This window comes from Robinsoniella peoriensis (assembly GCF_000797495.1).
In the GTDB taxonomy this organism is placed as follows: domain Bacteria; phylum Bacillota; class Clostridia; order Lachnospirales; family Lachnospiraceae; genus Robinsoniella; species Robinsoniella peoriensis.
Window position 1 is genome coordinate 1 of sequence record NZ_JTGN01000012.1, and the last position, 115,343, is coordinate 115,343.

105 protein-coding genes and 1 riboswitch (1 of these 106 running past the window's edge) are annotated in these 115,343 nt (G+C 41.7%); of the genes, 8 read left to right on the forward strand and 97 right to left on the reverse strand.

Translation table 11 applies throughout. The features are described 5' to 3' along the window. The 4 genes from QR40_RS21530 to QR40_RS21545 all read right to left on the reverse strand — a co-directional run. Positions 1 to 511, reverse strand: a 511-nt coding sequence (locus tag QR40_RS21530) for a transposase (protein WP_044296725.1), incomplete at its 3' end; no start/stop codon positions are given. Between the two features lie 197 nt (positions 512 to 708). Further along, positions 709 to 2,088 carry an ABC transporter permease gene (locus QR40_RS21535; RefSeq protein WP_044296726.1) on the reverse strand — a complete coding sequence of 460 codons (1,380 nt, stop codon included), beginning with the start codon at positions 2,086 to 2,088 and terminating at the stop codon, positions 709 to 711. A gap of 17 nt (positions 2,089 to 2,105) precedes the next feature. Next, positions 2,106 to 3,704 (reverse strand): GGIII-like transmembrane region-containing protein, encoded by a 1,599-nt coding sequence (locus QR40_RS30150; protein WP_330373874.1) that lies wholly within the window; start codon positions 3,702 to 3,704, stop codon positions 2,106 to 2,108. Between the two features lie 70 nt (positions 3,705 to 3,774). Next, a complete protein-coding gene (locus QR40_RS21545) occupies positions 3,775 to 4,488 on the reverse strand; it encodes an ABC transporter ATP-binding protein (RefSeq protein ID WP_044289361.1) in 714 nt (237 codons plus the stop codon). Positions 4,489 to 4,716: 228 nt separating this feature from the next. Here QR40_RS21545 and QR40_RS21550 point away from each other — a divergent pair, with 228 nt between their 5' ends. Both QR40_RS21550 and QR40_RS30155 read left to right on the forward strand, forming a co-directional pair. Continuing rightward, positions 4,717 to 5,412 carry a response regulator transcription factor gene (locus QR40_RS21550; protein WP_027294040.1) on the forward strand — a complete coding sequence of 232 codons (696 nt, stop codon included), beginning with the start codon at positions 4,717 to 4,719 and terminating at the stop codon, positions 5,410 to 5,412. After that, complete coding sequence (locus tag QR40_RS30155; RefSeq protein WP_052430990.1) at positions 5,405 to 6,793, forward strand: HAMP domain-containing sensor histidine kinase; 1,389 nt, start codon at positions 5,405 to 5,407, stop codon at positions 6,791 to 6,793. The genes QR40_RS21550 and QR40_RS30155 overlap by 8 nt, the downstream gene beginning before the upstream one ends. Positions 6,794 to 6,869: 76 nt before the next feature. Here the strand turns inward: QR40_RS30155 and QR40_RS21560 are convergent, their stop codons facing one another. The 15 genes from QR40_RS21560 to QR40_RS21630 form a co-directional block, all read right to left on the reverse strand. After that, the gene (locus QR40_RS21560; protein ID WP_044296727.1) at positions 6,870 to 7,217 is read right to left on the reverse strand and encodes a TIGR04076 family protein; all 348 of its coding nucleotides are present in this window, start codon (positions 7,215 to 7,217) and stop codon (positions 6,870 to 6,872) included. 108 nt (positions 7,218 to 7,325) lie between these two features. Continuing rightward, positions 7,326 to 7,658, reverse strand: coding sequence for a ribosome silencing factor (rsfS, locus tag QR40_RS21565; RefSeq protein WP_044289966.1), 333 nt, complete (start codon positions 7,656 to 7,658; stop codon positions 7,326 to 7,328). 22 nt (positions 7,659 to 7,680) lie between these two features. Beyond that, positions 7,681 to 8,289, reverse strand: a complete 609-nt coding sequence (gene yqeK / locus QR40_RS21570; RefSeq protein WP_044296728.1) for a bis(5'-nucleosyl)-tetraphosphatase (symmetrical) YqeK — start codon at positions 8,287 to 8,289, stop codon at positions 7,681 to 7,683. Next, positions 8,282 to 8,917, reverse strand: a complete 636-nt coding sequence (nadD, locus tag QR40_RS21575) for a nicotinate-nucleotide adenylyltransferase (protein WP_044296729.1) — start codon at positions 8,915 to 8,917, stop codon at positions 8,282 to 8,284. Before nadD ends, yqeK begins: the two co-directional genes overlap by 8 nt. Before the next feature lie 18 nt (positions 8,918 to 8,935). Continuing rightward, on the reverse strand, positions 8,936 to 9,229 hold the full coding sequence (yhbY, locus tag QR40_RS21580) for a ribosome assembly RNA-binding protein YhbY (protein ID WP_027294035.1): 294 nt from the start codon (positions 9,227 to 9,229) through the stop codon (positions 8,936 to 8,938). 70 nt (positions 9,230 to 9,299) lie between these two features. After that, positions 9,300 to 10,592, reverse strand: coding sequence for a GTPase ObgE (gene obgE / locus QR40_RS21585; protein WP_044296730.1), 1,293 nt, complete (start codon positions 10,590 to 10,592; stop codon positions 9,300 to 9,302). 62 nt (positions 10,593 to 10,654) lie between these two features. Continuing rightward, a complete protein-coding gene (rpmA, locus tag QR40_RS21590) occupies positions 10,655 to 10,942 on the reverse strand; it encodes a 50S ribosomal protein L27 (protein WP_027294033.1) in 288 nt (95 codons plus the stop codon). Between the two features lie 4 nt (positions 10,943 to 10,946). Beyond that, a complete protein-coding gene (locus QR40_RS21595; RefSeq protein WP_027294032.1) occupies positions 10,947 to 11,270 on the reverse strand; it encodes a ribosomal-processing cysteine protease Prp in 324 nt (107 codons plus the stop codon). 6 nt (positions 11,271 to 11,276) lie between these two features. Then, positions 11,277 to 11,582 (reverse strand): 50S ribosomal protein L21, encoded by a 306-nt coding sequence (gene rplU, locus QR40_RS21600; protein ID WP_027294031.1) that lies wholly within the window; start codon positions 11,580 to 11,582, stop codon positions 11,277 to 11,279. 171 nt (positions 11,583 to 11,753) lie between these two features. Continuing rightward, positions 11,754 to 12,119 (reverse strand): VOC family protein, encoded by a 366-nt coding sequence (locus tag QR40_RS21605; RefSeq protein ID WP_044296731.1) that lies wholly within the window; start codon positions 12,117 to 12,119, stop codon positions 11,754 to 11,756. A 163-nt stretch (positions 12,120 to 12,282) separates the two neighbouring features. Then, positions 12,283 to 13,125: a PHP domain-containing protein gene (locus QR40_RS21610; protein ID WP_027294029.1), complete on the reverse strand. Its 843-nt coding sequence runs from the start codon at positions 13,123 to 13,125 to the stop codon at positions 12,283 to 12,285. A gap of 4 nt (positions 13,126 to 13,129) precedes the next feature. After that, entirely contained in the window at positions 13,130 to 14,347 is a 1,218-nt protein-coding gene (locus tag QR40_RS21615) for a ribonuclease E/G (RefSeq protein WP_330373855.1), read from the reverse strand. 2 nt (positions 14,348 to 14,349) lie between these two features. Further along, positions 14,350 to 15,060 (reverse strand): TIGR03936 family radical SAM-associated protein, encoded by a 711-nt coding sequence (locus tag QR40_RS21620; RefSeq protein ID WP_044296732.1) that lies wholly within the window; start codon positions 15,058 to 15,060, stop codon positions 14,350 to 14,352. Beyond that, positions 15,044 to 16,909, reverse strand: coding sequence for a TIGR03960 family B12-binding radical SAM protein (locus QR40_RS21625; protein WP_044296733.1), 1,866 nt, complete (start codon positions 16,907 to 16,909; stop codon positions 15,044 to 15,046). Before QR40_RS21625 ends, QR40_RS21620 begins: the two co-directional genes overlap by 17 nt. Positions 16,910 to 17,363: 454 nt before the next feature. Next, positions 17,364 to 20,171: a glycoside hydrolase family 78 protein gene (locus QR40_RS21630; protein WP_081999012.1), complete on the reverse strand. Its 2,808-nt coding sequence runs from the start codon at positions 20,169 to 20,171 to the stop codon at positions 17,364 to 17,366. A gap of 171 nt (positions 20,172 to 20,342) precedes the next feature. Between QR40_RS21630 and QR40_RS21635 the strand changes: the two genes are divergently transcribed. Then, positions 20,343 to 21,572, forward strand: a complete 1,230-nt coding sequence (locus tag QR40_RS21635) for a helix-turn-helix domain-containing protein (RefSeq protein WP_044296734.1) — start codon at positions 20,343 to 20,345, stop codon at positions 21,570 to 21,572. On the opposite strand, the gene QR40_RS21640 is transcribed toward QR40_RS21635, so the two are convergent. The 26 genes from QR40_RS21640 to QR40_RS21765 all read right to left on the reverse strand — a co-directional run bounded on the left by QR40_RS21640 (position 21,505) and on the right by QR40_RS21765 (position 51,990). Further along, entirely contained in the window at positions 21,505 to 21,894 is a 390-nt protein-coding gene (locus QR40_RS21640; RefSeq protein ID WP_052430991.1) for a peptidase dimerization domain-containing protein, read from the reverse strand. The genes QR40_RS21635 and QR40_RS21640 overlap by 68 nt on opposite strands. Positions 21,895 to 21,965: 71 nt before the next feature. Further along, complete coding sequence (locus QR40_RS21645; protein ID WP_330373856.1) at positions 21,966 to 23,348, reverse strand: MFS transporter; 1,383 nt, start codon at positions 23,346 to 23,348, stop codon at positions 21,966 to 21,968. 27 nt (positions 23,349 to 23,375) lie between these two features. Then, positions 23,376 to 25,643 (reverse strand): glycoside hydrolase family 3 C-terminal domain-containing protein, encoded by a 2,268-nt coding sequence (locus tag QR40_RS21650; protein ID WP_044296736.1) that lies wholly within the window; start codon positions 25,641 to 25,643, stop codon positions 23,376 to 23,378. Between the two features lie 325 nt (positions 25,644 to 25,968). Then, on the reverse strand, positions 25,969 to 28,383 hold the full coding sequence (locus tag QR40_RS21655) for a glycoside hydrolase family 2 TIM barrel-domain containing protein (RefSeq protein WP_242858571.1): 2,415 nt from the start codon (positions 28,381 to 28,383) through the stop codon (positions 25,969 to 25,971). A gap of 41 nt (positions 28,384 to 28,424) precedes the next feature. Then, on the reverse strand, positions 28,425 to 29,111 hold the full coding sequence (locus QR40_RS21660) for a YesL family protein (protein WP_044296737.1): 687 nt from the start codon (positions 29,109 to 29,111) through the stop codon (positions 28,425 to 28,427). A 21-nt stretch (positions 29,112 to 29,132) separates the two neighbouring features. Further along, positions 29,133 to 30,002 (reverse strand): carbohydrate ABC transporter permease, encoded by an 870-nt coding sequence (locus tag QR40_RS21665; protein ID WP_027294021.1) that lies wholly within the window; start codon positions 30,000 to 30,002, stop codon positions 29,133 to 29,135. Further along, positions 30,002 to 30,910: a carbohydrate ABC transporter permease gene (locus QR40_RS21670; protein ID WP_197041662.1), complete on the reverse strand. Its 909-nt coding sequence runs from the start codon at positions 30,908 to 30,910 to the stop codon at positions 30,002 to 30,004. The genes QR40_RS21665 and QR40_RS21670 overlap by 1 nt, the downstream gene beginning before the upstream one ends. A gap of 17 nt (positions 30,911 to 30,927) precedes the next feature. Then, positions 30,928 to 32,220, reverse strand: a complete 1,293-nt coding sequence (locus tag QR40_RS21675; RefSeq protein ID WP_044296738.1) for an ABC transporter substrate-binding protein — start codon at positions 32,218 to 32,220, stop codon at positions 30,928 to 30,930. A gap of 347 nt (positions 32,221 to 32,567) precedes the next feature. Continuing rightward, entirely contained in the window at positions 32,568 to 33,596 is a 1,029-nt protein-coding gene (locus QR40_RS21680) for a LacI family DNA-binding transcriptional regulator (protein ID WP_044296841.1), read from the reverse strand. Positions 33,597 to 33,742: 146 nt separating this feature from the next. Next, the gene (locus QR40_RS21685; protein WP_044296739.1) at positions 33,743 to 35,383 is read right to left on the reverse strand and encodes a Na/Pi cotransporter family protein; all 1,641 of its coding nucleotides are present in this window, start codon (positions 35,381 to 35,383) and stop codon (positions 33,743 to 33,745) included. A gap of 69 nt (positions 35,384 to 35,452) precedes the next feature. After that, the gene (locus QR40_RS31485; RefSeq protein WP_156042885.1) at positions 35,453 to 35,851 is read right to left on the reverse strand and encodes a hypothetical protein; all 399 of its coding nucleotides are present in this window, start codon (positions 35,849 to 35,851) and stop codon (positions 35,453 to 35,455) included. 379 nt (positions 35,852 to 36,230) lie between these two features. Then, on the reverse strand, positions 36,231 to 37,574 hold the full coding sequence (locus QR40_RS30160) for a phosphodiester glycosidase family protein (protein WP_052430992.1): 1,344 nt from the start codon (positions 37,572 to 37,574) through the stop codon (positions 36,231 to 36,233). A 179-nt stretch (positions 37,575 to 37,753) separates the two neighbouring features. Then, complete coding sequence (gene hisIE / locus QR40_RS21700) at positions 37,754 to 39,043, reverse strand: bifunctional phosphoribosyl-AMP cyclohydrolase/phosphoribosyl-ATP diphosphatase HisIE (protein WP_081999013.1); 1,290 nt, start codon at positions 39,041 to 39,043, stop codon at positions 37,754 to 37,756. Beyond that, positions 39,043 to 39,630, reverse strand: coding sequence for an imidazoleglycerol-phosphate dehydratase HisB (gene hisB, locus QR40_RS21705; RefSeq protein WP_027294013.1), 588 nt, complete (start codon positions 39,628 to 39,630; stop codon positions 39,043 to 39,045). The genes hisIE and hisB overlap by 1 nt, the downstream gene beginning before the upstream one ends. A 9-nt stretch (positions 39,631 to 39,639) precedes the next feature. Beyond that, on the reverse strand, positions 39,640 to 40,932 hold the full coding sequence (gene hisD, locus QR40_RS21710) for a histidinol dehydrogenase (RefSeq protein WP_044296740.1): 1,293 nt from the start codon (positions 40,930 to 40,932) through the stop codon (positions 39,640 to 39,642). Between the two features lie 25 nt (positions 40,933 to 40,957). Beyond that, complete coding sequence (gene hisG, locus QR40_RS21715; protein ID WP_027294011.1) at positions 40,958 to 41,593, reverse strand: ATP phosphoribosyltransferase; 636 nt, start codon at positions 41,591 to 41,593, stop codon at positions 40,958 to 40,960. A 108-nt stretch (positions 41,594 to 41,701) separates the two neighbouring features. Beyond that, a complete protein-coding gene (gene hisZ / locus QR40_RS21720; RefSeq protein ID WP_044289349.1) occupies positions 41,702 to 42,970 on the reverse strand; it encodes an ATP phosphoribosyltransferase regulatory subunit in 1,269 nt (422 codons plus the stop codon). 110 nt (positions 42,971 to 43,080) lie between these two features. Continuing rightward, positions 43,081 to 43,614, reverse strand: coding sequence for a Holliday junction resolvase RecU (locus QR40_RS21725; RefSeq protein ID WP_027294010.1), 534 nt, complete (start codon positions 43,612 to 43,614; stop codon positions 43,081 to 43,083). A gap of 46 nt (positions 43,615 to 43,660) precedes the next feature. Continuing rightward, a complete protein-coding gene (locus QR40_RS21730) occupies positions 43,661 to 44,629 on the reverse strand; it encodes an RluA family pseudouridine synthase (protein WP_027294009.1) in 969 nt (322 codons plus the stop codon). 118 nt (positions 44,630 to 44,747) lie between these two features. After that, positions 44,748 to 45,353, reverse strand: a complete 606-nt coding sequence (locus tag QR40_RS21735) for a hypothetical protein (RefSeq protein WP_044289347.1) — start codon at positions 45,351 to 45,353, stop codon at positions 44,748 to 44,750. A 67-nt stretch (positions 45,354 to 45,420) separates the two neighbouring features. Next, entirely contained in the window at positions 45,421 to 47,385 is a 1,965-nt protein-coding gene (locus tag QR40_RS21740; protein ID WP_027294007.1) for a YgiQ family radical SAM protein, read from the reverse strand. 55 nt (positions 47,386 to 47,440) lie between these two features. Then, positions 47,441 to 48,109, reverse strand: a complete 669-nt coding sequence (locus tag QR40_RS21745; RefSeq protein WP_027294006.1) for an HAD family hydrolase — start codon at positions 48,107 to 48,109, stop codon at positions 47,441 to 47,443. Continuing rightward, entirely contained in the window at positions 48,103 to 48,825 is a 723-nt protein-coding gene (locus QR40_RS21750) for a pseudouridine synthase (RefSeq protein ID WP_044296741.1), read from the reverse strand. Before QR40_RS21750 ends, QR40_RS21745 begins: the two co-directional genes overlap by 7 nt. Then, positions 48,826 to 50,208, reverse strand: a complete 1,383-nt coding sequence (locus QR40_RS21755; RefSeq protein ID WP_044296742.1) for an RsmF rRNA methyltransferase first C-terminal domain-containing protein — start codon at positions 50,206 to 50,208, stop codon at positions 48,826 to 48,828. A 48-nt stretch (positions 50,209 to 50,256) separates the two neighbouring features. Then, on the reverse strand, positions 50,257 to 51,063 hold the full coding sequence (locus tag QR40_RS21760; RefSeq protein WP_027294003.1) for a GTP pyrophosphokinase: 807 nt from the start codon (positions 51,061 to 51,063) through the stop codon (positions 50,257 to 50,259). Positions 51,064 to 51,114: 51 nt separating this feature from the next. Further along, entirely contained in the window at positions 51,115 to 51,990 is an 876-nt protein-coding gene (locus tag QR40_RS21765; RefSeq protein ID WP_044296743.1) for a M23 family metallopeptidase, read from the reverse strand. A gap of 325 nt (positions 51,991 to 52,315) precedes the next feature. Between QR40_RS21765 and QR40_RS21770 the strand changes: the two genes are divergently transcribed. Beyond that, positions 52,316 to 53,242 carry a hypothetical protein gene (locus tag QR40_RS21770; RefSeq protein ID WP_027294001.1) on the forward strand — a complete coding sequence of 309 codons (927 nt, stop codon included), beginning with the start codon at positions 52,316 to 52,318 and terminating at the stop codon, positions 53,240 to 53,242. A 33-nt stretch (positions 53,243 to 53,275) separates the two neighbouring features. On the opposite strand, the gene QR40_RS21775 is transcribed toward QR40_RS21770, so the two are convergent. From QR40_RS21775 to rsmD, 3 genes are read right to left on the reverse strand one after another with little or no spacing between them, the layout of a single operon-like run. Next, positions 53,276 to 53,878: an ATPase gene (locus tag QR40_RS21775; RefSeq protein ID WP_027294000.1), complete on the reverse strand. Its 603-nt coding sequence runs from the start codon at positions 53,876 to 53,878 to the stop codon at positions 53,276 to 53,278. Beyond that, positions 53,878 to 54,381: a pantetheine-phosphate adenylyltransferase gene (coaD, locus tag QR40_RS21780; RefSeq protein ID WP_027293999.1), complete on the reverse strand. Its 504-nt coding sequence runs from the start codon at positions 54,379 to 54,381 to the stop codon at positions 53,878 to 53,880. Before coaD ends, QR40_RS21775 begins: the two co-directional genes overlap by 1 nt. Continuing rightward, entirely contained in the window at positions 54,378 to 54,944 is a 567-nt protein-coding gene (gene rsmD, locus QR40_RS21785) for a 16S rRNA (guanine(966)-N(2))-methyltransferase RsmD (RefSeq protein ID WP_044296745.1), read from the reverse strand. The genes coaD and rsmD overlap by 4 nt, the downstream gene beginning before the upstream one ends. A 146-nt stretch (positions 54,945 to 55,090) precedes the next feature. Between rsmD and QR40_RS31920 the strand changes: the two genes are divergently transcribed. After that, positions 55,091 to 55,240 (forward strand): hypothetical protein, encoded by a 150-nt coding sequence (locus QR40_RS31920; RefSeq protein ID WP_160295857.1) that lies wholly within the window; start codon positions 55,091 to 55,093, stop codon positions 55,238 to 55,240. 120 nt (positions 55,241 to 55,360) lie between these two features. Here the strand turns inward: QR40_RS31920 and phoU are convergent, their stop codons facing one another. From phoU to QR40_RS21830, 9 genes are all read right to left on the reverse strand, one after another. Further along, complete coding sequence (gene phoU, locus QR40_RS21790) at positions 55,361 to 56,020, reverse strand: phosphate signaling complex protein PhoU (RefSeq protein WP_027293997.1); 660 nt, start codon at positions 56,018 to 56,020, stop codon at positions 55,361 to 55,363. Positions 56,021 to 56,046: 26 nt separating this feature from the next. Then, entirely contained in the window at positions 56,047 to 56,811 is a 765-nt protein-coding gene (pstB, locus tag QR40_RS21795; RefSeq protein WP_027293996.1) for a phosphate ABC transporter ATP-binding protein PstB, read from the reverse strand. A gap of 5 nt (positions 56,812 to 56,816) precedes the next feature. Further along, positions 56,817 to 57,998, reverse strand: a complete 1,182-nt coding sequence (gene pstA, locus QR40_RS21800; protein WP_052430993.1) for a phosphate ABC transporter permease PstA — start codon at positions 57,996 to 57,998, stop codon at positions 56,817 to 56,819. After that, on the reverse strand, positions 57,995 to 58,894 hold the full coding sequence (gene pstC / locus QR40_RS21805; RefSeq protein WP_027293994.1) for a phosphate ABC transporter permease subunit PstC: 900 nt from the start codon (positions 58,892 to 58,894) through the stop codon (positions 57,995 to 57,997). Before pstC ends, pstA begins: the two co-directional genes overlap by 4 nt. A 154-nt stretch (positions 58,895 to 59,048) precedes the next feature. Next, positions 59,049 to 59,996, reverse strand: coding sequence for a phosphate ABC transporter substrate-binding protein (locus QR40_RS21810; protein ID WP_044296748.1), 948 nt, complete (start codon positions 59,994 to 59,996; stop codon positions 59,049 to 59,051). A 228-nt stretch (positions 59,997 to 60,224) separates the two neighbouring features. Beyond that, positions 60,225 to 61,886 (reverse strand): sensor histidine kinase, encoded by a 1,662-nt coding sequence (locus QR40_RS21815; protein WP_044296749.1) that lies wholly within the window; start codon positions 61,884 to 61,886, stop codon positions 60,225 to 60,227. Further along, positions 61,883 to 62,557: a winged helix-turn-helix domain-containing protein gene (locus QR40_RS21820; RefSeq protein ID WP_027293991.1), complete on the reverse strand. Its 675-nt coding sequence runs from the start codon at positions 62,555 to 62,557 to the stop codon at positions 61,883 to 61,885. The genes QR40_RS21815 and QR40_RS21820 overlap by 4 nt, the downstream gene beginning before the upstream one ends. A 72-nt stretch (positions 62,558 to 62,629) precedes the next feature. After that, on the reverse strand, positions 62,630 to 64,306 hold the full coding sequence (locus QR40_RS21825; RefSeq protein WP_044296750.1) for a Na/Pi cotransporter family protein: 1,677 nt from the start codon (positions 64,304 to 64,306) through the stop codon (positions 62,630 to 62,632). Positions 64,307 to 64,443: 137 nt separating this feature from the next. Next, a complete protein-coding gene (locus tag QR40_RS21830; protein WP_027293989.1) occupies positions 64,444 to 64,836 on the reverse strand; it encodes a methylglyoxal synthase in 393 nt (130 codons plus the stop codon). A 198-nt stretch (positions 64,837 to 65,034) separates the two neighbouring features. Here QR40_RS21830 and QR40_RS21835 point away from each other — a divergent pair, with 198 nt between their 5' ends. Continuing rightward, positions 65,035 to 65,304 (forward strand): alpha/beta-type small acid-soluble spore protein, encoded by a 270-nt coding sequence (locus QR40_RS21835; protein ID WP_047832232.1) that lies wholly within the window; start codon positions 65,035 to 65,037, stop codon positions 65,302 to 65,304. A gap of 83 nt (positions 65,305 to 65,387) precedes the next feature. Here QR40_RS21835 and QR40_RS21840 read toward each other — a convergent pair whose 3' ends face one another. From QR40_RS21840 to QR40_RS21855, 4 genes are all read right to left on the reverse strand, one after another. Continuing rightward, positions 65,388 to 65,891, reverse strand: a complete 504-nt coding sequence (locus QR40_RS21840) for a DUF6465 family protein (RefSeq protein ID WP_044296751.1) — start codon at positions 65,889 to 65,891, stop codon at positions 65,388 to 65,390. Positions 65,892 to 65,982: 91 nt separating this feature from the next. Further along, complete coding sequence (gene recG, locus QR40_RS21845) at positions 65,983 to 68,049, reverse strand: ATP-dependent DNA helicase RecG (RefSeq protein ID WP_330373860.1); 2,067 nt, start codon at positions 68,047 to 68,049, stop codon at positions 65,983 to 65,985. 10 nt (positions 68,050 to 68,059) lie between these two features. Further along, complete coding sequence (locus tag QR40_RS21850; RefSeq protein ID WP_044296845.1) at positions 68,060 to 69,703, reverse strand: DAK2 domain-containing protein; 1,644 nt, start codon at positions 69,701 to 69,703, stop codon at positions 68,060 to 68,062. A gap of 52 nt (positions 69,704 to 69,755) precedes the next feature. Further along, the gene (locus QR40_RS21855; protein ID WP_027293984.1) at positions 69,756 to 70,112 is read right to left on the reverse strand and encodes an Asp23/Gls24 family envelope stress response protein; all 357 of its coding nucleotides are present in this window, start codon (positions 70,110 to 70,112) and stop codon (positions 69,756 to 69,758) included. Positions 70,113 to 70,423: 311 nt separating this feature from the next. On the opposite strand from QR40_RS21855, the gene rpmB reads away from it, so the two are divergent. Then, positions 70,424 to 70,609, forward strand: coding sequence for a 50S ribosomal protein L28 (gene rpmB, locus QR40_RS21860; RefSeq protein WP_027293983.1), 186 nt, complete (start codon positions 70,424 to 70,426; stop codon positions 70,607 to 70,609). A gap of 227 nt (positions 70,610 to 70,836) precedes the next feature. On the opposite strand, the gene QR40_RS33300 is transcribed toward rpmB, so the two are convergent. The 27 genes from QR40_RS33300 to QR40_RS21990 form a co-directional block, all read right to left on the reverse strand. Then, entirely contained in the window at positions 70,837 to 70,998 is a 162-nt protein-coding gene (locus tag QR40_RS33300; RefSeq protein WP_334291654.1) for a DUF6783 domain-containing protein, read from the reverse strand. A gap of 200 nt (positions 70,999 to 71,198) precedes the next feature. Next, positions 71,199 to 71,612 carry a GerW family sporulation protein gene (locus QR40_RS21865; protein WP_044296753.1) on the reverse strand — a complete coding sequence of 138 codons (414 nt, stop codon included), beginning with the start codon at positions 71,610 to 71,612 and terminating at the stop codon, positions 71,199 to 71,201. A gap of 13 nt (positions 71,613 to 71,625) precedes the next feature. Beyond that, entirely contained in the window at positions 71,626 to 72,669 is a 1,044-nt protein-coding gene (locus QR40_RS21870; protein WP_044296754.1) for a DUF2953 domain-containing protein, read from the reverse strand. 13 nt (positions 72,670 to 72,682) lie between these two features. Then, positions 72,683 to 73,012 (reverse strand): hypothetical protein, encoded by a 330-nt coding sequence (locus tag QR40_RS21875; RefSeq protein ID WP_027293980.1) that lies wholly within the window; start codon positions 73,010 to 73,012, stop codon positions 72,683 to 72,685. Positions 73,013 to 73,041: 29 nt separating this feature from the next. Beyond that, the gene (locus QR40_RS21880; protein WP_044296756.1) at positions 73,042 to 74,544 is read right to left on the reverse strand and encodes a phosphate--AMP phosphotransferase; all 1,503 of its coding nucleotides are present in this window, start codon (positions 74,542 to 74,544) and stop codon (positions 73,042 to 73,044) included. Positions 74,545 to 74,776: 232 nt separating this feature from the next. Continuing rightward, positions 74,777 to 75,229, reverse strand: coding sequence for an NUDIX hydrolase (locus QR40_RS21885; protein WP_027293978.1), 453 nt, complete (start codon positions 75,227 to 75,229; stop codon positions 74,777 to 74,779). 74 nt (positions 75,230 to 75,303) lie between these two features. Beyond that, positions 75,304 to 76,833, reverse strand: coding sequence for a peptidoglycan D,D-transpeptidase FtsI family protein (locus QR40_RS21890; RefSeq protein WP_330373861.1), 1,530 nt, complete (start codon positions 76,831 to 76,833; stop codon positions 75,304 to 75,306). Beyond that, the gene (locus QR40_RS21895) at positions 76,796 to 78,142 is read right to left on the reverse strand and encodes an FtsW/RodA/SpoVE family cell cycle protein (protein WP_027293976.1); all 1,347 of its coding nucleotides are present in this window, start codon (positions 78,140 to 78,142) and stop codon (positions 76,796 to 76,798) included. The genes QR40_RS21890 and QR40_RS21895 overlap by 38 nt, the downstream gene beginning before the upstream one ends. A gap of 8 nt (positions 78,143 to 78,150) precedes the next feature. Then, positions 78,151 to 80,622, reverse strand: a complete 2,472-nt coding sequence (locus QR40_RS21900) for a U32 family peptidase (protein ID WP_052430995.1) — start codon at positions 80,620 to 80,622, stop codon at positions 78,151 to 78,153. Positions 80,623 to 80,742: 120 nt separating this feature from the next. Further along, positions 80,743 to 81,153, reverse strand: a complete 411-nt coding sequence (locus QR40_RS21905) for a cell division protein ZapA (RefSeq protein ID WP_027293974.1) — start codon at positions 81,151 to 81,153, stop codon at positions 80,743 to 80,745. Positions 81,154 to 81,278: 125 nt separating this feature from the next. Next, positions 81,279 to 82,271: a Holliday junction branch migration DNA helicase RuvB gene (ruvB, locus tag QR40_RS21910; RefSeq protein WP_027293973.1), complete on the reverse strand. Its 993-nt coding sequence runs from the start codon at positions 82,269 to 82,271 to the stop codon at positions 81,279 to 81,281. Positions 82,272 to 82,323: 52 nt separating this feature from the next. Further along, positions 82,324 to 82,938 carry a Holliday junction branch migration protein RuvA gene (ruvA, locus tag QR40_RS21915; protein ID WP_044296758.1) on the reverse strand — a complete coding sequence of 205 codons (615 nt, stop codon included), beginning with the start codon at positions 82,936 to 82,938 and terminating at the stop codon, positions 82,324 to 82,326. Continuing rightward, complete coding sequence (locus tag QR40_RS21920) at positions 82,935 to 83,435, reverse strand: Gx transporter family protein (protein WP_027293971.1); 501 nt, start codon at positions 83,433 to 83,435, stop codon at positions 82,935 to 82,937. Before QR40_RS21920 ends, ruvA begins: the two co-directional genes overlap by 4 nt. Before the next feature lie 219 nt (positions 83,436 to 83,654). Next, positions 83,655 to 84,011, reverse strand: coding sequence for a NusG domain II-containing protein (locus QR40_RS21925; RefSeq protein WP_027293970.1), 357 nt, complete (start codon positions 84,009 to 84,011; stop codon positions 83,655 to 83,657). 258 nt (positions 84,012 to 84,269) lie between these two features. Beyond that, on the reverse strand, positions 84,270 to 84,863 hold the full coding sequence (locus QR40_RS21930) for a histidine phosphatase family protein (protein ID WP_044296760.1): 594 nt from the start codon (positions 84,861 to 84,863) through the stop codon (positions 84,270 to 84,272). Further along, entirely contained in the window at positions 84,856 to 85,242 is a 387-nt protein-coding gene (locus tag QR40_RS21935) for a bifunctional adenosylcobinamide kinase/adenosylcobinamide-phosphate guanylyltransferase (protein WP_044296761.1), read from the reverse strand. Before QR40_RS21935 ends, QR40_RS21930 begins: the two co-directional genes overlap by 8 nt. 116 nt (positions 85,243 to 85,358) lie before the next feature. Next, positions 85,359 to 86,129 (reverse strand): adenosylcobinamide-GDP ribazoletransferase, encoded by a 771-nt coding sequence (locus tag QR40_RS21940; RefSeq protein WP_027293967.1) that lies wholly within the window; start codon positions 86,127 to 86,129, stop codon positions 85,359 to 85,361. After that, complete coding sequence (locus QR40_RS21945) at positions 86,126 to 86,653, reverse strand: bifunctional adenosylcobinamide kinase/adenosylcobinamide-phosphate guanylyltransferase (RefSeq protein WP_044296763.1); 528 nt, start codon at positions 86,651 to 86,653, stop codon at positions 86,126 to 86,128. The genes QR40_RS21940 and QR40_RS21945 overlap by 4 nt, the downstream gene beginning before the upstream one ends. 281 nt (positions 86,654 to 86,934) lie before the next feature. After that, positions 86,935 to 87,984: a nicotinate-nucleotide--dimethylbenzimidazole phosphoribosyltransferase gene (gene cobT, locus QR40_RS21950; RefSeq protein WP_044296764.1), complete on the reverse strand. Its 1,050-nt coding sequence runs from the start codon at positions 87,982 to 87,984 to the stop codon at positions 86,935 to 86,937. Between the two features lie 147 nt (positions 87,985 to 88,131). Further along, positions 88,132 to 89,562 carry an N-acetylmuramoyl-L-alanine amidase family protein gene (locus QR40_RS30165; protein WP_052430996.1) on the reverse strand — a complete coding sequence of 477 codons (1,431 nt, stop codon included), beginning with the start codon at positions 89,560 to 89,562 and terminating at the stop codon, positions 88,132 to 88,134. Positions 89,563 to 89,599: 37 nt separating this feature from the next. Next, a complete protein-coding gene (locus QR40_RS30170) occupies positions 89,600 to 90,340 on the reverse strand; it encodes a cell wall hydrolase (protein ID WP_052377782.1) in 741 nt (246 codons plus the stop codon). Between the two features lie 179 nt (positions 90,341 to 90,519). Beyond that, positions 90,520 to 91,986: a stage IV sporulation protein A gene (gene spoIVA / locus QR40_RS21965; protein WP_044296765.1), complete on the reverse strand. Its 1,467-nt coding sequence runs from the start codon at positions 91,984 to 91,986 to the stop codon at positions 90,520 to 90,522. A 103-nt stretch (positions 91,987 to 92,089) separates the two neighbouring features. Beyond that, entirely contained in the window at positions 92,090 to 93,823 is a 1,734-nt protein-coding gene (locus tag QR40_RS21970) for an NADH-dependent [FeFe] hydrogenase, group A6 (protein WP_027293962.1), read from the reverse strand. Beyond that, positions 93,817 to 95,649, reverse strand: coding sequence for an NAD(P)-binding protein (locus QR40_RS21975; protein WP_044296766.1), 1,833 nt, complete (start codon positions 95,647 to 95,649; stop codon positions 93,817 to 93,819). The genes QR40_RS21970 and QR40_RS21975 overlap by 7 nt, the downstream gene beginning before the upstream one ends. Before the next feature lie 101 nt (positions 95,650 to 95,750). Next, positions 95,751 to 97,439: a [FeFe] hydrogenase, group A gene (locus QR40_RS21980; protein WP_027293960.1), complete on the reverse strand. Its 1,689-nt coding sequence runs from the start codon at positions 97,437 to 97,439 to the stop codon at positions 95,751 to 95,753. A 12-nt stretch (positions 97,440 to 97,451) separates the two neighbouring features. Continuing rightward, positions 97,452 to 99,323, reverse strand: coding sequence for an NADH-quinone oxidoreductase subunit NuoF (locus QR40_RS21985; RefSeq protein WP_044296767.1), 1,872 nt, complete (start codon positions 99,321 to 99,323; stop codon positions 97,452 to 97,454). Continuing rightward, the gene (locus QR40_RS21990; protein WP_027293958.1) at positions 99,320 to 99,799 is read right to left on the reverse strand and encodes a complex I 24 kDa subunit family protein; all 480 of its coding nucleotides are present in this window, start codon (positions 99,797 to 99,799) and stop codon (positions 99,320 to 99,322) included. The genes QR40_RS21985 and QR40_RS21990 overlap by 4 nt, the downstream gene beginning before the upstream one ends. 561 nt (positions 99,800 to 100,360) lie before the next feature. Further along, positions 100,361 to 100,568, reverse strand: a riboswitch (cobalamin riboswitch). A 270-nt stretch (positions 100,569 to 100,838) separates the two neighbouring features. Between QR40_RS21990 and QR40_RS21995 the strand changes: the two genes are divergently transcribed. Next, on the forward strand, positions 100,839 to 101,804 hold the full coding sequence (locus tag QR40_RS21995) for a radical SAM protein (protein WP_044289338.1): 966 nt from the start codon (positions 100,839 to 100,841) through the stop codon (positions 101,802 to 101,804). Positions 101,805 to 101,926: 122 nt separating this feature from the next. Here the strand turns inward: QR40_RS21995 and QR40_RS22000 are convergent, their stop codons facing one another. From QR40_RS22000 to QR40_RS30190, 9 genes are all read right to left on the reverse strand, one after another. After that, positions 101,927 to 103,129: an FprA family A-type flavoprotein gene (locus QR40_RS22000; protein ID WP_027293956.1), complete on the reverse strand. Its 1,203-nt coding sequence runs from the start codon at positions 103,127 to 103,129 to the stop codon at positions 101,927 to 101,929. 164 nt (positions 103,130 to 103,293) lie between these two features. After that, positions 103,294 to 104,052: an ABC transporter ATP-binding protein gene (locus tag QR40_RS22005; protein WP_027293955.1), complete on the reverse strand. Its 759-nt coding sequence runs from the start codon at positions 104,050 to 104,052 to the stop codon at positions 103,294 to 103,296. Further along, positions 104,042 to 104,998: a FecCD family ABC transporter permease gene (locus tag QR40_RS22010; RefSeq protein WP_377139008.1), complete on the reverse strand. Its 957-nt coding sequence runs from the start codon at positions 104,996 to 104,998 to the stop codon at positions 104,042 to 104,044. The genes QR40_RS22005 and QR40_RS22010 overlap by 11 nt, the downstream gene beginning before the upstream one ends. Positions 104,999 to 105,068: 70 nt before the next feature. After that, a complete protein-coding gene (gene isdE, locus QR40_RS22015; protein ID WP_044296768.1) occupies positions 105,069 to 106,112 on the reverse strand; it encodes a heme ABC transporter substrate-binding protein IsdE in 1,044 nt (347 codons plus the stop codon). Further along, positions 106,102 to 107,175 carry a heme-binding Shp domain-containing protein gene (locus tag QR40_RS30175; protein WP_160295858.1) on the reverse strand — a complete coding sequence of 358 codons (1,074 nt, stop codon included), beginning with the start codon at positions 107,173 to 107,175 and terminating at the stop codon, positions 106,102 to 106,104. The genes isdE and QR40_RS30175 overlap by 11 nt, the downstream gene beginning before the upstream one ends. A 103-nt stretch (positions 107,176 to 107,278) precedes the next feature. Next, positions 107,279 to 110,371, reverse strand: coding sequence for a sortase B protein-sorting domain-containing protein (locus QR40_RS30180; protein WP_052430998.1), 3,093 nt, complete (start codon positions 110,369 to 110,371; stop codon positions 107,279 to 107,281). A gap of 269 nt (positions 110,372 to 110,640) precedes the next feature. After that, entirely contained in the window at positions 110,641 to 111,468 is an 828-nt protein-coding gene (locus QR40_RS22030) for an HTH domain-containing protein (RefSeq protein ID WP_027293952.1), read from the reverse strand. A 74-nt stretch (positions 111,469 to 111,542) separates the two neighbouring features. Next, positions 111,543 to 114,263, reverse strand: coding sequence for an Ig-like domain-containing protein (locus QR40_RS30185; protein ID WP_052430999.1), 2,721 nt, complete (start codon positions 114,261 to 114,263; stop codon positions 111,543 to 111,545). Positions 114,264 to 114,581: 318 nt separating this feature from the next. Further along, positions 114,582 to 115,343, reverse strand: partial view of an Ig-like domain-containing protein gene (locus QR40_RS30190; protein ID WP_052431000.1) — the 3' end only. The gene runs 4,422 nt beyond the window's last position; 762 of the gene's 5,184 nt are visible here — the last part of the coding sequence; its start codon lies off the right edge, out of view; its stop codon occupies positions 114,582 to 114,584.

Sequence of the window (115,343 nt, forward strand, 5' to 3'; positions counted from 1 at the left end):
GCCGTAGTTTTTTTGACCTTTCCTGTAGTGCCTGCCGCGGAGTCATTTGATTGTATCTTGATTTTGTATGTGTGGCATCAACAATAATGGTTTTTGATTTTATGATTTCCTGCTCTAATGCAATCTGGACTGTTTTCGCAATCAGCATATCTAAAAGTGCCATATCTTTTAATCGCAATTTACGAAATTTCGTCAATGAGCTGGGATTAATAACCTCCTCCTCCGGCACCATATCCAGAAAGTATTTAAAAGACATATCATACCTGGAACGCTCTACGACATCAACATCCGATAGATCATAAATTGCTTTTAACAGCAGATATTTAAACATGCGGATAGGTGGAACTGCATTACGTCCGTTATCAAGACAATATTTATCAATTAACTCTTCATAAATAAATCCGAAGTTTACGAGTTCTTTTATCTGTCGGAGAAGATTATTCCTGGGAACCACCAATTCATATATTTTCATGTAGGAACTTAATACTAATTTTTGTTGTTGATCTACCATAAAAACACCGCCTTTATTTGATACATACATTATATCAAAAATAGACGGTAATATCTACTTTTTCAGTGGCCTCGAGAAACCAGCTTTGTGGCGACAACCTGCATCCCGGAAAGAGAAGGGGGCGCACTACACCTATCTACAAAGCGTCCCCTTAATCAGCTAAACCCAAATTCAAGATAAAATTGTTCGCTGTAGTCCTAATACTTCATCGCTTCTAACGCTGATATCTTTACTGCCTTATTCGCGGGATAATAGCCTGCGATAACACCGATCAGAGTGGAGAACAGCATTGAGAACCCAGCCAGCCACAATGGGATTACCGAGGTCCTGCTGCCTTTTTCCATCAAAAGATTTACCAGGGCATCAAATGAGGTAAATACATAATGCTGGGCAGACATATTCATAATTACGGATACGGTAAAGCTTACCAGTATTCCAATGATTCCTCCCAGGAGTCCGATGATTGCAGCTTCCATAAGGAACATACTTTTAATGTCGCTGATAAAGCAGCCCAGGGATTTCATTATACCGATTTCCCTGGTTCGCTCGGTAATAGACATAATCATGGTGTTTGCAATTCCAATTGCAGCAACCAGCAGGGAAATAGCACCCAGGCCGCCCAGCATAAACTGTTTCTGCCTGGCTTCCTTAGCCATAGGTTCCCTTATGCTTTCCATTGAGCTGGTCTGAAACCCCATGTCTTTAATCGTTTGCTCTACTTTTCCCACTTCTTCAACATTGTCCGTCTGAACCATAACCTGGGTAAATTCCGGCGCTGCTTTTACTTTTTTATTTTTTGTCAACAGTTTTTGAATTGCCTGAAGGTCTTTCAGCTTCATAATCAATCCTCCGGAGGTCTCTTCTCCTTTTCCAAAGTCCTCTTTCATGATCCCGCTGATTTTAAGTACGGCCAGCTCTTTGTACTTTTTAGTTTCTTCTCCTTGCGGACTATCCATATCGGAAGAAGGGGCATTCCCGGATGTCTCCTGTTCCATTAAAAAACTAATTTCTTCTTTCAGGGGTTCAAAATAAGGCTTCGCCTCGGGATTGGTCCAGTAATCTACCATATTGCTGCCGTCCGGTCTTTTCGTATCCGCAAACTGATAGGCAAATGCAGACCCTGCCAGAACTTCATAAGGTTTCTTTCCCGGATAATCCCCTTCCTTCAAACGATATCCCAGCTTTTCAATTGCGTCCTCCGGCATTCCGATAATACTGATTCCCTGTCCCTGATACCGATGATTTTTCCCGGTGGCAATGAGCGTATTCTCACTGGTTAAACTTACTTTAGGCGCCGCCAGAACTACGTGTTCTATAGCCTGAAGGCTTTTCACCGCTTTCTCGTCCAGCTTTAATTTCCCTTTTTGATTACCGGGTGTGGGCATCACTGTAATCATGGTCAGATCTCCCATTTCCGAAAGCATCTTCTCCTGAGACTCTTTCATGCCTATACCAATTGATATCATTATGATAATAGCACAGCAGCCAATGACGACCCCCGAAACGGTCAGAAAAGTTCTTCCTTTTCTCCGATAGAGGTTTCTGGCACACATCCGAAGTTTATCATACATTTTCATTCTATTGAAACCTCCGTTTATTCATCATCATCCTGCTCCTCGAACTCTTCGTACAGAAATGCTTTCTTTCGCTTCCTTTTCTTCACAACCGCAATGACAATGATCAGAATCAGTATGAGTCCTCCGGCTCCTGCTGCGTAAGAAAGCATATTTGTACCACCTTCCGGTGGAAGTTCCTCTCCCATTGCGGCTTCCTCTCCAAAGTTCATATCTCCTGCCGGATCTTGCGGCTCCAGCACATTAATGGGTACCGCTATATTTATAGTTCTTGATTTATTTGCAGAATCCTCATATTTAATTTTGACCTGAAGCTCCTGTTTTCCGATATTCTGGGGAGTTATAAGAAAGTCAATGGTGCCGTTGGAACCGGATTCAAAATTCCCCAGATACTTATAGTTTTCCGTTGTTTCCACATCCCCTTCAAGAGAAGCCTCTACATTGTAAACGGCACTTTTGCCTTTATTTACATAGGGAAGACTTAAAGTAGCTTCCGCAAATTGATGCATTTCTTCCTGGCTCTGGGGCACATTCACCTTGAATCTGTCCGGCTGTATAACCGGAATAGAGAGCTTTTCTGCGGATGTTGCCTGGGTGCGGGTTTTGTCATGCACGTACTCATACTTAAAACTAATATCCACTTTCGAATTTTCAGGCTTTCCATTTGCCAGTGCTTTGATGGTAACTTCCTTTTCCATTACCCCTCCCGGCCCTATTTTATCTATGTAAAAGGAGTTGGATGAATCGGTAATTGCAAGTGCATCCCCCAGTTCCAGAGACATAATCATATTTTCAGCCGCCGTTATGGAACTGGTATTCTTTATCTGCAATTTCAAATGAAATTCTTTTCCTGCAGTTACTTTTTTCCCATACTCATATTTGCTTACGATTATATTGGGAACCGGCGTATCGATATTTTTTTTATCATCTGACGGAGCCGGCTGCCCGCCAAAAGAATCTCCTGATCCGGATCCTTCCAATGGGTTGAAAACTTCCTGGCTATCATTTGGCTCTTCTGTTCCCTGTCTTTTTGATACTACCGTGGGAATCATGATTTTTTCCACTTTCTGCTCATGGATCATACCTTCTGTTGTTTGGTAATCGTATTCAAGCGTTACGGTAATGGTCTGGACTTCAGATTGAATCTCCTCTGCTGTTTTCAGATGCAGTTTACAGCTCTTTTGGCTTTGCGCCCCTACTTTTCCTACGTCCAGCGAACCGGTAAGTTCCTGGGACAAAAGCCCTTCTCCTGTTTCAACGCTTAATCGGGCATTTTCTATCGGCAGCTCTTTGCTTTTATTTTCCACTATCAGAACTGTCTGAAATGATTTTCCCGCTTTGATCGGCTTTTTTATTTCTCTTCTGCTGATCCTGATTACAGGTGGGGAGACTGCAGGAATATTTTCTCCCTTTGTTTCTTCGGTAACTGGCTCTGTAATCCCTTCTGCAGATGTTTCTGTACTGTTTGCCCCTTCACTGCCTGATGATTCAGCAACCGGCGGCTTCTCAGGCGGATTTGCTGCCTCTTTGGCTTCACTTATAATACCGGGATACCCCATGGCAATGCTGATTATCAACCCCCAGATACCGATCTTCTTTAAATATTTCTTTAAATTCATTCCCTTCACCTTTTAACCTCCTGATTATTTTCTCATAATTAATCTTTGTATTACTTTTAGTCACGTTTTCTTAAGCATTTTTAATACCGGGGTCTTTCTGAACAGCCGTATCTTTCACAATATCCCCATCGATTAAAGTTACTATACGGTCAGCATACTTTGCCATTTCCGGGTCATGGGTGACCAGTACAATTGTCTGATTGTATTTATGAGCCATACCGACAATCATGTTCATTACCTCTGCCGTTGTTTTGGTATCCAGATTTCCAGTTGGTTCATCTGCAAATATTACTTCCGGATGGGTAACAAACGCCCTGGCTATCCCCACACGCTGCTGCTGGCCTCCGGACATCTGTGAGGGATAATGCGCACCTCTTTTGCCCAGACCAACCTTATTCAACAGCTGCATTGCCCTGTGCATCCGTTTATCCATCTCTACCCCGCGGAACACCAGGGGCAGAGCTACATTTTCAAGTGCCGTTAAATTAGGCAGTAAATTATACGCCTGAAAAATAAATCCAATATGCAGCTGACGAAACGCAGCCATGTTTTTTTCACTTAGCTTCGTGATCGAAGTATTTTTAATAAAAATTTCGCCTTTTGTGGGTTTTTCAAATCCTGCAAGATGATTCAGCAGTGTACTTTTTCCAGAACCGGAAGTACCAAAAATACAGCAAATTTCCCCTTTATGAATAGAGAGGTTAATTTTTTTAAGAGCGACTACCTTTTCATTTCCTACGATATATTGTTTACGGATATTTGATACTCTGATAATTTCTTCCATTTTGTCCTGCGCCTATTACAGGCTTACCTGCAATACTGCCGCTTCCTCCTCCTTATTACTGTTCAGAAACCAGAATAACAGGAAAATTTTAAAAAATAACAGCAGATTTAGTGAAGAAATATGAAGATTAAAAAGATAAGATACTCCCAGATCCGATTTCATGGTACAATAATATTACTTCGGGTATCTGTTTATATGAACGGTATCCTGTAACAGAGGAGGTAATACATGAACAAGTTGCAAAAAATTATGATTGCAGACGATGATGCTGAAATCCGGGAAGTAATCCGTATTTTATTAGAAGGGGAAGGATATCAGGTTATTGAAGCGGCAAATGGGAAAGAAGCCATAGAGATGATGGAAAGTTCCATTGTTTTGATTATATTAGACGTAATGATGCCCGGATGTTCCGGGATTATCGCCTGTAATGAAATCCGCAAAGAACATATGGTTCCTATTTTATTTCTGACCGCTAAGTCAAAAGAAGAAGATATTGTGATCGGTTTTTCTGCAGGCGCTGATGATTATCTTGTAAAACCATTTTCTTACACTGAGCTGCTCTCCAGAGTAAAGGCATTAATCCGCAGATACTGCATCTACATGGGACAGGATACCAAAAGCCTGGGACATATTTATCTCCAGGATATAGAAATCGATATGGATGCTCAGCGAGTGACAAAATCCGGAAAGGAAATTACATTGACGGATCTGGAATATCAGATTCTGGCACTCCTTGCTACTCATCGGAAAAAGATTTTTTCCGCTCAGAATATATATGAAAGCGTATGGAAGGAGCCTTATTATTCCTTTTCCAGCAATACGGTCGCCGTCCATATCCGAAACCTGAGAAAGAAACTGGAAGATGATATACAGAATCCGCACTATATACAAAACGTTTGGGGAAGGGGTTATCGCATTGTCTAAAATCAAGAATATTTTTTCTAAGAAATTAGCCAGAGAGCTGGTGCTCGCTGTTACCGTTTCTTTGCTGATCGCCTACCTGGCATACGAACCGCTTTCTGGATTTGGATATTATCTGCTGGATAAAACACTTATGTCTCCCTCCTATGTAAAACGTACAGAAGAAGATTTCGTCCAGAAACTGCAGAGTTTTATTGATGAAAATGAGATTACATCCAAAGAAATTTCTCAGATACACAAATGGATGAAAGAACAGGGTAATACTTCTATATCTTTTTACTATAAAGATTATGAAATATTCAATTCTGATTTTGGTGCGGTTCCTCCGGAAGGAGACAGTCTGGAAAATTATTTTAACCAGTATATTAAAAACAATTTTACAGAACCGGTACAGGAACAGGGGGATATTCCCATGTATCAAATAACTTTTTCGGACCATATCACGCTGGATACCCAGGTTTTTTGCTACTTTTATGTGAAGTATTATGTGGTGCTGTACTATGCCTGCCTCTTTCTCTGCTTTTTGATTTTCCTGCTGCTTTTCTTATTTTTCATCCACAGGAAAATCCAATATATTAACAAACTCGCAGAAGATCTTGAAATCTTAGAAGGTGGGGATCTGAATTATAAAGTCCGGGAAAACGGCTGTGACGAGCTCTACCGCCTGGCGGTGGGCATCAATCAGATGCGGAAGTCTATTATCGAGCGGGATGAAAATGAACAGGCTGTAAAAGAAGCACACCAAAAGCTGATTACCGCCATGTCCCATGATCTGCGCACTCCCCTGACCTCCCTGATCGGATATGTGGAATTGCTGATTCTGGGCAGATACCAAAACCAGGACCAGCTGCACAACTTTTTAGGGCATATTAAAAATAAAGCCTATAAGATTAAGCAATTATCAGATAAATTATTTGAATACTTTCTGGTATCCGAACGAGGGGAAGAAGCATATCAAAAAGAACTGATCCCTACGATCAATTTGATTACCGGTCTGTCAGATGATCAGTTATTTACACTGGAAAGTGAAGGTTTTGAAATTGAATCCCAGTTTGATCTGGATTCCCTGAAGAGCAACTGCTATCTGGACATTGAATATGTACAGAGAACCCTGGATAACATTTTATCCAATATTCATAAGTATGCCGATGCCAGCTACCCGCTGCATGTTATTTCCAGAGAAATAGACGGATACTTTGTACTTGAATTTCATAATAGAATTGAGGAAGATCTGTCCGCACACGAAAGTACCGGAATCGGTATTAAGACATGTGAGCGGATTATGCACATTCACGGAGGATATTTTGAATGCTACAAAGACGGGATCTGGTTTATCAGCAGAATTAAAATGCCTGTAGTTTCTAAAAGCACTTCATCCGAATAAACAAAACAGAACACCCCTGCATTTTTACGCGCCATATGCGGCACCAAAATCCAGCAGGGGTGTTCTGAACTAAAAATCAATCGTAAAATTTCCCTTTATAAAAATTCTCATTTCCAAGTTTCTTTGCGGTCAGCCGGAACATAACGCAGCCATCTGGACAAACAATATCCTTGCTGTATTTATCATTACCGCCGATGTTCTCTAAATCTCCGCCGCTTCTGACAGCTTCCATGATTGGATATAACATCATCATTACTTTTGAACAAATTCCCTGTCCATCCGCATTTACAGGGCATCCATAGGTACAGGTATATTTATCTCCTATTTCCTCGCCATTTCGGCAATACCGCTCTGTATGGTCGCTGCGTAGAAATCCTGTTACCTCAATCTCAAATTCGTATTCTTCATCATACCATTTTTTCATTTATAGACCCTTTCTATTTTTAATTATACTGCCTGATAGACAGTGATATTGCTGCATAGCAGAAATGCACCGTATTCTGCTAAAATACGATGCACAGCCATTCTATTATTATAATTCTTCTACTGAAATGCTCTTGCCATCTCTCCAGATTCTCTCCAGATCGTAGAATAAACGATTTTCCGAATCAAATACATGAATGATAATATCACCATAATCCAGCAGAATCCAGTTTGCTGTCTGGTAACCCTCTACCTGCTTTGCCTGATATCCTGCTTTGCCCAGGGCTTCTTCTACGTTATCTACTAACGCCTGCACCTGATTTTTATTAGTTCCGCTGGTAATGATAAAATAATCAGCCAATACGGATACTTCTTCAATATTGATGACCTTCAAATCCTCTGCCTTTTTTTCTTCTAAAGCAGCACATGCGATTTTAGCCATTTGTTTTGACTTATTTTCCAAATTATTTTCCCTCCTGTCTCATTATTTGCTTTTCTCTGTTAACTTCTTTATAATACTCAAAAGCTCTCTCAGTCATTGGGTCCAGTACATTTTTTGTAGACCTCAGATACGAAAGGGTGTCCCGTAAAATGATATACAGAGCTTCATCAATGTCAGAAAATGCCATTTTCCTTGTCAATTCCAGATTCTGGGCTTTGTAACGCCACGGCTCTATATAATCCGCTATATAGACGATTTTCTCCAAAAGAGACATGCCTGGCCTTCCTGTGGTATGATATGCAATGGCATTTAAAATATCCGGGTCTGTAATCTTATACTTTTCTTGCGCGATCTGTGCTCCTGCTTTTGCATGAAGTAAATATGGATTTTCCCGTTCTGCATCCGATATGGGAATCCTGTTCTTTTCGCAGATACTGATTTTTTTCTCGTTGGGAATACATTTCGCACAATCGTGCAGCAATCCGGCTGCCTGTGCTTTTCTCACATCCTCCCCATAACGCATTGCCAGTGCGGCACTGGTGTACATAACGCCCTGGGTATGGGTAAAACGATCTTCATCCAGATATTTTTTCAGCTTATCCTGCATTTTTAAAATATTGAATTCACTCATTTTCTTCACACTCCTGATACATGCAATGCTCTTCAATATATTGTATTACTTCGTCAGGAACATAATACTTAATTGATTTGCCCCTGCAGATCCAGTTTCGGATCGTACCGGATGAAATATCAATATTTGGAGTATCCAGCTTTTCTATTTTAGCTTGAAAGAGCTCTTTTAAATAATCAATCTGGCGGTTTAATTTCTCCGGTTTCACATGGTCTCTTACCGCTACTACAAGGGTACAGAGGCGGCAGATATCTTCCGGCTCTTTCCATGTTTCAAAAGTAAACAGGGAATCGGCTCCCATAATAAAGTAATAATCTGTATCCGGGTTCTCCTTCACCAGACGGCTAAGCGTCTCCCTGGTATAGGTATAACCCTCGTCATGTGTCTCTGCCATAGAAAGTTCAAAATGCGGATTACTGCTGACTGCCTGGGAAACCATTGCCACCCGCTGTGCTGTTGTCGCACGCCCCTGGCGCTCCTGCTTGTGAGGAGGATTGCCGGAGGGCATAAACAGCACATAATCCAGGTCAAACTGCAGATATGCGTTTTCTCCCAGAATCAGATGTCCGATATGGATCGGGTCAAAAGTTCCGCCCATGATACCAACTTTTTTACGTCGCTGCTTCATTCTTTGAATTCCCCGCTTTTATAAAGGAAGTTGAATCTTTTTCTTTTCGTCTTTTCCTTCTTTATAAAGTACAATTTTCTTTCCGATAACCTGTACTACCTGTGAACGGGTACGCTCCGCTACCATAGATGCCAGCTCTTTCGGATCGTCCATACAATTCTGAAGGACATTAATCTTTATTAATTCTCTTGCTTCCAGGGCTTCTTTGATCGCCTGGGTATTTTCTGGTGTAAGACTGGATTTTCCAATCTGGAAAATAGAATCCATAGTCATTGCCAGACCTTTTAAATACGCACGTTGCTTACTTGTCATCTTTCCCTCCGATACGGATGCCTGGTAATCACGTTATCCGGGCACATGTATCCTCTTTATCTATATAAAATTATTTATAGTAATCAAACTGCAGTCCATACATACGCACGGTGTCGCCTTCTTCAATGCCTGCAGCTTCTAATTCATCCAATATGCCGGTATCTTTTAAGAACTTCTGGAAGAATGCAAAGCCTTTTTCCGACTCCAGATTGGTATAACCCAGCATTTTTTCAATTTTCGGTCCTTCTACAATGTAGGTATGCTCTTCCTCCGTAGATTTTTCTACCGTATATGGAAGATTCTCAGTCATATTAAATTGATCCGGGAAAAATTCCTGTTCAAATACCATCGGAGTTTCCGGCACCGTATCTAACAGTTCCCGTACATAATACAATAACTCTTTCAAACCTTTTCCGCTGACTGCGGATATGGCAAACACCTTAATTCCCTGAGGTTCGAATTCATCCCTGATCTTCTGAACAGGATCTTCATCACCCTCAAAAATGGCATCTATTTTATTTGCCGCAATCACCTGAGGCCTTGCTGCAATTTCTTCATTATAAGCTTTTAATTCTTCGTTGATTTTATAGATATCTTCGATTGGATCACGTCCTTCTGTGGATGCTGCATCTACCATATGGATCATCACTTTTGTACGTTCAATATGACGTAAAAACTCATGTCCAAGACCAACACCTTCGGAAGCACCTTCAATCAACCCCGGTATATCTGCAATTACATATCCTTTTCCACCGTCCAGGTCTACTACTCCCAGATTGGGATTTAAGGTTGTAAAGTGATAATTGGCAATCTTAGGTCTCGCATTCGTAACGCGGGATAACAACGTAGACTTTCCTACGTTTGGAAATCCAACCAGTCCCACATCTGCAATCACCTTTAATTCCAGATTCACCATAAGTTCCTGAGCCGGCTGTCCCGGCTGTGCATATTTTGGTACCTGCATAGTGGGTGTGGCAAAATTCATATTGCCAAGTCCGCCTTTTCCGCCCTTTAAAATAACCTGTCTGCGGTTATCTCCGGACATATCTGCAATTACCTTATTGCTTTCAGCCTCTTTTATTACCGTACCTTCCGGAACCTTCAGTATCAAATCACTGCCGTTGCCTCCATGGCAGCGTTTCTTTCCACCCTGCTCACCGTCCTGCGCACTGAACTTGCGTTTATGGCGGTAGTCTGCCAGCGTATTCAAGCCTTCGTCTACTTCAAAAATAATATTTCCGCCTTTTCCGCCGTTTCCTCCGTCAGGACCGCCGTTGGCAACATATAATTCTCTTCGAAAGCTTACATGGCCGTCCCCGCCTTTACCAGAACGTATGGATATTTTTGCTCTGTCTGCGAACATTTCCATTCACCTTCTTTCTAAAAAAATAGGCTTCAAACCAATTTGATTTGAAGCCACCTTTACTATTCTGCTGATACTGGAACGATAGAAACCTGTTTCTTATCTCTTCCTTTTCTTTGGAATCTTACAACACCATCAACTAAAGCGAATAAAGTATCATCTCCACCACGTCCAACGTTAACGCCCGGGTGAATCTTAGTTCCACGCTGTCTGTAAAGAATATTTCCAGCTTTTACAAATTGTCCGTCAGCTCTTTTCGCGCCTAATCTCTTAGATTCGGAATCTCTACCATTTTTAGTAGAACCAACTCCCTTTTTATGAGCGAAAATTTGAAGGTTCATTTTTAACATAGTCTTACACCTCCTTGAATATAATCTTGATATATTCATTACCGTAATTATTTTGGATATCCTTTAAACCAAGAATCATCGAATCCAGCAAGAGCTTCGTCTCTTTTGAAACTGCACCTTCCAAGATCAACTCTACCAAGCCGTCATCATCCTGCCTTACGGCGAATTTATCCTCAGTAAACTGCTCTATGGAATTAATTGCATTCACAGTCAGTACAGATACGGCAGCACAGATAATATCCTGTCCTTCTTCCCCGTAACCCGCATGGCCTTTGGCTACAAATCCTCTATATACTTCTGAACTCTTATAAACTGTGATTTTAATCATTGACAATTAACCGTTAATTTTTTCAATTTTAACTTGTGTAAACTGCTGTCTATGACCGTTTTTCTTATGATATCCAGTTTTTCTCTTATACTTGTAAACAATAACTTTTTTCGCTTTACCGTTTTTCACAACGCTACCGGTTACAGTTGCGCTTTCAACGTCAGCTCCAACTTTAAGACCATCATTGCTTACTGCAAGTACTTGATCAAAAGTAACAGTCTCTCCAGCTTCTACTCCAAGCTTTTCTACGTTAATGATATCGCCTTCGGCTACTTTGTACTGTTTACCACCTGTTGCAATAATTGCGTACATATGGCACCTCCTATTATCATTACTCGCCAGATTTGGTGATCATCTGCATGACTCTTAGACCTCTCTGTGCGGCATACTAGAGTATAATATCATACTGAAGATTTTACGTCAACTATTTTTTCAAAATTTACCCAATAAATAGCGCAAACAGGCTAGGGTGTGTTTAAATTCTTATTTTTCCGGGACAATTTCAATCCAGTATCCGTCCGGATCTTCAATAAAATAAATTCCCATCGCTTCATTTTCGAAACAGATGCATCCCATTTCTTTGTGTCTCTGATGAAATCCTTCATAGTCATCGGTTACAAATGCCAGATGGTATTCGAGTTCCCCCAGATTGTATGGCTCTTTACGTTCTGTCAGATAGGTGAGCTCCAAAGTAAAATCGGTAATGCCATCACCCAGATAAACAAGCTTAAAAGAACCGTCAGATGCATTTTTTTCTCTCACTGGCTTTAATCCAAGTGCTTTTTCGTAAAAAGTGAGGGATTTTTCTAAATCCAGAACATTAAAGTTAAAGTGGTTAAATTTAATCATAATTATACCTCCCGCATATCGCAGGCCTGCCTGCAATACTGCCTTAATAAGTGTTTTGAAAGCGCTTTTCTTTCAAACTAGTTTACTCCTGCTATTATGTGCAATTTTATATCATTGATTCATATTTTATTCAAGCGTGGCACACTGCTGTCAGAATGCCATTTCATGCCATTTCAAGTGCGCTCTGCATGGGCTTAAAAATTTCATGGAAATCCTTAAATTCCATAACACATTCGCCTACCTGTCCGCCTTTTGGGGAAAGCAGGCCGTGATAGTCACTGCCCCCTGTAAGAAATAAATGATAATATTCCGCCGTAGCTGCAATCTCCTTCATATCAAACGGTGTATTAGACGGATGCAGTAATTCCACACCGGTAAGCCCCGCTTCCACTAATTTTGGAATCAGCCGGATATTCTGCTGCTGTCCCGGATGGGCAAGTACTGCCTTTCCGCCTCCTTCTGCAATGGCTTTTACAACCTCTTTTGTGTCGGGATACTCATAGCTGACCCTTAAGGGTCCGTTTTCCCGGTACATCCGCTGCATCCAGGAGCCGAACATGGCATCGATCTGCCCTGTTTTATAGAGTACATAATTAATATGCTGGCGATAAATGCAGCACCCATCTGTCTCTTTTTCTGCTTCTTCGCGGCTGATCTCATAACCCATTTCCCTAAGCCGTTTAATCTGCCATAAGCTCCGCTCATGACGCATTTCAAGTACCGGCTTCATCAGTCTGGCAACCGGCTCGTAATCGGCTATATTGTATGCCAGGATATGGGCATCCAGTTTTGTCTCAGGATCCCTGCTGCCGCATTCCATTCCCATAATTACCTGAATATGGTGTTTTCTGCCAAGCGCTTTCAGAATATCTTCTTTTGGCGGCGCATCATGGTCTGTAAGTGCAATCACATCCAGTCCTTCCCGGACGCTTTTTTCAAAAACCTCTTCTGCTGAATCACTGCCATCGGAATAACGGCTGTGTAAATGTAAATCCGCTCTGATCATTAAGTCACTTCCTTTGTATCTCAGTAATTGCTTTTACCTGTTCTGCCAGGGATTTTTTTACTTTTTTCCTGGTTACTTCCACCAGTTCTAATGCCGTCATATCTACCAGTGACGCTTTGACGGGATCTTTGGACAGATATGCCTCAAATCCATCCAATAACTGCTTTTTAGAATCCGGAGATTTCATATTAATAAAATCAACAATAATAATGCCCGAAATATTGCGCAGCCGCAGCTGCCTGGCAATTTCCCTGGCTGCTTCCAGATTGATTTTTAAAAAGGTTGCTTCCTGATTCTTATGACCGTCATATTTGCCCGTATTCACGTCGATGGATGTCAGGGCTTCCGTAGGCTGAATGACCAGATAAGCTCCGGATTTCAGCCATACACGCTCTTTCAATGCATCTTTTAAAGCCTGATCCAGACTGTACAGTTTTTTCAGGGGCAGCAGGGAATCTTCATAAAATGACAGTTTATCCAGATCCTCCGGCTGGTATTCGGCAAGGAATTCCTGCATGGAATCATACAACCCCTGGTCATCTGTTAGAATTGTTTCCAGTTTGCCGCTGTAAGTATCCCGCAGCTGGGTCAGATAATTCTTGGGTGTCTGGTAAAGACACGAAAAACAGGTCCTGAATCTGGCCCGTTCCTTTAAGTTTTCATATTGTCCTGCCAATTGGCAGACTTCCTGCCTTAACTCCTCATGTGATGCCTGCGCTGCATTGGTACGGATAATCCAGCCATATTGGTCTGAGCGGTATTCTTCCAGCAGGTTCTTAAGGTCTTTTCTCTGAGATGGAGACAGTTTACCTGAGACCCCTATCCGTGTGTTTCCACTTGTCAGAACCAGATATTTGCCGGTAAAGCTTAAATTAGAAGTGACAGTAGGTGCCTTCGTTTTCATATTTTCACGGCTTACCTGCACCAGAAGCTCATCTCCCGCCACCAATCTGCGGGAGTTCATTTTACTGGTATAGTAAGGTGTAGGATTTTCTTCCAAAGAATAGTAACAAGGCAAACCACTTTTGATTTCAATAAAAGCAGCCTGGATATTTTGTACAATATTCTGTACTTTTCCGATATAAATATTTCCCAGAAGTGAATCTACCCCTTCCGGTTCTAAATGAAATTCTACCGGTTTTCCATCCTGAAGGAGCGTTGTTAAAATCTGCCCCTCCTCCCTTGTGATAACCAGCTTACTGTTTTTTTCTTCCATCTCCATTGCTACCCGGGAATATCCTCTCCCAGATCTTCCAGAGAAACCAGACTGCGCTTTTTCTCATTTCCAAGATCTGCATAGACTTCCAGCCGATGAACCAACAGACTGAATGGTTCCATTTCCATTCCCAGATACTGGGCAAATGCCTCCATCACAAGTTCCGGCTTCAGATTATTGACACTTCCTGTAGCAAGCTGCATATATATTCCGTCTTCCCGAAGTTCCAAAGCATATATCATAGGCTTGATATCTACTTCTTTTTCACTTTTTTTTGTTTTCTTTATAATTGTGATGGTTTCCCGGTCATAAAACTCCGCCAGCCGGCTCTTATATTCCAGATCCGGTTCTTTTCCTTCTCTGAAGTTTACCAGATAATCGGCAGCAGCAACCAGAGACATCGCTTTGCTTGCTTTTTCCTGGGGAATTCTTCGGAAACTTAAGACTTTCATTCCTTCCACCATGCACGCATTTAACTGCTCTATTGCGTCTTTTGATGAAATTTCAGTCTGAACTTCAATATCCAGATATTCTCCCGTACTGGTAAGTCCCACACCCAGAGGGGCTGCAAATGACATAATCATATGAGGGCTGAACCCTTCAGTAAAAGCAATGTCAATATTTCCCCTTCGCATTGCTTTTTGAAAATAGCGCATGATATCAAGGTGTCCGATAAATTTCATAGCACCCTCTTTGGCAAATTTAATTCTTACTTTCAATACACACGCCTCCTTTGTATATTCCCGCACCGCATCCAGAGCAACCCTGACGGCAGTTATTTGTAATTGTTTCTGAAACCGCTTTTTTCCATTCTTGTATCAGGAAATTCTTTGAAACACCGATTTGTATAAAATCCCAGGGAAGTATTTCATCCATGGAACGTTCTCTGGTCGTATAGAAATCCGGATCTATGCCCGTGTGTACAAATGCTTCCATCCAGGTTTGATTCTTAAAAGTCTCGGACCATGCATCATAAAGTGCACCGTTTTGATAAGCATCCAGTATGGCTGCCCCTACTCTGCGGTCTCCTCGTGCCAGCAGCCCTTCCAAAACAGTAACATCCGCTTCATGCCAGTTATATTTAATACTTTTGCGATTTAACTGGTCCTTCACTTCCTGGTTAACTATTCTGGCTTTTCCTAAAAATTCTTCTTTTGTGTTCATCCCTACCCATTGGAACGGCGTAAAAGGTTTTGGCACAAAAAATGAGGTACTGACCGTAATCTGGCATTTACCGTTTCGCTCCTCTTTGGGTATCTCATAATACCGTCTGGCAATGCGGTCAGCCAGATGTGCGATCTCTTTCATATCTTCTTCCGTCTCAGTAGGAAGTCCCAGCATAAAATACAGCTTTACCCTGTTCCAGCCGCCTTCAAATGCCTGGTCTGCACCCTCTATAATATTTTCTTCGGTCAGCCCTTTGTTAATTACATCGCGCAGGCGCTGGGAGCCGGCTTCCGGAGCAAATGTAAGGCTGCTCTTTTTCACATCCTGCACTTTGCTCATAACATCCAGGGAAAAAGCGTCGATACGAAGGGATGGCAGGGAAATATTAACCCCTTTTCCTTTGAATTCTTCGATTAAATAGTTAACTAATCCTTCCAGTTGGGAATAGTCACTGGAGCTTAATGAACTTAAGGAAATTTCTTCATGCCCGGTATTTTTCAGCATTTCATATGCGTATTCCTTCAGCATAGCAAGATCCCGCTCTCTGGTGGGCCGGTAAAGCATTCCCGCCTGGCAGAAACGGCATCCGCGGATACAGCCCCTTTGTATTTCCAGCACTACCCTGTCCTGGGTTGCTTTAATAAACGGAACAACCGGTGCTTTCGGATAATAAGTATCCGTAATATCCATTACAATCTGTTTTTCTACAAATGCCGGTGTATCCGCACTTTTTGGTTGAAAAGAAGCAATGGTTCCGTCTTCTTTGTATGTTACTTCGTAAAGAGACGGTACATAAATTCCGGGGATGAGGGCAGCAGCTTCTAAAAATGCCTTCCTTCCTTTTCCATTGGATTTATATTCTTTATACAGATCAATCAATCGGAAATATACCGTTTCTCCTTCTCCTATATAAAACAAGTCAAAGAAATCCGCCAGGGGTTCCGGATTATAACTGCATGGACCACCGCCGATTACGATTGGACAATTCTCATCTCTGTCTTTGCTTAGAAGCGGAATTTTACTCAGATCCAGTATCTGCAGTATATTTGTATAGCACATCTCATATTGAATGGTGATTCCAAGAAAATCAAATTCTTTGATTGGCTCCTGTGATTCCAATGCAAACAACGGGATATCCTTTTCTCTTAAGACCTTATCCAGATCCATCCATGGAGAATATACCCTTTCACACCAGATATCCTCTCTTCGATTCAGCATATCATAAAGAATCTGAATTCCAAGATGTGACATCCCGATCTCGTAGACATCGGGAAAGCACATGGCAAAGCGGATATCCACCTTTTCTTTATCTTTTATAACCGAGTTGACCTCATTACCGATGTAGCGGGCAGGCTTCTCGATTTTTAGCAGTATTTCATCATTTAAAGCTAGTTTTCTCATATATTTCCTTTCTATTTATATCTATTGCACAAATTCATTCGAACCTATTTTTAATTTTTCCGAGTGAAAAATGGATATAAAACACGATTCAACATTGCAAAAGCAATTGATATATGATTGAGACAATCTAATCTATACCATTATATACAGTTTAGGAAAGAAATTCAAGCAAATATCTTTCGTCAAGCGGAATCAACTGTGCATCTTTATTTTGGAGAAAACATCTAAAGCAAAGGATATTGAATCGTTTGCTTCTACTTTCTGCTGCTTAACTTTTCCTGATATGACCAGTATAACTGCCGTATCTTACAATTTCTTTACAAACGTATTGAAAAAGCACGATGGCAAAATCAATTCAGATTTTTACTCTCGTGCTCTTTTCACTCTTATTTTTGATTACTTGCTTTTTACATAGGTGTTCATTTCGTGTACGCAATATTCATAATATGGCTACTTATCTGTTGTGACCACCGCTCTCATACCTGTCAAGATCACAATATCCAACTCCTGTCAGTGTACAGTTTCTCTCATTCAACGCATTCACTACCGCCTCATACAGTGGCCTTGCTTCCGGAGCCATACCAAGTACTTCTGCAAGTGTCATCTGCTGTGCCATTGCAAGCATCGGATTGTCCAGCATTCCCGGAGACATCTGATTGAATAATTCCACCGCCAAAGGCTGGGACAAGATTTCTTCCCATGTACTGTCCAGACTAAAGCGCTCATATGCCAGGTTCGTTGTAGTCTCATATTCATACTCATATATTCCAGAGCCTACAGTAATCACATCTTCTTTCTCCGGCAAATGAATCTCTGCCTCTGTATTTGCAGGAACGCTCACATACCCATGAATCTTTCCATTTTTGCAGCTCCAGTTGCTTTCAATCCTGCCGTATACCGACTCGAATTCCACTCCTGCTTCATCGATCCCTTTTACAAACAGCGGCTGTACTTTGAACTTTTTGTAACCCGGCTTCAACTGGCTCACACCGGCAATCTTCCGGTACATCCAGTCGCCAATGGAACCATAGGCATAATGATTCAATGAATTCATTCCCGATACATCAAAACTTCCGTCCGGCATGATGGAATTCCAGCGCTCCCATATTGTCGTTGCTCCCATATTCACAGCATAGAGCCATGACGGATAATCTTCTTTCATAAAAATAGTTGCCGCCAGTTCATGTTCTCCGTTTTCGGATAATACATGACACAGATACGGTGTTCCGACAAAACCGGTTGCCAGGTGATTTTTGTGATTTTCAATATTGGTTTTCAAGGTCTGTAAAATACGCTTCCTGTCTTTTTCTCTCGCCAGGTTAAAATACAAAGATAAAATCGCTCCGGTCTGCGTCTCACTGACAATACGCCCCGTATTCGTATAATATTCCTGCCGGAATGCTTCCAAAGTCGTATCATACAATTTCTGATATTTTTCTGCATCTTGTGCAAATCCGAGTACTTCTGCGGTCTGTTTCACCAGATTTGTCACATACAAATAATAAGCATTTGCAATTATATATTTATCTGTCGCACCGGTTCTGTCTGCACTTTCCTCCTTATCCAGCGCCAGCCAGTCTCCATACTGGAATCCGGTCTGCCAGAGTCCGTTTTCCCCGCACTGATTTCGGATATAGTCTACCCATTCATGCATACATTTCCAGTTTTCTTTCAGAATGCCTTTATCACCATAGGTCTGATATACCACCCATGGCACAATGACTGCCACGTCACTCCATGCCGCAGAGCTGTATGAACCCAGAATATCCGGTACGACATGCGGAACGCCCTTTTCTAAGGAGGACTCTGCCGATACATCTCTCATCCATTTCCGGAAGAACAATGCCGTATTCCGGTTAATAGCTGCTGTCCATGAAAAAATCTGTGCATCCCCTGTCCATCCGAGACGCTCGTCCCGCTGCGGACAGTCCGTCGGAATATCCAAAAAATTGTCCCTCTGCCCCCACGCAATATTCTTTTGCAGTTGATTTACCTTTTGGTTAGAACACTGAAAATCTACCAGCTTTTCCATATCAGAATGCATCACGCAGGCGGTAAACTGCTCCGTTGTCAACTCCTCCATTCCCTCTACACAGATATATCGAAAACCATGGAACGTAAAATGCGGAAGAAATGTCTGTCCCCCTCCATTGCAAATATAGGTATCCTCTGATTTCGCCTGACGTAAAGTCTCTGTATAAAAATTCCCGTCTTTATCCAACACTTCTGCATGACGGATCACAATCTTCTGCCCTTTTCTGCCATGCACTTTCACTTCTACAATACCGGTCAGATTCTGTCCGAAGTCCACCAGCTTTTCCCCTTTTGGTGTCACGATCAGTTCCTTTGCCGGAATTCTTTCGGTAATACGAACCGGCTCATTTTCCTGGGCTGTCAGAGTATGCTTGTTAAAATCCATGATAGACACAGTACCTACCCTGATTCCGGAATCCTCACCACTGCTTTCTTCACAAACGGTTGTATCAATTGTTTCGCCCATGTAGATCTCACTGTAACGGACTTCACCTGTCCGGACTTTCCAGGTTTCATCGGTGCAGATTATCTCTCTGCTTCCGTCCTCATATTCCATATGTATTTCCGCAAATACACCAACTCTGTCACCGTAAATATTCGGTGTCAGCATAAAACCAAAGATTCCTTTATACCAACCGTTTCCGACCATGATTTCAATTTTATTTTCTTCCCGGAGCATTTCGGTAATGTCATAGATCTGGTATTGAAGACGGTGATGATAGCTTGTCCAACCTGGTGTCATCTGGTCTTCTCCGATACGCTTACCGTTCAGTGATGCCTCATAGACACCTCTGGATGTGGCGTAAATTCTGGCTCTTTGAACTTTTCCTTTTGCTGCAAATGTCTTAGAAAAAATCGGACATGCCGTTTCTTCTTCGGGAAAATCATGTGTAATCATTTTTGCCTTAAATACTTCCGGGTTCAGGATCCCTGTCTCAAAAGACATTTCTCCGGATGCCGTATTCTCATGATTATCTGTCACTTCTACTGTCACATTGTAGAGTGTTTCATCCTGTAAATCGTCTCCTGCATAGGCAATCAGCACGGAATCTTCGCTCTCCACTTTTATTTCCCAGACAACTTTTTGGCAATCCTTTACTACAATGTGATAAAGCTGTTGTACGGTGTCATTTACCTCTGATTCCAGCTTCCATGAAAACCGTGGATTTTTCTCCGCGATTCCGATTGGATTTACTCTATATTCTGTTCTCAAATCATAAAGTTTCATGTTATCTATTCCTCCACTTTTTAAGAATTCTCTTTTAAACATCGTTTCCCGATATTATATTACTTTTTATATCTCCATTTTTATTGCAGATTTGTTCGATTTCTTTTATAATTTAACTGTAACTTGCTATAACACACCAAATACATATTTGTTATAAAATGGAGAAAATACATGATTTCCTTACAAGACATTAAAGATTTTTGTCATCTGAATTATCTGGATTCCGGTATTCCTGTTTACCTGTATCAGAAAGATACTTTATTGCAGACATTTCCAGAGCAGTCCCCCTGCACATATCCGCCAAAGCATTACATTGAGGAATTTGTCGATACGACAGATAACATCGCACATCTTTCCACTCCATACGGTGCTTATTTTGTTGCCATAAAACCAAAAGATTTACAGAAATTTCGCATTGTGTTAGGCCCGGCTAGTTATATTCCGTTTACCGACGCAGATTTTCATGCCATGTATACAGAATATGCAGTTGTTCAGGAAGAACGGGCAGCTTTTAAAGCATTCTTTCAAATTATTCCGCCGATTGCTTTAAAAGGTCTTATGGCAAAAGCTGCCGTTTTTAATTATTTTCTGAACCACGAAATTTGTTCTCATTTTGACCTGTTGGAACCTGTTAGCATTTCAGACTCTTCTGCACACGCAGAAAAACATGTAGAATCCATTTATCAACAGAAAGAAGATTTTCACCACAATAATTCTTCTGAAATCGAATCCCTGATTCTTCATTTTGTAGAATCAGGAGATGTGGATGGTCTGAAAAAAATGACTTTGCAGCCTTCCATCATACATTCTGGTACTGTTGCACCAAATCAGCTCCGTCAATTGAAAAATCTGAATATTATTATGACTGCACTTGCATCACGTTCTGCAATCTCCAGCGGCGTAGATGCAGATGATGCATTCCAGATGTCCGATTTATATATTCAAACAACAGAAAAATTAAATGATCCCTCCGCTGTTCAAAATCTGAATTTCCAGATGCTTCTGACATTTGCACAAAAAGTAAAAGATAAATTGATTCCAAAAACCTCTGATGAAGCACTGCAGCAAGCCATTCGGTATGTTCTTCAACATACCAACTGTCCGATTACAGCTGCCGAGGTTGCCCACCATGTGGGATTCAGCCGTTCCTATTTTTCCACCTATTTTAAAGAACAGCTGGGTTTTACTATCAGTGCATTTATCCTGCGCTGTAAACTAGAAGAAGGAAAACATCTGCTGCAGTTTACAGACAAACCGCTCAGTGTGATCAGCAATTACCTGTGTTTTTCCAGTCAAAGCCATTTTCAGACTGCCTTTAAAAAGCAATACCATGTTACACCTCTTCAGTTCCGCAAACAACCGAAGCTTTACGGACGAGGGTTGCTGGAAAATGAGAGATAATCGACTGTTTTACCTCTGTAATTCTGCGGATCAGTTTTCCTGCCAGTTCATCATCAAACGTACGCAGGGTTCCTCTCATTGCAGCCGTATTGGGAATAATGTTCGGAGCATCTCCCGCGTGAAACTGCCCAATCGTCAATGAAACCTCACTTCCAAACGGACATTCTCTGGCTAATAATTCCTGTAGCCCGAGATGTACATGTACCCCTGCCGTGATCGGATCTATGCATACCTCCGGAGAAGATCCATGTCCTCCCTTTCCGATCAATACAATTTCAAAACCATACACAGACGATAACGGTGTTTTTCCATATGTAATCATACATTCGATTCACTCCCATATACTTTATATTTCTGTCTCACTTCACATTTTTCTTTTTCCATTACTTCTTTTTACGCTTTTCGTTTTGCAATTTCCTCTCTCAACTGAGGAAGTCTCTTTTCTAAGTCAAACTTCATGCTCATTATAAACATAACTACAAACATTGCTGCCGGAATGTAAATGGAAAATGAGAAAATTGCCTGTTTTGTTGCCGATGTAGCTGCGGTCATTGCTGGATCATATGCTGCCAATGCGAGACACCATCCAATAATAGAACCTCCAATACCGCTTCCAACTTTTCCTCCAAAACTGGATGCAGCCTGTGAAGATGCTACCATTTTCTTACCATATTTGTACTCATTATAATCAATAGACATTGCTGTCATAACTCCCATCAGACACATCATCGGAATATTTGCAAGTGAAGAAAAACAGCTCATAACCACGTTAAATACAAAATTATACGGGTTTCCAATTCTTACAATCGTACAAATAGCTCCAACAGCAAAGGACACTTTCAATGTCTTAGTAACACCAAGATGTTTAATCATTGGTCCTACAATAATGAATCCTACCAATGTCGGAATCAAGCCGATTGCTCCCATAATTCCCATCAGATTATCATTTCCGTAAATCCATTTTGCATAATAAACACCTGATGAACTTGTAATTGCATACAGAACAGCACTTATAAAGTTCATGATCAAAATCATAACCCAATACTTATTCTGGAACAGTTTTATAACCGCTTCTTTAAACGGAACTGCTTCTTCCTCTTCTTTTTCCTGTACTTCTGTTTCACCCGAAATCACTTCTTTACTTGTCTTATAGCAAAGTAAAAATGCTAAGATTACAAATGCTCCTGCAATTGCACCAAATTTGATCCATGCACTCTGTGTACCACCTAACATATTTGTAACCGGAATTATTGCAACTGCCATGATCATACCGGATACATATCCTGATGCTGCACGCCATGTTCCCATTCTGCCTCGTTCTTCCTGACTGTTTGTACGAACAATCATAAGAGATGCATACGGGATACATACTGCCGTATAAGCAACTGCCGTAAATAACAGATTTGTAATTATCAAATAAGCAAGTTGCAGACCTGCGTTTCCTTTCGGCACAGCGAACATCAATACGGTGAGAATACCGGCAGGTATACCGGCTTTCAAAAGCCATGGTCTGTATTTTTCTTTCCCCGGTTTCGTATGGTCTACGATATTTCCCATGATCAGATCTGTAAATGCATCCACAATCTTACAGAGCATCAGAACCGTAGCAACCGCTCCTGCTGCCACTCCTACTTTATCTGTATAAAAGTAGGTTATCTGTCCGATCAATCCACTCATCGCATTCAATGCGAACTGTCCCAGTGAATCCCCCAGAAAATCTCTTCTGCGCATTGTCCGCTGTACGCCAAACTTATCTTTTCCTAATTCTTTCGCCATCTTATGCATCCTCTTTTTCCTTTTCTTTTATTGATTTACCGCTGCGAGAATCTGTTCCAATACTTCTCTCTTCATTCCCGGTACAAAGCTCAACAACTGCCGAAGCGGCATATCATTCATCATCGCTGACATCATTTCATCATTGACCACTTCATTATTCTGATTTGCTTCCGCCATCTCCGCTGCCTGCTGGTTGCCGCCCATCATCTGACTGAACACAGCTTTGCCTTTCTCATCTCGCATCAGTTCACCTATACAGGTATTCAAAGTAAATACTTTCTTTATCTTTCTGGTTCCTTCTACCTGAATCGTTGTGTGCAGCAGTACTTCTTCTGCATTCTTACCAACTTGAATCTCATAAGCGCCGCTCTCCACATACCAGCCATGAATCTCGGTATTCCAGTAAGCGAATGCTCTTGCGTCTAATTCAAAGGATACTGTCTTCTTTTCTCCCTGCGCAAGTTCAATTTTGTCAAACGCTCTCAGTTCTTTTACCGGGCGGGCTGTTTCGGTTTCTCCCGGAGCCACATAGATTTGAATAACTTCTTTTCCGGCTCGGTTTCCTGTATTTTCCACCTCAACAGAAACGGTGAGAATTTCATTATCTGTCATCTGCGTTCTATCAAGATTCAAATTGCTGTATGTAAATGTCGTATAAGAAAGTCCGTAGCCGAACGGGAACAATACTTCCTGCTTTTTACTTGTATAGTATCGGTATCCCACGAATACACCTTCGCTGTAAACCGCTTCATCCACACCTTTTCCATAAGTCAGATAACATGGGGTATCTTCCAGACGAAGCGGAAACGTCTCTGCCAGTCTGCCGCTTGGATTTGCCGTTCCATAGAGCACGTTGACAACTGCTTTTCCAACTGCCTGACCTCCTAAGTATGCTTCTACGATTCCTTTCACCTGATTTTTCCACGGCATTGTCACAGGAGAACCATTATGCAGTACGACGATGGTATTCTTCTGTACTTTACTGATCTTCTCGATCAAGGTGTTCTGACAATTTGGAAGATTCAGATGCTTCCGGTCATATCCCTCTGATTCGAAGTTGTCCGGCAATCCGGCAAAAACAACAGCAACCTCAGCCTCTTCTGCGACGCGTACCGCTTCATTCTGCAACTCTTCATTTACTTCATCAACAATATCATCAAATCCTTTTGCAAAGGATACATCTGAGATTTCCTTAACCGCCTCAACCGCAGACTCTACTTTCCAGCTATTGATGTGAGAACTTCCGCCTCCTTGATATCTCGGTGTTTCTGCATATTTTCCGATAAAAGCAACTTTCTTGTCTTTCACAAGTGGAAGTATCTCATCCTCATTCTTCAAAAGAACAATACATTCCGCCTCCGCCTCGGCTGCAAGTTCATGGTCTTTTTCATATTCAAATGTAACACCCTGCTGACGATTTTCTATGAATTTGAAAATAACATTTAAGATTCTTTCACATGCTTGATCCACAACCGCCTCATCTAGACTTCCGTCCTGAACTGCTTTTACAATCATTGCGTCATTGATTCCCCCTGAGGCAGGCATTTCCAGATCCATTCCGGCTTTTAATGCCTCTACACGGTCATTGACCGCTCCCCAGTCGGACATTACATATCCGTCAAATCCCCACTCATCACGTAAGATATCTGTCAGATATTCTTTGCTTTCTCCGACATAAGTTTCGTTGATACGGTTATAAGAATTCATAACCGTCCACGGTCTTGCCTGTTTAACTGCTCCTTCAAATGCCGCCAGATAGATTTCCCTAAGTGTCCGTTCATCCACCTGGGAGGAATTGGTCATACGGCGTTTTTCCTGATTGTTTGCCAGAAAATGCTTCATGCTGACGCCCACATTTTGGCTCTGTATACCTTCTGTCAAGGCTGCCGCCATCTCAGATGCCACAAGCGGATCTTCGGAATAATATTCAAAGTTACGACCACATAGTGGGGAACGCTTGATATTCATTGCCGGTCCGAGAATAGTGCTAATATCTTTTGCCTGGCATTCCTGTCCAATCGCCGTTCCAATCTTTTTTAATAACTTTCTGTCAAAGCTGGCTGCTGTTGCACATCCTGTCGGGAAACAAACCGCCTTAATGCTCTCATTGATTCCCAAGTGATCAGTCTGTTCGTCCTGTGCACGAAGTCCATGCGGTCCATCCGTTACTTTCACGGAAGGAATCCCCAACCGTTCTATGCTTTTTAACTGCCAAAAATCTGCACCGGAACACATCCCGGATTTTTCTTCCAAGGTCATCTGCGCAATCAGATTTTGGATATCTTCTCTCTTCATGTTAAGTTTCCTCTTTCTTTTCTAATAGAATTGATTCATTTTATAATCCTATTTTACTTATTGAAAGCAGGATTGAATTTCATTTTTGTTCTTTATATTGTATTTTTGTTCTTTGTTTCGAATGTACCGCTTCCCAGCGCTATTTGGATAGTATTCGACTGGCTCCCATCTTGACCTGCACCATCTCCATCTACAAAGCGTCCCTTTCACAGCTAAACCCCAATTTAAGATAAAATCGTTCCCTGTAGTATTAGAGCATATCAGAAAAAGAGGAACTGCCTCAGCAATCCCTCCATTGACCAACCGGGTACACAAAAGACCTAATTTAATCAATCTCTAATTTATGTATACCCATATCTGACTCTATTTCCACATAGATCTTTCTTATGCCCGTTCGTCTAATAAACACCATCAACTGTCCATTGTATGTTTTTCGCTCATTCGAAGAATACGGCGTAACATCGGACAAATCTCCATTTTCGATTCCGGCAAGTTCCCCATCTCCATTTGCCTGGATTTTAATCTCTCGGTCATCCCCGATTGGGATCTGACCGGCATCATCCATAAGTTTGATCTCTAATTGATATAGATAACCCGGTCTTGCAGAAATTTCATTCCAGCAAGTATTTGTTATAGCATCTTTTCCTTTCCACAAATCCCATACTATTTTCTTTGCTCCATCTGAGGTTTTTAGTTGATGGGTCAAACAAATCCTTCCACTCGCATCACAAGCGACTGCTTTTAAAATGCCAGGTTCAAACGGTATCCGAAAGCAAAACGTACCATCATCATGGAGCTGGTTCTGTCTGCCTGCCTGTTTTTCATTTAAATATAGTTTTACTTCCGGGAGATTAGAAAAACATTTAACTAAAATCATCTCTCCTATTTCATAATTCCAGGTATCACTAACCGGAATCCACTCTTGCGTTCTTCCATCATCCTTTCTTGTGGAAATGTGCAAGACATCTTCTTTACTCCAAAAGGATTTTCTTTTATAAAATTCTGGTTTTCTAAATCCGGCACAGGTTATAATTCCAGCCGGTGAACCATGCACAGGCCAGCCCTGTGCCTCTCCCAGGTAGTCAATACCGGTCCATAAAAATTGTCCGCTGATATATGGATTTTCCTTTACTGCCAGCCATGCCTGGTAGCTATGGTTGTTCTCACTTCCCAAAAATGGTTTGTCAGGGAACTCCTTGTGATCGTCTGCATACAGGTGTTCCTTATAGTTATATCCTACAACGTCTAATGGATGCAAAAGACCAAGTTTGGACGAAAGTTCCGGAAATGCTGCTGCTAAGGTAACTGGTCTTGTCTTGTCCTCCTGCTTAACAATATCTGAAAGCCTCTTCGCCAAAACTGTCAAACGCTTTGTATTTGGTCTGTTAGGATCATACATACGCTCTGCAGCGGGCTTATTTGAATCGTTATTACCAGTCATAGTTTCAAACATGGGATGACAATAAGGATCATTTGGATAATCTACTTCATTACCAATGCTCCATAAGATTATAGAAGGATGATTTCTCCCCCGCCTTACCATCGCTTTTAAATCAGCTTCATGATATTGGGGGAAATCCTCAAAATATCCCTGATGCTTAGGGGGATATACATTATGCCCGTCAGACCATTTGTTCTTGGCATTCTCCCACTCATCAAAAGCCTCATCCATCACGAAAAATCCCATACTGTCACAAAGTTGATATAACTCCGGCATATGTGGATTATGGCTGCATCGAATTGCATTACATCCACAGTCTTTCAGTATTTCCAGTCTTCTCTGCCATACTTCTGCCACCATAGCCGCTCCCAGACAGCCTCCATCATGATGTATACAGACTCCTTTTAGCTTTGTTTCTATGCCGTTTAAAAAGAATCCTCTTTGTGCATCGAAGCAGATCGTCCGAATACCGACCATCTCTTCCTGCACCTGATAGGGTGCCTTATCATCAATTTTGTAAAAGGTTTGCATCTTATATAGATTCGGTTCTTCGGGTGACCACAGTTTTGGATTAGATACCATGCCAGACATGATACATTTTTTGGTCTCAAGAGCATTTAAAACTGTTTTATCCTTTATTCGTAAAGCGATATTTCCACATGCATCTGATAAAATAGTCTCTATATTAACCGTGACGCTTTGATCTGACGTATTCTCGATACAATTAGCTACCTCTATCTGTGCAGCATCCCTATTCATCTGTTTTGTCTGAAAAAAGATTCCATACTCTTTTGGATGCACTTTCTCTTCTATCAAAAATGTAACTTTTCTAGTAATACCACTTCCGGTAAACCATCTTGAATCTGCAATATCCGTATGGTTCACCTTTACACTGATCTCATTATCCATTTCCTCCCCAAAACATAAAAACGAAGTTAAGTCATAGGAAAAGGTAGTATATCCATTTGGTCTTTTCCCCAGATAGTAACTATTACACCAAACCTGGCTGTTTTTATAAATCCCGTCAAAAACCACACGGATGCATTTTCCTTCATATTCTTTGGGAAGTGTAAAATGCAGCCGATACCAGCCGACTCCGCCGGCAGTGTATCCCGTTCCACTGGAATATTCTTTTGAAAATGGAATTTCAACGGACCAGTCATGAGGCAGCCTGACACTTCTCCACTGACTATCATCAAATCCTTTATACCAGGCTTCTTCACATTCTCCTAAATGGAATTTCCAATTTTCATTTCTATTTTCTATAATTGTATTCAAGTTTTTCACCATCTCTTTCATCTATTGAAATCTGCCGCATTATTCCTGCTAAACAGGTTTTTTTAATTCAAAGTTTCCCGATTTGTATTCTCTGGCCTTTCATTAACGAAATGTATGACAGGCACGAAATTCTTATAGCATAAGAAACCCGCCAGAGCAAATCCATAAAGTATCATATAGACAGGTACATATTGCAGCAGTATAAACGTGCCAAGACAAATCATTAAACTTAAATTATATCTGCCCGCCTTAACAATGCTTAGTTTCGCGTTAAGTATAACTGCCTCTTTTCCCGTCTGCTTCCATGTGCTAAAGACTATAAATAAATTCACACTAAAGGTAATCAGAATGCACATAAAGAAAATTAGAAACCATCTGAAACCTTCCATAATTTGTAATCTGTCCATCATCGTTAATTCACTTAAAATCAGGATCATCAGAAAATCCAGTATTACCGTAACTTTTAAACAGGGTAAAAAATTCGCTTTAAGGGATTTCAGGTAGCAAATAATGATCCCATTGTTTTTTTCCACATCCCGTAAACTTTCAAACATCGCATAAAGAGATGGTCCAACCGTCACTCCCGCTGCAAAAAACAACGGCGCTGTCGTGAGTTGAAATTTTACAAATAAGAAAAGGCCCATTATCGGCAAGTTTACCAGAAAGAACAGCAAATTTAGTTCCAACAGCCAGAGAATATAATTCAAATAACTGATATATCCATAAACCTTATAAAAATCTTTCTTCATTACACCGCTGCCTTCCTACTTTTACTTTGTACCACTGTTGCCAATTCCAAGATTAATATGGAACAGACTTTTCTGCCCCGCAAAATAAACTACAATCTGAGGTATGGATAAAAGCAGTGACATGCACATACATACAGATAAATTAATTGCTCCTGTAGGATTTGAGGATGCAGAAAGATTTGCTGCTCCAAGCGCCAGAGTCATCCTGTTGGTATCCGAAATATAGATTAATGGTCCAAATACATCTCCCCACGTTGCATTAAAAGTGAAAATTGCGATAGCACACAGAGCAGGTTTAACTAATGGTATTACAATCTTTCGGTATATACCCATGTAACTTAATCCATCAATCTCAGCCGCCTCATATAGCTGACCTGGTATAGCAGAAATAAACTGTCTTGTAAAAAAGATATTATAGGCTGATCCAACCCACTGTGGAATAATGAGCGGCCAGACAGAATTATAAAGTCCAACCCTGGTAAATAAATAAAATACCGGAATAAGTGTAATCTGCCCTGGCAGCATCATTGTACACAGCATAATTAAAAATAATTTATTTTTATGTTTGTAACGCATTCTCGCAAAACCAAATGCTACAAAAGTACTGGAAAACAGCTGACCGGCAATACCTAATGCTACTACTAATAACGTATTTAAAAACCATGTTCCAATTGGTTTTTCTCCGTCAAATGCACCGGAAAACAGCTCCGTAAAATTCTTCCAATAAAACTCCTTCGGCATCATGGTGAACAGCTCTTTGGCATTGGTATCCGGAGTTGCCAGTGCAATGCTAATCATATATAAAAAAGGGCAAAGAAGGATACCTGCAAATAAAATCAATATAATATACGTAATTATTTTTGAAGTCTGCGACATATTTTTATCTAACATTATTTTATCTCCTCCTCATAAAAGACCCATGCGCTGGATGATTTCAGTACCAATACAGACAGAATCATAACAATTATAAACAGCACCCAGGCCATAGAAGACGCGTATCCCATTCTGAAATAACTAAAAGCATTGCGATACAGGTAAGGCACAATCATACTGCTGGCATAATCCGGTCCGCCGTCCGTCAGCATGTATACCTGGGTAAAAGTCTGTAAGGATCCAATGATACCTGTAATAAGATTAAAGAAAATAATTGGTGTAATCTGTGGAATTGTAATCTTGCGAAACATATAAAATCTGGTTGCACCATCAATAAGAGCTGATTCGTACATTTCCTCGCCCACACTATTGATAGCAGAAAGCAAAAGAATCATGGTGCCTCCCACTCCCCAGATTGCAAGAAATACAAAACCGAACAGTACATAATCCTTACTGAGCAGCCATGCAGGTCCCTTTATTCCAAAAATCCCCAGAAATTGGTTAACCAGACCATCTGTTGCCAGAATACGCTTAAACAGGATACAGGAAGCAACTGCCGGTACCACAGCCGGTAAATAGTACAACGTTCTGAAAACCCTCATCCCTTTTAATCGGAAACTAAGTAAATATGCCATAGCAAGGGATATCAGTAAACTCAGCGGTACGCTGATGATCGTATAGACAAACGTATTTCTTAAACTAATCATGAACCTGTCATCTTCCAACAGCCTTTGATAATTATGTACACCAGTAAAATTTATCTTGGAAATAGAATCCCAGTCTGTAAAGCTAATCAGAAAGGAAAAAATCATAGGACCAATCGTCAAGACCAGAAAACCGATCAGCCATGGAGATATAAATATAAAAAACCACCGTTTTTGATTTGCTTCTCTTCGGGAACTTACCGCTTTCTTTGAATGTGACATCTCTTATTCCTCCTGTCCTATTTGTAATACTTGATAAGTTTCTTCAATTTCCCATCCATATTTCTAAGTGCCTCATCAACAGTTTCTCTTCCTAAGAGCATCTCTTTAATTCTCGACTGCAGTTCACCTGTCAATTCACTGCTATATGCTCCTTTGGAGATTCCATCTACTTTCACCCTGCTTTGTTCCAATCCTATAACATCCAGACTTAACTTTTTACCATTTACCTCCTGATTGACGAAGGTATCACTTCCTAATACCTTGAGATTCGCCGGACAGTCTGCAAGGGTTTTCGCCAGCATATTTTGCCCCTCTTCTCCTGTCATAAATTGGATAAACCGCCATGCTGCCTCTTTTTTCTCAGGGCTGGACTGCTTGTTAATGGACAATGCACTTCCCATAGCCCATGCTGCCGGTGTCTCTTGGGTTGGTGTAGGCGCAATATCAAAGTTGAGTTCATCCATTTTTGTATACGATTCTACATTCCAGAATCCGGTTAAAATCATGGCACAACGCTGCTGTGCAAAAAAGTTATCCCCATTAGATCCAGACTTTTCTAACTCTTCATAAGGAATAATCCAACCATTTTGATAACATTTATTATAGTCTTCCATGAATTCTTTCATCTGAGTTGAATCTACACCAATTTCATAATCCTCATTTACGATATTTGCCCCATAGCTTAAAATTAGTGGACCACATGTTCCCAGATAATCTGTAGAAGCAGCCCCCCACTGGTCAGTCTCACCATCTCCATCGGTATCCTTTGTCAACCGTTCACATGCTTTCATATAATCATCCATCGTCCAGTCCTTATCCGGATAAGAAATACCGGCTTCATCAAACATATCTTTGTTATAATAAGTGATTGTTGTACCGCCTCTGTCAGGTAAAGCATAGATTCCTTCATCTGTTTCATATCCATCCATACCCCCACCAAATGTTTCCTCCAAATCTAAATCCGATTCTTTAACCGGTCCGCTTAAATCCTCCAATACCCCTTTTTCTGCAAATGTAGTGCAACTGCTTGGCTGTACCTGCAGAACATCCGGTGCATTTTTACCAACAAACATCGTTTGTACTTTTGTATCATAATCTGAAGCAACCGTAGTTACTTTCACCTTAATATCCGGATTCTCTTTTTCAAACATGGCAATGCGGTCTTTATAACAACCGCTGTAAGTAGAGTCACCACCCCAGTGTATAAATTCAATCTCAATTTTTCCGTCTGTATCTTTTTTTTGACAACCGCAAAAAAGAAAGGTACAGACAGATGCTGCCAGCATAAGCTGCAATAATTTCTTATTCATAATTCTGCCCTCCTGCTTCTAAAAATGATACCCGTTCCAAATTCCTGACCTGTGTTTTACCTTGTCATAGTTGATTGTAATAGACTGAAAGCGATTTCACATTTTTATAGAATAATAAGATATTATGCATAATATTTTTATCTTATCCTGTAACAAAACGACAAATATATACAATTTTTTAATTATTTCTCTAGTTATTATTTTATATTTTGCAACCGCTTTCAAAAATTATTATAACAAACTATACGAAATAATCAACATGTTTCTTGCCATCATTCATGAAAATAGCAGAATCCACAATTTGTATGAACTCAAATTGTGGATTCTGTATATATGTATTTTTAATTTTATTTTATCATCCTGCAGGATGACCTGATAATTAACGAAACATCTGTAATCTGCTCTTTTGGCATCTCTCTTCTCTCTGCCGCCCCTATTGCAGTTTCAACCAGCTTCTTTGAAAAATCCTCGTAATCGCAGGCAACACCGGTTAAATCCGGAATTAATATACTAGATAAAATGGTATTGTCAAACCCTATGATTGAAATATCCTCAGGGATCTTCAATCCTGCTTCCCCTATGGCTTTCATGACGCCACAGGCAAAAAAATCATTGATACAGATCACCGCTGAGGGAAGTGATTTTTTTAATAATTCTTTCATGCTATTGTAGCCTGAATCAAAATTATAATTTTCGGTTTCTACCAGGTACTCTTCGCGGTATTCCAAACCATGTTCCCTTATAAGGCTCCGGTAACGAATTCTTTTATCTAAGGTTGATTTCACCGTCTTACAACCTCCCATAGCTGCAATTTCCTTATGGCCTAAATCAACTAAATAATTCATGGCAAGTTCCATCGCATATCCTTCATCCATCCCAATCTTATAACAATTTACACCTTGAGGCCGTCCTGTAGCTACTACTGGAATTGTTTCAGAAATCCGATTTATAATCTCTACATATTCCTCATCTGCTACTACCTGATCTACATTTCCCCCTAGTATAATAATTGCATCTACACACTGTTCATACAATTTTTGTATCTGTCGCTTTTCCAGTTCAAAGTCACTCAAAGAACTGAGCATCATTAGCATATAGCCTCTTTCATTTGCTACACGTTCACATTCTGCAGCCATCTTGGAATAAAACACATTCTCAATATGCGCTACCACAATTCCAATCATTTTTGTTCTCGAAGTACTTAGCCCTTGCGCCAGAGCATTCGGTTTATAATCATATTTGCGGATAGCCGCTTCCACTCGTTTACGTTTTTCTGCACTGACTCTGGCCGCATTGCTCATTACCCGCGAAACGGTAGAAGGTGAAACGCCTGCTTCTTCTGCAATTGTATAAATATTAGCTCGTTCTTTTGCCATTCTATTTTCCAGCTTTCCTTCCAACTCTATTTTTCTTCATTATAGACTAAAATCGGAAATGGTACAACCCGTAAATGCCAGTTGTTACAGCATGACGGTTCAAAAGCAAAGGAATATCAGACTGCCTTATTCCCGGGAATTTGAAATCAGATAACTCTTGTCAGCATTTCATGATACTGTTCTGCTATATTTAATGCATGGTCTCCGATACGTTCAAAATCTGTCAGCAACTCGGAAAAGAAAATACTTGCGTCAGCGATACATTCGCTCTTTCCCATCCTCTCCATCTGCTGTTTCAGATTCTCATTTCTTATATCATCAATTTTCTGTTCGTCACGGGAAGTTTTCTCCAGCATCGTTTTTATATCAGATACATTGCTGCCAGCCACATCTTCCAGAATCTGAAGGCTCATATCTCTCATAATCAGTATCTCTTTTTTTGCCTTATCTGAAAAATTAACATTCATTTTCTTCATACTGACAGCATACCCGAGAATATTCATGGCATGGTCACCGATTCGCTCCAAATTACCAAGAATCTTGTAATATCCACTGATTTTGACCGAATCTTCCGCTGCCATCTCATGGTGCATAACAGACACAATATACCGGGAAACCTCTGCATTCAGATAATCAATATAATCCTCCTTCTGCTCCAGCTCCTCTTTATCATTTGATGAGCTGTGAAGTACGGCATCAAAACTACCGGTAACGGTCTCACAGACCATGTTCCGCATCCGCTCGATCTCCTGGTCAATCTGTGTCAGAACCAATGCCCCCTGCCCCATTGCATAGTGGCTTTCAAAGGGCTGTATGTATTGCAGATGCAGCATTTCTTCCTGTTCACTTTGTTTATCCGGCAGAATCTTTTCTGCCAAATGTGCCATATAAGTACCAAATGGCAGCAAAAGCAGCGTGGTGACAATATTAAACACCGTATGTACATTGGCAATCTGAGCCACTGAATTCCCGGGAGTAAGTTGCTCCATAAGAACTGTAAATGGAGTGATCAGACAGATTACTGTAAATATAAAAGTTCCGATAACATTAAACATCAGGTGAATGACCGTCGTCCGTTTTGCATTGGTCTTAGTGCCAATGGATGCTAAAACTGCTGTGATACAGGTTCCGATATTCTGTCCGAACAAAATGTATACTGCGCTGGACAGCGGAATCATACCGGTACCGGCCAGAGCCTGCAGGATGCCGACCGAAGCTGAGGAAGACTGTATGATGGCAGTAAAGACAGCACCAATTAAAATACCTACCAGCGGATTGCGGAAGGTTGTCATGAAATGGATAAAGGTTTCGGAGTTCTGAAGAGGTACCATGGCAGAACCCATCATATCCATACCGATAAAAAGCACACCCAGACCTGCAAATATTTCACTGATATGCTTTACTTTTTCATTCTTAACAAAAAGAATTGCTGCAACGCCCAGAAAGGCGATCAGCGGAGCGATCATACCGATATCCAATGCGATCAGCTGTCCGGTGATGGTGGTACCGATATTGGCGCCCATGATTACCCATACCGCCTGTTTTAAGGTCATAAGACCAGAGTTTACAAAACCAACGACCATAACAGTCGTAGCTGAAGAGGATTGGATTACTGCCGTTATGGCTGCTCCCGCCAAAACTCCTTTAAACCGGTTGGAGGTGAGTTTTTCGAGGATTTGTTTCATCTTGTTTCCGGCGGCCATCTCTAAGCCGCTGCTCATCATCTGCATGCCGTATAAAAACAAGGCAAGACCGCCGAGAAGCATTAAAATATCAGATAGTTCCATTCTTTTTTCTCCCATTCTTGTCATAATATTTACACTGTAACCTGTGCATAACCAAAAGATACGCAGAATTTACAGCGGACGCTTTTTCCCGTCTGACTCATGGGTAATATTCAGTTTGTCATAAAACTGGACGGGCAGCGAAGCCCGATATAAGAACAGCAAAAATACGCCTCCGCCGAACATCATGTAATAGATGCTCTGAGGCATATACAGTTCTGAGATCCAGGAACCAGAAGACAGATCTCCGCGAAACAGACTGTATACCTGATTTAAAAGGACTCTGCCCGGAGGCACAGAATGTTCCAAAACCTGCTCATTTATGGTGTGCTCCGCAGTATAAATGCTATACTGGTTTTCCGTACCGGCAGTCTGGGAATGGTAATTATCCCGGTGAGCGGAAGCAGCTGGAAAAAAAGTGTTTCTTACTGCTGTCTGCACAAAGAAGACAGCTGCTAAAATAAAGATCACACAGGCAATTTTGTTTATTATATGAAAGCTTTTCATCTCTTAATACAGCACTACTGCGCATGCTGAGCCGCATTCTTGAAGTATACGGCCTAAATTTCCGTTTTTGATACGCATAGTATTTTCTCCTCAGTACATTTGTTGCTTTCTCTATTATAATCTTACTTTTCTTTTTCTGCAATCATTTCGTGGATAAATCAAATTTTCTGTCGAAACTGACAAATACTGACATGGAACCCTTGAATCCGGGTTTTCAATGAACACCCTGGATGTTAAAGGATATGTGCCACTTATAAAGCGGTTTTGGGTAGCAATAAGCCGCCTGCTCCTTTTTGGAGCAAACGGCTGTGGTTAATAGCGGGTACTTATGTATCACATGTGTTTAATTAGTAAAATAAAGAAAATCTGCACAGGGGCGTTCCGCTCCATCAGAAGGCCTGTTTAAAACCTTTCCATCGTAATAAAGCGTTGTGGAGCCTCCGCCATCTAAATTGTAAGCATAGCGGCATCCCTGTCTTTGCAGTTCTGCAATCATTTCATAATGGTCAAGACCAAGAGAATAGCCTGAACGCCTTCCGTCCGCTACCAGTATAACGTAGTCATTGGGCCGAACCATTCCTACTACAGTACGTGGATCTTTATAGCTGGTCAAAGAAAAATTCTGCATATCCAGTGGTGCGGCAATTCCATTATTAATCAGAACCGGACCGAAATTATAAGTGTCTTTGACACCCATATCCAGAAGGGACTGTCCCCATAATCCCATTGGCGGAGTGAACATTGTTCCATCCTTTTTAACTGCCATAGTCGTATAGCTGGTTGCATAATTGCCATAAATCTTACCGTTTTTGATGCACATGCCAAGCGGTGACGGCTGTCCAGTAGAATAAGAGAATGCGCTTCCGTTGATGCCGATTATTCCACCGTTAGAAGATACCGCCTGTGAGGTAAGCTGTCTGGATCCTCCATAGGACCCGTAAGACATGGCTGAGCGCAGCTGTTTGGGATTACTGGTCTTAATGCGTGCCACCCAGTACACAGAACTATAATTCTGCTTTTTATTAATCTTCACTGACAAGGTACTGCTGCGGTATTCCAGATAAGTAGCCGTATTGATGCTTTTGGTATTCATTTTTCTGGAAGCATCCATAACCCCTTTGGAATTCACATAGTAATAATACTTGCCTTTTTTCAGCCAGGTATTTTTTTGCAGTGCACCGGAGCTGGAAAAATAGTAATTCTTTTTCTTAACTGCTGTCCACTTTGTCTTCATTACACCTTTAGAATCCAGGAAATAGCGGTCTCCCTTTGAAGTAATCCAGCCCGTTTTCTTTTTCCCTGATTTGGTATAATAATACCATTTGCCGCCGATTTTCTGCCATCCACCTCTGAATTTCGGAATCCATTTACCGTCTTCCCCGACAAAATAGCTTTTGATCCATCTATTCGTCAACATGTAGCCCTTTGAGCCAAGATAATAATCCCCAACCCAGCGCTTCTTCAGCATTTTGCCTTTTCTGTCGAAATAATACCATTTTTTATTGATCTTTTTCCACTTATTTTTTACCTTTTTCCCGGAAACATAGTAATACTTCGAACTTTTTACCGTCTTCCAGCCGGTTCTCTTTGCCGCCTGTGCCGTAGAATCGCTCAAAGCAAAACCGATCAATACGCAGAATAATAAAAGGATCATCCGCAATTGTGTCTTTTTCCTGTTGTACTTCAAAGAATAGCTCCCCCTTTTTATTTCTTCAGAGCATATGTAAAGAATACTCTTAGTAGATTTTAACAGAATTGTAACATTTTCGCAATAGGGGGACTACAATTTATAGGATAAACTTTTACGGGGAAAATTTTTATGGGATGTTAATAAATCCCGGGAAAAGAGCGGGAAAACACCACTCTTTACCTCTGCGCCAGTTCTTTCGTAATATCCTCCCATGTAACGCCTCTCTCAACCATGAGTACCATTACATGATACAGGAAATCCGATACCTCATATTTGATTTCTTCCGGATCCGGATTTTTAGCTGCAATTACGATTTCCGTAGCTTCCTCGCCAACTTTTTTCAGGATTTTATCAATGCCTTTATCAAAGAGATAATTTGTATAAGAACCTTCTTTCGGATGATCCTTCCGGTCTTTGATTACTGCATATACATCATCGAATACTTTCATTGGATTGGTATTGTCGTATTCTTTCTTTACCAGATCACGGTAGAAGCAGCTTTGGTGTCCCGTATGGCAGGCTGCACCTACCTGGGAAACTTTTGCCAGAATCGTATCATTATCACAATCGATCCGAAGTTCTTTTACATACTGCAGGTGTCCGCTTGTAAGCCCTTTTGTCCAAAGCTCGTTCCGGCTTCTGCTCCAGTATGTCATCTTGCCTGTCTTAATTGTAGTCTCGAATGCAGGCTCATTCATATACGCCATCATAAGTACTTCCTGTGTTTTATAATCCTGGACTACTACAGGCATCATTCCATCGGAATTTAACTTAAAATCAGACCATTTAAGCTTGCTTTCATAGGTATTCACCACAATGCCCCTTCTTTTAAGTTCCCCTTTTAAATCCATCAGATCTATGGATGGATCTGATAATAGATTACCGGATACGCCGGACACCTGTTCGATGGATAAAAGTGCAATCATCTTTTCCTTATCCAACAGCGACAGAATCGGTACGGCTCCTACAGAAACAGCACTTACTGCTTCGTATAAATGAAGGTTATCACCTAATAATAAGACTTCGCTTGTATAGGTCTCAAGGAGTTCCTTTTGCTCTTTTAATAATGCAAAATTATCTGCACATGCCGCAATTTTCTCTTTGCCAAAGCGCTTGGATACTTCCGGCATTAGATCCAGGTTGCTTTTCTTAGCCATATTTAAAAAGGCTTTTTTGCAGCCTGCATATATCAGTTTTTTTACATCTTCTACTCTTTTTATATTTCCGCCGCCCAGGATGGGAATATCTATTTCTCTTGAAATTTCTTTAATCAGCTTTAAAGATTGGTCATGTTCGCTGTCCGTATTGGATAAATCAAAGATGATTAATTCATCCGCACCATTGTTGCTGTAATGCTGTGCGAGCTTAACCACATCTCCATCTGCAAATACACGGTTATCGAAAAATCCCGTTACGGCAATTCCTTTTTTAACAAAAATATGAGGTATTAATTTCTTATGTATCATTACAAACTCCCTTTCGTTGATAACACGTCCATTATTCTGGAATCATAAGTAACTGCTTCATCTAAGGCCTTGGCAAATGCCTTGAACATTGCTTCCGCCATATGGTGGTTATTCCCCGGTGTCAAGACCTTCATATGTAGATTCATTGCCGCTGCATATGAAACGGCATAGAAAAACTCTTTTACCATCTCGGTATCCATATCGCCCATACGGTCCGCACTAAAAGATGCATCATAGGACAGATACGGTCTGCCGCCTAAGTCAATGGCACAAAGCACCAGTGTTTCATCCATGGGAAGTATAATATCACCATAACGGCGGATTCCCCTTTTGTCCCCTGCAGCTTCCCGGATAGCCGTACCCAGTACAATTCCGGTGTCTTCGATTGTATGATGGCAGTCTACGTCCAGATCCCCGGTTACACAAACCTTAAGGTCAAATAATCCATGTCTGGTAAAGCCATCCAGCATATGGTCAAAAAAACCTATGCCGGTATGGATATCTGATTTTCCCGTTCCATCCAGATCCAGAGTAAGGCTGATCTGGGTTTCCCGGGTATTTCTCTCAATTGTTTTTATCCTGGTCATAAATGCCTCCTATTTTTCAAAGCGGACTTTAATAGAATTCGCATGGGCGGTTAGCTGTTCCGCTGTTGCAAATTTAATAATGTCCTCATGAATTGGCTCCAGAGCTTCCCTGGAATAATAAATAATACTGGATTTTTTAATAAAATCATCAACACTTAAAGGAGAAAAGAATTTCGCTGTGCCATTCGTAGGCAATACATGGTTTGGTCCTGCAAAATAATCGCCCAAAGGCTCACTGCTGTACTCTCCGATAAAAATGGCACCTGCATTTTTAATTTTGGTCATTACCTGGAAAGGATCTTTCGTTACGATCTCCAGATGCTCTGATGCGATTTCATTTACCGTATCAATTGCATCTTCCATATTTTCAGCGATTAAAATATAGCCGTAATTATCAAGGGATTTCTGAATAATTTCTTTTCTGGATAGCTCCGCGGTAAAGGCATCCACTTCTTTCGATACTTCCTTTGCCAGTTCCCGGCTGGTTGTAATAAGAATCGCCGAAGCCATCTCATCATGCTCTGCCTGGGATAAAAGGTCTGCTGCAACAAACCTGGGATTGGCTGTCTCGTCTGCAAGAACCAGTATCTCACTCGGGCCTGCAACAGAATCGATGCTCACATGCCCATAGACTGCTTTTTTCGCCAGCGCCACATAAATATTGCCGGGTCCTACAATCTTGTCTACTTTAGGGATACTCTCCGTACCAAATGCCAGCGCCGCGATTGCCTGGGCACCGCCTGCCTTATATACTTCATCCGCCCCTGCCTCATGGGCTGCCACAAGAGTAGAAGGATTTATTTTACCGTCTTTCCCAGGTGGTGTTGTCATAATAATCTTCTCAACACCTGCTGCCTTGGCTGGCACAATATTCATTAAAACAGAAGATGGATAAACTGCCTTGCCCCCAGGAACATAAACCCCTACTTTAGAGAGCGGTGTTACCTTCTGGCCCAGCATTGTTCCGTCCGGTTTGCTGTCAAACCAGCTGTACTGCCGCTGCTTTTCATGATAGGAACGAATATTTACCAATGCTTTCCGGATCACCTCTACCAGACTTTTATCCACCTGTTCATATGCTTCCTGAATTTCCTCTTCCGTCACCCGGATATTCTCTGCGCCTATATCTGCCCCGTCAAAACGCCTGGTATAATCAAAGACTGCCTTATCCCTGTCATTTTTTACATTCTGGATAATCTCTGTCACACGTCCTTCAAACTCTCCGTAACTGTTTGGACTCCGCTTCAAGAGGTCTTCCAGTACATTCTGCATGGTATCTTTCGTCAATTCAACAATTCTCATAATAACCTCCTAGGTTTTCCTGCACTTATAAGACTGCTTTTAAATCCGTTAAAAGCTTCGTAATTCTGTCGTTTTCCATTTTCATACTTACCTGGTTTACTACTACCCTTGCAGATAACGGACAGATTTCTTCTAAAATCTCCAATCCGTTTTCCCTGAGCGTGGAACCCGTTTCCACAATATCCACAATTACTTCCGAGAGTCCCACAATGGGCGCTAACTCAATCGAGCCGTTTAGTTTAATAATCTCCACCGTCTGATGCTTTTTATTATAAAAATAATCTTTTGCAATGTTCGGATATTTCGTTGCAACCCGGATTAATTCCTGGTGCTTTAATAATTCTCTTGCAGAAGCCGGACCGCAGACACACATCCTGCATTTTCCGAATCCCAGATCCAGTACTTCATACAGCTTCCTCTGTTCCTCTGCAATGGTATCTTTTCCTACAATTCCGATATCAGCCGCACCATACTCTACATAAGTGGGTACATCCGGACCTTTAGACAAGAAAAATTTCAATTTCAGTTCCTCATTTACAAAAATCAGTTTCCGGCTGGTCGGGTCTTTCATTTCTTCACAGGTAATTCCTATTTTTTCAAAAACCTCCAGGGTCTGTTTCGCCAATCGTCCTTTCCCAAGGGCAAACGTTAAATATCTCATTATCCTCCTCCAGTGCTGCATTTACTGCAGCTTTAAATATATAGTGGGTGTGAAACGTTTTCTTTCACACCTTTTCCTCCAGTGCTGCATTTACTACAGCTTTTTTTATTATAGCAATAACGTTGTAAGTTCCGCAGGTTTCATAACCTTCGTTTCTGTATTTACAGACAGTATTCTATCCTTTTCCTCAAAATACAAGATTTCCGTAATGCGGCTGCGCCTTGCAAATATCAGATAATCCTCTAAGGACAGACTTTCCTTCTGACAGATCAGTTCCACATAATTATTTTCTATCCGAAGATGCTTTGCCAGTGTAATCGCTTCTTTTCTCTGCTCTTTTTTATATAAGATCAGACGGTTTACCTGCTCCACCGGCACATCGATTTTCTGTCTGGACAGAGCTGTCAGCAGCTGGTCTACTACCACTACGAAACCTATAGACGGCGCATCTTTTCCGAAATGTCCCATCATATGGTCGTAACGTCCGCCTTTCACTATGGCATCCCCTGTTCCAAAGGTATATCCCCGGAAAATAATCCCGGTATAATACATATAATTGCTGATCATTCCCAGATCAAAAGAAACATATTTCTCAACACCGTAATATTTCAAAATGCCGTATAGTTCTTCCAGTCTTGCAATTGCTTTCAGTGCTCCTGGATTAGAAGTAAGGAGTTTTGCCCGTTCCAGTGCATCCACTGTTCCAAACAGCTGAGGAAGGGTTGCAAACACATTTTTTAATTCTTCACTGATATTCTTTTCAGATAACAGTTCTTCCACACCAAACATATTTTTATTGGAAATCAGTTCACGCAGTTCTTCCTCTGTCCCCACATTTTCCTCATCAATCCCTGCTTCCGTTATCAGGCTTTTGAAGAATTCCACATGACCGATGCTGATCTGGAAATCTTTGAGTCCTGCACTGCGCAGTGTCTCAATGACCAGGGTGATAATCTCCGCATCTGCATCCACACTGTCATCTCCGATAAATTCCGCTCCCAGCTGGGTTGTTTCTTTTAAACGCCCCTGATAACTGGAGTTGTTAATAAAGGTGTTGCCCATATAGCAGAGACGCACGGAAAGATCTTCTTCCGTGAAATACTTTGCTGCTGCCCTTGCAATGGACGGTGTAAAGTCCGGTCTTAAAACCAGTGTGTTTCCTTCTCTGTCAAAGAACTTATACAGATCTTTGGATGGAATGGTTCCAACATCCTGACCAAATACATCAAAATATTCAAAAGTCGGCGTTTCTATATCCCGGTAGCCATAGGATTTTAAGACTTTATGCAGATTGTCCTGTAAAGTAAGTTTCTTTTCACACTCTGCATTATAAATGTCCCTGACACCTTCCGGCGTATGTAATAATCGTTGATTCATCTCTCTCTCCTCTTTCTGAAAATCTTAATTCGCTTTACTTTATCGTGGTAACGTGATAATTCACTACTATATAAAATTATTTAACATTATAATAGATGGACGAAAAAAAGTCAATCCCTCATATCTAAATCCTTTTGCAGTGCATCTAAATAAGGTACTAAAATACCACCTTTACTCTCCAGCTTAAATTCCTGGGGAAGTTCTTCATAACGAAAGCTTTTTCTGCCGCCTTCTGCCGCCCTGTCCCAGAAAAATTTCACTCGCTCATAGGGCAGATAAAAAAATTCATTCTTTTTGGTATAGAAGATAATCAAAAAAGAAATCCCACCCTGCTGTTCAAAGGTTCCCATAAACTGTACCTGATGCTCGTGGATATTCTGGAGCGCGAAAGTATCCGCATTACATTCTTTTGCGTCAAAACAAACAGGTATTCCCTGCACTGCTCCAATATAATCAACCGTACTTTTCTGTTCAAAATATGCCAGTGTAATATGACGGTTCTCTTTATCAATTCTGATTGGGGTAATCGGAGTGGGGATTTTCTGAATCAATGCCAGTCCCTTTTCCTGATACTGTTCGTTAGAACGGTTGATTAAATCTTCCAATGTGGACCCTCGAAGTCCTCTTGAATTCCATGTTGACATATGGATGATCCTTTCTGTTTTATGTTTCAAATCAATCAGGAAACGTTTAACATATCCCAAAGACCTTGTCAAACACAAGCGGCACTTTAGCCGTAAATTCTTTTCCAGAAAGATAGCCCAGTTCCCCTTTGATCTGCGGCATCACCAATTGATAGGAATGAAGCATCTGATATTTGACTCCAAATGCTTCCGCAAACTTCTGATTTACTTTTCGGTTTCCATATTTGGCATCTCCGATTATGGGATGTCCGATGGATGCCAGATGAGCGCGGATCTGGTGGGATCTTCCTGTGATCAGCCAGACTTTTAATAAAGTAATACCATTTTTCGTTTCCAAAGGCGTATACTGGGTGTGTATGGGAAGCGCACCTTCTGTACATTCCCGGCTGATCTGTACCTTATTTTGCTTTTCATCTTTTGTAAGCCAGCCATCAATCGTCTGCTCTTTAGCCACTTCTCCAGAAACCAGGCAGAGATAATATTTGTGCAGGCTCCTGTCCTTAAAAACCTCAGCCATGGTCTGCAGTCCAATCAGCGTTTTCCCTGCTACGATCAAACCACTTGTATTGCGGTCTAAACGGTTGCAGACTGCCGGACGGAAAGTCTTCAGTTCTTCCCCGGTAATCTGCTCTGTTTCAAGAAGATATGCAAGCATTTCTTCATTTATGGAAATATCACTGCTCTTCGCCTTTTGGGAAAGCATATTTGCCGGTTTATTCAATAGGAGTATATGCTTGTCTTCATAGATAATCTGAAGTTTACTGGTCATTTTAATGTTGGTAATATCCGTATTTTTCTTTGAAAATTTTTCAAAAGTTTCATCAGAAAGAAAAAACCGTATTTCATCATGAAGTGCGGTTTTTTCATTTCCATTTGCTTTTTTGTTGTTCAAAGTTATATTTTTTTTACGAAGCATTTTATAGAGGAAGCTTTTGGATGCTTCACTTAGATATTTTGCCAGCAGTTTATCCAGACGCTGACCGGCTTCATTTTCATTTACAATTACTAATTTCATATTTGTACCGCTGCATACTGCAGTCCAGAGGGTTTCTGAAAATTCATTCCCGCCATTTGTAGAAAGCAATTTTCAAACACTCTTTTGCCTGCAAAGCTGTCACCTTTCTTCCTCGTTCTTATAAAGAGATCGCCAGTATTACATGCTTCATCAATTCGCTTCTGCTAAGATCCGGATAATCTTCACTGGGGGTAAAGGTTCCCTCTGCTTCCAGTTCCTCTTTCTTTGGATAAAGCATATCAATTCTTTCCAGATAATGTTTCAGATCGGTAAAGATTTTTACATTTGATTTATATCCGTTGCCTTTCAGTATCTCCTTTATATGCTTTTCTGCAAAAGATGGGTCTGCCTTTGGACTGCTGCTATACCCTATGACGTGAGTGCCGCATACCACCAGACTGTCAATGGGGGTGTTTTTCTCATAAGCAGTAATCGTCAGCTCATAAGCGCAAACCATATCTTTTACATGAGACTGAATCTTCTGATAAATCTCTTCACTTATAGGCTTTTGCATAAACATCATCACCATACCAACTGCAGAGCGGCTTGCCGGAAGGCATCCCATAACTGCCACGAAGGTAAACATATTAAGTCTTGTGCCTGTTTGAATCAAACCGGTCACAAATATAATTACCGGAATCAGGAACAGAATAAATGTTATCAGTCCCCGCTTTTTCTTCTGGGAAAGAATATAGCCGCGTTTTCCCTTTGAAACTTTCTTCATCCGTAATCTCCTCACAATTCTACTTATTTTTCTGCCGTTATTATTTACCGGGACGCTGAGTTTTTACTTATTTCTTCTTATGCACGTTCCGGATTGTTTTCTTCTTCACCGGCTTATTCTTATCTTTTCCATTGCCAAACGAAGCACCATTATTTTTTTCACTTTTTCCCCCATTTTTATCCCCCGACGGCTTACCATACCTGCCGGATGAATAACTGGAAGATTTCCCTTCCCCTCTTATAGGGCGAATCAGGCATTTTTTATCAAACCCAATCAGATCTGTGCGGTGTGCTTTGGTCAGAGCCTCCGTTACCAGTTCCAGATTTTTTGGATTCCGGTATTGAATCAGCGCTCGCTGCATTGCTTTTTCGTGGGGATTATTCGGAACATAAACCGGTTCCATTGTCCTTGGATCTACGCCTGTATAATACATACACGTTGAGATAGTCGACGGCGTCGGATAAAAGTCCTGTACCTGTTCCGGCATATATCCCAGATCGCGAAGATATTCTGCAAGTGCCACTGCTTCTTTTAAAGTAGAACCCGGATGGGATGACATCAGATATGGTACCAGGAACTGATTCTTCCCGCATTTTGTATTCAGGTCTTTATATTTATGCACAAATTTTTCATAGACACTACGCTCCGGTTTGCCCATTTTACTAAGTACTTTATCCGAAATATGCTCAGGGGCTACTTTTAACTGGCCACTCACGTGATGCTCCACCAATTCTTTAAAAAAGGAATCATCCGGATCATAAATTAAATAATCAAAACGAATGCCGGATCGGATAAATACCTTTTTCACATTTGGCAGTTCCCGCAGTTTACGCAAGAGCGACAAGTAATCACTATGGTCTGTTTTCAGATTCTTACAAGGAGTGGGGAACAGGCATTGCTTTTTGGGACACACACCTTTTTCAAGCTGTTTGTCACATGCCGGCTGCCTGAAATTTGCAGTAGGACCTCCCACGTCATGAATATATCCTTTAAAATCTTTCTCCCATATAAACTGGTTTGCTTCAGCCAGGATTGATTCGTGGCTCCTGGTCTGGATGATTCTTCCCTGGTGAAAAGTCAGGGCGCAGAAGCTGCATCCCCCAAAACATCCACGGTTGCTTACCAGACTATACTTCACCTCTTCAATTGCCGGAATCCCGCCTTTTTCATCATAAGAAGGATGCCAGGTTCTCATATATCCAAGAGAATAGACCCGATCCATCTCTGACTGGCTTAAGGGCTTTGCAGGTGGATTCTGCACCACATGCCACCCGTCCTTATAGCTTTCTACCAGACGTTTCCCGGTAAATGGGTCGGTGTTGCAATACTGGACATAGAAACTTTTTGCATAGTTCAGCTTGTCCGCTTTCAGTGCTTCATAGGGCGGCAGTGAAACCGCATCATAAACGATGGATAAATCTTTCGTTTTAAATACCGTTCCGTCAATAAAGGTCAGATCTTTCATTTCAATGCCGCTGTTCAGTGCATCTGCAATTTCTACAATGGAACGTTCTCCCATACCGTAAGAAATCAGATCAGCACCTGAATCCAGTAAAATGGAGCGTTTTAGTGCGTTCGCCCAGTAATCATAGTGTGCCATCCTGCGCAGACTGGCTTCGATACCGCCAATGATAACCGGCACCTTTTTGTACACCTGGCGAATCAGATTGCAGTAGACAATTGTCGCATTGTCCGGCCGTTTCCCCATTTCTCCTCCTGGACTGAAAGCATCTGTTTTTCTTCGCTTCTTGGATACCGAATAATGGTTCACCATGGAATCCATATTTCCTGCTGAAACAAGAAAACCAAGCCTCGGCTCTCCAAGCGCCATGATACTTTCTTTGTCTTTCCAATCCGGCTGGGCAATAATCCCTACCTTATATCCGTTTGCCTCAAGCATGCGGCTGATCACCGCGTGGGCAAAGGAGGGATGATCCACATAGGCATCCCCTGTTACATATACAAAATCCAGCTGGGCAATGCCGCGCGCCTTCATATCTTCCCTGTTTACGGGCAGAAACTGCTTACTCATTCGTACTCCTGTCCGCCTGCTGTCTGCAGGCATAAATCATTTGTAAAACACGCTGCTAACGAAGATGTTCATACGTATTATTTAAAACATCATGATAATTCAAAATATAATAATCTGCCAGGGCTTTCTTTTTCTCAATCTGCCCCATGGAGAATGCATCCTCCACTGCACATACCTTCATACCGGCGTTCTTACCCGCCAGAATCCCCATGCTGATATCTTCAAATACCAGGCATTCCTTTGGTGCAACCCGAAGATCCTCACTTACTTTGAGGTATATATCCGGAGAAGGTTTTCCTTTTGCCACCTCACAGGCGGTCCGGACTGCATCAATCCGGTCATCCAGATGCTGTGCATGCATCACTGCCTCCACAAGTCCTCTGCCGTTACTGGTAGCAATCCCCGTTTTAATACTGCGCTGCTTCAGTTCGTCCAGGAACTCAGATGCGCCGGGTTTTAGCGGCACCTCATTGGCATACTTATCATACGCCATATCCATCCAGTCCTGTTTGATTTCCTCTGTGGTTTTGGGAAGGAAAAATGCGGTCCTGAAATAATCAGCGGTCTCTGTAAAACTCATACCTTCAATCGCCTCATGAAGTCCTGCCGGTACCTGAATCTGAAATCTGTTCAGGTATTCTATATCTATCTTGGGCCACATCCACATGGAATCTGCCAAAGTTCCGTCTAAGTCAAATATGACCGCTCTGATTCCTTCTAACATCCGCTTCCTCCGATCCTTTCTATTTCCTCTCCGGTCAACGGGCGGTATTCTCCCTTAGCCAGATGTTCATCCAGACTGATTGCTCCCATTGACAGGCGTTTTAAATACACAACCTGCTTTCCCACCGCTTCAAACATCCTTTTTACCTGGTGAAACCTCCCCTCCCGTATGGTAAGGCACACTTCTGATATTTCACCGCTGGTTAAGATCTCAAGATTCGCCGGCAGTGTAGGTTTGTCTTCACCGATATCCACGCCCTGCAAAAATGTTTCCTGATCCGCTTTTGTTACCATTCCATCGACTTTTGCATAATAAGTTTTATCCACATGTTTTCTTGGAGAAAGCAGTTCGTGGGCAAGGGCACCGTCATTTGTAATCAGCAAAAACCCTTCTGTATCTTTATCCAGCCTTCCCACCGGGAAAAGTTCCTCTTTCTTCCCCGAAGAGATGAAATCCATCACTGTTTGATGCAGGTTATCCTGGGTGGCTGTCACACAGCCTGCCGGCTTATGGAACATGTAGTACTCATATTTCCGGTATGTCACTGGAATTTGACCGACACACACCGCATCCCTGTCCGAATCCAGCTTCATCTCAGGCTTCTTAACAACTTCTCCATTAACTGTAACCAATCCTTTTCGGATCTGGTTCTTTACTTCTGTTCTGGTTCCCGCTCCTGCGTTAGCCAGATATTTATCTAATCTTATCAGACTCATTTACTGTAATCTCCATCCAGGGTAATATTTATTCTTCAGTGAACCATTGGCTGCTTTCGCAAATCCCAGCGGATATCCATCCACACAGACCAGAATCCAGCCTTTTAAGCCCTTCGCCTCGGCATCCTCAAGTTCTATCGTTTCACCCTTTAAGTATTTCACCGTCCGCTCATCACTGCCTGAAAAAGAGATGCTGTATACTGCCTGGTCTCTTTTCAGACTCATCGCCAGAGCCTGGCTTGGCTCAAAACGGTTTTTCTTTATTTCTCCCAGATATAATCCTGTACGCAGAAACCGCAGTCCACGAATATTACCAAGGGTTTTTGGTATGGCATAAACCCGGTTATCATATACAGTAATATTCCTGTCCGTAAAATCCAGCCTTAAATACTGGTCAAAAAATTCCTGGCATTCTTTTGGCAGCACCTGCTTCTTCTTTTTTGTCTTTGCGCCGGTATCCGTGGCAACGAAATCCCCGTTCTTTTTTAGAAGTGCCGCAAAATGTCCCTCTCCAGCCATTTTATGGGGCCAGATACGGACGCAGTTCCTTAACTGCTCATCTCCACCGGCAGCGCCAGGAATCCCTTTATCGAATCCCTTATAGCCTTTCATCGGTATCACTTCAAATTCCGTTCTTTCCGACAGCAGAGAGGCAATCGAACACTCATCCTCCAGTGCAGAGAACGTACAGGTGGAATAAAGCAATAAACCGCCCGGCTTTAACATATCGGCTGCCATCAGCAATATTTCCTTTTGAATGCCGGCATAATATTCCGGTCCATGTTCTATCCAGCTCTTGATCATAGCCGGATCTTTGCGGAACATCCCTTCTCCGGAACAGGGTGCATCGATTAATATTTTATCGAAAAAGCCTTTAAAATAAGGCAGTAGTTTCTGTGGGGATTCGCTGGTTACCAGAATATCCGGTAGTCCGAACAGCTCCAGATTCTTCAAAAGACCTTTTGCCCTGGAATTGCTGATATCATTGGCAACCAGGACTCCCGTCCCCTTTAATTTAGCTCCCAGCTCCGTTGCCTTTCCACCGGGCGCCGCACAGAGATCCAGCACACAGTCCCCCTCTTTTACAGGAAGTCTGTCTGCAGGTATCATCGCACTTGGCTCCTGCACATAGTATAACCCTGCATGGTAATGAGGATGCTTCGTAACGGCCTGTGAGTCGTCATAAAAAAATCCATTTTCCACCCAGGGTATTGGCTCTAATGAAAAAGGCGTCAGTTTTAAAAATTCTTCTACCGTTATCTTACTTGTATTCACACGAAGACCATGAACCCGTTCCTGGCCTGCACTGTTTAAATATGCTTCATATTCCTCTGCTCCCAGCAGTTCCTTCATGGAATCCGCAAAGTCCTGTGGTAAATTCATTTATTGCTCCTTTGTTGAAGAGCGTCTGCACGCTCTAATCTATGTATTTTATTTCGCCAGTGACTGGGCGCGGTATCCTTCTGCAATAATATCCAGCTGCTTGTGAAAACGTTCCAGCTGTTCAATATCGTTCAATTCATAGATACGGTAAAATTCATCCTGAATCTTAATGATCTCTCTCTTATTCGCCAGATGATACAGATTCTGTATGTTATTTAAGATATCTGATACCAGATTCGCCTGAATCTGGAAGGAATTCTGCGCATCCATAATTTCACTGCGCACCGAAGACATCTCATTATCCAGCACAATAATCGCATCCGCTGCTTTGCTTAACTTCATGCGGATATGCTCCGGAATATTTCGTTTATATTTGTACTGCAGCGAATGTTCGATTGTTGACCAAAAATTCATTGCCAGTGTCCGGATCTGTATCTCAACCTGAATCCGTTTACTTCCTGCTAATGTCTGGACCTCATAATAGACGATCATATGATAGCTGCGGTAACCGCTGGATTTCATATTGGCAATGTAATCCTTTTCGCTCTTTACAGACATATCTGTACGGTTTCGGATAATCTCCACTACTTTTTCAATATCCTCCACGAACTGACAGATAATGCGTACACCTGCGATATCATCTAATTTTTCTTCTATTTCATTCAGCGGTATTTTCTTTTTCTGTGCCTTTTCCAATATGCTGGATATGGCTTTCACCCGCCCCATAACCTGTTCTATAGGTGAATACTTCCCACGTGCCCGATGCTCTCTGATCAGATGCTCAAACTTCACGGTCAGTTCATTCACTGCTAATTCATATGGATCCAGAATTTCTCTCCATAATTGTATTTCCATATACCTGATTCTCCTCTTAACTATAATAATTCCCCTTAATATTTTAGTATATCACACTTCATATGCATATTTCAACTTTCGATCTTCTAAATAACGAAGAACCCAGTAGGGGTTAACACTGACTTCTTCCTTTCGGTCTGTTCTGATATAGATTCCAAAATGCAGATGTACGTCAAAATTTCCTGTCGTACCCTCCGTTTTACTATACCCGGTATCTCCCATATATCCCAGAAGTTCTCCTGCCTGAACCTCATCACCTTTCTTAAAATCCCCTGCATAAGAACTCAGATGCGCATAGTAAAAATATCCGCCATGCTCTGAGCGGATACCAATACGCCAGCCGCCTTTTTCCAGCCATCCCACCTGTTCCACAACACCCTTTGATACGCTGACCACCGGATATTTCCCTCTTACATTTTCTTTGGGGAAAATGTCTGTTCCTTCATGCCCCCGTTTGCCGCCGTAATTGCGCTCCAGCATCCAGGAGTCTTCAAAAGAAGTCTGAGATTCATCCTCACTGGTACTGTCCGGCACGGGGTAATACAATACGTCCTCCCATACAGCAGCATAGCTTTGCTGAATCTCCTGCAGCGCATGTAAATTATACGCCTGAAAATAAGTCCGCCATAAATAATAATCCGAAGGGGTAAGTGCGGACGTTTTCACATGATCCAATTCAAACTGGTATTTGGGCATCCACACGGAAAGCAGGTCATAAACCGGAACGTCTTCCGCCTTACTGACTTCCATTAACCGCCGAAAATTATCTTCCCCAATTTTCTGGCTGCGAAATCCCATTGTCTCATTGGACTGATACGTTAAATTGAATATTTTTCCCTGGGTATGTAAATAATCGATGCATCCATAACAAAAAATGCCCACCAGAAGAATTACACAGATATTTCGAAGAAGCTTTATTTTATTCATCTATTCGACTCTTCCTCTAGAGCCTGTTTGAAAACGCTTGTGCCCAAACACGCTCTGATAGCAAGCCCAAGCCACAGACTTTCTATTCTCATGATTAATATATGCGTAGATTTGCTGATTTAGAATCAAAAAATGACATTTTTTCAGGAATGAATCTCTTCAGGCACTTCATATACTATAAAAAACATATTCGCGCTGTCTGACGTAAATAACGATATATAATTAAAATTTACTTCCTGTTAGAGCGTGTTGAAAATTGCTTCTAAAACACGATCCAGAAATTATATATTGTTATTTATGCCAGATAGTCACAGGTACAGCATCTATGAAAAAAATGCTCTATGGCCTGGTCATTACGACCGCACTGGTCTTCCTCTATCTCTGCCCCGCAGACGGCTTTGATGCCTCACTTGCCGGACTGCTCCTTTGGTTCCAGACACTGGTGCCTACCCTGCTTCCCCTGATGATCCTGTCCAATCTGATTATTAATCTGGGACTGATCGAACCGCTGATGTTTCTGTTTGCTCCCATCTTTCGCTTTCTGTTCGGCGTGGGTACAAACGGAAGCTATGCACTCACTGTGGGATTCTTCTGCGGATATCCCATGGGTGCCAAGGTCATTGCAGACCTTACCAATGAAAAACAGATTACCCTTCCCGAAGCACAATATCTTCTGGGGTTTTGCAACAATGTAAGCCCCATGTTCATTATCAATTTTCTGGTATTGGAACATCTGCATAAGGAAGAACTGATTATTCCCACCATTGTAATCATATACGGTGCCCCATTACTTTATGGATTGTTTACCGGCATCAGATGCAGAAAACAATTCCGTGAATCCACTTCTTTACATACAAATACAGCACCTACCACGACATTGAATTTTGGACTGGTAGATGCCTGTATTATGAACGGTATAATAAATATTACAAAACTGGGGGGATACATCATGCTCTTTGCCATACTGGCAAAAATCGTATTATATCTGCCCATCTCAAATGCAGTCATAAAAGCTTTCCTGGTTGGCATCATGGAAGTGACCAATGGGATTCATACCATATCTATGGAAAATGCCTCCTTTACCATCCAATACCTGCTTTTGATTGCAATCTGTTCTTTTGGCGGATTGTCTTCAATTGCGCAGACAGAAAGCATGATACACGAAAGCGGTCTTCGCCTTTCCAAGTATGTAATATCAAAGCTCATCATTACTGTCATCGCCCTTGCTCTTGCCGCATGTTATCTGCTGTAAAAAGGGGTTCACCCAAGTGTTCAATGAAACGCTTTACTCTGCAGCTTCGCCTTCGCCGCTCTCTTCCATTGCTGTTGCAACATAATTATTTGGAACAGACTGCGGAGACAGTTCGCTGCGGTTTTTATTTACAATATCATAACAAGACTGAATAGAATTCAGGAATGTATTATATTTAGCACCTGCCGTATCAATCGTATGGCTCATAATTTTTTCTAAGTTTTCCAGCATCTCATCCGTATATTGAATCGCGCTCATACGGATACTGTTAGCATCATTTGTTGCGTTGTCCAGAATTTCCTGTGCCTGGCGGTTGGTATGTTCCAGAAGTGCATTTGACTGTGCAACTGCCTGCTGCATGATTTCATCCTGGCTGATCATCTGCTGCTGCTGTGAAGTAGCATCCGCCAGCATACTGTCTGCTTTTGCCTGGGCATCTGCCAGTATGGCATCTTTATTGCTGATTATCTTCTGGTATCTCTTTATCTCATCCGGAGTCTTCATGCGAAGTTCTCTAAGTAATTCTTCCAATTCTTCTTTATTTACAACAATTTTAGTAGAAGACAAAGGCTGAAATTTACAACTGTCTACATACTCTTCAATTTCTTCAATAATTTGTTCGATTCTGCTGCTCATTATAATCTCTCCTTATTATTCTTTCTTTCCCATATTTTATTATAAATTCTATCAACTACGACCGGTGGAACGAATTTCGAAATATCACCGCCATATGCGGCTACTTCCTTCACAGTTGTCGAACTCAAATAAGCATATTCCAAACTTGTTGTAAGAAATATTGTATCGATATCCTGATCCATAATACGGTTCGTCTGCGCCATCTGCAATTCATAGTCAAAGTCTGTTATCGCCCTAAGTCCCCTTACGATAAACTTTGCATCACATTTTTTCACAAAATCTATGGACAGTCCCGTAAACGATTCTATCCGGATATTCGTTATGTCTTTTGTCGCTTCAAGTAATATATTAACACGTTCCTCTACAGAAAACAACGGGGTTTTTGTATTATTATTCAAAACTCCTACGATCAGCTCGTCCACTAATGCTGCCGAACGTGCCATTACATCCAGATGCCCAAACGTTACCGGATCAAAACTTCCCGGATATACTGCTCTTCTCATGCTAATCTCCCTTCGGCCCGCTTTATGAAGACGTGGGCGTTTGTCTTATATTCTTTATACTTTTCGATTATATAGCCAATACTTACCAGATAAGAAAAATCTGTCTCTTTTGATGCTTCCACGATAATCAATGTATCTTCCGTAAGACAGGAAGAATCTGCAAATGCCTCTAAGACACGTCTTTCCCACTCCAGATTATAAGGCGGATCCATAAATACAATATCAAATGGCTCCTGCCCCTCTAATTTATGTATTGCACTAATGGCATCACAGGGCATTACCTGTGCCCGTTCTTCAAGTTTTGTAAATTTGAGATTCTCTTTAATACACTCCACAGCCCTGCGGTTATTTTCTGCAAATGCAGCAAAAGAAGCGCCCCGGCTCAGGGCTTCTATCCCAATCGCCCCGCTTCCGCTGAACAGATCCAAAAACCTGCAGTCGTAAATATCATTTTGCAGCATATTAAACAAAGTCTCTTTTATCCTGTCTGTCGTAGGCCTGGTCTCAAGTCCAGGTACCGTTTTCAAAGGCAGGCGTTTCGCCGTCCCTGCTACTACTCTCATAGAATCTTCCTACCTTTATTGTAATGTTATTCCGTACTATTATAGTTGTTTTTTGGTGTTCATGTCAATTACTTTTGTTGACATTTATGGTAGAATTAAGAAATATGGACCGATAATCACACAGGCACTGGAGAAAGAGGGGGAAATTGGAAGAGATGGGGGCGCTGATTAAGTCGGATACTATCCGCAAAAAACACTCCGGCAAGCTTTCCGGGATTAAGTTTATTGATACAAAGCTGGTTTCTCAACATGGTGGAACCCCGGGGGTGTGGCATGCTGGACGCTATTGGCAGTAATATATTACCCGGATTACCTAAAACATACTATAAAAAAGCACAGCATATCACAACTTCAGGTTGTGGTGCTGAGCTTTTTCGTGAAAAGTATGGAATTTATAAAACAAAAAGGAAACAGTATTAATTTAAATACTGTTCCAGGTCCCCTGTTACGATAAAAGACACCCACTCTGCTATATTGGTGGAATGGTCAGCCATACGTTCTACATACTTTACAATGAGCAGGTAATCTGTATACGCTTTAATCGCTTCCGGTTTGTGTTTCATCGCCACACAGAGTTCGTCCTTTATCTGGAAGAAATAATCATCCACGGTATCGTCCATAGCGATGATTTTTTCGATTGGCCAAACGTCTTCTTTAATAAAACACTGGATTGTCATATTTACCATCTTTTTCATGGCGTCAATCATTTGTGTAACACCTTCCGGCATCGGCACCGGATCTTCTTTTGCCAGTTCGATGATATATTCGGATATATCGCTGCAATGGTCTGCAATACGCTCTATATCGGCAATTAAACGCATAATAGAGGTAACTCTTCTTAAGTCAGTAGCTACCGGCTGCTGCTTAGCCACAATGCGGATACAGGCTTTTTCTGTCTCCCGTTCCAGACAGTCCATTTCATCATCCTGTTCCATAATTGCCTTTGCCAATTCTGCATCCGTCTCCGTAAGTGCCTTGATCACTTTGTTAATCATGACTTCTAGAAGTAAACCCATTTTTTCTACATTAAGCGTAATATCATCTAATTCTGCTATATAAGATTTTCTGGTTGTCATTATACTATTCCCCTTTCTGACCTGTATCAACCGAAACGTCCTGTAATATATTCTTCGGTTTTTTTCTCTTTTGGATTGTTGAATATCTGTGTAGTATTTCCATATTCTACCACATCACCAGTAAGGAAGAAAGCAGTTTTATCAGAAATACGGCTGGCCTGCTGCATATTGTGGGTAACGATGACGATCGTATACTTTTCTTTTAACTCAACAGCCAGATCTTCTATCTTTAAGGTGGAAATCGGGTCTAATGCACTGGTCGGCTCATCCATTAAGATAACTTCCGGTTCCACAGCAAGTGCTCTGGCGATACAGATACGCTGCTGCTGTCCTCCTGACATGCCCAGGGCATTTTTCTTTAACCTGTCTTTTGCCTCATCCCAGATCGCTGCCTGTTTCAAACTGCGCTCTACAATTTCATCTAATTCCTGTTTCTTTTTAATTCCGTGAATCCTGGGACCATATGCAACATTGTCATAGATACTCATAGGAAATGGATTCGGCTGCTGGAAGACCATACCTACCCGCTGACGCAGTTTTATTACGTCAATATCACCGTAAATATCCACGTCATCCAAATATATCTTACCTTCCACTTTTACACCTTCAATCAAATCATTCATCCGGTTGATTGTTTTCAAAAAAGTAGACTTTCCGCATCCGGAAGGACCTATAAAGGCAACAATTTCATTTTTTGGTATATTCATATTAATCTTATTCAGAGCTTTAAAGTCTCCATAATAAAGATTCAGATCCTCTACACGAAATTTAGGATTTTCTATCGGATTCATAATGCCTACTCTCCTTTTTTACTCAGAAGTTTTTTTGTAACCACTTTTGATGCAAAGTTTAAGACAATGATGATGACCAGCAGAACAATACCGATTGCACAAGCCGTTGTCAAATCATTTTCTTCTTTCATCAGGGTATACATTTTAATCGTTAAAGTAGCGCCGCTTGCAGAATTTCCAAACAGGGCACCGGGAATCTGTGCAACGGTACCTGCAGTTAACAGAAGTGCCGCTGATTCTCCTACGATACGCCCGATACTCAGCAAAACAGCAACTAAAATTCCAGGCAGTGCGTTTGGTAAAACAACCCTGGATACTGTCTGCAGCCTGGTTGCACCCAGTCCTAAAGAAGATTCCCGATAAGTTCTGGGAATGGCTTTTAATGCTTCTTCTGTGGTTGTAATAATCGTTGGAAGCAGGATAATACTAAGAGTTAAAGCTCCAGCCAGCAGAGAATACTGCAGTCCACAGATTTTTACAAAAAACAGTGAACCAAACAAACCATAAATAATAGAAGGAATTCCCGCAAGATTCTCTATTGCAAAATGTATCGTCCTCATCAGTTTACCCGGTTTTGCATACTCAATCAGATAAACGGCAGACAAAATTCCGATTGGCGCTGCAATCAGCAGTGATAATCCAATCATATACAGCGTCGTAACAAGCATCGGCACAATACCGCCACCGGGACGAACAACTTTTATTTTCAGACTGCTGTCTTTGAGACCCTGAATCTGGGTTTTTAAATCAGCTACAGCAGCTTTTACTGCTTCCGGATTTTCCGGATCTGTCTCTTTTACCAGTGTATCTACATTAATACTTCCTATTTTTGAAAGTATATCTTTCTTTTCAATGGGATATGCTTCTTTTTTTTGGTTTAAAGCATCCTTCAAAGGAGATGTTTTATCCATATCACTGATATAAACTTTTTTGTCTTTATTTATATTCAGCGTGATTCCCAGGGATGGAATATATCCTTCCTGTCCGTTATCCGGCATATCTGCTGCCACCTGTGAATTTACATAAGTAGTTTTGTCTTCATAATTTCTGGTGAGGAAATCAAAGCTGATTCCCGGCAGCCCTTTTACAACAATAAATCCAATGATTACTACAAGTATAAATACCGTAAATCCGGCAGAACCATAGATCAGGCCTTTTACAATTGAGTCTTTCGTTTTCCTGCTCATGATTTTTCACCTGCCTTGCGTGTAATTTTTAATAAGGTTAAATTAACAATCATAATAAAGATAAATAAGATTACACCGGTTGCAAAGAGCATCTCCTGTTGTCTTCCGGATGCATAGCTCATTTCCATGGCAATATTCGTTGTAAGCGGACGCACCATTGACCAAATACTGTCCGGCAGCCCCTGAGTTGGATTTCCCGCTATCATCATAACAGCCATCGTCTCACCGATTGCACGTCCGACACCAAGCACGGTAGCTGAAAGGATACCTGATTTTGCTGCTGGCAGCACTGCTTTGAAAATCGTCTGCACTTTGGATGCACCAAGGCCAAGGGACGCCTCCCGGTATGATTTCGGTACTGATTTAATTGCACTTTCTGATAGGGAAACAATAGTCGGTAATATCATAATTGTCAATACAATGATTACTGCCAGCAATGACTGTCCCTGCACTTTAGGGGATATTTCCTTAATAATCGGAACGATCACACCCAAACCAAATGCACCGTATAGAACAGAAGGAATGCCAGCAAGTAATTCAACTGCTGGCTTAATTACCTTCACGGCACCTTTTGGCGCTATTTCAGCGATGAAAACCGCTGTCAGAACACCAATCGGCACACCTATTACAATTGCTCCCGCTGTAGCCAGTACAGAAGCTACAATCATATAGAAGATTCCGTAAACATTTTGTCCGGGAGCCCATCTGGTTCCACTGATGAAATCTAAGAAACTGTAGCTGTCAGGACCGAAAAACGGTCGTAATCCTTTGTAAAAAACAAATACTATAATTGCTATTACCGAAATAACTCCCACAAGGGCACAGAGCAAAAAGATTCCTTCTACTACTTTTTCAAATACGTCTCTCTTTACATTTCGGTTCATATTTATACCCATTGCATATTACAGGCTTGCCTGTAATACTGCCACAAATTAAAACAAGGTGAAAGAATCACAGTGTGGCTCCCTTTCTATTTCTAATTTTCTTTCACCATTTACTCCAGGTCCGCATTTCCTGCGGCTTAAATTCATGAAGCTTATATCAGTAGAATTAGTCAATACGAATTCCGCCGTGAGTATCAACTGCCGCCTGTCCTTCTTCAGAGATAGCAAATTCTAAGAATGCTTTGCCTGCATCTGTTACTTTGTCATCATAATAGCAGAAAAGGAATGGTCTGCTCAGTGGATATTCTCCGGATTTTGCTAATTCAGCGGTTGGTTCTACACCTGCTACTGTAAGAGGTTTTACTGTGTCATCAATAAATGAGAAAGATACATAACCGATTGCATTTTCATTTCCTGCTACTGCCGCCTGTACAGGTCCATTTCCTTCAGATACAGATGCGTTTCCGGAAAGTCCGCCAGCATCTTCCAGCTTAATTAACTCTTCAAATGCACTTCTTGTTCCTGAACTTTCTTCACGGGAAACTACAAAGATGTCTTCATCATTTCCGCCTACCTCTTTCCAGTTTGTAATTTTACCGGAATAAATATCAGCCAACTGCTCTTCTGAAATATCTTTCACTGCTTCATTTGCCGGGTTTACAATAATTGCAATTCCGTCATATGCGAAAACTTCTGTCTTAAGTGCGTCTTCTTTTTCTTCATCCTTAATTTCTCTGGATGCTGCACCTATATTGTTTGTTCCTGATTTTGTATCTGTAATACCTGCTGATGAACCGCTGCCTGTATATTCGATTGTAACGTCAGGATTTTGTGCTTCGAATTCATCTTTCATATCGTTTAAGATCTTCTCTACTGAAGTAGATCCTGTAATTACTATATTTCCGCTGATATCTCCTGCGGGAGCTTCGCTTCCATCTGCACTTGCTGATTCTGAAGAAGCTGCTTCTGTTGTTGCTGCCTGTGTATCACCTGCTCCTGCTTCTGTAGCTGCTGTTGTAGATGGTGATGTTTCTGTTGTACCTGTATTGCTTCCACAAGCAACCAGTCCTAATGTCATAATTCCAACTACCGCCATTGCGATTAATTTCTTCATAATTTTTTCCTCCAAAACTTTTCTAATTTGTTATTACATGAATGTATTCTAATTGATGCGTATAAAGATTATATATTGTATATGTAAAGTTTATGTAAAATCAAAAAATATACTTATAAAAATAAAAAATGCTTTTTTTTGACAGCATTGGAATCAGAAAAAATAAATTTTTGCATAAAAAAACAGCTGTTCTTTCAAGATATTTCCTGAAAAACAGCTGTTTTTTATTTATAAATGAATCGTAATTGCAGTTCCCTCTTCCGGCGTACTGTGCACTTCAATATATCCGCCCTGATATTCAACCACGTGCTTTACAATAGACAGTCCCAATCCCGTACCACCCGTCTGTTTGGAATGGCTTTTATCAATTCTGTAAAATCTTTCAAAAATACGTTCCTGGTATTTACTGGGAATTCCAATGCCTGTATCCGACACTTTTATGACCGGATGCTGATCCTCTTCATATATGGATATGGTAACCGAACCGCCCTGACGGTTATACTTTATTCCATTTTCGCAAAGATTATAGATCAGGTCCAGCATCATTGCCCGGACTGCAATCAATTTTACGCTAGAACCTTCCAGGTGAAGCGTTACCATATTACGTTCTGCTACGGATGAAAGGCGTTCTACTATTTCCGTGGAAATCTCATACAGATCCACAAGTTCTTTTGTTGTACGCGCATCTTTTTCATCCAGACGGCTGATTTTGATAATGTCCTCCACCAGGGAAATCAGTCGTGCTGCTTCCTTATAGATTTTACCTGCAAACTGAGATATATCCTGTGGCTGTACCATTCCGTTCTGCATCAATTCCGCATATCCGGAGATAGATGTCAGCGGCGTTTTTAATTCATGAGAAACGTTTGCTGAGAATTCTCTTCGCATTTTCTCTGCTTTGTATTTTTCTGTAATGTCCAGTACAAAAAGTACAACCCCCTGGATACTGCCATCCTGTATTACCGGATTTCCAAAAAACTGAATTGTGGTTTCATCCAGCTTTAAGATCTCGCTGTGGGTTTCCCCTTTCAATGACTTTTCCACTGTATTCTGAAGCTGTTGGCTGCGGTTGAACAGTGAAATATTTTTACCAATATAGTGCATACTGGGTGCACCTAATATATTTTTACAGCTCTGGTTAATAAATACAATCCTGGAATCTTTATCCAGCAGGATCAATCCTTCATTCATATTGGTAGTTATCGTATTGAATTTTTCCTTTTGTTCAATCAGGTCTGTCATCTGATCCTTGATCTGATAATTCTGCTTTTCAATCCGGTTTAATAACGGAAAGAGCTCATTAAAAGAAACGTCCTGGGTTGGATGCTGCAAATCTATGTTATTAATATTGGATATAATTCCATTTGCCAGCTTTGTGGCGATCATAAAGGAACCCAGTAAAATAATCAATGAAATAACACAGGCTGCCGGCAGTACCTTCATAAACGTGGGTATCAGGCCGTCAATAGTACCGGAAACCCGCAAAAAGCTTCCCGTTGACAATTTTATTGCATAATAATAAGTATGCTGTCTCAGCGTGTCAGAAGTCCTCTTGGAAATACCGGTTCCATTTTTTGCGGCATCTATAATTTCCGGGCGTTCCAGGTGATTTTCCATTTTGCTGGCATCCGCCTGACTATCGTAGATAACCTTACCTTTCGGATCGATATATGTGATTCTGGAAGGCGTCTGTGCCTCTATATCATCCAAAAAAGAAACAGGATCCGCCAAACCTTCATAGGCCTTGGCGATGTACACTGCTTCTGTCTTTAATTCGTTTTTTAATTGTTGCTGCATATTGTAATTAAAAAATAACACAAATGCAGCCGTAATGAAAATTACAGTCAAAATCCCCAGTCCGAATACATTTTTATAGATTTTCTTTTTCATTCTTTGGTTCCCATTTTATAGCCCACCCCGCGAACGGTTTCTATCATATTCCCGCTGCTGCCTAATTTCTGCCTCAGCGAGCCGATATGAACATCAACGGTACGGCTTTCCCCTTCGTAATCATAATTCCAGATTACTTCCAGTATTTTATCCCGGGAAAGTACAATTCCCTGGTTTTTCATCAAATACGTAAGAAGTTCAAATTCTTTATAGGTCAGGATGACCTCTTTGCCGCTGACAGTCACTTCATGCTTCTGGATATCCAGATGAATATCCCCAAGTACCATCATATCGGTGGAAATGCTTTTCTGGCTCCGGCGAAGTACCGCTTTGATTCTGGAAATCAGTTCCATAACACCAAAAGGCTTCGTTACATAGTCATCTGCACCCACATCCAGTCCCTTGACTTTATCATATTCCGTAGATTTTGCGGTCAGCATAATTACCGGGATATCCTTGTGCTCATTTCTGGCACGCAATTTCTTCAAAATACTGATGCCGTCTTCGTCCGGCAGCATAATATCCAGCAGAATCAAATCCGGATTTCCGTTTTTTAAGCCTTTATAAAATTCTGCGGCATTCTCAAAACCAATTGCTTCATACCCTGATGTCTTCAGGGCATAAGCGACCAACTCTCTGATATTCATATCATCTTCTACACAATAAATCATCTGACTCATAATCTTATCAAAACCTCCATATGCCTGTTTACAGGAGCTTAATACTTAGATCTTTAGTGCGTCTTAATGCTCGCTCATTACGTACCCTGCCAGATTATAGGCATGATCCGAAATTCTTTCCAGGTTACTGATAATATCCAGGAAAATTACTCCGTTTGTAGGGTTACACAACTGCTTGGAAAGTCGTTCGATATGAGTTTCCCGCAGTTCTTCCTCCATATTATCAACCATATCTTCATAAGTTACTACTTTCGTTGCAGCATCAATACTCTCTTCTTCTCTTGCCTTCATGGCATAAACGAATGAATTGGTAACCAGTTCCATGATCTCGCTTAATTCCTTACCTGCCTCTTCGGAGAACTGAATATCATCCTTCGCTTTATTTTCCGCCAGTTCTGCGATATTTTCCGTATGATCTCCCACACGCTCAATGTCGCTTACGGAATAAAACAAATTATTAATAATCGTATGCTGATCTTCATTCAATGAAAGATTACTGATTTTAACCAGATATTCGGTAATCATTTTTTCCATGCTGTTAATAGTTTTTTCCGTCTTATAAACAGTATCTATTTTTTCAGTATCATTATTAAGTACTGCATCAAATGCGTTCTGCATATTTGTCTGAGCAATTCTTCCCATATGAACAACTTCCAGAATTGCATTTTCTACTGCAAAAGAGGGAGTCTCTAAAATACGGTCATCTAAATGACGTAATGTAATCACTTCGTCTGATTCTGTTCCTTCCAAAGCTTCAGCGCCTTTATCCGAAACAATAAGCCCGGACAGCTGAACCAGTTTGTTTGCAAACGGGAACAGAATAATTGTACAGATAATATTAAATATAGTATGAAAAATAGAAATTCCCACGCTGCCGATTCCGGCTGCCGCAAATACAGGATTCAGCTGGAATATGGCAAACATTGCCGCACCGAATATTACCGCACCTATCATATTAAATGATAAATGGATTACAGCTGCCCGCTTCGCATTCCTGGGTGCTCCAATACTTGATAAAAGTGCAGTAAAACAAGAACCTATATTCGAACCAAGGCTGATATAAATTGCCGAGCTTGCCGTAACAACACCGCCGGTAGCAGCCAGTGTCTGCAGAATACCAACAGAGGCAGAAGAACTCTGCATAATACCGGTAACCAAAGCTCCAATTGCAATACCAAGGAACGGATTGCTGCCAAATAATGCAAATGCCTTTGTGAAGATCGGCAGTTCCGTATAAGAAGAAGCAGAATTTTTCATAAAATCCAGACCGATGAATAATAAGCCCAGACCAATAATGATTTCACCAATCGTTTTCTTCTTCTGCTTTTTGGAAAACATAATAAAAAATGCTCCGATACCCACTAATAAGGGCGCATAAAGAGATGGCGATACAGCTTTAAAACTGTCCCCAAGCTGTCCCAGGGATACAATCCAGGATGTGATACAGGTACCGATATTGGCACCCATGATTACTCCCACAGCCTGTCCCAGATTCATAATGCCTGCATTTACAAATCCAACTACCATTACCGTAGTCGCACCACTGCTTTGAATAATTGCCGTAATCAAGGCTCCAACCAGAATTGCCATTACCCGGTTATTGGTTAAAACTCCCAGCAGCTCCCTCATTTTGTTGCCGGTCGATTTCTGAATTCCATCCGACATGCTGTGCATACCGTAAAGGAACATTCCAAGGCCTCCGCAAAACATAAACAAATTCTGTACGTCATTAATTGACATCTGATAATCCTCCTAATTTAAACCAAATCTTTTTCATAATAAGTCCTATGTATCCGCAGGCGCATCCGTCTGGCTCGCTGCCCGCGGGAATAAATTCACAAAAAAATAGGGATGCTGCTACACCCCTCTCTTAGATTTTAAATCTGTAATCTCCATTCAAGATCACCATGAGCTAATCCAAGAATTAAAGATTCCGCAGTTGCAATATTGGTTGCAATTGGGATATTATATTTATCACAACATTTTGATATTGTATAAATATCCGGCTCCTTAGGATCTACCATAGCCGGGTTGTAGAAAAAGATTACCATATCTAGGCCATTTCTCTCAAGCATTTCTGTAAACTGCTTATCTCCTCCCACGCTTCCAGGGAGAAATTTGTGGACGCGGAGATTCGTTACATCTTCTACACGGCGCCCTGTAATTCCTGTCGCATAAATTTCATGTTTGCTAAGTATATGCTTATATGCAAGACAAAAATCTTCAATTAAACTCTTTTTACTGTTATGTGCAATAATACCGATATTCATCTAACCATCCTTTTTTCTCTTCTTTCTACCGATTATAACATATAAATAGGGAAAATGGAAAATGTTTTTTTGTTTTTATCTAAATTTGTAAAAAATTGCAAAAATTTCCAGTTTAGAATTTCAATTAATTCATATACTAGGAAGGCAATAACAAATTGCAAATAAAAAAAAACAGACAGAAAAAAAGGAGGGGTTATGATGTCAAACAGATCATCTAACACAGCAGCAGTACCAGAAGCAAAAGGAGCTTTAGACCGTTTCAAATTTGAGGTAGCTAACGAATTAGGAGTACCGTTAACAGACGGATACAATGGTAACTTAACTTCCAAACAGAATGGTAGCGTTGGTGGCTATATGGTTAAGAAAATGATCGAAGCTCAGGAAAGACAGATGTCCGGCGGAGCAAGCATGCCAGCAGGTAACATGTCAGCAGGTAACATGTCAGCAGGTAGCACTTCTCAGTACTAATCTCAAAAACGAATTCATTCGTATTTGACAAAGAAAGGGCCCAGATAATTTTATCTGGGCTTTTCTCTGTTATATGATTTTATCTATAAGTACACATTGCCGGTTACATCGCCGTTGATTACAAAATATGCAGCATTTTCTTCCGGTTTTAAATATATATCTATGGATTTGATATCCGCAGCTTTATTTTTTAAAACTTTCGTCCAATGTTCTTTTGCCTGTTTCGTAATTTCCTCTGTATTAATCTCTTTCCCCAGATACTGAAGATAGATTGTTTCTTTTACATCTGCCTTTTTAGCCGGTGCTTTTCTTGCTGCTGTCTTTTTCTCTGCCGGAGCTTTTTCAGCCGCTGGCTTTTCCTCTGCTTTAACTGCTGCCTTTGCTGCAGTCTTAGCTGCTGTTGTTTTAGCTGCCGGAGCTTTTACTGCTGCTGCTTTCTCTTCTGTTGCATCTGTTACTTTTTCTTCTGTAGTCTTAGCAGCCGGCTCTGCCTTCTTCGCTGCTCTCTTTGATGGTGTTTTTGTTGCTTTAGTGGCTTCTGTCGTAGCTGCTGCTGTCTCTTTTACGTTTGCTTTTACGGTTTTCATACATTTTCCTCCTCGCAAAACACTTCCATGCATATATATCATTTACATAAAGCATAATATACCATTTTTTCAAAAATAGCAACTATTTCTTCTATAAGTTGATGCGGCCAAAGCCCTGCAGCATGTATTCCTGCAGTTTTTTATCCAGATAGCAGTACTCGGGTTTTCCTGCCAATTCACCCTGATCCAGAATAATCTGAGCCGCTTCGCTGGCCTTTTGCAGGATGGATGCATCGGTAAATACATCCCCGATTTTAAATTCCAGCAAACCGCTTTGGCGCACGCCAAATACATCTCCCGGTCCCCGAAGCTTTAAATCTTCGCTGGCAATAAAAAAGCCATCGTTGGATTTATTAAGGATCTCCAGACGCTCCTTTACCTTTTTACTGTCTGATGCACGCACCATAATACAATAGGACTGGTATTGTCCCCGTCCCACCCTGCCCCGGAGCTGATGCAGCTGTGCCAGACCGAACCGCTCTGCATTTTCAATCATCATCACAGTGGCATTGGGTACATTCACGCCGACTTCCACTACTGTAGTAGAAACCAATACGTCAATTTCATGCTTTAAAAAACGTTCCATAATGCTGTTTTTTTCTTTTGGTTTCATCTTCCCATGCAGATATTCGATCTGAATATTTTCAGCCAGCGCCGCCCTCAGCCGCTCGGTATACTCGATTACATTTTCTGCCTCAATCGCTTCACTCTCTTCTACCATAGGGCAGATGATGTAAGCCTGGCGCCCTTCTTCAATCTCATTTTGAATAAAGGAATATGCCTTCGGACGATACCTGGTATCTACTACACAATTTTTAATTGGCAGACGGTTTGCAGGAAGCTCATCAATAACAGAGACATCCAGATCACCATAAAGAATAACTGCCAATGTCCGCGGAATCGGTGTAGCACTCATAACCAGTACATGGGGTAATTCTCCCTTTTCGGAGAGCGCCTCTCTTTGGCGTACCCCGAAGCGGTGCTGTTCATCCGTAATTACCAGGGCCAGATTTTTATAATTTACTTTTTCCTGAATCAGTGCATGGGTACCAATTATGATATCGGCTTCGCCTGTTTCTATTTTTTCATATACTGCCCTTTTTTCTTTTGCCGTCATAGAACCTGTTAAAAGCACCGTATTAAAGTCAAGATGCTGTTCCTCTAACAGGCCACAGATGGATTCAAAGTGCTGTACAGCCAGAACTTCCGTAGGAACCATTAAGGATCCCTGATATCCGTTCTGTGCCGTCATAATCAATGCCAAAATGGCAAGGATGGTCTTCCCGGAACCAACATCTCCCTGAACCAGTCTTGCCATAACTTTCGGACTTAATAAGTCTTTTTCAATTTCTTTCCATACCTTCGCCTGGGCTTTGGTAAGTGAAAACTTAAGGTTGGCAATAATCTGATCTGTCAGCGGTGTTTGCTGCATATGAAAACTGTGATACAGCTCTTCCGTACTGTCTTTGAGGCGGCGCAGTGCCAGAATAAACAAAAAGAATTCATCAAATACCAGACGGTTTCTCGCTAGCATAACATCATGCATATCTTTTGGAAAATGTATCTGTTCAATGGCATAGTGGAATTCAGCCAGATGATATTCTTTTCTGGTTTCCTCCGGAAGATAATCATGGTACTCCTCCAGCAGAGGAAGTGCCTGGCGCACAGCTTTGGTAATCATATTGTTGGTAAGCCCGGGCACTAAGGTATAAATTGGCTGCATCACATGGAGCATTTCCTGATATTGGTCTACACGAAAAACAGCAGGTTGTTCCATCAACAACTGCTGTTCTTTACGTGAAATCTTCCCACGGAATATATATTTACTTCCCCTTTTCAGGGTGTTTTTTAAATAGGGCATATTGAACCAGGTCAAACGGATCATGTCGCCGCTGTCGTCCCGAATGACCGTATTGGTAATCTGCAGACGTCTGACTCTTTTTACATCCAGAGTCTGAACAACCGTACCATAGACGGCTGCCGACACATCATCATCCGAGATCTCAGATACCTTAACGATGCTATTATAAGTATCATAATTTCTCGGATAATAATTTAGCAGATCATCAATTGTTCTAATCCCTGCTTTTTGAAAAACCAGAACCGTCTTCTCTCCGATTCCTTTTAATTCCTGAATGGATGATTCCATATTCATCATAAATCACCTGTTACTCTACTGAAATCACGTAATAATAAATCGGCTGCCCACCGGAATAAACTTCTACATCACATTCCGGATATTCCTCCCTGAATTTATCTCCAAGTTCATTTGCCGCCTCTTCCGTCACTTCTTCTCCATAATAGATACTGATCAGCTCTGATTCATCATCCATCATCAGATCAACGGTCTCATTTGCTACAGCTTCCAGTTTTTCACCGACTGCCAGGATAGCATGATCCCCAATACCCATAATATTGCCTTCTTTGATTTCTTTGTCGTCAATGTGGGTATCCCGAACTGCATAGGTAATCTGACCTGTCTTAACATGCTGGATCTCTTCTACCATTGCAGCTTCATTTTCTTCCGGTGTTTTTTCCGGAATATAATTGATAATAGCTGTAATACCCTGTGGTACAGTCTTTGTAGGAATTACAATTATTTTCTTATCTTTTGTCAAAAGCTTTGCCTGATTAGCTGCAAGGATAATATTTTTATTATTTGGTAGGATATAGATGGTATCTGCATTTACTTTATCTATTGCATTTAACATATCTTCCGTACTGGGGTTCATAGTCTGTCCGCCTTCAATAAGGTAATCCACACCAAGTCCCTTAAATATTTCACCAATTCCTTCTCCTATGGAAACGGAAATAAAGCCAACTTCTTTTGGTGGTGTTGCCGGCATTGACTGCGCTTTCACCTGATTTTCTGCCTGTTGCTGTAATGCAAGTTTTTCGGCATCTTTGATCAGTTTCTCCTGATGTTCTTCCCTCATATTATCGATCTTCATGCGGGACAGTTCACCATAAGTTAATGCGCGGGAAATTGCCTTTCCAGGGTCATTGGTATGTACATGAACCTTGACAATATCCTCATCAGCAACAACAACAATAGAATCACCTATGGATTCTAAGAATCCCTTAAATTCCATTTCCTGTTTATCTGACAGTTCACTCTTCGTCATGATGATAAATTCAGTACAATATCCAAATTTAATATCAGCTTCTGCCTGCGGTGTAATCTTCATTACGCTTCCCTGGGCAGATACGCCTTCAATTGTATAATCGATTTCTTTTCCAAGGAATCCGTCGTAAGCCCCTTTCAGAACCTGTACCAGTCCCTGTCCGCCGGAATCTACCACACCGGCTTCTTTTAATACCGGCAGCATCTCCGGAGTCTGTGAAAGAACATAATCTGCATGTTCAATCACTTCTTTCAGGAACTGCTCCATTCCGATATCCGTTTCCGCAAGCTCTGCAGCCTTTTGTGCTGCGCCTTTGGCAACCGTAAGGATTGTACCTTCCTTGGGCTTCATAACGGCTTTATAAGCGGTTTCTACCGCTTTCTGGAATGCACCCGCCAAAATCTGAATATCGATTTCGTCATGCATCTTAATCCCTTTCGTAAAGCCACGAAACAGCTGTGACAGAATAACGCCCGAATTTCCTCTCGCTCCCCTCAGGGAACCAGAAGAAATTGCTTTCGCCAACACCTCCATGTCAGGATCGGTAAGTGCCGCCACCTCTTTTGCCGCAGACATAATTGTCAATGTCATATTCGTTCCTGTATCTCCATCCGGAACAGGGAATACATTTAATTCATTGATCCATTCTTTCTTAGACTCCAGATTTTTAGCACCCGCCAGAAACATCTTTGCACACAGACTGGCATTTATCGTATTTGTTACCACAACAAGTTCCTCCTTAATCAATCGATCTTACGCCTTCAACGTAAACATTTATTTTTTCAATCTCCATGCCGGTAAACTCTTCTACCTTATATTTTACATTACTGAGTAAATTATCCGCAACGGCTGAAATGCTTACGCCATATGCCACAATCACATGAAAATCCAGTGATATTTTATTGTTTTCTACCCGGACGTTAATCCCATGCTTCAAGCTTTCTTTTCTTAAGAGCTTTACTAAACCATCTTTCATATTAACAGCAGCCATACCTACGATACCAAAACATTCAACGGCAACGCTGCCTGCATAAGTAGCGATTACATCAGTATCAATCAAGATAGAACCCAGATCTGTATCCATGCGTCCCTTCATATCGTTACCTCCAACTTTTAAATTATAATATCTCTGCGTACATTATACCCTCTTTTCACACAAAATGAAATATTAATTTTAATTTTTAACAATTTATTTCATAATTTTTTATTTTTCACTTGCAAAATATGGTGCCATCTGATAGAATAACTAGTGTTGTGAGTCTATATCTAGTACAGACTTGCGCAAATAATTAAGTAATACACGCTGAACATTCTCTGTCACGGATAGACAAAGTGTATTGTTTCATTATTTGTGCAATGTTGTACAAGAGTGATAGACGAATATTAAAGTCAAGGAGGTGCTTATTCATGGCTAAATGTGCTATTTGTGAAAAGGGTGCTCATTTCGGAAACAATGTGAGTCATTCTCATAGAAGATCGAACAAAATGTGGAAATCTAACATCAAATCAGTTAAAGTAAAAGTTAACGGAGCTGCTAAGAAGATGTATGTATGTACTTCTTGCTTAAGATCCGGTAAAGTTGAAAGAGCTTAGTTAGAGGAACCTCTCACCATTGGTTGAGGGGTTTTTTTGCAGAAACCGACTTCGTACACAACAAGCTAAGAGCCAGTCCCAATGCTGAAAACCGGCATTGGGACTGGCTTATTTTAATCCATTCGCTTCACAGAATTGCTTCACCGTTTTGATAAATTTCGTGCTGTTAGGCAGAACTAAGCGATGTCTCTATACATTATGGATAGTTTTATATATCAACCATTCCTCTAGAGCGTGTTACTAAAATTGCTATCTGACAGCTGTGCGTCACACTTTGTGGAAGATTCGTTCCAAATAAAAGGCACATAGCGGGCTGTGTAATCTGAATTTGGAGCTAATATACCGCGAAGTGGGGCGTATAGATGGCGGGAATGAATTTTCAAACACACTCTAACACATAAACAGGTTATATCCTATTAATAAGAGCACAAAAATTATCAGAACGGTTATAAAGGCATTTGGCATGCATAAAGCTAAGAGCATCCCTACAGCCACCCAAAACAGTGTATAACCTACAATCCGTTTCATAACCGTCCACCTGCATATCTCGTTTCTATATCATATGCAGGAACTATCGATTTAACACATTTTATTCTTCATCTGTTTCATAATCCGGTGTACTTTCCGTTTCTGTTTTCCCGGAAGCTGCAGAAGTATCTGTTTCCGTCTTGCCTGCTGCGAATTTATTTACAAAATCAGGCACCATATCCAGTATTTTTGTAAGACCATCCTGATTCTTCACATTTACAAGTTTCGTCGTTCCATTTTGAATCACCAGTACTGCACTGGGGGACATTTTTCCGCCCATTGCTCCTCCTCCATTATTTTTAGCGTCTCCGGAAAGAGCACCTGCGGCAACTCCAAAAGAAACGTCAACCAGCGGAAGAATTATAGTGTCTCCTACGGACATTGCCTCTCCTACTACAGTTTTTGTATTGATAAAGCTGTCCATCCCCTTGAATAATGAATCTACGGTTGTCTGAAAATTATTGTCTGAAGCCATGTTTATTTCCTCCTTATTGTCTGATACGTTTTAGGAATTTCTTAGTGTTTTTATCTTTATAGATTTTCCATCCGGATTTCAAAAGATGGCATGCACGGATATGCCCGGTAATTACTACAAAACCCTCATAGATGGATTTATCAAAATCAGGATAAACCTGAATTTTGGTCGAATATATTGGCAGAATAAGTCCGGCTATTCCCAGAATCTGACCTGTTGTTGCCGGATCTCCGGTACCAAAACGAATATACCCTTTTGCCTGTCTTGGTTTAAAGTGCTTCAGCAGATAGAGAAATTCCGTCCGTGAACTCCCAAACAGTAACTTTGTTTCTTCTGCACGAATGATCTCCAGGTATTTATGAACCTGTCCCTTTACATGGGTAAGCTTATAAAGTATATTCCGAATTTTCTTTGGAATTCCTTTTAAAATACTCCGAATCTTTTTTAACACAGCCTGTACTTTCTGTACAATGGCTTTTCCTTTTGTAAATATACTCCTGTGCTCTGTTTTGTCTGTTTTGTCTGTTTTGTCTGTATTTTCTTTCTTCTCTGTTTTATTTGTTTCCCCTGTTTGCTTTTCTTTCTCTTTTTGCTCTGTCGTTTCCGGCAATTCTTTCTGCTGACCGTCTTCTGCTCTGTCCCCGGGAGACTCTGACTGCTCTGCCATCTCTACTCTGCCGGCAACCGGCCGGGATTCCTGCTCTTTTCTGTGCTCTTTTGTTTCCTCTTTATCATCCATCTTATCTGCTGTCTTAGCTTTTCCTGGCTTTTTGAACTTTATAAATTTCTTTAGAACTTTAAATTTCTCCACCGGTATTCCAAAAAGCCTGATCTCATATCTGGGCTTACCTTCTTTATATTCTGCCATTATCGTTATAATATGAAGCAGATAACTGGCTTTTCCCTGTCCATAGAGAATATCGCCTTCTCTTTGAAGTGTTAAGCGGTATCGCAAAGGCACAAACACCACTGCCAGGAGAACCAGAAGTAACAGTGCCAAAATAACAGCCAGCAGGATACCTATAATCTTAAGTATTACCAAAATGATATGTAGCATATTCTCACACCTGTCAATTTCTTTCTTTTCTCTCCTTACGGGCTAAATATTGGCGTACCTGAAAACCTCCGGTTTCTTTATAAACCTCAAGGGCAATATTCAGAGCTAATTGTACAGCTTCATCATAGCCGCATGCTATCCCTACAATCAAAGGGCAGTTACGCCTTACTGCCTTCTGCATCAGGACGGCGGATGAAACGATATCAAATAAATCAGTCCCATTGGCCGCCAGCGTAACAACATACACATCTATCAGGCCTGCGTTATGATTTATTTTCCAGATTATTCTCTTTTTTTTCTTTCTGGCTGTTTCGCCTACATATAGATTTTGATACCATTTCATCTTTTTTATTCCTGACCTTGCTTCTTTTTTTATTTTATACGTGCTTCCAAAGCTTTTACGATCGTTTCCAACACCTTTATCCGGGCATAATACTTACAGTTTCCCTCTACGATGATCCAGGGCGCATAAGTTGTGGATGTACGGATTAACATTTCATCCACTGCCGCTTCATAAGCATCCCATTTTTCCCGGTTCCGCCAGTCTTCGTCTGTAATCTTCCATTGCTTGTCCGGATTTGCCATCCGCTCTTTGAATCGGCGCTCCTGCTCCTCTTTATCTATCTGCATCCAGAATTTTAACACAACTGCACCACTGTGTGCAAGGGTAGCCTCACAATCATTAATTTCTTTATATGCCCGCTTCCATTCCTGGGTACTGCAGAATCCTTCGATCCGCTCTACCATAACTCTTCCATACCAGGTTCTGTCATAGAGCGCAATGTGACCGGCTTTTGGAAAAGTCTGCCAGAAACGCCACAGATAGTGGTGTGCTTTCTCTATATCGTTAGGTGCCGCCGTGGGATTCACTGCATAGCCTCTTGGATCCAGGCACTGTGTTACCCGCTTAATGGCACCGCCTTTTCCGCCTGCATCCCATCCTTCAAATCCTAAAATGACCGGAATCCGTCTGCGGTACAGTTCACTGTGCAGTAAAGAGAGCTTTTTCTGCAGTTCATCCAGCCTTTCTTTATACTCTTCCTTTGTATAGGTTAAAGTAAGATCCGCACTGCTTAGCACCGATGACTTAAAACCTGGTTTTACTTCAACCGATTCCACATTTTCCAGCTTTTCTTCTTCCCTGGCAAGTCTCTCCAGCTCTTTTTGATTTGAAACTCTCTTCTCCAGACAATCTACCACCGTACTGATAATCTTCACCGCAGCATATTCCCTGTCCATGGCTTCAATAATGGTCCATGGTGCAAAATCCGTATCCGTTTTCTGAAGCATTTCCTCATTCATCATTTTGTATTCTGCAAAATGTTTGTTTCTTTTTAAATCCCCTTTGGAAACCTTCCATGCCGTTTCTTTTGACTCCAGCATTTTATCAAAACGCTTTTTCTGTTCCTTTTTCGTAATATCCAGGAAAAATTTAATCATTACATTTCCCCCGTCGGTAAGCTGCTGTTCAAAAGAAACAATTTCATTATAAGCGTATCCAAGCTGTTTTTCTGTGGTTAACCCATCAAACCGGTCAATCAGAACGCGCCGGTACCAGCTTCGGTCAAATATGGCAATCCGCCCATTCTCAGGTGTCTTTGTCCAGAAACGCCACAAAAAGGGCCGCAGCTGTTCTTCATCTGACTCCCCGTTAATGGCATATACGTTAAATCCCCTGGGGTCAAGCGGCTGAATCAGCTGATTGATCAGGGTTCCTTTTCCTGCTGCACCAAATCCTTCAAAAACGATAATTACCGGTATCTTTAAATTCCTGCACTCTCTTTGCAGCGTTCCCAGCTTCCCAGAGAGTTCTTCCATCGTTTGTTTAAATTCTTTTTTCCCCATTTTCTTTGTCAGATCAATCTTCTCCAGCATATATTGCTCCTTTCCAGGCAGCCACTGCGCCTCTGGTATATATTACTAACTATTTTATATTTTAACAGATTTCTAAAAATAATTCATCTTAATAGAGGAAATTTAAGAAATATTTCAGACACAGGACATCACAAAGTGTGACGCACAGCTGCCAGAAAGCAATTTAAAACACGCTCTGGCAAATTTAAAAAGAAAAAAGAAAGAAGATACAGATTCGTATCTTCTTTTCATCCTAAAAATATTTGCGGCTTCCCCAAAGATTCGACTTCTTCAAGTCTAAATATTCGTTATATGCTTTTTCAAGAATTATTCTTTCATTAGCAAATTTCAATAAATGATACGCTTCATGAAATTTATAATAACCTGAATCTACAAAATATTCTTCGCGCTGCGGTTTACTGTAATAGCTGTCAGACATCATTAAATACCAATGTACGTCCTTTGCTACTGTGTCTTCCGGCACATTAAAGGTATATTGACTTTTACCAATATATTTAATAATTGATGCTTTGGCTCCTGTTTCCTCCAATACTTCTCTTATTGCTGTATCCTTATACTCCTCGCCAGCTTCTACAGTTCCTTTAGGCAACACCCATCCTTCATACTTATTCTTGTAACTCTTGTATAAAAGAAGAATCTTACCACGAAATATTACCACACCGCCACAGCTCGTTGCTTCGACCATTGCAATCCCTCCTGTTATGCGTTGTGCACTCCTAACTGGTTTTAGTATAACTCTTTTTTTTAAATCATGCAACCTTAATTATTGGTAAGATTCATACTGTTATTGTAGTAGGCATCGAATACAGCCTGTGCAATTGGCACTGCTGCAGAGCTTCCGGTACCGCCGTCTTCTGCAATTACACTAACCACAATATCGGGACTGCTGACATTTGAGAACCCTACAAACCAGGAATGAGTTCCTTTGTCCGCAGCGTTCTGCCCAATTTCATACTCGGCAGATCCGGTCTTTCCGGCAACTGTATAACCAAGTCCGCTGAGGGATTTTGCTGTACCGCCCTCTACAACCTGTGTCATAAAATCAGATAGAACCCCGGCTTCCTGAGCTGACATTAATTCCTTATATATCTCAGGTTTATTTTCTTTTACCATATCCCCGTCAAAAGTTTCAAGACGGTCAATAATATATGGTTTCATTAAAGTACCTGCATTTGCTACTGTTGATGTAATCAACGCCATATGAAGGGGAGATACCAGGGTATTTCCCTGTCCGATTGCCGTTGCCATCTCTTCTCCATAAGATGTGTGTTCATTCAGTTCAAAACGGCTTGTGCTGGCTTCCATAGCAATAGGCAGTGTATTGTTAAACATAAAATCTTCACATAAACTTCGGAATGCATTATTATCCAGTTCCAGACCTATATTGGCAAACGAGCTGTTACAGGAATATTTAAAAGAGTCTGCCAGATTGACCTGGCCATGTGCTTCTCCTCCAAAACAGGTGATTGTAACATCTTCCTTTGAAATGCTTCCGGTACAGTTATAGCTATAGTTCTGGTAATCCGGATGTTCCCTCAGATATTCTAATGCCGTCATAATCTTAAACGTAGACCCAGGAGGATAGAGACCCTGTACAGCCCGGTTGAGAAGGGAACTGTTCGTTTCATCAGAGACAAGGGCATCCCAGTCACTGGAAATGGTATTTGGGTTAAAGTCCGGTTTAGAAACCATTGCCAGAATTTTACCTGTACTTGGCTCCATGACCACAACTGCTCCTTTGTACACACCCATGGCATTATATGCCGCTGACTGAAGTCTGCTGTCAAGGGTCAGTACCACACTGTCTCCCCTTACCTTCTCATGATTCGCCTCATTTTGTACCTGTTCCAGAATAGACGCATGGGAAGTAAGGAGATCAAAATTCGAGGTTGCCTCTACCCCTGCCTTACCATTGCTGGCATACCCTACTACATGGGCAAATATATTATTATAAGGATAAAGACGCTCCTCATTGCCTTCAGCATCCACATTCGTTCCGGCAAGAGTTTCTCCGTCCGAAGAAATGATTGCCCCGCGGACAATCTTCTGAGATTGTGCATCCTGTTTCGTATTATTTACATTTGAATTAATTGTATCCGCTTTTATTGTATTAAAATATACCAGATAACCAATCAGCATAAAAAACATTGCAGCAAAGAGATATGCAACTTTCATCATATCTTTATTTCTGCCGCCCCGGGACTCCGGGCCCATATTCTGCTTCCTCTGCGGTTCATTAACCGGTATCTCATTAATTTGGATATTGTCCGTAGATTTTTTCCTTCTCAATGCTATCTTCCTCGTCTTCCCTAAGAATGTACAGTCCCTGTATGACTGCAAACATGATCAGCGTGCTTAGCATGGAACTTCCTCCGTAGCTGACAAACGGCAGGGTCACACCGGTCAGAGGGATAAATTTCATCGTTCCGCCTACCGTCAGAAATACCTGGACTGCATACATCGTACCAAGTCCCAATGCAACCAGCCGGTAGAAGGGATTGGATAATCTCATGGCGATATTAAGAATCATAATAAAACAGCTTAAACATACCAGAATCAGACAGATAGAGAAAATCCCGCCCAGTTCTTCCGTCACTGCCGAGAACATAAAATCCTGTTCTACAATAGGGATTGCCGTTGGAGATCCCTGAAATAATCCGGTTCCGAACCAGCCGCCTGCACCAATGGCAAATAGTGACTGAGCAATCTGATATCCGTTTCCAGCATAATCAGCAAAGGGATTCAGCCATACCTCCACTCGCACCCGCACGTGTGAAAATAAAAAATACGCTGCAACCGCAGCCAGACTTCCTGCTCCAAGCCCTGCCGCCAGATATATTGCTCTTCGTGAAGCTACGTAAAGCATAATTAAATACGTAACAAAGAAAATCAGTGCACTTCCAAGGTCAGTAGACACTACCAGTATCAAAACATGAAGTGCTGCAAGCCCCGTTGCCACTACAATATCCTTAAAAGTTTTGGCGCGGAGCAGAAGACCCGCCATACAGAACACAAAGATTATTTTTACAAATTCTGATGGCTGCAGGGTAATTCCTCCCACTGTAAATGCAATTTTTGCTCCATAGGTTGAACGAGCCGCAACTGCAACCAGTCCAAGCAGCCCGATACCCAGAACAGCATACACCCAAGCCCATTTTGTAATAAGACGCAGCTTACGTATAATAACCGGAATAAACAGTGCTATCACGGTAGAAGCTGCTGCAATTTTAAACTGCTTGATTGACTGGTCATAAGATATTCTGGTAATCATAATCATACCTATGGATATCAGCATACACATATGATTGATTAATAATCTGGACGCCTTCGGATAAAGATTCCGAAACAGCACCAGAGTGGCAGCCAGATAAATAACCTGGGCGCCATAGAAGAACAGCAGCTGCGATTCTTCCATTTCCAGATAAAGCACCATAAATGCCACAAAATGCATACAGAACATAATTACATTCTGCCTTAAAAATAAAAAATCGGCATCGTCTTCATCCTTCTTGCGAAATACCACATAGCTTTGCAATGTATAAATCGCCATTAAAATAATAATTACATATTTTGAAACCTGAATGATTAGATTTGTCACTTTTTCACCTACTCCACGCCTCTCTTAAAATGCCCTCTTGTAAACTCCGGCAAATCAAGCCTGCTATTTTTCCCCTTGCAAAATGCGTCAATATATTTTTCCGTAACAGACATAACCTGTGCCTTATTTTCTAATGTAAAACTCAGACGTATCGCTGCCGGACATAATTTTCTGATCTCTTCCCGGTTATCCAGAAGTACCACCGGCGCACTGTTATAGATCACATTATAACAGAACTGGCAGTTTGTTTTAACTGGAAAATCTTTTTTCATACGGTCACGTAAATACAGCACTTCCGGCACTTTATTACATCTCCCGGCTGTTTTTTTCAGACACTGGGCACTGACCATCATTGGCAGATGACCGTAAACCAGAATCTCACTGTTTTCACAGCCCCTTTTTTCTATTTCTTTTGCATTCAGCTCCAAAGGCACTGTGTCGGAAGCAAATCCCTGTTCTTTAAAGAAGGATTCGGAATCCCGATTAAAAGCATAGAGATTGTAGTCTGCTATCAGGGGATTGGTCAAGCCGCGTTCCTTAAGATAACCTGCTTCATCCAGACTTTTCACAACCAATGCATCGTAAGCCGCCAGCATTTTTAAAGCAGATTCCGATTCATAATATTTTCTGATCTCTGACCGGAAAATATACGGCATAATATAATTGCACTTTTTACCTGCCGCATGACACTGAGCGATGTATTTTCCAGAACTTTGAAACTCCCGGTTATCTTTAAACGCTGAACTGTCCAAATAAATTGCGGATACTTCTTCCAGTCCAAGGAGCATTTCAAATGCATCCAGAGATTCTAAGGATACCATGAACTTCATATCTGTCTTTCGATTCCCCTGACCCTTTGGACTGCCACCTTTATCACCATATGTGTAACCGACAGGCTTTGTGATGTCCTTAGATGAGCGGTTTATTTCTCTTTCATCCTTACTCTCTTTTGATGGAATGTTTCTTCGGTAACTGTCCTGAATTTCAATGGTCAGCTGTTCTAGTCCCATGCGCCGCAGTTCATTTAAAGACTGTACCGGAAGAAAAATATCATTGTCCATTTCAATATCAAGCTTTTCAAATATATAAGGCGTGTTCCCCGTTTTTTGCATTTGTTTTTTTACTTTTTCATAAGACAATGGTTGATTCATCGCTTCTGTTACTACGTCGCCCGTAACATGAACTGCAAAATCCCCCATTCTTAATTCGAGTATAGCAGGATTTTTTTTGTAAAGTCTTAATTTCCCATTAATTTTTTCTTTAAATTTGCCAAGAAGAAACGTATCCTCCAGCTGTTTTAACAACTGTTCATTTCTTGTACGGATAATCGTTTTATATGTCTCCTGTTTTTTTCCTGCCGGGATTTTAACCTGGAAGACTTCTCCTGGTTTTTTTTCTTCCCGCATTGTAAATTCTGTCCCTTTCTGCCCTGACTTTTCATCCAGGCATTCCAGAACATCTCCGGGATGAAGTGCTTCTGCTGCTTTTAGCTTTAATATATTCTTCCCGGTATCCACAACTTTAGCCGCTTTGGTTCCAATGTGGTTAGGGCGAACAAGAGACATCATTTCTTTTCCGTTCCCGGTTTTATAATATCCTGTAGAAAAACCACCCCGGTTATAGAGATCCATCAGTTCCAGACGGTCATTTTCTTCAATATGGAACCCTCTTCTTCCTTTTTGTAAATATAAATCAATATATTTACGGTAAATTCGAACCACACCTGCGGTATATGCAGGCTTTTTCATTCTTCCTTCAATTTTAAATGAATAGACACCAGACTCTACCAGTTCCGGAATAAGATCCAGGGTACACATATCTTTAGGGCTCATGAGAAACTTGTCCGCTCCATAATTAAGCCTGTTCCCTTTCTGGTACAGATCATAAGGAAGTCTGCAGGGCTGGGCGCACCTGCCCCGGTTGCCGCTTCGTCCTCCGATCAGACTGCTGTACAGGCATTGTCCGGAATAGCAGTAACACAGAGCCCCGTGCACAAAGCTTTCAATTTCAATATCTACCTGTTTATGGATTCCGGCTATCTCCTGCAATGACAATTCTCTTGCAGTTACAATTCTGGAGGCACCAAGATCTTTTAAAAGCTTAGCCCCATCCGGACCTGTAATTGTCATCTGGGTGCTGGCATGTATGGGCAGATCGGGAAATTCTCTTCTTAAAAAAGTAAAAACACCCATATCCTGTACAATAACTGCATCCAGCCCTCTGGTATAATAGGGAAGAATGTAATCATAGAGTTCTGCCATCTCATCGTCTTTTAAAAGGGTATTTACGGTTAAATAAAGCTGTTTTCCTCTTAAGTGGCACTCGTCAACCGCCTGAAGCAGTTTCTCTTCCGTCAGATTATTTGCAAATGCCCTGGCTCCAAATCTGCTTCCCCCTACATAAACAGCATCTGCTCCTGCATTTACTGCTGCTGTTAAACTTTCGTAAGACCCTGCCGGGGCCAGTAATTCTACTTTCATCAGTCACCTCATTATTTATCATTATCACAGAGCCTGCATGGGATTTCATCAATCTGCAGAACGCTCTGATCAAAAAAGAGGCAGTTGCACGATTTATCTTAAGCAACAGCCTCTCTTTGTCTATTTCCTCAATAATTCATCCAGCTCTGTCTCAAGCTTCACAATTTTTTTCTGATATTCCGTGGATTCTTTCTGCAGTCTTTCTAAATCTTTTTCAGCAGTCTCATATCTGATCTGAACACCGATTACTTCATGCTTCAAATCATATAATTCCTTGTCCTTGGAAGTCAATTCTTCCTCTACAAGTTCTACCTGCTTTTTCGCCTTAAAATAATCATCCGCAATATTCAGATCCAAAAGAATCCCTTTTGTCTCCTTTGACAGATGATTATATCCTTCCAGTTTTTTAAATTCTGCCAGTTTATTATTAATGTATGTAGCTACCTTTTGCAGATATTCTTCACTCTCATATCCACTCAAAGTATATATTTTTCCCGCAATCAAGACTTCTGCTTTGTTCTTGGCTGACATATGACTTCCTCCACTTTTTTCTCTATTATCACAACATTCTATAAAATACTACAAAATATTGGAGTTTACTGTTATTCATTATACAGAGAAGTGGAAGAAAAATCAAGGTCGATTTATAAGACAATTTATAACATTATGCCGAGATGATGATATGCCAGCTCAGAAACAACCCTTCCCCTTGGTGTACGCATGATAAAACCATTCTTAATCAGGTAGGGTTCATACACATCTTCAATGGTTCCGGCATCTTCTCCAATGGCCGCTGCCAGGGTATCAAGGCCTACCGGACCTCCCTTAAATTTTTCAATCATAATCGTCAGAATACTTCGATCCATCATATCTAGCCCGTATTTATCAACTTCCAGCAAATCCAGAGCAAACGCCGCCACATCTTCCGTAATATGCCCATTATATTTTACCTGTGCAAAGTCTCTTACACGCTTTAAAAGCCTGTTCGCAAGCCTTGGCGTGCCTCTGGATCTCTTTGCCAGTTCTTTGGCACCATTTGTATCAATCTCTACACCCAGCACTTTTGCAGAACGCACAATAATCGTCTGCAGTTCAGATTCCGTATAAAACTCTAAGTGATGGATAACTCCGAAACGATCCCGCAGGGGCGCTGTCAGAAGCCCTGCACGGGTGGTTGCCCCAACCAGTGTAAATTTAGGAAGATCCAGGCGAATCGAACGCGCTGCCGCACCTTTTCCGATCATAATATCAATGGAATAGTCTTCCATTGCAGGATAGAGCACTTCTTCCACCTGTCTGTTCAGCCGGTGTATCTCATCTACAAAAAGGACATCTCCTTCTTGCAGATTATTGAGAATTGCTGCCATTTCTCCGGGCTTTTCAATTGCCGGTCCGGAGGTGATTTTCATGTTCACCCCCATCTCATTCGCAATAATACCCGCCAGCGTAGTCTTACCAAGACCTGGCGGCCCGTAAAAAAGAACATGGTCTAAAGCGTCCCCTCTTTGCTTTGCCGCTTCTATATAAACCTTAAGGTTAATTTTTGCCTTTTCCTGTCCAATATATTCATCTAAAGTCTGCGGGCGCAGAGCCGGCTCTATTTTTATATCTTCTTCTAATGTATCCGTTGTGATAATACGTTTTCCCATGTTCCGCCTCCAAAGACCTGTTTTGAACTCCCCATCATTAAAATGACGGGATTTATAAAAATGCCATTTGCTTCAGCGCTGCTTTTAAGATTGTTTCTGTGTCCATTTCCTCGGTAAGTTCTGCTTTATTCACGGCTTTTAATGCATCCGTATTGGAATATCCAAGTGCAACCAGCGCCTGAACTGCTTCCCCTTTGTTATCCGTCATTCCGGTGGACACAGCCAGATCATTCTGATTTGTCAAACGCTTTTCAAATGCGTCTTCCAGGCTTAGTTTATCTTTCAGTTCCAGAATTACTTTCTGGGCAGTCTTATTTCCAACACCCGGAGCTTTTGCAATCGCTTTGGCATCTTCTGATAAAATTGCAAACCGCAGGTCATCTGCAGAAAGCGCCGTCAATACACCAAGCGCCGCCTTTGGTCCAATCCCGTTTACGCCAAGAAGCAGTTTAAATATTTCAAGATCATCCTGGGTACAAAAACCGTACAGCTGTAAAGCATCTTCTTTTACATGCATGTAAGTGTGGACACAAACCTCTTTTTTTGCTCCTGCAAGCCTGTCAGCATCTCTGCCCGAGACATATACCAGGTACCCGATATTATTCACTTCCAGTATTACGCTGTTCTCATTCAGGGCAGCTACGTCCCCACGTAAATATGCTATCATCTAAAAATCTCCTTTGGCAGTCTTCTCTGCAATTCTTTTCCTAATATTCCGATCAGCAGCCCGGTAACCAGCCCGGAGATCAGTAATACCGGGAGGTAGTAAAACAGGTTAAAATTATCCACCACTGCCATTGCAACCAGCAGCTGTCCTATATTATGGGTGATTCCGCCGCACATGCTGACCCCAACGATGGAAAACCCTTTGCTTTTTTTCAGCAGATACATCACTGCAAGACTTAACAGTCCTCCTGCAAGACTGTATATAATACTGTACATATTTCCAAACAGGAATCCTCCCAGTACAATTCTTAAAACAGAAAGCAAAAGTGCATCTCTGGCACTCATAAAATATAAAACACATATGATGACAATATTAGTAAGCCCCAGTTTCACTCCCGGGACACCAAAATAAAATGGAATCAGTGTCTCCACATAACTGACAATCAATGCCAAAGCAGTAAACACACCAAAATATGCCGCTTTTGTTCTAGTTCCCATCTTAATCTCCCTAAATAGCACAAGCTGACTTGCGCTAGGCGTATCTAAAAATTGCTTTCTGACAGCTGCGCGTCACAGTTTGTGGGAGAATTCTCCCCAATGAAGGGCGCGTAGATAGTTCGAAAGCGATTTCCTTTCACACTTTTCAAACTTATTCTTCCTATGTAAACTGCGAAGTTAAATCCAATATCAATGTATGCTTCACAAAAAGTGATTCTTTCAGCCGGCTATGGAATCATAATCGGAGGCATCCTTCGCCCCTTCCACCCGGACTACAATTTTATAGGGAAGGCAGATAATCGATTCTCCTGATTTACTAATGGCTTTCTGCTGGACACAGAGCTTATCCGGACACTTTGCCGAAATCATATCTGCTTTCCCGCCTTTAATCTCAAGAGTATTGGTATCATTGATCTCAATCACCTGATCCTCAGAAAGGGAATAGACTCCGTATTCTTTTCCATCTACCATTATCTGAACCATATTTCCGTCTTTTTGAAAAATTGTATATCCAATAAATGCAATGAAAGCAACCGCTATTACAGCACCTGCCAATATCCAGTCATTTCTTTTCATTATTCACCGCCGTGTATTGTGATGCTCATATTTTGTAAATATCTTGTACATGATAGCACATATTTTTTATAAATTCAACCATATGTTCGAAATTGACGGGTTTAGATAAGAAGGGGACGCTTTGTAGATGGAGGTGGTGTACGGAAAGAGAAGGGGGGCGGACCATACCAGTTCTGCGGCCAGCTGACGGAGCCCATGCCAGTTTCCCACACCCATCTTTCTGTACACTACCTATCATTTACAAAGCGTCTTGATCAGCTAAACCCCAATTTTCTCTACCACCCGAATCTTCTTCTCTTCCCGCCAGGCCGCCTCATCTAACGCCACCAGGAAGCCCTGCGCATTCTTTACCTGCCAATCATAAAATGCTCTTTTCGGAACAGCAAAAGCTTCCATAATGCTCATGATGGTACCGCCATGAACCACGATAGCAGCTCTTGAAACTTTTTTGCTTATAATATCATTCACGGTATTTTGAAATGCATGGCAGCATCTGCTGCGAAATGCTTCCTGGCTCTCTCCGCCCGGGAAAGGAATTGTTCCCTGGCTGTCTATCCACGCCTGATACGCAGGGTTTCCATCCAGTTCTTTATAGTTTTTATTTTCAAATTCTCCAAAGCTGCATTCCCGAAAATCCGCTATAATTTCGCAGGGCATACCGGGATAGATTCTCTTGGCTGTTTCTATACATCTTTTCATCGGGCTTACATAAAGGCTGTCCGCTGTAGGATATTTTTTCTGCTTCAGCAGTTCAACTCCTTTTTCACAGAGTGGTTCGTCTGTAGTTCCGATATAACGCCCCAGCAGGTTTCCTTCTGTTTTGGAATGGCGTATCAGTAAAATCTCAGGCATGTTTGATCACCGTATCCAGTCCGCATACCACCCGCACTACTTCATCCGAATATTCAGCGGCTTTGCAGCAAAGCCTTCCCACTGTTTCCCGATATTCCCGGTCAAACTTTTCCATCGGGACTACCCCATATCCAAGTTCATTGCACACAATGATAATCTCCGGATTGGTTTCATATAACATATCTATCAGCCCTGTTGGATTTTCCCCCTCCCGGATCATTCTCTTTATATATTCATGAAAGTGAAAAATCCCCCTGCAGCTTTTTAACTCTTCCGGCATACAGGTAATGCCGTCTATAAAGTCTGAAGCCGACAACTGATACCGCTCACAGGCTGCTTTTTTCTTGCCCTGGAAAGCACCGCCGATTACAAGTTTCATAGTCTATTCCTTTCTGTTATTTCTATGTTTATGAAATTTCGTTCATTTGCTGGTTCATGTTTACATTGATTCTATACTATTCCATATCTTTACTTGTTCCATACTTTTTTAATAACTTACATCCCGATAATCTTTGCTGTTATTACAACGGCAGCCGCCATTACCAGTTCGCATACCTGCAGGAAAAATCCTGCCAGATCTCCGGTAATCCCGCCAAACTTCTGATAAGACATATGGCGGTAGTAAGCAAACATGAAAAGGGCACTGAGGAAACAAACGGTTCCAAGAACCGGTTCAAGGAGAATCATCCCCACAGCGCACAAAATGATATAAATGATCATTACCATCTTTACCCTGCTTTTTACAGCCATATCTGAGAAGGTTGCTGCCAGCCCGGTATTCTTCGCCATACGAAAGCTGACAATCGCAAGTCCGCTAAGTGCCCTGGACAGCATAAAACCGATTGCCAGTACCGAAAGCATTCTGGCATTTGTCTCCGAATAACATCCAAACAGTAAAAAAAAGTAACATATCCCTACGATAATTGCAAATGCCCCCGCATGGGAATCTTTCAGTATTTCCAGTTTCTGATCCATTGGTTTATAGGAACTCAAAGCATCCGAGGTGTCCAGCAAACCATCCAGATGGATTCCTCCGGTTATCAGAACCGGTATCATCATCAGAACAACTGTATAAAATGAATTTCCAAACCCAGCATACCCCTGGATATAATTCCACAGAAGTATAACTGCTCCAATCACCGCTCCAATCACAGGAAAAAAGCACATTGCATATTTCATGTTATCCTTTGTCCATTCGGTCCTGGGCATAGGGATCTTGGAGTACATTGCAAATGCAATGATAAAACTATTACCTATCTTTTTCATGAATCCAGCCTCTCTTTTCTAACCAGGGGAATACCACATACCACCTCTGTAACTGTATCTGCCTTTTTAGCCAGTTCCTGATTGATGATTCCCAAATATTCAAGATACTGCATGGTCTGGGAATCGTATTCCTGTCCATCGGAAAATACCTCATTCGTCACAACCACCAGCGCTTTTACCTGGGATAAAACAGATTGTATGCCCTGCAGAATGGATTCTACCATATTTTCACCTGCACCGCCCGGTGCATACATTTCATTTGCAGCCAGATTGGACATACATTCCAGTAACACAATTCCGTCCGGGGGAAGATTGACAGAGCTTAAATCCATATAGCACTCAATGGTTTGGAAGTTCTTGGCTGCCCGCATTTTACGGTGCCTTTCAATCCTTCTGTCGCCTTCTGCGTCAAAGCTCATCATCGTCGCAATATATATTCTGCTTCCTTCTCCCAGTTTCATAATCTGTTCTTCTGCGTAGGCAGATTTGCCGCTTCCGCTGCCTCCTGTTACAATCATTAACATATCTGTACCTCCTGCATACCGCAGACAGATCTGCGGTACTGCGCCAATAGAAAGTGTGAAAGTGATTTTCTTTCACACTTACCCCCAGCAATAGCACAAGCTGGCTTGTGCTATTCCCATATCAATAGTGTGAAAATGTTTTTCTTTCACACTTACCCCCAGCAATAGTGTGAAAATGTTTTTCTTTCACACTTACCCCCAGCAATAGCACAAGCTGGCTTGTGCTATTCCCAAATCAATAGTGTGAAAATGTTTTTCTTTCACACTTACCCCCAGCCCTTTTATGATAAAGGCTTATATTCCTCCACTTGTATATCCTGGAATGTACTCATCCCGTTATAAACTGCCACTGCCATCTCTAATACCGGAAACAGGGTTACAGCCCCTGTACCCTCTCCCAGACACATATCACAGGTAAGTGCCGCTTCCATTTTTAATGCTTCCAGGATCAAATGGGCTGCCGGTTCTTTGGAAACGTGGGAAACAAGCATATATTCTTTAGACAGCGGACAGATATTTACAGCAGCCAGCGCGGCTACGGATGAAATAAACCCATCGATTACAATGGGAACCCCGTATACTGCACCTCCTAAAAATACGCCCGTAAGTCCTGCGATATCCAGACCGCCTACTTTTGATAACACGTCTATGGCATCCCGGGGATCAGGAGTATGCAGTGCAATAGCTTTTTTTATAGTGTGGATCTTACGTTTAAAGCCTTCCGATGAGAGTCCTGCGCCCTTTCCTGTTACCACTTCCACCGATGTATGTAAAAGAACCGAGGCAACCGCACTGCTCGTTGTAGTATTACCAATACCCATCTCTCCGGTAGCTATGATACGGTAACCTTTCTCTTTTAATTCTGCAACCATCTGAATACCAGTTTCAATGGCCTGAACCGTCTCTTCTCTGGTCATTGCCGGTTCTTTTGCCATATTCCTGGTTCCATAGGCAATTTTATGATTAATGATACTGGTATCTCTTGCAACTCCTATATCCACCGGGAAAATATCTGCTCCTGCCACCCGGCACATAATACTTGCCGTCGCCTGCTCTTTCAGAAAATTTTCCGATACGATTGCGGTTACTTCCTGCCCGGTCTGGGTCACACCCTCTTCTACCACACCATTGTCTGCACACATTACTACCAATGCTTTTTTCGCCAGATCAATATTACTGCTTTTTGTCATTCCGGAAATCTTCACAAGATAATCTTCCATTTTACCCAGGCTATGCAGCGGCTTTGCAATACTGTCCCACCTTTTCCTGCAGTTGTTCATTGCACCCTCATCTGGCTCTTTCACAGTCAGAAGCACTTCTTCTAATGTCATTTGTAAGTCCTCCATGATTAAATTTTCAAAAAACTCTTTAAATAATATAATAAGTTACAATAATTTTCATGTCAAGGGAAAGAATGAGGGGATCGACGCAAAAAAGGAGACGATGACTAAGCATCGCCTCCTAACATCTCCCATGAACTACAAATAACTTAAAGCTTCTGCTTTCTCACTGTTATATCTAGTTCGATAAAGTGGGAAATTACTGATTCTGTGATTATATAATCTGTTAATAAAACTTCTGTTTGACGTTCCATTATTTATTCCCGCTGCCTTCACTGCAAGTGCCGCAGAATAGGCTCCATGCTGGATAGAGTAGCTGAATACACTTCCTTTTACCACGTCCGGGCGGAACTTAATATTGATACCCATATTCATGAGATATCTTTCAGTTTCATCATAGTATTCCTGTTTTGCAAATTCATCCTGATATGAAGCAAATAATCTTGGTGCTCTTGCATAAATTGTCTGCCATGCCCGGAAGAATTTCTGGTTGCCTTTCAGCTTCGCCTTATTTTTCTCCGTAAGGGCATATGCTGCATATGGCTGAAATTCTTTAAAAGTTACCGGATCTTTGGAATAACAGTATTTTACCAGAGGAAGCAGTGAATAGCGATAATCGAACTGATACTTTCCACATGCGTTTCCATTGTCTCCACCAGTCTGTCCATAAGCCTCCGGACCCGATTCATATTTCGTAAAGAATAACATTTCCTGGGAAACTGACCCGCCGCCGCTTGGATCATTCACATTCTGATTACATTTTCCGCTTGCATCGACCTGATAGGTGACTCCATTGACGGTTATTGTGGTATTTTTATACATGATTCCATTATCACCAAAATAATACAAAGCTCCGTCAATATTCTGCAAACCTTTTACCATAATACCTTTGTTTGTAAAATAATATGTATTTCCGCTGATGTTCTCCCAGCCGGTAGCTGATTTACCATCGCTCTGGAAGTAATATTGGGCATTGTTAACCGTCTGCCAGCCCTTTTGCATAATACCAGTTGCAGAGAAATAATAATACTTTCCGCCCATTTTACGAAGTCCGGTAAATGCATAACCATCTTTATTAGTCTTGCGGAAATAATAACGATTTCCCTTCACTGTCCGAAAACCAAATTTCATCGCTCCGCTGCTGTCAAAATAATATCGCTTTCCACTGATTTTACGGAGTCCTGTAAGCATGATCCCTTTGCTGTTGCAATAGTATTTTTTCCCTTTTACCGTAAAAAATCCAGTCTTCATCTTACCGGAACTTGTATAATAGTACCATTTCTTTCCGATCTGATACCATCCCTTACGGAAATTTGGAATCCATTTCCCGTCTGCCCCGACAAAATACTTTGTTCCGTTGCTTACGACCCACTTATTTTTTACCATGTAGCCTTTAGAATTGAGATAGTAATCCCCAATCCAGCGGCCTTTTACCTTTTTACCATCATTACCAATATAATAGTAATTCCCTTTTGCAGTCTGTCTCCAATCCGCTTTCGCATTCAATGGCTGAGTTACGATAAATGCGACAAACATCACTGCTACAGCTGTTAATATCTTTTTTTTCACTTGTAAAATCTCCCTGTTCAATCTTCATCATACGATGTTAATAAGTTTTGCGGAAGTAATGGTCACCAATCTTTAACGGCCCCCATACTCCAGTTGTAAAATACAGATATCCAGGTACATTATTCACTCCCGTAAGAGCATCTTTTGCAGCCTTGATACATTCGGATGGCACAGCCTGACCGCTTTCTAACAACCAGCTCAGCATTCCATTCATTGCAGGCGTAAACTGCCCGCTTTGATATACGACCTCCTGTATCGTATTCGGGAAACTGCTGTCATTGACACGATTTAAAATTACATTTGCCACTGCCAGTTTTCCTTCATAGGACTGATTCCCTGCTTCCAGATAAGTAATCGCAGACAACAGCCGTACATCTTTTGTATTCCGAATTTTTCCAGGAACTTTTTTGCCGTTCTTACCGGCATAATACATACCCACCCATTTGTTCCTGACCATAACTCCATTCCTGCCATAATAGTAGTCTCCTACCCACTGGTTAGAAATACGCCCTTTCTCGTAATCGCAATAATACCATTTCTTCTTTACCTTAATCCGTCCGGTTTTCAGCCATCCCTTTGAATCAAAGTAATAATATTTACCATTAATTCTTTTCCATTTGTTCTTAACATACTTTTTTCTGACCGTATTTTCAGACGAAACTGTGTATTTCCAGCGGTCTCCTTTGTAACGTTTCCATGCTGCCTGGCTGTCCATAGATATAGAAGCCAGCAAAACAAACAATAGAACCAATGACAATATTCTTTTTAATTCCTTCATACTCGTTCCTTTCGTGAAACTCCCCGTGGAACCCCTCGTATATTTATTACGATTATATTAAGAATATGAAGATATTATAAAACATTTACTAGTATTTGTCAATTTTTTGTTTCATTTCTATTTCGACAGAAACAGCGGCATCCGAAATTGATCGAATGCCGCTGCACGATTCTGATTACCTATATGATGATACAAATAAGGCTTCCATTAGACTCATTTACAATTTTCTTCATCGTATCCTGAAGTTTTGTCTGGCTTTCTTCTCCAATTTTCGCAAGCTTTGTATGAATTCCATCATCTACCAGCTGTTCGATTGATTTTCCAAAAATATTTGTATTCCAGATTCCATCCTTGGCACTATTTTCATTAATAAATGACATCAGATCCTGCGCCTGCTGCTCACTGCCTACAATGGGTGCAATTTCCGTCTCAATGTCAGCCCGGATCAGATGAACCGATGGGCTGGCTGCTTTGATTTTCACGCCGAATTTACTGCCCTGCTTAATGACTACCGGGGCATCCAGAACAATTTCTTCCTGATTCGGCGTAATAATTCCATATCCGGTATTTCTGACTGCATCCAGGGCATTTTCTACTTTTTCGTATTCGCCCTTCTTCCTGGAAAGTTCTTTAATAATAGAAAGAAGCTGATATTCGCCCTGGATCGGAACTCCCGCCATATCACTGAGCATCTCGTAGTAATATGTATCGTCCAGATCTATACGGACTTTGGCAGTTCCCTGGGATAGCTCGATTGCGTCAAGCTTCACACTATTAATAAAGTCATAATCCATCTGCAGCGCTTCATTGGAAATATCCCGGATATGCTGCATTTTTTTCATAATATCCCGTATGCTTTTAATCAGGCTTTCCTTTATCACATGGTCGCCCGGAAGCATTTCTACCCATTTGGGCACATAAAATTCAATCTTAACCAGCGGGAATTCGTATAGTACCTGTTCCAGGATTTTGCTTACATCTTCTTTTTTCAACTGCTCACAGTTTACCGGCATCGCAGTAACCCCATAAGTATCGAAGATATAAGATGCCGCCTGCTTTGCCTCTTCTCCATAAGGGCGTTCTGAATTAACCAATACCAGGAATGGTTTTCCGATGTTCTTTAATTCTGTGATCGCACGTTTTTCCGGCTCCAGATAATTTTCTCTTGGTATTTCTCCAAATGTTCCGTCACAGGTAACTACTAATCCGATGGTAGCATGGTCACGAATAACTTTTCTTGTTCCGATTTCAGCCGCCTGGGTAAACGGAATTTCTTTTTCCGACCAGGGTGTCTTAACCATACGAACCTTCTCATTGTCATCCATTCCTGCTGCGCCTTTTACCATGTAGCCTACGCAGTCGATCAGCCGCATTCTAACATCCACATCTTCAGATAAAGACAGTTTTGCTGCTTCTTTTGGTATGAATTTCGGTTCTACGGTAGTTATGGTACGTCCTTTGCCGCTGGTTGGCATTTCATCTGTTGCAATCGCCTTGTCGTTTTCTTTTAACGCCGGCAATACCATCAGTTCCATAAATCTACGGATGAAGGTAGATTTTCCTGTCCTTACAGGCCCAACTACGCCGATGAAGATCTCACCTTTGGTACGGGCTTGTATATCTTTGTATAAATTGAATTCTTCCATTAAAATACCCCCTCTATATACTGGTATAGTATATGCAGAGGGGGCCAATGATAGAATCATTGATGAATCATTTTTCAAAAACTGAATTTAGTAAAGTAACCGATTATTCTTCTCCCGGCATCTTCCAGCTATGATGATCGGTATGCAACAGTTCATGGGCACGATGTGACAGAGGACGCTGCAAATAATGCTGGTAACATTGTACAATAGACGGATTCTCATGAGAGAACCGTATATCGCTTACTTTATCCAGTCCATAGAGATTTGCTGCACGCACTTCCGCCAGTTCTTCTCCATCCTGAATTGGCTGTCCGCCGCCGCCGGAACATCCGCCCGGACATGCCATAATTTCAACAAAGTCTACGTCCGTCTTTCCTTTTCGGATAGCTTTGATTAGCTCCCTGGCATTTCCAAGACCACTGGCTACCGCTACACGCAGGGGAGTTCCGGCCAGATCAAAGGTTGCTTCTTTCCATCCTTTCATACCACGTACATCTTTAAATGCGTCAGGATCCGGATTCTCATTTGTTACGAAATAATAAGCTGTACGAAGAGCGGCTTCCATAACGCCGCCTGTTGCACCAAAGATCACACCGGCACCTGAGCCAATACCAAGAGGCATATCGAATTCTTCCTCTTCCAATTCCTTTGCCGCGATATGTTCGGCTCGGATCATCCGGTCTATTTCTCTGGTTGTAAGCACTACATCCACATCTGGTCCAGCACCGGCATCATTGATGGTGGGTATTGCACACTCATGCTTTTTCGCAAGGCATGGCATAATGGAAATGGAATAAATTCTGGAAGGATCTACCCCAAGTAAGTCCGCATAATAACTCTTCGCCATTGCTCCAAACATCTGCTGCGGTGATTTGGCGGTAGACAACTGATCTACCATATCCGGATACTGTGCTTTTAAGAAACGTACCCACCCCGGACAGCAGGAGGTAAACATCGGAAACTTCTCCTTTTCTTTATTTTCCACTTTCTTTAAGAACTCGCTTGCTTCTTCCATAATTGTGAGGTCAGCAGAAAAATCCGTATCAAAAATATAATCAAATCCCATCTTCCGAAGGGCAGAAACTAGGCGGTTCACAGTGGCAAATTCCCGGTCCAGTCCCAAAGGCTCGCCCCATGCTGCACGGACGGACGGTGCAATCTGCACTACTGTAATTTTATCCGGATCTGCGAGGGCATCGAATACCCGGTCTGTATCATCTCTTTCCCGAAGTGCCCCAACCGGGCAATGGGTAATACACTGTCCGCACAGGGTACAGTCTGCCTCTTCCAAAGTACGGTTCCCGGATACATCTACCGTGGTACGGGAACCGGTATTGGCAAGATCCCATACATTTAAACTCTGGATCTTATCACAAACCTGGATGCAGCGCATACATTTGATACATTTTTCATAATTACGAAGCAGCGGAAATTCCTTCGACCCTTTTATATGGGACAGCTTCGTCTTATAAGGTACATGATAAATACCCAGATCATTGGAAATCTTCTGGAGATTGCAATTTCCGCTTCGGACACAGGAAGGGCAATTACAGTCATGCTGAGATAAAATAAGTTTCACATTAGTCATTCTGGTTTTACGTACCTTAGGGCTGTTGGTATGGATTACCATTCCGTCTTCTACCACGTTGTTGCATGCGGTAACTAATTTGGTGATCCCTTCTACTTCAACTACACAGACTCTGCAGGCTCCGATTTCATTTATTTCTTTTAAATAACACAGAGTCGGGATATGAATTCCTGCACTTTTTGCTGCTTCTAAAATGGTAGTGCCTTCCGCTGCTTCTATCTGCTGTTTATCGATTGTCAATTTTACCATTTTTCTATCCTCCCTCCTTTAAATACGCCAAATCCAAAATGATCACAGCGCAGACATCTTCTGGATTCCTGACATGCTTCTTCATGAGTCATGCCGCATTCAATCAGTTCAAAATCATCTTTTCGTTCGGAAGCATCCCGTTCTTTCATGGTAACACGTCCACAGGCATTTCTGTCATCCAGCCTGATTTTCGGGATCTCTACATCTGATTTGATCGTGTGCTTAAATCCAAGATATTCATCGATATTGGCAGCCGCCACTTTACCTGCAGCAATTGCACGAATAACCGTAGCCGGTCCGGTAACACAGTCACCTCCGGCAAATACGCCCGGGATATCTTTGATTCCACTCCAGCTTAGGGCTTCAATAACTCCTCGTTTTACTGGAATTCCATATTCTTCAAAGGCTTTGGACTCGATACCCTGTCCGATTGCCACAATAACCATATCGCAGTCCAGGCGAACTTCTTCCTGCGCAGCTGTTGCAGGTGCCGGTCTTCCTCTTTGCACCAGACCAATAATCTGAGGCTGAACCCAGAGTGCACATGCATTTCCATTTTCATCCTGTTCAATGCGAAGGGGTGCCTGGAGTTCTAATACTTCACAGCCCTCTGCAATGGCGCCCTGTACTTCTTCGGGCATTGCTGTCATATCTTCAATACGCCTGCGGTAGACGATTCTTACTTTTTTCGCACCAAGGCGGACTGCTGATCTTGCAACATCCATAGCAACATTACCGCCGCCGACTACAATGATATCTTTTCCGTCAAATTCGGGCATTTCATTATCACCGATACTTCTGAGCATTTCAACTGCAGATACAACTCCAGTGGCTTCTTCACCTTCAATACCGATCTTTTTATCAATATGAGCACCAATGGCAATATAGACCGCATCAAACTGGTTGCGGATATCCACGATATTGGGATTTTCCCCAACCGTTACTTCCGTCTTAACCTTGACACCGATTGACAACAGTTCATCTATTTCCTTATCCAGAGCGATGCGGGGCAGCCTGTAATTAGGAATCCCGTAACGAAGCATACCGCCCAGCTGCTTTCTCTGCTCATAAATCGTCACTTGATGCCCCATTAAAGCTAAATAATAAGCAGCACTGATTCCGCCCGGTCCGCCTCCTATGATTGCAACCTTTTTACCGGTTGCTTTTGCCGGCTCCGGTACCGGAACGTCACCTGCATGATCGATTGCATAACGTTTTAATCCACGGATATTAACCGCATCATCTATCATATTCCTGCGGCATCTGGCCTCACAGGGATGTTCACAGATCAATGCGCATACGGACGGCATAGGATTATCTTTACGGATTAATGCTACCGCATCTGCATATCGTTCTTCAGCCACCAGGGCGATGTATCCTGGTATATCTACTCCCGCAGGACACAGAGCAACACATGGTACCGGCTGATTCAATTCACAGGTACATCTTCCACGCAGTATATGCTCTTCAAAATCATCTCGAAAGCCATGCACGCCTTTTAACACCATATTTGCTGCTTCATAGCCAATTGCACAATCTGCGGAATAATAAATGCTTCTGGCTGTTTCTTCGATCAAATCAATGGTTTCCATCTTTGCATTTCCATCCAGAACATCTTCCAGCAAACATTGAAGCTGTCCTAATCCTACCCTGCAGGGAACACATTTTCCGCAAGTCTGTGCATGACAGACCTTCAGGAAAGATACTGCCAGGTCTACCGGACACAATCCTGGTGGACTGGCAACGATTCTGCGTTCCAAATCCTTGTAGAGCTCTTCGACTGTGGTCTGGGCCTGATTTCTAGTAATAATACTAAGCCTGCTCATATTTCTTTCATCTCCGTTTCTTAAATTTTCTTTTGTTATTTAAATAACACAAGGAGGGACTAACCCTTTCGGGCAGTCCCAAAATGTATTTATTTACTTAATTACGTTTCCTGATTATGCAGTAACTGATGTACCTTTCCTTTCAGCAATCCATCATACAGAGGTGCAATCAGCGGATTCTCATCCGATTTCTTGATAATCGTTATATTATCTGCATTGTACAATCCTCTTTCTCTGGCATTTTTGGTCCGGTCTCCTGCTCTGGTTGGCTGTCCGCCACCCATGATACACCCTCTTCTGCATGCCATTACCTCGATGAAATGGTAATCTGCTTCGCCCTTTTTCACCCGTTCCATGACGTCTCTTGCATTGGCAAGACCGCTTACAATACAGATCTTCAAGTCGGTGCCATTGTAAGGTACCGTAACTTCTTTGATACCATCTTCTCCACGTACCCCGCACTCTGCAATTGCGTCCAGGGTTGCTTTGTCATGCTCATCTGTCAGACGCCTTAAAACAGCTTCTGTCACACCGCCGGTAACACCAAAGATCATTCCGCCTCCGGATCCAAATCCAAATGGCATATCACATGCCTCCGGATCCAGGGTTTCAAATTCAATACCGGAATTTCGAATCATTCGTATTAACTCTGTTGTAGTGATAACTAAATCGGTATCTTTTTTCCCTTTTGTATAACTATTTGGTCTGTTGGCTTCCATTTTTTTTGCCGTACATGGCATAATGGACACCATAATCGTCTTTTTCCCATTTGCATTTTTGGGATGACGGTAAAATTCTTTTACAACTGCAGAGAACATTCCCTGTGGAGATCTGCAGCTGGAAATATTTTTCACATATTCCGGATACTGGTCATGGACAAATTTCACCCATGCCGGGCAGCAGGATGTCAGTAGCGGAAGATTCTCACCTTCTTCGATACGTTCCAGAAATTCTTCTGATTCTTCCATAACGGTAAGATCTGCACTGAATGCAGTATCATATACTTCATCAAATCCCATGCGGTGCAGCACATTTACAATCTTGCCCATTACGCTCCTGCCTTTTGTCAGGTTAAATGCATCTCCTACCGCAACCCGGACAGCCGGGGCAATCTGCGCAACCACACGCACATCTTTATCTGCAATGGCATCCCAGACTTCATCTACATTGGTACGGATACTGATTGCTCCTGTAGGACAGTAAATACGGCACTGTCCGCAGTTTACACAATCGGTTTCTGCGATGGTTTTATTAAATGCCGGCATAACCATGGCATCCGTTCCCCTAAATGCAAATCCCAATGCACCGATTCCCTGGATTTCTTCACAGGCACGTACACAGTCTCCGCAGAGAATACATTTATTGGGATCACGGACGATGGATGGTGAACTGTTATCCACCGGTCTAATCTCACGGGTATTCTGGAAACGGACATTGGTAACACCCATTCTGTGAGCTAATTCCTGAAGCACGCACTCCCCGCTTTTTACGCAGGTCGTACAATCTCTGCAGTGGGCTGCCAAAAGCAGTTCCACAATTAATTTCCGATGTTTTTTTATTCTTCCGGTATTGGTGAAGATCACCATCCCGTCTCTTGGTTCTTCTGAACAGGAAGCAAAGGTTCTTCCTCTGTCGTCTTCTACGGTACACAAGCGACAGGCGCCAAAAGTAGAAACTTCTGAATGATAGCACAAAGTAGGTAATGAAATACCGGCCTTCCTAATCACAGAAAGGACATTCCGCTCGTCGGTAAATTCTACTTTTCTACCGTCTATTGTCATAAATCCCATATATAATCCCTCCTATGCTTCGATGTAGATTGCATCAAATGCGCAGTTGTCCTTGCAGGCACCGCACTTAATACAAAGGTCATTGTTGATCGTATATGCTTCTTTTAACTTTCCAGTAATTGCTGCTACAGGGCAGAACTTCGCACACTTACTGCATCCTTTACAGAATTCCGGATTAATGTGATAGGAGCGCAGTGCCTCACAGGTCTTAGATGCACACTTCTTATCAACAATATGCTCTACATATTCATCACGGAAAGTTTTCAGGGTACTTAAAACAGGCAGCGGGGCACTCTTGCCAAGTCCGCAAAGAGCCATACTCTTTACCATCTCAGCCAGTTCTACCAGCTGATCCAGATCTTCCAGTTTTCCATTTCCTGCAACGATTCTTTCCAGAATTTCCAGCATCCGTTTTGTTCCCTCACGGCAGGGTACACATTTACCGCAGGATTCTCTTTGTGTAAAACTCATGAAGAAACGGGCTACTTCTACCATACAGGTATGTTCGTCCATAACAACCAGTCCGCCGGAGCCTACAATTGCTCCAAACTTCTTAACGGAATCAAAATCCAGTCCCACATCCAGATGTTCTTCTGTAAGACATCCGCCTGAGGGGCCTCCGATCTGAACAGCCTTAAATTCACCGCCATTCTTAACGCCGCCGCCGATATCATAAATAATTTCACGCAGGGTAGTTCCCATTGGAACTTCGATTAATCCTGTATTTTCAATTGCTCCGGTTATTGAAAATGTCTTGGTACCCGGACTTCCTTCTGATCCAATGGTACGAAGCCACTCGCCGCCTTTTAAAATTATCTTAGGCACGTTGGCAAAAGTTTCTACGTTATTTAAAACGGTTGGTTTTTCCCATAGTCCCTTTTCTACCGTTCTCGGCGGTTTTACACGGGGCATTCCGCGATTTCCTTCAATGGAAGCCGTCAGTGCACTGCCCTCACCGCATACAAAAGCACCTGCACCGCGGTTAATGTGAAGATGGAAACTGAAATCACTTCCCATAATGTTATCACCCAAAAGGTGGTATTCTTCTGCCTGCTGAATCGCCATGCGCAGCCTTGCTACCGATAATGGATATTCTGCCCTTACATAAATATAGCCTTCGTGGGATTCTACCGCATAGGCTGCAATAATCATACCTTCTATTAATTTAAACGGATCCCCTTCCATAACGCTTCCGTCCATAAAAGCACCAGGATCGCCTTCATCGCCATTACATACAATATAGCGGATTTTTTCCTTTTGCCGCGCTACCTGTTTCCACTTTCTGCCTGCCGGGAAGCCGCCGCCCCCACGTCCTCTGAGCCCGGATTTATCAACCTCTTCCACGACTTCTTCCGGTTTCATATCAAAAATTGCTTTTGCAAGGGCATTAAAACCGCCGGATGCTATGTATTCATCAATGGATTCTGCATCTATATTTCCACAGTTTTCAAGTACGATCCGAGTCTGCTTTGAAATAAAAGGGATATCCTTTGGATGGGCAAATACTTTGTCCTTTTTATGATAAAACAGTCGTTCAACCGGTTCCCCTTTCATAATGGTACGGTCAAATATTTCCTTACAATCCTCTAACTGCACCTTAACATACTGAAAATTATAAGGTTCGATCTTCATTAAAGGACCCAATTCACAAATTCCCTGACATCCGCTCTTTACTACACCGATGTGGGGAATTTCTCTTTGCATCTCTACCACAACGCCTTCCAAATCGCCGCAAAGCTCTTTCATGCGTTCATATATTTTTTCAGAACCGGTTGCGATACAGCCGGTGCCGGAACAGACCAGAATTCTGCAGGAAAAAGATTTAATCACTTCTTTGGAATCTTTTCTATGTTTTTCTAATGTTTTTTTGCTATCAATGATCATACGCCTGCACCTCTCAATTCCGCAACTAATTCCAATGCTTTCTCCGGTGACATTGTGGGATGTACTTCATTATTAACAGTCAGCGTAGGCGCCAGTCCGCATGCCCCAAGGCAGGATACCGTCTCTACCGTAAAAAGCATATCATCAGTTGTATGCTTTTTCTGACTAAGCCCTAACTCTTTAAAAAGTGCTTCTAATATGGGTGCTGATTTTCGCACATGACATGCTGTTCCATCACAAACTTTAATGACATACTTCCCTTTTGGTTCAAAAGAAAAATTTTCGTAAAAGGTAGCAACACTATAAGCCTTTGCCTCTTTAACTCCTATTTCTTTTGCCACATACGTAAGCAGTTCGCCCGGCAGATATCGGTATTCCCCCTGAATATCCTGCATAATCGGAATTAACGAACTGGCCTTTTTGCCATAATGTGCGATGATTTCGTCTGTTTTTTGGTAAAATGACTGATCAAGCATCCGCAATCCTCCTTCTTCTTCTAAAATGTCCTTATATATCTTGTCTATATATATTGATGATATTATACCTTATATCAATAAATTGCACAATACCCATTCCAAAAGTTAAGAAATTAACTTTAATTTCGCACAAAACAGGGTGTGCAGACAGAGAAAATGAATTTTTAATATGAAATGGCTTGTTTTAAATACACAAAAAAAGAACAGCTGATTTTTGCGGGAAATCAGCTGTTCTTCCGATATATACAAGTTTGCGGGAACCTGCATACATCATTTGGTCATGACACTTTTTCTCCCAGAATCTTTGCGGAGGTCATCTAAGAGATGTTATGAATACAACGGTCATGAAGGAGGTATTTTGTGAATTTATATATGCTTTGAGATTCATCGCAATCTGCGTGTTTATCAATCTTTTCCAAAATTGATAAACCAGGCTCTCATCAGTTTCTACAATAAAATATGCCTGCTCACCCTAAGCCGACACCTGATACAGATTAATGTACTGCACTTATAGAATATGTACATACACTAAACTGGCTGGATGTTTCGCTCTTCACGGAAGCACATCTCATACATTAAGCAGGTTTCCTGACTTACAGATCATAGTTTGCCTTCTCCTTCTCACACAATGGGTTATGCAATGGATTATGAAGGTTCACTCCCTGAATACAGTGACCGGATCGCTTAGGATTCTCACCTAATTCCCTCTTCTAAAATTAATACCCTTCGTCCTGATATTAACCTTAGCACTTAATATAGCAATATTAAATTACACAACTACATTATAAGCATGTATGCTGGATTTGTCAATTACCATTTTTATATTTTTCAATATTTTTTGGAATTTTTTTATATTATCTATTATTTTTTACAAAAAACGAAAATTAATTCCAGCTGTATAACACAAATTATTTTATAATATGTCCAGAACGTGTTTAAAAATCAAGCCATCTTGCACGCTCCATTTCCCAGGGGATTTTCCTCGGATAGTTCCTATTAAATTTACATTTCCGGCAATACCGGATCAGGAGGAATTCTTATGATTACAGAATTATTAAAAAAAGCATCGGTTGCCGAGCTGACAAAAGAGAATGCCGTTGCCCTGCTGCAGACGAAAAACGGAAGCAGGGAATTCTACGATTTATTAGCACTAGCAAATGAAATGACCCGTAATGAATATGATAATAAGTCATACATTTTTTCTCAGATTGGATTGAATGCCCAGCCCTGTCCTATGAACTGTAAGTTTTGTTCTATGGCAGAGAGCAATTATGTGATGGATGGCACATTTCTGAAGACTATGGACGATATTGAGGATATCTTAGAAACGGTCCGTCAGTTAATTGCTGCCGGAACCCATGATCTGTTTCTAATGACAACAGCACATTATGACTTTGAAGAATTCCTGAATATTTCCAGAGAAGTAAAAAAAGTATTGCCTGATCATATCCGGTTTGTAGCTAACATCGGTGATTTTGATGAAGATAAAGCAATGCTCCTGAAGGAAACCGGGTTCACGGGTGTCTACCATATTCGGCGTCTGGGGGAAGGCATTGATACGGACATTTTACCGGAACGACGCATACAGACATTGGATGTCATTAAAAAAACAGGTTTGGAACTCTATTACTGTGTAGAACCAATCGGTCCGGAACATACCTATGAAGAAATTGCAGATGAAATGCTCCGTGCCAGAGACTACGGCGTGGAAGCAATGGCTGTTATGCGAAGAACTCCGGTTCCCGGAACGCCGCTGGCTGACAAAGGCCGGATCTCATCCCTTGAACTTGCTAAAATTGCTGCCGTGGCAAGGCTGGTAACCAAACCCTCCCGCTCCATGAATGCTCATGAAGTAACGCCTCTGACCCTGTCAGGGGGAGTTAACCAGCTTTATGCCGAGGTAGGCGCTAATCCCAGAGATCTGGTTCAGGATACGGCTGGCAACCGGGGATACGGAGTACTTGCTGCCAGGGATCTGCTGCTGGATGCAGAATATGAACTATAGCGCACGCCCCACTTTATGACCCGCAGGTGCAGCCGCTTTTAGAGACAAATGAAAAAAACGTTCTTCGTAGGTGATGGAACTCACTTGTACAAAGAACGTTTTTTCAAACTCTTCTGCTATTCTTAAGCATTCAAAGATGTCATAATGGCATCTTTTAACTCTTCTACATTTGCAAGCCCCGCTGGCTTTAACGTAGATTTAATCGATACTTCTCCAAGGATTTCAATCTCTTTCATTTCCTCTAAGATTTTCTTCACCTGTTTGGATGCGGTAGGTGCCCAGGTACCGTTATCCAGAATACCGACTTTACGGTTACGAAGCCCAAGCGCCTTCATATCCAGCAGGAAAGATTCCATGGATGGGTAAATTCCACCGTTATAGGTAGGCGTTGCAACTACGATTACGCTGCAGCGGAATGCCTCCGCAATTAAATGGGATACATGGGTTACGGAAGCGTCATATACCGCAATATTTTTCACGCCTGCGTCCGCCAGTGACATTGCCAGCACATTGGCTGCATTTTCCGTATTGCCGTACATGGAACCATAGATAATTACCACGTTGTTATCTTCCGGCTCATAGCGGCTCCATTTGTCGTATTTGTCTATGAAATATCCAAGATCACTTCTCCATACGGGACCGTGAAGCGGGCAGATCATTTCGATGTCCAGAGTTGCTGCTTTTTTCAGCAGTGCCTGTACCTGCACACCGTATTTTCCTACAATATTGGTATAGTAGCGTCTGGCATCATCCAGCCAGTCCCTGTCAAAATCCATCTCGTCATTGAAGATGTTTCCGTTTAATGCTCCGAAAGTTCCAAATCCGTCTGCGGAGAATAATATTTTTTCTGACTGTTCATAAGCTACCATTACTTCCGGCCAGTGCACCATAGGTGCCATAAAGAACTGCAGGGTATGTACTCCAAGTGAAAGTTCATCTTTTTCTTTGACTTCAATCACTTTTCCTTCCAGATCCATTTCATAGAACTGTTTGATCATTTGTACCGTCTTGGCATTTCCAACCAGTTTCATCTCGGGATATAACCTTACCAGCACTTCAATATTTGCACAGTGGTCCGGTTCCATATGATTAATTACTAAATAATCCAGAGTTCTGCCGGCTAATACATATTGAACATTTTCAATAAACTGACGGCTGATGGAAAAATCCACGGTATCCATCAGTGTTGTTTTTTCATCCATAATTAAATAGGAATTATAAGATACTCCTCTCGGAATTGGGAATAAATTTTCAAATAAGGCAAGTCTTCTGTCGTTTCCGCCTACCCAATAAATGTTGTCCGTTACTTTTCTTGTGCAATGCATAGGTATCACCACGTTCCTTTCCAGCTTCTATATTGTACTTCAATACTTTCCTTTTAGATTGTAACATTTATTAGAATAATTGCAAGAGATAAACACTTTAAATTTCCTTTATCCATGAATTTTATAAAGATTTGTCGAATGAACACTGCTTAAGAGAATACTGATTATACAGCCAGCACAAATTTTTTTCCTTTAACGTCAGCAATATCCAGACGGATTCCATAGAGGGACTGAATTGCATCAGAGTCAATCACCATTTCCGGATTTCCATAAACCGCAATTTTCCCTTTTTTCAAACCGATTACATTGTCGCTGAAGTACATAGCCTGATTGATATCATGAAGCACCATAATAATGGTGATGCCATATTCCCGGTTTAATTTTTTTACCAATTCCAAAATCTCTATCTGGTATCGGATATCCAGATATGTGGTAGGTTCATCCAGAAACAATATCTTTGTATTCTGGGCAAGTGCCATCGCAATCCAGACACGCTGTTTCTGACCTCCGGAAAGCTTTGCTACTTCCCGGTCTTTATATTTTTCAATATTCGTCACTTCCATCGCCCAGGAAATCATTTTTTCGTCGTCTTCATTCTGTCCATGCATCATCCTGGCGTAAGGGGTCCGCCCATAAGATACCAGTTTTTCCACAGTTATATCACTGCTTGAGGAGTTGTACTGATGAACGATGGATACCTTTGTGGCAAAATCTTTTAATTTCATGTTACGGATATTCTTTCCATTCAGATAAATCTTTCCTTTGTCGGGCATCAGATTTTTTGTCATGAGCGAAAATAAGGTCGACTTTCCACACCCGTTTGCACCCATGATTGTTGTGATCTTCCCCATTTCCACCTGAAAAGATATATCATCCAGGATCTTATTTTTCCCATAGGAAAACGACAGGTTTTTAACTTCCATACTTTGAACTCCTCCTTAATAATACAATAAAGAATGGTCCTCCCACCACCGACATAATAATGGATGCGGAAACCTCGTAAGGAGCGGCGACGGTTCTTCCAATGGTATCCGCCAGAAGAAACGTAAATGCTCCAAGCAGCATGGAAAAAGGAAGCAGCACCTTATGGTCCGATCCTACCAGAATTCTGCCAATATGGGGAACAATCAGCCCTAAGAATCCAATCACACCTGCCACAGCTGTAGAAATACTGGCGAGCAGTACGGCGACACAGGAAATTACAATACGAACTGTATTGACATTTACCCCAAGTCCTCTTGCTGTCTTATCTTCCAGGGATAACAGGTTGCATTTCCCGGAAAATACCATGGATAAAATCAATCCTGCTGCAACATACCAGACAAGTGTGTGGACATCATCCCAGGTCTTCATGGTAATATTCCCATTCACAATAGCCGCTACACCGGACATATTTCCGCCGTTCATGGAATTAAATGCGCTGGAAAGCCCTGCAAACATGGAATTTACGGCTACACCAACTAAAATAATACGCAGAGGGCTTAGGCCGCCCTTCCAGGAAAGTCCATAGACTAATAAAAAGGCTGTTAATCCACCCAGAAAAGCAAATATCGGAGTGAAGAAAAACCACTGGGGTGCAAATGCCGTTATTAATACTGCCGTAAAGCTGGCACCGCTGGATATGCCTATAATACCAGGGTCTGACAAGGGATTTTTCAGCACCGCCTGAAACAGCACACCGGAGACGGATATGGCAGCCCCTGCAAGCATGGAGATCATAATTCTGGGGAAACGCAGGTCATAAATAGTAGCAACCTGGTCATCAAACGCAACAAACAATCCTTTTAATAATTGTATAAAAGATACTTTCAGGCTTCCTATATTTACTGCTAAAAAGAACAGCGTGATTAAAAGGATGATCATCACCATGAAAGAAACTGTTTTCCGCCCGGTTTTCGATATTTTTCTTTTCCTGCCGGCTTCCTGTCCCACCTGTCCTTTAATTGCTACCATGTGTCTGCTCCTCGTTTTCTGTTTTGTCTTCTGTTATGTTTTCTGTTTTGTCTTCTGTTATTTCTTCTGATAAGTTCTCTGTATCCTTAAGCGCATCCTCTTTTTTGACACTGCTTCCGCTTTCCGGATAGAGAATGGGCTGTAATTCCTCCAAAGCTTCCGGATAATTAAAGGTAGCGCTCATTCCAAATTTATCATAGGATAGATCGTAAACCCTGCCTTCTTTTACGGCACTGAAATGTTTCCAGATGTCATTCGTCTCAAATTCATCGGCAAACATCTTCACGACCTGATCCGGCATGGCATGCGCCGTTCTTAATATAATATCCGGGTCTTTGCTCTTCATATCTTCTGTATTTGCCGTAAGGAATTCCTGATCGCTCCCCTCATATACATTGATTCCACCTGCCAGTTCCACCAGGCTTCCAACGTAGGAATTTTCTGTGGCTACAATATAAGAGCCGGGCAGGCCCATCAATACCAGCACCCGTGGTTTTTCCTGATCTGCATTTTTATCTTTGTAAGAATTATAAAAATCCAGGAATTCATTTACCAGGACCTCTGCCTCTTCCTCACGGTCAAAGAGCTGCCCCAGTTCCTGAATTGACTTATACATTCCTGGAACACTTTTTAAATTTAGAAAAGCATAATCCAGACCCGCTGCTTCGTATTTACTCTGCAGGTCTGACTGCAGGCTGGACGGGCTTAATACCCAATCCGGTTTTATTGACTTTAAAATCTCCATATCCGGAGACATAGGTGTTCCGATTACTTCCACGTCTTTATATCTGTCCGGGAGGGTTGTTAGGCTGCTTTTAGGCACCCCTGCCAGATCCAGATCCAGCTTTTCGCAGATGGCAACGGTTGCCATAGAGGTTGCGGCAATGCAAAGGGAATCCGTAACTTCCGCGGTTTGGGATAAGGTCTTATTACCCTGGGTCTGATCAACGCAGCCGCCCAGGGTCACCATGGTAAAGAGCCCAAGTAAAAGGATTCCGGCTTTTTTTAGTAGTTTGCGCTTAATCATCATCCTCCTCCTTACTGCGTTTGTAGATTACATATAGAATACCACCTGCAGCTGCCATCAATACCACTCCTGTCACAACACCGGCAACGACTGTAACTATGGTTAATTTCACCATCTGTCCCATGTCGCCTGAACTGCTGCCTGCACCCACAGTCCGATCCTCGTTATCCTTGCGTAAAGCTGTTTCTTCTTCACTTTCCTCTTCCGATGCTGCAATTGGTTTTGATGCAGATAACCCAACTGCATCATCCAGTGGATTATCAGATTTGCTATTATCCTGTTTCTCCTCTTTCTTCTTCTGCCCGGTCTGATTTGAAGCTTCGGTTACAGGTGCCGCTGTCGGTGCTGCTGCTGTTTCTTTTTGGGACTCCGTCTGAGGGGCTGTTGTCTGAGGCGTTGTCTGAGGTGTTTCCTGGGAGGACGCTGTCTGGGGCTCAGCCTGGGGTGCCGGCGTCTGGGGCGCTGCTGCCTGAGTCTCTGGAGCCTGGGTCTCTGGGGCCTGGATGTCATTTGTGACTGTGACAGATTGTATGAAGTCCGTATTGTTTCCTTCCGTCAGATCTGAAAAATAATAATAAAAGATTACATATCTTCCCATTGGTTCCACATAAAACGTACTCCTGACTACTGTAGTTTCGGAAGTCAGAAGGATGCGGTAATCGGTACAATAGGTTCCGCCTGCATTTTCCTGCATCACGCTGCCATCCGTACTCATCCAGTTGCTGTCTCCCCATTCCTGCACGGCAAACTGCACATCGGATATCTGGTCCGCCAAAAAATATCTCACATTAGCATAGGTGTTTCCGCTTTCGTCTACCTCCAAAAGAGCCTGGGTATATAATACACTCTCCACCATAGACTGTCCCAGTACCTGGGACGATTCTCCTCCGGAATCTTCAATTTCCCCTGATACCGGATGGCTGTAACTCGGATGGACGACTGCGGTATAGACTCCATTTGCCATTGCTGCCTGTACCGGCATCACAGAACCGGCTGATCCTGCTGCCACTGCAGCTGCTGCTAATACGGCTATCAATCTTTTCAAATACTTTTTCACACTTCTCACCCATTGCCTATTGCAGTCTTATCTGCAATACTGCCACAATTATGCAGGCCGAAAGAATCGCAATGTGGCACCCTTTCTATTTTTAGATTTTTTTTCATTCTGCTCACCTATTCCTTGTTTTCAGTCTTCTGCTAACAGCTAAGGATAAAATCCCAAGTGATGCCATAAACAACATTCCAAAAAGTACGATCGGTGTTGTATCTCCTGTCTTTGCATTTGCTGCTGTTTTTACAGCCGTACCGCCTGTGCTTGGGGTTGTGCCCGCGGATGTTTTCGGGATATTTACAGTGGGTTTATTTGTATTTGGTGTAATAGATGAAGCTGTCTTCTCACCAATTGCAAACAGCCCGGTCTTATTTGTTTTGAATACATACATCCCGTCTTCCACGCTGCCCGCTAAAAGAGATTTCGTTCCGTCACTGTTCACACGATAAACTCCGGCTTTTGTTCCGGATAAACTGCCCAGTGGAATACTGATCGTTATAAAACCTTCGGGCTGTATTTCGTTCCCGTCCATACTCAGGGTAATTTTGTAAAGTTTAAAATTGCTAAACACGGATGAAAGTGCTGTCTTTGCACTGGTATACTCCTCTCCCTGGGCAATCTCTGTAACCTCTGCTTTGGCACCTTCGGGTATCATTCCTTTTTCGGCTGCTATACGAACCCCATTTACCGTTTTATCAAATGCCGGTGACTGCTCTGCGGGATCATCCGGCTGCAAATCCGGATCGTCATCCGTTGTGCTTTTCAGCGTAGTCCAGTCTAATTTCATCAATACATTCTGCGTACCTGCTCCTGCAGAAATAGCATCCATGATAGGCACAAATACCTGTAAGGGTACTAATCCATTTTCATCGTTCAAAGCCGTATTTACCAGTTCAAAAGAAACGGTGTCCGGGTATGGGCTTTGCGCATCATTATAGATATCCACAACCACATTGCCATCGCTGTCTTTCTGGGTTGTCAGTACGGTTACGTCCTTTAAAGTCCCCTGGGGATTTCCAAGGGAGTCATAGGTGTACCCATCTGCATAGTACTTCAATTTACTTAAATAACCGAAACTGCCATTAATTTTAAGACCTGTAAAATCCAGAGTCAGATTGTACGTTCCATCCTTCACCGTTAATTTAATTGTATGGTTAATGGCATCATTGGACATGGACTTGCTGACCCGGTCTGTCTTAATCATATCCGTATAAACAGAATAGACACCATCTTTTAAATTCTTATAGTCCAGTGTTTCATCCGTGGTTTTCTTTAAACCTCTGATTGCAGCCGTAAGAGCCTCTGTCTGTGCATCTATGGATGTCTGGGGCGCATCATTTGCGTCATAAACTGCCTGTGCTGCTTTCATCACCGTTTTCAGTGCTTTTAGGGTAGATGACGTATATGTATCACTTTGTTCTGCCAGTTTTTCAGCTTCTTCCAGTTTCGCTTTTAACTTGCTCTTATCTGCCGTTTTCTTTTTTTCCAGGTTTGCAATTGCTGAATTTAGAGATTTCACAACTTCATCTGCATCGCTTTGAACCGCCTGGGCATTGTCAGAAATCTTTTTGGCGCCTTCGACTGCGCTTTTCAGGACATTTAAGGACTCTTCGGTATAGACACCGGTTTGCTCCAGATAGCCCTGTGCCTCTTTGATCTTTGCTGTTAGTGCAGTCTTATCAGCCAGTTTTACCAGTGCTGCAACCCCCTGCTCCAGAATTGTAACCTGACCGTCAATTTCTGCCTGGGATGCATCTTCTTTCCCGAAAACGGTTTCCGCTGTTTCAATTATTTTCTTTAAAGATGCCAGGGATGCAGCCGTATATTCTTTCGTCTTAGACAAATACGCGTTCGCTTCTGCAAGTTTTGCCTCCAGAGCACTTTTATCAGTGATTAAAATTTTTCCGGTAATTATTTCTGCTGCACACTGCAGTGCGTCTGTCTGGGCATTTACCTGATCCTGGGATGCATTCATATTGGCAGCCAGTTCTGCCGAAGCTGCAATGGATGCCTGCAGAGCTGCATATACCTCATCGGAAGCCGTTCCCTGGGCAACGTTTTTCGCCCGGTTAATCATTGCATTTAGTATGGATTTATCTGAATCCAATCCGGAAACCTGCTCCATGTTTCCATAATCCAGCTGTAGTCTTGCAAACTGTTTTCCAGCTCCTGCTGAGATGCCTTCCATGATTGGCACATATACCTGAACCCAGATCTCACTGTCGCCCAGTGTCACGGGCATGGTCATGGATTTAGGATAAAGCTTTCCTTTCATCAACGCGTCAATTCCATTTACCGGATTATTATAAGTATCGTATACCCCTTCATAATAAGCTGTCACCGTTGGGGAAAAAACTTCCGTACCTGCAGGCGGATAGCCTTCCTGGTCATAGGTAAGGTAATAAAACTGTCCCAGATAGCCGGTGCCAAGGGCAATGGACAAGGATACAAAATCAAGAGTTAACGTCCCCTTTCCGTCTATTACCGTTAAGTGAGATGGTTTTTTCAGAGCCGCATTTCCCATAGAATCCTGCCTGTTATTTGCATGTTTTAAAACAGAAGGAATGGTATAAATGCCATCCAGAATTTTTCCTTCTACCGTTTTTTCTGTCAGCGCTGCTATAGACGCCCAGACTGCAGATGTATAAATGTCTGCCGTCTCCTGATTAAGCGCGGCATCATTTACCGTTAATTCTGCTGCTGTCACTATTTTTTTGAGAGCATCATAACTCTTATCGGTATAATTTCCCTTAGCTATCCCGGCTGCCTGTGCAATTGCTTCATTTAAAGCCGACGGGTCGGTTTGGGATTCCTGGCCTTTTAACTCTGCTTCTGACAAATTCTGGCTGAAACCTTCCGAACCTTCTGCTTTGGATAAACCTCCTGATTTGGCCTGTGTTGTCTGATCCTGGCTTTCTTCATATGTATTTAAGGTCTCAATCACCATGTCCAATGTTTCCATTTGTGTTCTTGCTTCTTCATCTGAAGCTTGCGGATCATCCGCAACTGCATGGGCTCCGTCAATATATGGCTGCAGCCATGTCTGGATATCACCTTCAAATTCCTGCAATAAGGCTTGCGTATAAGCCAATTTTCCCTGAAGTTGTTGAAGACTTCCCTTTTCCCCGGCCATGGCCTCATATGGACAGGAAGTAACGATCACTAATAGTGCCAAAAATAGTGCAATGGCTCTTTTTATCATACCTTTCATGTTTCACTCTCCTATTTTTATAATCTCTGTATCAGAACGTGTCTTAATCACTTATGCCTGGGTGCAATAATGATTCAGACACGCCCTGTCGTTAGTCTCGGCTAACCTCTTTTCTCTATTATAATGATAAATTAAATATGATCAAGGAAAGAAAAAGTTGCTCCCATGCAACCTGACTTTATGTAAAATCCTTACCACAGCGCATTTAATAAAGGAAATACCGGGTTGCACCTGCGCAACTATGATAAATCTTATCATTTCGGTATCCTTTACAGCACCAGTGCCATAGTAAATATTGCTACACTTTCGGGCATATACATACTGCCTGAAGAACATTTCATTTTCAGAGGAGCACTTCCAAGCAAGACCCCTTCTCCTTTATTGTAGGTAAATTTCATACAGGAAGTAGGAAAGCTCCATATATTGTTATTACGTACTGCTGCCTGAAATTGATGGTTCATCAGATATGCCACCTCATCTACCTGTCCGGACATCATTCCTTTTCCCGTAGGAAGCGGGCGAACCAGCCGTTTTGACTTCAGATATACGTATCCCACACCATCTTTCACACGTAGAATGCCAGGGTGGCAGAAGCCTTCATTTGCCATGGATACCTGGAGATGTTCTTTGGAATTATCTTTATAAATCGTATAAGCAATAGAATATTCCCCGTCAGCCAGAAGATAGTCAATACACTTTTCACAGAATCCATCCACATCGCAGAGGGCACATCTGTTAGCGGCGCTTGCCAGTTTTTCGATCAGCAGCTCCCTGGTCTGGTCAGCAGTGCATAGCAAAAGATGAATCGCCTGATCTTCTGCCTCTTGAAAAGACATTCCGCCTTCACTGATAAACCAGTTCTGGAGGATCTCTTTTTCATGATCAATTCTTTTGACCTGTTTTTCTCCATAAGGCGTAAATTTTAACTCTTTTTCATACAGTATTTTCTCATTTGCAAAACTGTCTGCCGCACGGCTTACCGTTGACTTGGAAATATGCAGTTTTTTTGCTATATTTGCCGCACTTAATTCGTTTTTCTCCATTTTCAAAATATTTAACAGAATTTTCACACGTACCGGTGTCAGCTCTGTTCTCATACGCTCACTCCTCCCGAAAAGGGGATGCCGCATATCTTATGCCGCATCCCTGTTAAAATTAAAATCTGTTGGAATTACTTCACTTTTATTGTAACTGTTTTTTTCAGTCCATTACACCGGACCGTAATCTTCGCAGTTCCTTTTTTCTTCGCCTTTACAACACCTTTACTGGTTACAGCTGCTACTTTTTTCTTATTGGATGTATAGGTGATTTTTCCACTTGGCACTGCCTTTGCCACGATTTTAACTTTTTCGCCCTTCTTTAATTCTATAGAAGATGACTTAATTTGAAGCTTCTGCTTTTTAACTGTGATAGTGCAAGTCTTCGTAATGCCGTTTGCGGTAGCTTTTATTTTAACTGTCCCGGTCTTTTTCGCCGTTACTTTTCCGTTCTTTACCACTGCAATCTTTTTATCGGCGGATTTCCAGGTCACTTTGCTGCTCGCACCTGTTACGCCTGCCTTCAGGGTTATTGTCTTATTTCCATTGATATAAAGGGTTGCTTTGGATCTGCTTAATTTTAAAGCCGGTGCTTTTACGGTTACCGTACAAGTCTTGCTGATGCCATTAGCTGTGGCGGTAATCACTGCAGTACCTGCTTTTTTTGCTGTCAGTTTTCCGTTTAAGACTTCCACAACAGCCGGATTACTGGATTTCCATGTCACTGCCTGACTACTTCCTGTCACAGTCGCTTTTAATGTAGCGGTAGTGCTGCCCTTGGTATAGAGAGTGATATTGCTCTTGTCCAATGCCAGAGTTGCTGCGGGCACAGGGCTTTCCTTTACCAGTCCGTTCACCGCATTTTGCAGTTCCTGAAGTGCCTGATCCACATCCGCCTGCTTGCTGTTCTTATTGCCTGCAACCGCCTGAGCTTTGGCAATGGCATTCTGTAAAGCATCAAAGCTGCTCTTTGTATAAATTCCATTGTTATTGTTGATTGCTCTGGCACTGTTAATCTTTGCGTTTAAAGCAGAAAAATCTACTGCCGGCTCTTCCTCTTTAACTGGGGTAAGCTTTGTCCAGTCTAATCTTAAACGGGCATTTTGTGTACCTGATCCAGATTGTATACCTTCCATAATCGGTATGTACATCTGAATTTCCATTTCATTTAGATTTATGTCAACCGGAAATGACAGACTGCTTGGATATGCCTTTCCTTTCATCTGGGGATCTGTTCCATTTTCCTTATCGTTAAAACTGTCATAGACATCAAAGGTGGACAGCACTTCTGCATCTACAGTTCCATCTGCAGTTACTTTTTTCATCCACCCGAGGTAACCTTTTAACCCCTGTAAATCAACAGGCAGCAATGTCAGTTTTAAGATTCCTTTTCCATCTTTCACAGTTAGATCTGCAGTCTTTATAACCGCATCATTTCCCATGGAAGGCTGTTCAGCTAACGCATGCCATACGCTGACCGGAATAGTGTAATTTCCATCTGCCACTGACGCTTTTTTTACCAGTGCGTTTACCGCTGCCATCAGTGCATCTGACTGATCAGATACTTCCTGCTGCATTGCAATGGGGCTTTCAGCTACAGCTTTCGCTGCCCGAAGGGCTGTCTGCAGATTTTGAAAACTTTCGTCCGTATATTCAGACGCTGTATATTCAGATGCTGACTGTATCTGTGCATTCAGGCTGCTCTTATCCACATTTTGGACTTTTGCATTTTCCAGATCCAGATATAATCTCGCCGGCTGCACTCTTCCGCTGTCCAGTTTGATATCTGTCAGTATCGTATTTTTTGCAAGAACCAGTTCGACCTGGGAAATGTTCCCTTCACTGTCTCTGGCTGTCACATCTGCATCCACATATACATCTCCGCTTAAATACTGCAGCCCCTGCATGTATGAAGTTATGACCTGCGATCCCATCTCTACCGATAAAGCCTGGGCATCCAGATAAACTTTCATTTGTCCGTTTTCAGATAAAATTCTGCAGGACTTTACAATTCCATTGGACATGGACAATTCATCTTCTGTTGACTTCCAGAACTGTGCCGTAACTTTGTAAAGACCATCATTAAGCAAATACTCCTTATCTGCCGTCTTCACCAGTGCGGCTATTGCTGACGCAAGAGTTTGTGAAGCGTTATTTATCTCATCCTGGAATGCAGCAGGATCTGCTGCCGTCTTAACGGCTGCTGCCAATGCTTCTGTAAAAACTGTGTAACTTTCTGGTGTATATGCTGCTTCCTCATAATCAGATGCTTTTTGAATCTGGTCATTTAACGCTGATTTGTCGATATCCTGCAATACTGCATTTTCCAGATCCAGATATAATCTTGCCCCCTGTGTCCCCATCATACCGCTGTCCAGCATAATATCAGTAAGTCCTGTATTCTCAGGAAGTACCAGTTTTACCTGAGCGATATTTCCGTCCTGGTCACGTGCGGTTACCTCGGCATCTGTATACTCTGATGCTGAGGAGTTTTCCTCATTGCCGGACTTATACTGCAGACCCTGCATATATGCACTGATCTCATTCCCTCCCATACTGACTGTTAATTTCTGTACGTCCAGGTACACTTGCATTTCGCCGTCCCCTGATATGAATCTGGCACTTTTTATAATTCCATTGGACATGGAAACTTCATCTTTATCCGCCTTCCAAAACTGGGCGCTTACCTGAAATAACTCTTCTTGCAGGTTATACACTGCTTCCTGCTGATATTGTGACACGATCAAATCTGCTGTATCCTGCTCAGCCGCAAACGCCTCTGCCGAAAAAGAGCTCATGGTCATCATTGCTGCCATCAACACTGACAGACCTTTTGCTTTTGTCGTTCTTTTCATCTTACTGATTCCTCCTGGTTTCTTTCTGTATGTATTTAATTAGCCATAGCTAACTTTGACTCCAACAGTATATAGCCAGCTGGAATATTTTGCAATCCTTATTTTGTTGCTGCTGTGCAACTGTTTTTCCAGATGATATCCATTTTTGCCTTTATTTACAAGGCGTTTCGTAGTTGCTCCAACGCAACTTGTGATATATTTTCTCATTATAAGCACTTAATAGCCTTGTGATAATTTCAGCATGTGATTAATAATTGCTTTTATCACTCCATTTGCAAAAAGAGCGTATCAATTGTTCGATACGCTCTTTCGTATATTTTATTTTACCTTGACTTTGAAAATTTTCTTAATTCCATTGCAGCTTACTGTAATATTCGCATTTCCTTTTTTCTTTGTTTTCACAAGTCCTTTACTGGTTACCGTTGCTACTTTTTTATTATCTGACTTGTATTTGATTTTTCCCCCTGGCAAAGCTTTGGCGGATATCCGGATACTTTTTCCTTTTTTCAGGGTCTTACTATATTTCGCCAGCTTCAGACTTGGTTTTTTCACTGTAAGCTTACAGGTCTTGGTGATTCCGTTTGCAGTTGCAGTAATCTTTGCACTTCCTGTTTTTCTCTTAATTGTGATCTTGCCGTTTTTCACAGTTGCAACCTTAGTATTACTGGATTTCCAGATTACCTTTTTACTGCTGCCTGTAACGGCTGCTTTTAGTGTAAAGGTTTTGGCACCTTTTGTATAGAGTGTTAGCTTGCTCTTATTCAGTGACAGAGATGCTGTAGGCTTTGGCACTGGTTTCACTTCTTTTGCTTTGACTGTAATATTACAGATTGAACTTACACTGTTTATAGTTGCTTTGATGGTTATGCTTCCTGGCGCAATGGCATTTACCGTTCCATTCTTATCAACAGATGCAATCTTAGGATTCGAAGATGTCCATTGAATGGAAGTGCCGGTTTCATTTACGAAAGCCTTTAATGTTATTGTCTCTTCAACGGTCATGGACACAGCCTTTTTATCCAGACTTATGCTGGTCTTCACTAATCCTGTTACTGCCTTTTGCAACTGGTTAATTGCCGC

What these genes read in the sequence shown, in the direction of transcription:
- QR40_RS21670 (WP_197041662.1), bottom strand. Translation starts at nt 30,910, where the DNA reads ATGTCACATTCAAAGAAAGCGGTAAGTTCCCGAAGAGAAGCAAATCAA.
- pstB (WP_027293996.1), bottom strand. Translation starts at nt 56,811, where the DNA reads ATGAATCCGATAGAAAATCCTAAATTTCGTGTAGAGGATCTGAATCTT.
- QR40_RS21745 (WP_027294006.1), bottom strand. Translation starts at nt 48,109, where the DNA reads ATGTTAGAAGGAATCAGAGCGGTCATATTTGACTTAGACGGAACTTTG.
- QR40_RS21900 (WP_052430995.1), bottom strand. Translation starts at nt 80,622, where the DNA reads ATGAAAGTAGAATTACTGGCCCCGGCAGGGTCTTACGAAAGTTTAACA.
- QR40_RS21630 (WP_081999012.1), bottom strand. Translation starts at nt 20,171, where the DNA reads ATGAAACTTTATGATTTGAGAACAGAATATAGAGTAAATCCAATCGGA.
- phoU (WP_027293997.1), bottom strand. Translation starts at nt 56,020, where the DNA reads ATGACAACCAGAAAATCTTATATAGCAGAATTAGATGATATTACGCTT.
- cobT (WP_044296764.1), bottom strand. Translation starts at nt 87,984, where the DNA reads ATGACATTAGAAGAAGTGCTTCTGACTGTGAAAGAGCCAGATGAGGGT.
- coaD (WP_027293999.1), bottom strand. Translation starts at nt 54,381, where the DNA reads ATGAGAAGAGCAGTATATCCGGGAAGTTTTGATCCGGTAACGTTTGGG.
- rpmA (WP_027294033.1), bottom strand. Translation starts at nt 10,942, where the DNA reads ATGTTAAAAATGAACCTTCAAATTTTCGCTCATAAAAAGGGAGTTGGT.
- QR40_RS21975 (WP_044296766.1), bottom strand. Translation starts at nt 95,649, where the DNA reads ATGAGCAGGCTTAGTATTATTACTAGAAATCAGGCCCAGACCACAGTC.
- QR40_RS21835 (WP_047832232.1), top strand. Translation starts at nt 65,035, where the DNA reads ATGTCAAACAGATCATCTAACACAGCAGCAGTACCAGAAGCAAAAGGA.
- QR40_RS21930 (WP_044296760.1), bottom strand. Translation starts at nt 84,863, where the DNA reads ATGCCTGAGATTTTACTGATACGCCATTCCAAAACAGAAGGAAACCTG.
- recG (WP_330373860.1), bottom strand. Translation starts at nt 68,049, where the DNA reads ATGATGAATATGGAATCATCCATTCAGGAATTAAAAGGAATCGGAGAG.
- QR40_RS21945 (WP_044296763.1), bottom strand. Translation starts at nt 86,653, where the DNA reads ATGTTAATGATTGTAACAGGAGGCAGCGGAAGCGGCAAATCTGCCTAC.
- QR40_RS21645 (WP_330373856.1), bottom strand. Translation starts at nt 23,348, where the DNA reads ATGGCGAAAGAATTAGGAAAAGATAAGTTTGGCGTACAGCGGACAATG.
- QR40_RS21730 (WP_027294009.1), bottom strand. Translation starts at nt 44,629, where the DNA reads ATGAAATTAGTAATTGTAAATGAAAATGAAGCCGGTCAGCGTCTGGAT.
- QR40_RS21875 (WP_027293980.1), bottom strand. Translation starts at nt 73,012, where the DNA reads ATGAAATGGTATCAAAATCTATATGTAGGCGAAACAGCCAGAAAGAAA.
- hisIE (WP_081999013.1), bottom strand. Translation starts at nt 39,043, where the DNA reads ATGATACATAAGAAATTAATACCTCATATTTTTGTTAAAAAAGGAATT.
- QR40_RS21655 (WP_242858571.1), bottom strand. Translation starts at nt 28,383, where the DNA reads ATGAAAGAGATGGTGAAAAACTTGAATACAATTATAGAAAATAGAAAT.
- pstC (WP_027293994.1), bottom strand. Translation starts at nt 58,894, where the DNA reads ATGGGTATAAATATGAACCGAAATGTAAAGAGAGACGTATTTGAAAAA.
- QR40_RS21840 (WP_044296751.1), bottom strand. Translation starts at nt 65,891, where the DNA reads ATGAAAACCGTAAAAGCAAACGTAAAAGAGACAGCAGCAGCTACGACA.
- QR40_RS21675 (WP_044296738.1), bottom strand. Translation starts at nt 32,220, where the DNA reads ATGAATAAGAAATTATTGCAGCTTATGCTGGCAGCATCTGTCTGTACC.
- QR40_RS21995 (WP_044289338.1), top strand. Translation starts at nt 100,839, where the DNA reads ATGATTACAGAATTATTAAAAAAAGCATCGGTTGCCGAGCTGACAAAA.
- yhbY (WP_027294035.1), bottom strand. Translation starts at nt 9,229, where the DNA reads ATGACAAGTAAGCAACGTGCGTATTTAAAAGGTCTGGCAATGACTATG.
- hisD (WP_044296740.1), bottom strand. Translation starts at nt 40,932, where the DNA reads ATGAGAATTGTTGAATTGACGAAAGATACCATGCAGAATGTACTGGAA.
- QR40_RS21640 (WP_052430991.1), bottom strand. Translation starts at nt 21,894, where the DNA reads ATGATTACATATGGAAAAACACCGTTATCGTCTGTGTATGGTTTTGAA.
- QR40_RS21920 (WP_027293971.1), bottom strand. Translation starts at nt 83,435, where the DNA reads ATGGGAACTAGAACAAAAGCGGCATATTTTGGTGTGTTTACTGCTTTG.
- QR40_RS21755 (WP_044296742.1), bottom strand. Translation starts at nt 50,208, where the DNA reads ATGAATTTACCACAGGACTTTGCGGATTCCATGAAGGAACTGCTGGGA.
- QR40_RS21880 (WP_044296756.1), bottom strand. Translation starts at nt 74,544, where the DNA reads ATGCTGGAGAAGATTGATCTGACAAAGAAAATGGGGAAAAAAGAATTT.
- hisG (WP_027294011.1), bottom strand. Translation starts at nt 41,593, where the DNA reads ATGAGATATTTAACGTTTGCCCTTGGGAAAGGACGATTGGCGAAACAG.
- QR40_RS21610 (WP_027294029.1), bottom strand. Translation starts at nt 13,125, where the DNA reads ATGATCAGAGCGGATTTACATTTACACAGCCGTTATTCCGATGGCAGT.
- QR40_RS21750 (WP_044296741.1), bottom strand. Translation starts at nt 48,825, where the DNA reads ATGAGTCTGATAAGATTAGATAAATATCTGGCTAACGCAGGAGCGGGA.
- QR40_RS21735 (WP_044289347.1), bottom strand. Translation starts at nt 45,353, where the DNA reads ATGAAGAAAGTTTCAAAGGGAAAACGCGGCTATATTCTTTCCCAGAAG.
- isdE (WP_044296768.1), bottom strand. Translation starts at nt 106,112, where the DNA reads ATGATGATTAAGCGCAAACTACTAAAAAAAGCCGGAATCCTTTTACTT.
- QR40_RS21820 (WP_027293991.1), bottom strand. Translation starts at nt 62,557, where the DNA reads ATGATTTATTGTGTAGAAGATGATATGAATATCAGAGAGTTGGTCGCT.
- QR40_RS21940 (WP_027293967.1), bottom strand. Translation starts at nt 86,129, where the DNA reads ATGAAAAAGATAGGTAATAGTTTTATCATTGCATTTGCAATGTACTCC.
- QR40_RS21770 (WP_027294001.1), top strand. Translation starts at nt 52,316, where the DNA reads ATGAAAAAAATGCTCTATGGCCTGGTCATTACGACCGCACTGGTCTTC.
- QR40_RS30150 (WP_330373874.1), bottom strand. Translation starts at nt 3,704, where the DNA reads ATGAATTTAAAGAAATATTTAAAGAAGATCGGTATCTGGGGGTTGATA.
- QR40_RS21615 (WP_330373855.1), bottom strand. Translation starts at nt 14,347, where the DNA reads ATGGAGATGGAAGAAAAAAACAGTAAGCTGGTTATCACAAGGGAGGAG.
- QR40_RS21865 (WP_044296753.1), bottom strand. Translation starts at nt 71,612, where the DNA reads ATGGCTTCAGACAATAATTTTCAGACAACCGTAGATTCATTATTCAAG.
- QR40_RS21925 (WP_027293970.1), bottom strand. Translation starts at nt 84,011, where the DNA reads ATGAAAAGAAATGACTGGATATTGGCAGGTGCTGTAATAGCGGTTGCT.
- QR40_RS21680 (WP_044296841.1), bottom strand. Translation starts at nt 33,596, where the DNA reads ATGGCAAAAGAACGAGCTAATATTTATACAATTGCAGAAGAAGCAGGC.
- ruvB (WP_027293973.1), bottom strand. Translation starts at nt 82,271, where the DNA reads ATGGGAAAACGTATTATCACAACGGATACATTAGAAGAAGATATAAAA.
- obgE (WP_044296730.1), bottom strand. Translation starts at nt 10,592, where the DNA reads ATGTTCGCAGACAGAGCAAAAATATCCATACGTTCTGGTAAAGGCGGG.
- rsfS (WP_044289966.1), bottom strand. Translation starts at nt 7,658, where the DNA reads ATGGCTAAAATCGCATGTGCTGCTTTAGAAGAAAAAAAGGCAGAGGAT.
- QR40_RS21595 (WP_027294032.1), bottom strand. Translation starts at nt 11,270, where the DNA reads ATGATTAAAATCACAGTTTATAAGAGTTCAGAAGTATATAGAGGATTT.
- QR40_RS22030 (WP_027293952.1), bottom strand. Translation starts at nt 111,468, where the DNA reads ATGAGAACAGAGCTGACACCGGTACGTGTGAAAATTCTGTTAAATATT.
- QR40_RS21885 (WP_027293978.1), bottom strand. Translation starts at nt 75,229, where the DNA reads ATGGTCGAAGCAACGAGCTGTGGCGGTGTGGTAATATTTCGTGGTAAG.
- QR40_RS21935 (WP_044296761.1), bottom strand. Translation starts at nt 85,242, where the DNA reads ATGAAACTTGTAATCGGCGGTGCTTTCCAGGGCAAGAAAAAAGCAGCC.
- QR40_RS21765 (WP_044296743.1), bottom strand. Translation starts at nt 51,990, where the DNA reads ATGAATAAAATAAAGCTTCTTCGAAATATCTGTGTAATTCTTCTGGTG.
- QR40_RS30170 (WP_052377782.1), bottom strand. Translation starts at nt 90,340, where the DNA reads ATGAAGGAATTAAAAAGAATATTGTCATTGGTTCTATTGTTTGTTTTG.
- QR40_RS21665 (WP_027294021.1), bottom strand. Translation starts at nt 30,002, where the DNA reads ATGTTAGATAAAAATATGTCGCAGACTTCAAAAATAATTACGTATATT.
- spoIVA (WP_044296765.1), bottom strand. Translation starts at nt 91,986, where the DNA reads ATGGAAGAATTCAATTTATACAAAGATATACAAGCCCGTACCAAAGGT.
- QR40_RS21535 (WP_044296726.1), bottom strand. Translation starts at nt 2,088, where the DNA reads ATGAAAATGTATGATAAACTTCGGATGTGTGCCAGAAACCTCTATCGG.
- QR40_RS21830 (WP_027293989.1), bottom strand. Translation starts at nt 64,836, where the DNA reads ATGAATATCGGTATTATTGCACATAACAGTAAAAAGAGTTTAATTGAA.
- pstA (WP_052430993.1), bottom strand. Translation starts at nt 57,998, where the DNA reads ATGAGCAGGAAAACGAAAGACTCAATTGTAAAAGGCCTGATCTATGGT.
- QR40_RS21550 (WP_027294040.1), top strand. Translation starts at nt 4,717, where the DNA reads ATGAACAAGTTGCAAAAAATTATGATTGCAGACGATGATGCTGAAATC.
- QR40_RS21605 (WP_044296731.1), bottom strand. Translation starts at nt 12,119, where the DNA reads ATGATTAAATTTAACCACTTTAACTTTAATGTTCTGGATTTAGAAAAA.
- yqeK (WP_044296728.1), bottom strand. Translation starts at nt 8,289, where the DNA reads ATGAGTGAATTCAATATTTTAAAAATGCAGGATAAGCTGAAAAAATAT.
- rsmD (WP_044296745.1), bottom strand. Translation starts at nt 54,944, where the DNA reads ATGAGAGTAGTAGCAGGGACGGCGAAACGCCTGCCTTTGAAAACGGTA.
- QR40_RS21685 (WP_044296739.1), bottom strand. Translation starts at nt 35,383, where the DNA reads ATGGAACTATCTGATATTTTAATGCTTCTCGGCGGTCTTGCCTTGTTT.
- QR40_RS21990 (WP_027293958.1), bottom strand. Translation starts at nt 99,799, where the DNA reads ATGCTTGATCAGTCATTTTACCAAAAAACAGACGAAATCATCGCACAT.
- QR40_RS22000 (WP_027293956.1), bottom strand. Translation starts at nt 103,129, where the DNA reads ATGCATTGCACAAGAAAAGTAACGGACAACATTTATTGGGTAGGCGGA.
- QR40_RS21815 (WP_044296749.1), bottom strand. Translation starts at nt 61,886, where the DNA reads ATGAAAAAGAAAATCTATAAAAATGTATTCGGACTGGGGATTTTGACT.
- hisB (WP_027294013.1), bottom strand. Translation starts at nt 39,630, where the DNA reads ATGACCAGGATAAAAACAATTGAGAGAAATACCCGGGAAACCCAGATC.
- QR40_RS21855 (WP_027293984.1), bottom strand. Translation starts at nt 70,112, where the DNA reads ATGAAGGGACGCATGGATACAGATCTGGGTTCTATCTTGATTGATACT.
- QR40_RS21970 (WP_027293962.1), bottom strand. Translation starts at nt 93,823, where the DNA reads ATGGTAAAATTGACAATCGATAAACAGCAGATAGAAGCAGCGGAAGGC.
- QR40_RS21545 (WP_044289361.1), bottom strand. Translation starts at nt 4,488, where the DNA reads ATGGAAGAAATTATCAGAGTATCAAATATCCGTAAACAATATATCGTA.
- QR40_RS21980 (WP_027293960.1), bottom strand. Translation starts at nt 97,439, where the DNA reads ATGGGATTTATGACAATAGACGGTAGAAAAGTAGAATTTACCGACGAG.
- QR40_RS21650 (WP_044296736.1), bottom strand. Translation starts at nt 25,643, where the DNA reads ATGAAGAGAGAAGATATCCAAAATCTGATTGCGCAGATGACCTTGGAA.
- QR40_RS21635 (WP_044296734.1), top strand. Translation starts at nt 20,343, where the DNA reads ATGATTTCCTTACAAGACATTAAAGATTTTTGTCATCTGAATTATCTG.
- QR40_RS21810 (WP_044296748.1), bottom strand. Translation starts at nt 59,996, where the DNA reads ATGAAGAAATTAATCGCAATGGCGGTAGTTGGAATTATGACATTAGGA.
- QR40_RS30185 (WP_052430999.1), bottom strand. Translation starts at nt 114,263, where the DNA reads ATGAAAAGAACGACAAAAGCAAAAGGTCTGTCAGTGTTGATGGCAGCA.
- QR40_RS21740 (WP_027294007.1), bottom strand. Translation starts at nt 47,385, where the DNA reads ATGAGTAAGCAGTTTCTGCCCGTAAACAGGGAAGATATGAAGGCGCGC.
- rplU (WP_027294031.1), bottom strand. Translation starts at nt 11,582, where the DNA reads ATGTACGCAATTATTGCAACAGGTGGTAAACAGTACAAAGTAGCCGAA.
- ruvA (WP_044296758.1), bottom strand. Translation starts at nt 82,938, where the DNA reads ATGATAGCATATTTACGTGGGGACGTAGCTGCCCTGAATGAGAACAGC.
- QR40_RS21775 (WP_027294000.1), bottom strand. Translation starts at nt 53,878, where the DNA reads ATGAGCAGCAGAATCGAACAAATTATTGAAGAAATTGAAGAGTATGTA.
- QR40_RS22005 (WP_027293955.1), bottom strand. Translation starts at nt 104,052, where the DNA reads ATGGAAGTTAAAAACCTGTCGTTTTCCTATGGGAAAAATAAGATCCTG.
- QR40_RS21560 (WP_044296727.1), bottom strand. Translation starts at nt 7,217, where the DNA reads ATGAAAAAATGGTATGATGAAGAATACGAATTTGAGATTGAGGTAACA.
- QR40_RS21660 (WP_044296737.1), bottom strand. Translation starts at nt 29,111, where the DNA reads ATGAAGAAAGATTTTTATAAGGTTTATGGATATATCAGTTATTTGAAT.
- QR40_RS21825 (WP_044296750.1), bottom strand. Translation starts at nt 64,306, where the DNA reads ATGTCAATTAATGACGTACAGAATTTGTTTATGTTTTGCGGAGGCCTT.
- rpmB (WP_027293983.1), top strand. Translation starts at nt 70,424, where the DNA reads ATGGCTAAATGTGCTATTTGTGAAAAGGGTGCTCATTTCGGAAACAAT.
- hisZ (WP_044289349.1), bottom strand. Translation starts at nt 42,970, where the DNA reads ATGAATCAACGATTATTACATACGCCGGAAGGTGTCAGGGACATTTAT.
- QR40_RS21870 (WP_044296754.1), bottom strand. Translation starts at nt 72,669, where the DNA reads ATGCTACATATCATTTTGGTAATACTTAAGATTATAGGTATCCTGCTG.
- QR40_RS21850 (WP_044296845.1), bottom strand. Translation starts at nt 69,703, where the DNA reads ATGTTTCTGGCGGGTGCTAAAAATCTGGAGTCTAAGAAAGAATGGATC.
- QR40_RS21905 (WP_027293974.1), bottom strand. Translation starts at nt 81,153, where the DNA reads ATGTCAGCCAAGAACAAAGCAGAAGTCTTGATTGCGGGAAAAATATAT.
- nadD (WP_044296729.1), bottom strand. Translation starts at nt 8,917, where the DNA reads ATGAAGCAGCGACGTAAAAAAGTTGGTATCATGGGCGGAACTTTTGAC.
- QR40_RS21985 (WP_044296767.1), bottom strand. Translation starts at nt 99,323, where the DNA reads ATGATCATTGATAGCAAAAAAACATTAGAAAAACATAGAAAAGATTCC.
- QR40_RS30180 (WP_052430998.1), bottom strand. Translation starts at nt 110,371, where the DNA reads ATGAAAGGTATGATAAAAAGAGCCATTGCACTATTTTTGGCACTATTA.
- QR40_RS22010 (WP_377139008.1), bottom strand. Translation starts at nt 104,998, where the DNA reads ATGGTGATGATCATCCTTTTAATCACGCTGTTCTTTTTAGCAGTAAAT.
- QR40_RS21760 (WP_027294003.1), bottom strand. Translation starts at nt 51,063, where the DNA reads ATGGAAATACAATTATGGAGAGAAATTCTGGATCCATATGAATTAGCA.
- QR40_RS21625 (WP_044296733.1), bottom strand. Translation starts at nt 16,909, where the DNA reads ATGAGAAAACTAGCTTTAAATGATGAAATACTGCTAAAAATCGAGAAG.
- QR40_RS21725 (WP_027294010.1), bottom strand. Translation starts at nt 43,614, where the DNA reads ATGTCAACATGGAATTCAAGAGGACTTCGAGGGTCCACATTGGAAGAT.